This window comes from Peribacillus sp. YIM B13472, from assembly GCF_042788005.1.
GTDB lineage: Bacteria > Bacillota > Bacilli > Bacillales > DSM-1321 > Peribacillus > Peribacillus simplex_E.
On record NZ_JBHZPG010000010.1, the window covers coordinates 1 to 115343 of the forward strand.

Here is a 115343-nt window from a genome sequence, read left to right on the forward strand (position 1 = left end):
ATTCTACTGTTTTATCTCCGAATATTAGAGATATATCGACGTATTCTACTGTTTTATCTCCGAAGTTAGAGATATATCGACGTAATATATAGTTTTATCTCCGAAGTTAGAGATATATCGACGTATTCTACTGTTTTATCTCCGAAGTTAGATATATACGAAGTCAATATAGCAATCTCCATAAATAGAAGGTCGCATAGGATTCCCAATCGGCCCACGCTTCCGATAGTTTCAGGATTTCCGCTTTCGTTGGTTTTGCTTCCTTTTCCATGACCAGTTTCAAGGAATTATGCAGCCCGACGTCATCGATGGGAAAGGCTGAGGGAAAACGCAAACAGCGCATCAAGACATAGTTCGCTGTCCACGGACCGATTCCCCGTATTTTAGTCAGCATTTTTTCAGCCTCTTTTACATCCTTTGCATTCAACAGCTTTTCTATAGTAAGTTCCCTTTCTGCAATCAGTTGAGCAACGCTTATTAAATATTCACACTTCTTCACCGTCATCCTCAACTCGGCAAAATCTTCGACCGTCAATTTCGCGATCACATCAGGCTTTGGAAACAGCCAATATTGCTTTCCTTCGAATTCAATAAAATCACCAAATCCCTCAACAAGCCTCCGTTTCAAGGTATAGGCATAAGTCAAGTTAATCTGCTGTCCAAGTATTCCCCAGGCAATCGCTTCAAATAAATCCGGGATGCCCATATTTCTCAAACCGAAGAATTGGCTTACCGGCTTTTGCAATAAAGGGTCATTTTGGGCCAGCTCATAAAAAGGAAGCAGATTTGTCTCAAGATCGAACCAGTGACGAACGTATTGGGAAACAGCATCCTTTACCTGATTAGCCATCGGTGCAGTTCGTCCTGGAAATCGAACGATCATCTCGGTTTCATCCATTGCACTGATTTCTACTAAGAGTGCCTCGTTTTCGACAACAAGTGCACGATAAATTTTTTGATCAACAATTTCGAACAGACATTCATTGGAGGATCTTGATAAGTATGTAAGATTTTCCGAAAAACTAAACTCCTTTGGTGCATGAATTCTCAATTCAATCATGCCTTCATCCATTGATAATGTCCTCCTTTGTCCCATTCTCTTTATTCTAATGAAAAATGAGTACGTTATCTTGCACTTTCATTTAACTCCCTTATTTTAACAGAACAACCCTATCCATAGTCATCCCCCAAAACTTTTCACTTATTGAATCATTACGTTATCTTGCTTTTATATTATCAAAATGTTTGTATATCAACCCTTTCTTGTATACTAAAAGCAGAGGTGAAGGTGTTGAATCCGAAAAAAGCAGATTTCCCGAATGAATATTGGAAAGCCATTATAGATTGTGATCCAGCATATGATGATCATTTTTTATACGGAGTAATCACGACGGGCATCTTTTGCAGGCCCTCCTGTAAATCCAGGGTGCCTAATAAGGAAAACGTGAAGATTTTCAAAAATGCCATGATGGCTTTGGAAGAAGATTTCCGCCCTTGTAAACGATGTAAGCCGGAAGGACTGAATTTACCGACAGAAGAATGGGTAGAACAAATAGCCGAATGGATCGACACCCATTACAGCGAACCCCTCACATTGAACAAATTGGCGGATATTTCCCACGGCAGCCCCTATCATTTACAACGATCATTCAAGGGTGTTAAAGGGATATCGCCCACTGAATACATTCAACGGCTACGCCTTGAAAAAGCATGCAGGCTCCTTGAAAGCTCCGAACAGCCTATAACTGAAATAGGCTTGGCTGTCGGGTTCTCAAGTACAGCCTATTTCATGACGCTATTCAAAAGGAAAATGGGGAATACACCTTCAGGATATCGGAAAGCTTATCTCAAGACTAAAAGCGAAGGAGTGTGAACAAGATGAAGAATGTTAAAGAACAAACCATTGACTGGGCCATATTACATTATGATAGGTGGCAATTATATGTAGCTAAAACCGAAAAAGGACTTTGCTATGTAGGCTCTCCCGGTCAAACTTACGGGGAACTGAAGTCTTGGCTACAAAAACGGTTTCCAAATGCGAGACTTATTGAAAATGAAAAAGCATTAACACCCTATCTAAAAGAACTCCAAGAATATTTCGAAGGGACCAGGCAGACTTTCTCTCTTCCGACAGATGTAAAAGGAACGCCCTTTCAACAAGAAATTTGGGCTGCGCTGAATCAAATCCCCTATGGCAAAACATGTTCCTATTCCGACATTGCCCAAGTCATCCAAAGACCTTCCGCTGTTCGGGCGGTCGGAACGGCCATTGGTGCCAATCCTGTTCTGATCACGGTGCCATGTCATCGGGTAATCGGAAAAAACGGGGCCATTACCGGTTACCGTGGAGGTACGGAGATGAAACAATATCTACTTCATTTGGAAGCGGAAATGAAAGTGTGAGCACAAACTGACCGCAAAAAAAAGCATCCAACTATAAGGATGCTTTTTTTGAGCCTTTGTTTTTTAGAACCAAATGGTCACAGCTTTATTATATGCATCACTATTAGGGATCGCATGTATCCCTTGGGCCTGTGCTTTGCGCGGGTCATAATCATATACCATTGGTGTATAACACGAGGTCTGCCCTATATTCACAACACCATTGCCCCCGGAACTGGCGCATGTATAGGCTTTACCATCAGTACTTCGAACGATCCTGGCATCCGCTTCATGGTTGTATACGGCGGGACGTGTTACAGTCACTTTTGCCCAGGCGGTTTTACAGACAGTGCTGAATTTCAATTCTACGTACGAATTGGAATCGATCCATTTTTTATCCTTCGTTACCGCCGAACTTGCACAACTATTATAGTTAGGGCTTTTACCATCATAAGTATGTGTTTCGGCCAGGGCTTGATTTTTTCCTAATCCAAAATCGACAAGAAACATCGACAGTGTCATCACCATGGATAAACCTATCATTTTAAGCTTTTTATTCAATTCATTCATCCTTCCTTTCCCATAAAAATAGATGAAGGCTTTTCCTTTTTCATTAATACCAGTCGGTTTCACCTGCTGTATATGGCCAAAATGCTACCGCTTTTGCTTTTCGCGGATCTAAATCATATACCATTGGTGTATAGCATGTCGTTTGACCTTTATTTATTTCACCATTTCCTCCAGGAGATGCACAGCTAAATTGTTTATTATCAGTGTTTCGGACAACCAATGCCGTTGCCTCCCCATCCGTTTTAGCCGGTCTGCTTAGAGTGATCTTTGCCCAAGCCGTTTTACAAGTTGTGCTGAATTTCAACTCCAAATTGGCAGAAGCACCGTTGGCATAAATTTTCACTGACTTCTTCGTGACTGCGCTATTCGCACAACTATTATAGTAAGGACTTTTTCCATCATAGGTGTGTGTTTCTGCTGATGCTTTGCTGGCAAAAAAATCAAGGGAGCCAAAAAGGACTAAAAAAGCTACAAAAAATGAAATACATAAAACGATTTTTTTCATTATTTCACTCATCCCCTTAACAAAATTTGTACACTGTTCATCTTACAATTTTGTCATATTCTTACAAGTGATAAATTCCCTAGTTCATGAAAAACTACATAAACCTCCTTTAACTCGCATCCTGCCATCACTTTAACAGTCTGGTATGTCTCGCTTTATCAACTGAATCACCAAAGGACAAAGTCATTATTCCTATGAGCAATTCAGGACAAATAAGGTAACAACTAAGGACATATGCGTATCAAGTTGAGACAAAACGAGCCCATAGGCTGCCGTAGACCGGGAAAGATACAGGTCGATGTACTTAATGTTTTTTTTCAAGAAAAAAGAAAAGCCCCGACAAAACTCGAATCGTTTTGTCGGGGCTTTATTTTCATTTAGCGAGGTTTTCCCTGATCAATCTAATAATGCTTTCATAATAGGAAAGATCATGCGGAACGAACTCATCCCGTCCAACAAACCGATCGATCATCATCCTACTGCCTTCATGATTCATTTCAAATCCCTTAATATTCACTTTGTCCTCCGCTCCGGTCCAAAGCTCTTCGAAGTCATTCAGCACAACCTTCACCATTACGGAAACCTCTTCTGGCTGCAGGTTGAAATCATCGAAGCTATGTGCACTTTCATATAGAAAGACGTTAGCCAGTTCTTTGTCGATGAAACCTTCTTTCGTTTGATGGTAATCAATGATCCCTAATGGAACCAACTCGTCAAAGGAAACGTCAATGCCTATTTCTTCTTTAATCTCCCTGACTCCGTCATATACCGTTTCATGAGCCAGTAAATGGCCAGCAGCCGTAATATCCAATAGATTCGGATAATCTTTTTTCGCACAACGATGCTGAAGATATAGATAATCCACGCCCTCTTCCCTACTGACGAACCAGCAGGCCAATGCCCTAATCTATGTACTTCCTCACGCGAAGCCACACCTGTTTGAATGCATTGGAATCGAAAACTTTCAACAACTCAGTTTCCATGGAGCTTCACTCCCAGCACTTTTTTATAAAAAAAAGCTTCACCCTTTTTCTTTTTTCCAATTCTTCGGGTTTAAATAACCTTTATATTTAGCAGCCACTTCTTTCCCGACCAAAAGCGCGCCTGCCCAAAACATGACTTCCGCAAAGACGATCGCACCTGTTATGACCCCCGCTTTAACACCAGTCGAAAATGGCGTAAAAGGAGCTACGACGGGAATGATCCAAGTGAGCAGGGAAATGATCAGGAATCCCATCCCTACTTTGTAAAACCTCGACTTCCTTACTCCCTTAACTTCTTTATCCAATTAAATAACCTCCGTCATGATGATTTTCATTTAATTCCCCCGCCAAACATTCCACTTTCAAATATACCATTGAATATATTCTTTTTTTTATACGTTTGATTGTTCATTTCGTTTCATAAATATGAGAAAAAAAGAAATTCCATTTGAGGAAAGCTAGGGAAAACTAAAGCAGGTATTAGATGAGAGGTCATGGTATCTATTAATGAATTGACTTTACTATTCTTAATGGATTTAATAATCTTATACATACTATTCTTATAACACTTGCATGCAGGAAAGGAAAATCCAATGTACATTGAATTCATTGCGACAACGATAGAAGATGCCATTTTAATCGAAGAATCGGGCGCAGACCGAATCGAGCTTGTCAGTTCTTTAGCCGAGGGGGGATTAACTCCCAGCCACGCCCTGATAGAAGCTGTCGTCCATTCAGTAAAGATACCAGTCAACGTGATGGTAAGGCCTCATAGCCAGTCGTTTTGTTATACTCAAAACGATTTGGAAATTATGAAAAAAGATATCCAAATCATTCGTTCACTCGGAGCGAACGGGGTCGTATTGGGTGCATTAAATGAAAAAAATGAAATCAATCGACCATATCTCGAAGAATTATTGACGGTATGTGAAGGTTTGGAGATTACATTCCACCGAGCCATCGATGAAACAAACGACCCAGTCATTTCAGCTGAAATGCTGGCACAATATCCAGAAATCACAACGATATTGACGTCAGGTGGGCATGGGGATTTCCCCAGCCGCATGAAAACGATTCAACAAATGAAAAGAGTCTGCGGCGACATCGCGATACTGGTTGGAAGCGGCTTAAATAAGGATAATATCCTTTCTATCCATTCCGAACTGCATACCGGACACTATCATTTCGGTACGGCTGTTCGAAAAAACAACAGTATCATTGAAGGAGTTACATTAGAAAGAGCTAAGGAAATCGTAAACATGCTAAAGAAATAATGTTGGAAAGGGACCTCTTCTTTGGTCCCTTTTATGATGCAGATCTCTTTTTTTGTAAAAAGACCGAGTCCCAAAACCAAAGTAATTCTTTGTAGTTAAAACTTCCATACTGAAGTCAAAATCAAGCACCGAACTATAAAGAATAAAGGAAAAAATAATGCAAACTTAATTTTTTAGGAGGTTTATTGAAAAGGACCTGTAGCGGAACAACAAATAATAAGGGATAACAATATAAAAAGAAAACACGATAATGCCAAGCATCCCCATGGAAAGCGACAGACAGGAAGAGACTAGAGAAAAAAATAAGAAGGAACCACATCGCTTAGATCCGATACCTTTTGACACATTTTCCAAAGTTCCATTTCAACCCATACTTCAAGATGTCTTGAATTTTTTTATTTCTGGATTGCCCCATTTTGTTGAGGAAAATTTATTTTTGAAGGTCATGATTTTTCCCTAGACATAACTTCTTTGTTCCAATCGTTATAAGATAAAACGCCTCTAAAAACATTTCTTTAGAGTGCGGGTCTGGTTCCAATTACGACAGTGGCGTCCAGTTCTTCACACTTTACCACCCGTGGCATCACCCCGTATCTAGCAAAGATTTCTACGGTCTGCATCGCTTGCCGCTCGCTGGTCTCTACTAACAAATGGGAGCCCGGTGCCAGCCAAAGTGTTGCCGAAGCCGCCACCCTTCTCTGGACATCAAGCCCGTCCGCCCCGCCATCTAATGCCACCCTCGCCTCATGCATGCGCGCTTCATGGGGTAAAAGGCAGATTCCCTCAGTAGGGACGTATGGTGCGTTTGCGACCAGTACGTCAACACGTCCCCGTAAATTGGCTGGAAGCGGTTCATAGAGGTCCCCTTCGTATACCTGACCATTGACTGAAGTGACGTTACGACGCGCACACCGCACCGCGGCTGGGTCAATGTCGACGGCGTACAACTCGATATCTTCGAGAACATCGCCCACAGCGGAGCCAACCGCGCCCGTGCCGCAGCACAAGTCCACCACGACTGCTCCTGGCATAGCGAGTGCTGCCGCTTGGCGGACTAAAAACTCGGTCCTTCTGCGGGGTACGAAGACTCCGAGATCAACCTCTATCCGGATACCGCAGAATTCCGCCCAACCGATGACATGTTCAAGGGGCGTACCCGCTATCCGTCTATCCACCATCCCGTCCAGTTCGGCCGTTGTCCCTGCCGTGATGATGAGCAACCGGGCCTCTTCCTCGGCGAAAACACAACCTGCGGCCCGGAGTTTAGTGACGATGCTTGTATAAATGGCATCTCCTTTAAAAACAGCCACTTTACTTCCATCAACATCATTGATTTTCCCGAGGTTAAAGGCGGCATTCATAAATTCCATAAGTTTCCCCCTATTCTCTATAAATCGGAATATTAAAAATATTACCATAACTATAGTATACACCTTCTTAAATTGACCGTCCCCTCAGCTCCAAAATAAGAAGGTTGCCGGAGCAACCTTCCATCATGAAATTTCTCAATCTTGTGATTCAATTTTTGTTAGCGTCCGCAAAATGCCCCATCGCATCACACATGAATTTTGCTAAACCATCACCGTATTGGTCGATATTTTTGGTGAAGCGTTGATCATCCACGTACATTCGACCTAATCCTTTGAAAGCATCCAGTGTGTATGTGCCGAAGTTATTATTCAAACAATCAAACCATTCTTTAATTGCCTCTTGTGCCTCCTTCGACTTGGGCGAGTCATTTCGGATTGACGCAAGTTTTATATAGATATCCGAAACAATTTTCTGTGCATCTTTGGACATGCCCGCCACTTTAACCTTCGACTCATCGACAGCTTCATCTCCCCAAAGCTTGCGGGCTTCTTCTTCATATGGATTCTGACTGAAGTCAAATCCTTCAAATTTTTCTTCATTCGTCATTATAATTTCCCCATTCATATGCTTAATCGATTTTTCAACCGTCTTAATTAATTTATCGAGCTGACTGCGTTTCTCCAGTAACATTTTTTGATGTTGCTTTAACGCATCTTGTTTATCAAACGAAGAGCTGCTTATCATTTGCTTTATTTCCTTTAACGGCATGCCAAGTTCCCTGAAAAACAGGATTTGCTGCAACATCTCAAGATTTTCATTCGAATAAAGGCGATAACCGGAATCGGTTGTCTCCTCTGGCGATAATAACCCGATCTCATCATAATAATGCAGTGTCCGCACACTAATGCCAACTAAATCGGCCAGTTCTTTCACTTTCATTGCCACTGCTTCTTGCCTCCTTTCGATATCATTTACTGTAAGGTATTACGCAACGTGAGAGTCAAATGGAAAAACGAGAATTTTCCGCCCAATTCGAAAAGACGACCCTTCCTAATGAAGAATCGCATATTAGTATAGAGTTCACTCATTGTAAAAACTTAGGATTAAAGCTAAATCTATGTATTAATTTTTCCCATTACTCGTGAATTTCAGGCTTTTACTCGTGAGTTTGGTGCTTTTACTCGTGAGTTTGGGCATTTTACTCGTGAGTTTGGTGCTTTTACTCGTGAATTTCCGCCTTTTACTCGTGAGTTTGGGCTTTACTCGTGATTTTGGGCTTTTACTCGTGAATTTCCGCCTTTTACTCGTGAATTTGGGCTTTACTCGTGAGTTTTACGCTTTTACTCGTGAGATTCCGCCTTTTACTCGTGAGTTTTACGCTTTTACTCGTGAGATTCCGCCTTTTACTCGTGAGTTTTACGCTTTTACTCGTGAATTAAACAATTTTCATTCATGAGGCGTATACTCTGCAGGAAAGTTAGCTCCGATATTAGCTTTACTCCTACCTCCAATGATCGGGAATGCTTAAAGAAAGCGGTAATTTTGTATGCATATCGCCTTTAGCCGAGTTAACTTGTGCTTGTGTGATGAAGAAACTTCCTGTGAGATCGGCACCGCTTAAATCAGCGTCCCTAAAGTCGGCACCGATAAGATCAGTCACTCTCATGTCAGCTTCCCTGAGGTCAGATGCAATAAACAAAGCTCCTCTTAAGTTTGCTCCCCTAAGGTCAGCACCTCTCAACTTTGCACCGATAAGGTCGCTCCCCCTACCTATTTTGTACTGTTTTTTTTGATTTTTCTTAAATGAAACCTTTGCACGTACGAGTTCACTTGTGCGCAGGAGTAAATCATTAACGGTCGCTCTATGGGCTGGTACATTTAGCTCCAATAAAGACTTTGGACTTTGCTTAGTAAGATATTCCGTGTCTTCAAAAGCAGCCTGCAAATCTCGATGAAGTGGTTTCCCATCCACTAAATTCAGTGCTTCATTTAAGTAGCAAAGCATTTCATGAAGTTGTTGCATAATAGGAAATACATCGAACATTTCCTTTGCTGACGCTGGGTTGTCTCTCCAATCGTTTCCATCATAAGTGATCTGAGATACCTTTTGACCGGCACCAAAGCATTCATATACCGTGCAGCCCCTAAATCCTTTTGCTCTGAGATTTTCATGGATGCCGCAACGATAATCCGATTGCAGGTTTGAACAAGGTGTACCTCCATCTTTATCAAATGCAAAATCAGCAGATTTTGCATAAGGCAAAGCTACACAGCACAAACCAAAACAATTCTCACAGTCTGCACGTAAATGATTAAGAATACTATCGTTGTTCGTTAATTGATTAAACAATACTTACACTTCCTTCTATTAAATAAAACCAATCGTTTCATACTAGTAGATTTTTTTGTTTTCTTCTATTTTATCAAAAATTCCAGTAATTCTATATATTAACAAAATACAAACAAACACGAAATGAGGTAATGAAATTAATCATTAGAGGGAAAACATGTGATTTCCAAATTATTAATCATGTTATAATTTCTACAAGATGTCACAGAACTCTAGTAAATAAGATAAGGGAGTGTAGGCATGTATCCTTTTAATGGCAGGAAAAAAGGGGAGACAAAAAAAGATATGCCGTATTGCAACTACACGTTGGAAACAGAGGCAGAAGGAGAAATAGACGAAATGTCTTTTCAAATCGCAAGAGTTCTTCGGCCAACGTCCAAAGAGATCATCTTTTTATGTATTGGTTCAGATCGCTCCACAGGAGATTCATTCGGGCCTTTAGTAGGGACGATGCTAAGAGAAAACCAAGTCCCTTACCATGTCTTCGGAACACTCACAGAACCAGTTCACGCCCTTAATTTGAAAAGTGTTTTGGAAGAAATAAAAAAGCAATTTAAAAATCCCTTTATTTTTGGTATCGATGCTTGTTTGGGTGGTTATCATCAAATTGGTTCCATTTTTCTGACAAAAGGTCCTTTTAGCCCTGGTGAAGCCATGAATAAATCCTTACCTGAATTGGGTGATTATCACCTAAAAGCCGTCGTGAATTATTTAGATCCCCTTTTCCCCCAACAATCCTTAAATGATACGAGACTGGATACTGTCATGAATCTGGCGAAGATTACCACAAGAATCATTGTTAAAACCGTCTAAAATAATAGTAAAACCCCAATAAAGCTTTAGCTTTTTCGGGGTACACTTAAATGCCTAGTCTTGAAGGACACTCGGATGCTTTGTGTTTTAATCATCATATTTTGTAAAGTTCCGCTTTCAATTTCGTATTAACCCTTTATTGTTAACTTGCCATAAACACCTCAACGCTTCATGCTATCACTATGCTAAACCTGGGTCATTAAAGTAAATGCTCTGTTTTTATAGAGTGTGATGATCCACATTCAAAATCCTCCAATATAACTAAATGACTCCCAAGATTATCGCTGCTATTGTCATGACAGTGACAGTCCCTAATGCCCATTTCACGGCAAACCGCTGTAAATCCCCAAAGTCAGTGCCAACTAAACCTATTAGCAAATGTGCTGCAGCTACTAAAGGACTCAATACGTGTATCGGCTGCCCTATTAACGAGGCGCGCCCTATTTCTGCCGCGCTAATTCCATAAGCATCAGCGGCCTGAGCGATAATTGGAAGTACGCCAAAATAGAATGCATTATTAGACATAAAGAAAGTAAAAGGGGCACTTGCATACGCTAAAATTACCGGTAAAAATGGTCCTAAAGGTTCTGGAATAAGCGAAACCAACGTAATGGCCATTGCATCAATCATTTTCGTTCCAGACATGATGCCGGTAAAAATCCCGGCTGCAATGACAATTGAAACAACGGCCAATGCATTTTTCGAATGAACGGCGATTCGATCCTGCTGATCTTTCAAGTCAGGATAATTGACCAATAACGCAACGGCGAAAGCAATCATGAATAAAATGGTCAAAGACATAAAATCAATGATTAAAGATGCCATGAGCACAATCGTTAAAATGAAGTTGAACCAGACCAATTTCGGTCGGCGATAATCATGGGAGACCGTTGTTGCCGCTAACTCGGAATTGGCTTCTGAATTTATTTCTTTAGTGTGATTATGCAGGATCTCCACTACGCCCAATCTCTTTCGTTCCCCTTTTCCCAATATAAAAGCCACGACAAGAACCCAAATGAGCCCAAAGCCCATGACAGGAATCATCGGCAAGAACAATTCCGATGCGTCAAGATTTAACGAAGCCATTGCCATAGCGGAAGCTCCCCCCCACGGTGTCATATTCATTACACCCATGGATAACATGGCAACAGTGGCTAATATTATTTTGTTCATGCCCAGACGCTTATAAAGGGGTAAAAGAGCTGAGACAGTAATGATGTAAGTAGTTGTACCGTCCCCATCTAATGCGACGGTCATTGAGAGAATAGCGGTTCCCAAAACTATTTTTAAAGGATCTCCTTTTACTATCTTCAATATTTTAGAAATGAGAGGATCAAATAAACCGGAATCTATCATTATTCCAAAATATAAAATCGCAAATAAAATCATTATGGCTGTAGAAGCTATTCCTTCAACACCATCCTGCATCATGGGTCCCAGTTCTGTAAAAAAACCTCCGATCACACCAAATATGATTGGAACGAGCATAATGGCCACTAATGCCGATAGTCGCTTCGACATAATTAAATACATGAATACAGCAATCATGGAAAATCCTAAAATGGATAACATCTTCAAGCTCCCTTCTGTTTACCGCCATCTTTTCTTGATAGCGCTTTCTTTAGAGACTATCATCCATCAAGCCTTTTTCACATATAAAGAAAGTAATAAGAGTTTTATTCATTTTTTTCACGCCTGAAAAAGAAAAAACCCCCATTGATGAAAACGAATTTCATCAACAGGGATTTAAAGGTGTTTTATTTTATATTTTCTTTCAGGCCTTCCTACACTGCCATACAAAACTTCAACTTCCATTTCATTACAGGAAACTAAATACTCCAAATATCTGCGCATGGTTGAATAACTAATTCCAACGAGTTGACCTAGTTCATCAGCATTTAAACTGCCATTGACGTTTCGAATCTTACTTCTGACCATTTTCAAGGTATGCTTGTCAATTCCCTTGGGAAGAGGATTTATTTGGACATCATTTGCTTTATTTGGGTTACTTATGGTCCGAAAAAGAGTATCGACTTTATCTTGATTTACTAAGTTGTTATTATGAAGCTGCTGTCTCGTCAGGTCGTATTGGTTGAGCGTCGCTAGTAGCTTATCGATAATGATGGGTTTTATTAGGTAACCAAAAGCCCCTCCCCTAATCGCTTCACTGACTGTTTCGGTATCATTCGCTGCGGTGATCAGAATTACATCAATGCCCCGGTATTCTCTCCTAATTTCCCGAAGAAGGTCAATTCCATTCATATCCGGTAAAAAGATATCCAATAAAATTAAGTCCGGCTGTGCGGCATGTAATATATTTAACGCTTGCTTGCCTGTGCTAGCTGTAGCAATGACAGTAAATTGATCTAGTTGATTCGTAAATTGTTTATATATATTCACTGCATTCTCGTCATCTTCAACAATGACAACTGTAATCGGTCCTTTGGACATTCTCACGCCTCCAGTTCTGCTTTTATATCCTTCGGGAAGGCGATTGTAAATCTTGCTCCGCCCAAATAACTTTGATCAATATAAATTTCACCACTTAAAAGACCAATGGAGTTTTTTACAATGGCCAAGCCGATCCCATGATTTTCTCCATTTTTAGTCGTATAACCATCTGTAAAAATAATATTTTCCATTGCGTGAGGGATACCTGGACCGTTATCCTCGATATCAAATATAATTTCGTTTCCTAAATCAGTAAACGAAACTTTGACCTTTCCCTCATTTTTGTTTTTTTGCCGTGCTGCCTCCATCGCATTATCGATGACATTACCAATAACGGAAACCAAGTGATGGGAATCCTCAGGTTTTAATGAACTGTTTAAATTGCTTTCCTGTTCTATTTCTAATATAACCTGCAATTCTTTTGAACGGTTTATCTTTCCAAGTAAACAGGCGGCGATTAACGGATCTTTAACCGATGACATAAGAAACGAAATGATATCTTGCCTCTCCCTCACTTCAGAAGAGATGATATTCAATGCCCTATCATATTGTTTTAAACTTAGTAATCCATAAATGGTATTTAATTTATTTAAAAACTCATGGTTTTGTGCCCGCATATTTTCTGAAAAGGCCTTGATTTCTGAAAATTCATTTGTTAATTGTTCAATTTCGGATACTGTTCTTATTGTTAAAACGATGCCCCTGACATCATTATGATTTAGGATTGGGGATAAATCCAAAATGTATAGCTGTTGGCCTAAAAGTAACTTACGATTGAACTGTCCCTCTTTTGTGCTAATTACTATTTTGATGAGTTTTTCTAAATGCCCATTTACAACCCGCTTTCCCACCATAAGCTGATGATCATGAAACAATTCATGTGCTCTTTTATTCATGGAAGTAACCTTTTTTTCAATATTAATCGTAATGGTAGCATATCGGATGGCATCAAGTGTCGCTTCCCTTTCTTGAAACAGAAAAGAAATTTCCTCCGGCTCTAGACCTAAAATAAGCTTTTTTAAGCGCCGCGCTATAAATATTGCCCATAAGATTCCTACTATGATTGGGATAAGTGACAAATGAATGATCTTCATTTTATAATTGGTTAGTTGATCCTGCACATTCTCTACCAAAAACCCTACAGATGAAACACCGATAACTTCCCCTTTATCATTCCAGATAGGGGCCTTAGCCTTAATTGCTGGCCCCGATATCCCATTTCCTTGATAAATAATTGATTTGTGTTCATTGAGTACTGCATCATTACTAGTAGCCGTAGGCTTCCCAATATATTCCGGATTAGGATGAGAGTAGCGAAGGCCTTTATCGTTCGCAATGGTTACATAATCGGCACCCGTTGTTTGACGAATCATTTCTGATGCGGGTTGAATCACCTCTGATGGCTGATCATCGTTAAAACCCTGAATGATGGTTGGATTTTGAGCCGCTAATTTTGCCACCGTCATTGCTTGCTTCCCCATATGGTTTTCAACGATGTCTTCCAGCAGTGAAGAGAATAGAATGCTCACAAGCAAGGTACTGATAAAAACAACGAATATGATAAGTAATGTCATTTGAGTTAATAAGTTCACTCTAATTTTAAACTCCACATTTAAGCCCTTAACCTTTCTATAATAATTGCTCATATACTCGTAGAGTATAAAAATAAAATGATGTTCCGTATCACATATGGAATTGAAATAATAATTTGGGCTTTTCATAGCAAATTCCTATGTAAGAAAACAGTTTAATTTACCATGGTTGAGACTAGGCAGGAAACGTTTCCTTTACAAAGTTCACTTAGTTAATAGTGCATCCCATTCTTCAAGTGAAAGTTTTTCAGTCATATGCTTATATGAATCAGGGACTTCCACCGAACACATAAGTTCTAGACTATTTCCATCCGGGTCATTAAAATAAACGGAAGCGTTTCCTTGGTTCGGACGCACAAAAGGTTCAATCGATTTCCTTTTTCCAAAAGGGACGACTTCAATTTTTAGGGATTGGAGCCAAGTTAATGCATTTTTCATATTTTCATAAGATACCCGAAATGCGATATGCTTTAGTGAAGGGTGGTATGGAGTTTGATATTCTTTCCCTTCCCATAATCCGACCCAGCTTTTGTTTTCCTCTATCCAAAAGAACGCTGTATCTTCATCCCTCCAAGCTAGCTTCAAGCCTATTTTCTTATAAAAATCCATAGAGATGGCCAGGTTCTTTACGGGTAGATGGGCTTCATATAAACCTTCTATCATATTATATTATCCTTTCTCCTTTTAAGTAATGAAATCTTTTGCCGGAAAATATCTCGAGATTATTTCTTCATCACTTAAATTCTTTGTAATTTAAAATATGGTGGAATGCGTTCTATAATAGAAGAAACTGGATTTAAAGGATCCTACTATAATGGTAGAACATTAGCTTTTGACCTGAATCCGCACTAATTTCCTCATTAATCGAAATCCGTTCAAAACCGTTTTTCAATAAAATCTTTTGGGAGGCAATATTGTCGCTTGTCGTTTTGGCTTGTAATTGAGTCACATTCAAATCCGGCGCCAGATTAACCAAAAGCTTTAAAGCTTCATTCGCCATCCCCCTTTGCGTAAACGTTTCACCGATTCTGTAACCGATATGAGCCGTACCATTAATGGGATCGATATCCACAAGGTTAATCCTGCCGACGATTATGCCTGAACCATCCTTAATTAAATAAAAAGAGGAGATACCAGCTTCTTGTTCTTTTAATAATTCCTTGTGCCTGATCTCAAACGTTCCAAAACTATAATAATCATCTCCCCGGCCTGGCACCGTTTGCTCGAAAAACCTTCTATTATTGCATTCAAATGCAAATAACGCTTGTGCATCTTGTTCATTTAGCCTGTGAATGTATATATCCATCATTCCTTCATCCTTTCAAAAAACGCTAAGCATATGCGACCTGATATATCATTCAAGAAAACCAAGGGATTATCCTTCATGATAAATATATATAGAATATTTTTTCATTCAACAGTTTTTAGCAGCAATCAAGTGTTTTTGTTAAAGAATCTATTTTTATTCGTTCGATTTTGCCAACAAACCATTTATATGGATAACACTGTCGCATACTGACAAATTCGACACCCTAATACCATATCATTCCAAATGCGAATCGAACCATCATAACCGCCAATTTCTATAAAAATCCAAAAATAGTTGAGAATAAATCTTTTTACACACGTTGTATTAAGTGTAAAAGCTTTTACAAAAAAACAAGGGGAATCATGTCATGAAGTCTACTGATATAAATTTTATCGAGCGGTTGCAACGCCAAGAAGAAGACGCATTGGAATTTATAGTGGATACCTATTTGCCACTAATCAAGGGGGTCACATATAAGGTTCTCTCTCCTCTTAGGAACGATGGTGTCATGGAAGAATGCATCAATGATATTTTTCTTTCAATCTGGAACAATTCAAAAAAGTTCCATGGGGATACAACAGATTTCAGAAAATGGATTTGTGCGATCGCTAAGTTTAAAGCGATTGATTATTACCGAAAAGCCATGAAGAAAATGGAGCTTACGTCAGGTTACACAGAAGTAGATTCAGAAAAATCTGCAGAAGATGAACTGATTATATTGGAAGACAGAAAAGAACTGCTTCAGTTAATCAATCTCTTAGAACCTGTTGATCGGGATATTTTTATCATGAAGTACTTTCTAGGTTTGAAAAATGAGGATATATCGATAAAACTCGGGTTGACCAAAGCATCAATAGATAATCGTATTTATAGAGGGAAAAAGAAGCTAAGTCAAAAAGCTACGAATCTTAAGTTAGGAGGCAGCGTCGTATGAAGGATATTTATGAATTATTAAATGATATGGACATAGACGAAACTGAATTTAAGGAAATGGAAGTCACCGAACTAGAAAAAGCCAAAATCAAAAGATCACTCAAAAAATCAATAAGCAAGAAGAAAAAAATGAAGCGTTGGCAGAAGAATGTGCTGGCTGCTTCCATTATATTCGGATTATCCACCGCAACGATAGGATTCTCGTTTACCGCTTCTGCTAAAAGCATTCCTTTAATAGGAGATATTTTCAGCTTTTTAGGTAATGGAAAAACGGGTCTCTATGATGATATCAAGAATACTGGAAAGGGTCTTTACGGTGATTATAAGGCCTACTCCAACGAAATTGGCCTTACCGAAGAAAGCAATGGCCTTACTTTCACGATAAATGACGCCATTTATGACGGAAAAACGGTAACCATCACTTATACTATTGAAAGCGAAGAAGATTTGGGGGATGGATCATTCTATATTCCCGGCCCGAATATAAAAGAAATGAAAGCCCAAGCAGGATCGGATGGAGTTACAAAAGTAGCTGATAAAAAATATGTAGGCTTATTAACGGCTAGTAATTTAGAAGATCTTAAAGAAGATAAGGTAAATATAGACTGGGATATAAACAGCATTAGTATTACTGACAAGCATAAAGAGATAAAAGGAAATTGGAACTTTGCCTTCTCTTTAGAGGCAACCGAAAGCAACGAGAAGGTCATCAATAAAAGTGTGAATCAACATGGAGTAAAAGTATCCGTCGAAAAACTATCGATCTCGCCAATGTCCTTTGTGGTTGATTATGATCAAGAAGTGTCCGACTCAGTCAAAAACAAGTGGGATGATGCCTATGTGGAGTTGACCATTAAAGATGACTTAGGGAATGTTTACGATGGTCAAGAAAACGGAGGAAGCGGTATCGATTCTTATAATTTGAACTTCAGCAAAACCTTCCAAAAAATCGATCCGGATGCTACGCAACTGATTGCGACACCACATGTGACATTACGTAATTTCACTTCAGAGAACCACGGAGAAGTAACCATAACGGAAGATGGTGAAGAAAAGGTTTCATCCTTCCCAACAAAACCAGGAATTGCTCCCAAAGAGTTGGTATTGGATGATATCGTGATTGATTTGAAGAAATAACCCTTTTACCCACAAGGTATACTGAACCCTTGATCCCAGATTGGGAAAGGTTCATGTATACCTCTTTTTTGTGACTTCTTATTCAGTCCATGAATATGGATATATACATGAATTGCTTGAAAAGTCAAAAATAAATTATTTTCTTCTGGTAAAAAATCAACGGATGATGTATCATAGTCTTCAGATATTCATTATTCTTATTTGGTTAATCGGAATTAGGAGGAATATATATGATTGGTTATGTGTTTTTAAATCTTGCCATAATGCTCGTTCTTTTAGGCGTTTTATTTTACATGAATAAGAAGCATATTTCCTTTACAAAAAGGGTCTTCACTGGACTTGGTTTAGGGATTGTATTCGGACTTCTTTTGCAGTATTTCTATGAACCTCAGTCAGAAGCGATCGTTAAATCGGTCGATTGGTTTAACATTGTAGGTTCCGGCTATGTCAAGTTCCTGCAAATGATCGTCATGCCGCTTGTCTTCATTTCGATCTTATCCGCATTCACAAGATTGAAACTGACCAGCAATATCGGAAAGATCAGTGTCCTGATCATCGGAATCCTGCTTGGAACGACTGCGATTGCAGCAGCTGTTGGGATCACCTCGGCAACTGTATTCAATTTGGAGGCCGTTCAAATTGAGCAAGGGGAAGCGGAGATAAGCCGCGGGGATCAAATATCGGAAACATATGGTACGATTCAGGATAAAACGATGCCGCAGCAAATCCTTGAATTGATTCCGTCCAATCCGTTCCTTGATTTAACGGGAGCACGTCCGACATCAACCATTTCCGTTGTAATTTTTGCTGCATTTCTTGGGATTGCCTATTTAGGGGTCAAACGGAAGCAGCCTGAACATGCTGAATTTTTTGCTAAAATAGTAGATACATTGCACAGCATCATCATGCGCGTAGTCACATTGATCCTGCGTTTAACACCATACGGAATCTTGGCGATCATGACGAAGACGGTAGCTACGAGTGATCTGGATGCCATCCTGAAGTTGGGGAAATTCGTGGGGGCCTCTTATGTCGCCCTGATTGTCATGTTCCTCATTCATTTGTTATTGCTGACGCTTGCAGGATTGAATCCAATGGTATACTTGAGAAAAGCTTTCCCGGTATTATCGTTTGCCTTCACTTCGCGAACAAGTGCAGGAGCACTTCCATTGAACATCCAAACACAGAAACAACTAGGGGTTTCCGAAGGAATTGCCAACTTTGCCGGATCCTTCGGCTTATCGATCGGTCAAAATGGCTGTGCCGGCATCTATCCGGCCATGTTAGCGGTCATGATCGCTCCAACGGTGGGAATCGACCCACTAACGCCTTCCTTTATAGCCATGTTGATTGCCATCGTGGCCATTAGCTCTTTCGGGGTTGCAGGTGTAGGCGGAGGAGCAACCTTCGCTGCCATTCTAGTATTATCTGCAATGAACTTGCCAATCGCCTTGGCTGGACTTTTGATTTCCGTCGAGCCATTGATCGATATGGGAAGAACGGCTGTGAATGTCAGCGGAAGCATGACTTCCGGTATTCTGACTAGTAAAATAACAGGCGACCTGGATAAGGAACAGTTCAGCGAAGAATCATCTTTGAAAATAGAAGCTGAAATGTAAAAGAAAAAAGCATCGGACTGCCTGTCATAGGAAGTCTGGTGCTTTTTTTCATGGGCGGTCGGTATCAAATTCCCGTTAGCAGACAATCCCCAAAAGATCAAAAAACGAATGGGGGGATTGATCTCCATGCTTTACTTGTCCAATTTAAGCACCTGATCATTTAAGATAACATTTGAAGGAATAAATACATGCCAGATATGTTCTTGTTTCTTATATCTTCCCTTTATTTCTCCAACACCTTCAATTGTAAGCGAATCACTGTTTTCAATGGGTTTATTCCCTAATATCAAGTGTAATTTATTTATGTATTTCATTCCATTACCAACATGGGCAATAACAGGTTGGTGAATAAGATAGTCTTGGTTGTTCATTCTTACTTTTATAAAGCTCTTATGTAAAAGTCTATCTTCTAATGGGATGATATTCATCGGGTCAAAGGATTCAGCAGTTATTTCCCCTTCAATATATAGATGAATTCCTGCTTGTTCATTAAACTCTTCAAATGCTTTTATTCTCTTTTCTATGGCAAAATTAACGACTTCCTCTGTTTCAGAACTTATCTTCACATCAGCTATTGAATCTTCCATATAGTCACCGGAATGCAGTTTTAATAGGTCATATAATGTTTCTTCTCTATCAAAAAAACTTTCCATCCAGCCTGGTGAAAGCTCCTCAAGTAACAAACACATAAACAAACCGGAACCATAACAACTACTTCTGATACTAGAAGTAGATTCATATTTGTTTATTAGTTGTTGTGCATACTTTTTTAAAACCGAATGGTAATCAAGCGGGCTTTTTTCGGAGTAAGCCCTTATTTCGACATACCACGCAGGTCCCTCAATGGTTTCAATCAATTTTTCATATGTTAGGTACTCTTCAATCCAGGCTGCTCTTTTTTCCCTTAGGGCAATGAAAGCATTAAGGTATTGCTTCTTCTTAATTATGTTATTTTCCAACAACGCATGATAAAGATTTGTTCTTTCAAGATTTCGCAATTCCACATTTTCTTTTGACAACGGATATGTGATTCCCATCATTTCATCAGGAAACCGTTTTTCATCTTTAATATACTGATAGCCGTGAAATAATTCGTGAACCACTATTGAATACAAATCTTCATAATCCTCATACGAATCCATATTAACAATTGCAGTGGGATATTCTTCATACAAAATAATCGTGTCTCCAGTAAACTGTATATCCCAGCTTAAAATATGATATGTACATTGTGGATTGTTACTGAATTTGGGATGATTGAATAGATAAACATTTCTCTTATCATATAATGCATAAGCAACAAGTTCAAAACCCGACCAATAATTTTCCAACTTCGCTTTAACCAAGTCTTCAGCCATTCGATTAAGATAATGAGACATTCTTTTCCTCCCTCCATTGTTTCAATTCAACTAAAAACATATTATCATATATAATTTAACATAAATATCCAATTTTTAATAGAAACACAAAAAGCCACTGTAACCTATCAGCTCATGGGAGCGAATATTCTTACAGTGGCTATTTCCTGTGGTCATTTTTTAATTTGCCTTGCTGCGTAATGATTGGCCTGATAAGCCGATAGGGCTTGGAACATATACTGGACAGCTGCATATACCCCACATGCAAGAAGTATCCCTGCGAGTACATCCAATACAGCATGCTGTTTCGTAAATAGCGTGGAGAGGATAATCAGTGTTCCGAATGCAGTGACACTGGCATACTCCCATTTGTGCTGTTCTTTCCGCTTATGGGCGACGATCATCATGATGAATGTAGTCAGTACATGAATGCTGGGAAGACAGTTGACAGGTTGATCATGACTATAGACGAATCGCATTAAATGGGCAAAGATATCGTTCCCCACCACTTCTGGACGCGGGACTGTCGTTTGCCAAAGGCAATATACAAGAAAACAGAGAAGTTTCCCCGACACCAAACTGCCTAATCCTACGAAATAATGCTTTCGGTCAACAAAACAGTAGTAAATCAGCAATCCATAGATATACGGATACCAAAGTAAATAAGGAACGGCAAATTCTTTAATAAAGGGAATCTCCCCATCTATTATCGTCGTAACATCGATAGCATGACCTGAAGATTGATTGATGATTGAATAGATGGAACTAGTAATCACCAAAAGTAATAAATAATATAACGGGTGAAAGGATAGTATGGAATTGTTTTTCATAGTTCGCTCCGGCTTTCAATATATTGGTTTTTTTCCAAAGATTATTATACAACATTTTTCACTAGATTATCTCTTTAAATGCTAAAGTTAATGATTCCCATGAACTAGTAAAATGGATATCTCTTACTTTTCACAAGACCAAGAATACATGAAGAAAGCCATGGCATGCATACCATGGCTTGAAACTGAAACTTCTATGCGGGAAGGCAAAAGCGATATCCACGCTTTCTCTAGATTTTGTTATGGCGTTTTTTCCATACAAACGTCAAGGATATGAAGATGTAGATGCAAAGTGTAATGATCGTAACGATTATCGATGTCGTGAAAATGATTCCGATCAGGATCGTTATTAAAGCGATGATCGCAGCCCAAGTCGTATACGGGAACCATTTTACCGAATAGGCACTTGTTTTTTGGGACTGTTGTTTACGTGATTTCAAATGGGCGAAAGCAATGATCAACCAGATGAATAATACGGTATATCCCAGCGAACCCATTAGGAAATCGAAGGTCTTGCTTCCAGCAAATAAGGAAATCAGTACTCCTCCATATAAAGCGGACGTACACATTAATATTGCGGGAACAGGTACTCTCTTCTTGGATAAACGGGAAAAGATTTTCGGAATGCGACCATCCACGGCTTGTGTATACAGAACGCGGGATGAACCATACAATCCAGAGTTCATCGATGAAATGATCGCCAGTAGAACGACGGCGTTCATAATATGGTCGGCACCTGGAATCCCGATCATTTGAAAGACCATCACAAACGGACTTTCCGGCACACCGTTTACTTCGTTCCAAGGAATTAAGCTAACGATGATGAAAAATGGAATGATATAGAAAGAAATGATCCTGACCAATGTACTGCGTACGGCTTTTGGAACCACTTTTTCAGGATTTTTCGTTTCAGCTAATGTGACCCCGATGATTTCCGTTCCGCCATATGAATAGATTACCACCAGCATCGCCGTGATCAAACCTGTCGATCCATTCGGAAAGAAACCGCCATGCTCAGTCAAGTTAGAAAAACCGACGGCTGTATGATCACCAAAAGTAACGAGCAGCAACAATAATCCAGCCATGATGAACACAATGATGACGGTTATTTTAATTAAAGCAAGCCAGTACTCCGTTTCAGCAAAAACCTTTACCGACAGCAAGTTAACCGCAGTAACTAAAACCGAAACAGCTAATGCCAGTATCCAGATTGGATATCCAGGCAGCCAATATTGAAGGAAAATCGCCGCAACCACTGATTCGGCCGCGATATTCAATACCCACATTTTCCAATAGATCCAATCCAGGAAATAGGCAGGATACTTTCCTAAAATCGATTGGACCAAATCCCTGAATGTTCGTGCACCGCTATTGCGGACCGCCATTTCAGCTAAACCTTGCATGATGAATAATAGGATGATGCCTCCTATCAAGTACGCAATGATTACGGAAGGGCCTGCCATATCAATGGCTGAACTGCTTCCTTTAAATAAACCTGCCCCGATGGCACCGCCTAATGCCATCATCGTAATATGCCTTGAAGTCATTGTCCTCTGTAAATTCCGTTTGTCCGTTTCCATATCCTTACCTCCCCAAAATCAAAAAAAGCATATCGTCTCTTCCTTCATAATCAAATGAAGAAAGAGACGATATGCCTTAAGCTTACCGCGGTACCACTCTTATTGGCTCTTTTCTAGAACCCTGCTTTAAAAACCTTGTAACGAAGGTCAATCGTTAAAACAAAAGAATGGAATAAACCCCATCTTTCGCTTTACCACTCCCAGGCAAGTTCAAAGTATCATTGGACTGCGTTGCACCAACCCGCAGCTCTCTTTACCGAATAATGTGCTTTTACTACTCCTGATCATTGCGTTTCAAAAGTTAAATTATATCTGAATATTTTTAATAATATCCCATACTATACGGACTCGAAGTAAATTTGTCAATAACTTTCTTAGGATAATATTTTTATAGAACCAAATCATAGGAAATCGTGGTGGGCCAGCAATATGAAATCAGAAAAATACTATTTAAAATAAAGTTGATGCAAGTCCTCTCTGGAGTACGGCTGTTTCACGGTTTATTGATTCTGATTATAAAATGCCTGCAGCATCATTAAGTAAAATTACCGGAATATCTGAGCAAGTCATTTTAGATTTTGCAAATGGTGAAAATATTCAATCCACGGTAACTCAAACAGAAATGATGGACCTAATAGATTTAGTGGGCCTATTAGTCATAGGCGTGCCTTCATCCGATGCAAATGAAAAGGTCTCTGCTATAACTCAAGCACTGAACAATGAATTTGGTATACCAGTAGAGACGATTTCCTTATTCTCAAATCTTGAGTGTGAAGATATCGAAGAATTCATGAAAGAAAATGATTCTCTGTCAATTGAGAAAAGATACAACCTTGCAGTAACAGTCCTTTTTTTGCATTATATCTTTAAAAGATGATTATTTTATTTATGAAACACCTACCCGGGTCTGACTTTAATTTATGCAACGGAGCATTTCCAGGACAAACAAAATGTTTCAGCAACCATGCTTCAGTAACTTCCCTTTTCGGTGTCTGAATATTCACATTAGAATTGGGGTATGATCCTAATATAAACATAAACTAATAAGACCCCATGCCCGATACATGAGGGTGATAACTGCAAGAGTAAGCAATCATTTTTCTAAACGATTTCATCTTGGTAAGAAGAAGAACCACTACTTTCTTGTGAGGATGAGTGGTTCTTTTTCCGTTTCTTGGCGAACGCAGACAGGATGAGACTGGTTGCTACAGCAATAAATATCTCTTTACCCATATCTGTAATTAAGTTCAATAAGAAATGTATCATACGGTCACCTACTTCCCCATCTATAATTAGATGGAAAGGCTTGAATCTACATATCCGGATGGACGGCTTTTAAAGGGCATTTTCCTTTTCTAGGCTGGAATAACCAACAATTAACCCAGCTCCTGTTTGCCTAATCAAATCAATATATTCCCTAAAAGCCTAGGTTAGGCTCTCCACAACTTTTAAAACTCCATCCCTAACCATGATGCAGCCACCATCAGAACCCCAACGACAATCACCACAACCGGTCCTACAACAATTAATCCAAATAGCAATGAGACTACTGCGTCCATGAAGATTCGAAATGGTCCTGCTGTTCCCCTTTTATTCTGTTGCTCCGTTAATAAGTCTTCAAGGTGACCGACTTTTTGCTTCAATTCCTGCAACTCTTTAATCACTTTTGTGTCTTGATCCATTAAATACCACCCTCTTCAATTAACAATAAGTGTAAATTCTATCATTTACATCCATTTTTTAAAAGTGAAATTTAACCTCGAAACCAACTCTATCATTCTATTTTTTCCCATAAATATTAAAACTATTTTTTCAAATTCTGTCATCAATGATACAATAACAAGGTTGAAATCAATCTATAGAACACGTGAGGTATCATATTTTTTATGAAAGCAATACGATTATTAAAGGGTTTTAACTTTTTATATTTTGGACTGCTTGCCATTTTCATTCCGTTTCTCCCAGTCTATCTGGCTGATCAAGGTTTGCGTCCAGCCCAAATCGGGTTCATCATCGGTACAGGAGGTTTTGTCACCCTCATCACCCAGCCTTTATGGGGAATGATCAGCGACAAAACGAGGACGATACGAAAAGTCCTGTTGTTACTCATCTTTTTCTCGAGCGTAATCGGTTATTTCCTCTATGATTCAAGCAGTTATCTTCAGCTCATCCTGTTTGCCATGCTGCTATATTTCTTTCTGATGCCGATCGATCCCCTGACGGAAAGCCTCAATTTTACGATGGCAGAGAAAGCCGGGATCAGCTACGGCTCCATCCGAACATACGGTGCATTGGGTTATGCGGTCATATCGCTGATCACCGGCTATGTTATGTCATATTTCGGGGCGAACAGCCTTGCGTTCCTTTTTGCGGGCATAGGATTGATCAGTTTCATTATCAGCTGGATGATGCCTGATGCACCCGTATCGGGGAAACCCGTCACCTTAAGCAGCCTTAAGCATTTTTTCAGCAATAAAGAGACGCTTCTCTTTCTGTTATTGGTCTTTATCTGTGCTGTTCCAGCAAGGATGAACGATACTTTCCTCGGAGTGTATATCCGGGAACTTGGAGGAAGTGCCAAGCTTGTAGGCTTGACCTGGTTCTTAGCGGCGGGAAGTGAAATCGTTGTGTTCGCCCTAAGCTTTTGGTGGCTTCGCAAGGGTAAGGAAATCATCATCATTTCGTTTGCAGCAGCGTTTTTCTTTATCCGTTATTTCGTCTCAGCGTGGATTACCGATCCACAGCTATTAGCTTATTTGCAAGTCATGCAGCTATTGACTTTCCCGATTTTCTACTCGGCGGCCATCCAATATCTGTATCGGATCGTTCCGGTGGAATGGCGTGCCACAGGCCAGACCGTACTGGCACTGCTATTCTTCGGGGTTTCGGGAATCATTGCTTCTTATATAGGCGGAGCCATATATGGGGCCTACGGCGGCAAGACCCTTTACCTGTTCATCTCCTCTATCTCCTTTATAGGAATGGTATTCGCTTTGGTTCTTTATCGGATATACGGCAAGAGGCTCGATACCGCAGAGGAAGCTGTATAATCAAAAAAATCGTATAAAAAAGAGCATGTTTTGATCAAAACATGCTCTTTTCGCATTCCGTTAGCGAAATAATGGGGCAACCGTTAACATTAGCACAGAGAAGCAAAGAAGTATAGTAGTTGCCCTGTTTGAGAGTTTTACTTGTCCGTCATTTTTATAGAACCCTGAAAATTGAAGCCGGTTTTTATAGAGTACATAAAGTAATGGGAAAATTGCCATAGCAACAATCCATCCGCCCGTGGTATTCTCTACGGTTATTCCAAAAATCGCATAGATCGAGTTAATGATGAACCCCATTATCATTCCAATAACGAAAATAATGGTGATTATACGACATAATTCTAAGATAACTCTTAACATCATTTCACCTACTTTTTTCCTGATATCCGTAAAAAAAGGCTGCAATCAGCAACCTTGAAAGAACTTTACAGGATGGGATATTTCCCTAAATATAACAAACTTCCCTCTATTGGTAAATAGACGCTCTTTACTCTTCTTCTTGAACGAGCGAATGTTTAAATGCGTAAATCACTGCTTGCGTGCGGTCCTGTACGGCAAGCTTACTTAATATATTGCTGACATGCACTTTGGCTGTTTTCAGGGCTATGTATAGTTCATCCGCAATTTCCTGATTCGTTTTCCCTTGTGTCATCAGCAGCAAAATTTCCATTTCCCGGTTTGTCAATTGATCATGAAGCTGGGTAATCTTTTGGCGACGCAACTTCTCCATCATTTTTCCCGTCACTTCAGGTTCAAGTACGCTTTGTCCCTGGAAAGTGGAACGGACGGCTCTCGCAATCTCGCTGGCCTTTGATGTTTTCAACATATAGCTCGTCGCTCCTGCTTCCAATGCCGGGTACACTTTTTCATCATCCAGGAAGCTTGTCACAATGATGATCTTTGCTTCTGGCCAACTCTCAATAATTCGTTTCGTCGCTTCTATGCCGTCCATTTCCGGCATCACCAAATCCATCAAAATGATATCCGGACGCAATTCCATTGCCAGCTCGACAGCTTTCAAGCCATTGTCCGCTTCCCCGATCACTTCGATATCCGACTGTGCAGATAAATAAGCCGATACCCCTATCCTTACCATTTCATGGTCATCGACAAATAATACTTTAATCATCATGATCACCTCCAGCATTTAATAATGGGATTTTCACTTCAAGTTTCGTTCCTTTATTCGGAATGCTTACAAGTTGCATCGTCCCGCCTAATTCAACAGCCCGTTCATGCATGTTTTGCAGACCATATGATCCCGTTTTCGACTCCTCGGCGTTAAAACCGATGCCGTCATCCGTTATCCGTAAAATGATCATCCCATCACGAACGATCAATAGCACTTCAAGCGAGTTCGCTTTTGCATGTCTCAGTGTATTGGAAATCGACTCTTGTAAAATCCGAAACAGATGGTCCTCAATCCCCTTATCCAGAGTGACAGGCTCCATCTTCCAATTTATATCCATCGTCACTTTTTGGGCCAATTCCAATAGAAGCTCCTTCATTCCTTCATGTAAGGATTTTCCCTTTAATGCAACAGGCCTCAAGTGAAGCAATAACGCCCTCATCTCAAGCTGGGATTGATGGATCATTTCTTCCACTACCTTGAATTGTTTCATTTCCGTTTTTTCCATATCGGATTGTGACTCGGTGATGGCCGACATGAACATCGAAGCGGCAAACAATTGCTGGCTCACCGAATCATGCAGTTCCCGCGCCAAACGGTTTCGTTCCTGGGAAACGATTTCCTGGATCTGTTTCTCCTGATCTATCGCCTTTTCACTCGCCATTTTTTGTGATAATTTTGTCTGCTCATTGATTTGCTTATGGATTAGATGCATCCGTTCCACCATTTTAGCCATCTCTTGGACAGGATACGTCTCCTGTTGCGAAGGTAAGCGGCCCTGTTCAAGTAAGTACAGCCCTTCATCCACCCTTTCCAGCTGCCTCTTCCAAAACATTCCTGAAACGACTCCATAAATCAGCCCTACAGTCATGACCAGGCTTGGCAGGAATATGACGAAGGGTAAGCCCATGACCACTTTCTCCCACAATAAGCTCCAGTCGGATAAAGGAAAGATGAAGAAAACCGCCGCCGGCAAGGCAAGGGAAAGCACGAAAGCAACACCAAGTGCAGTCAATATCTGCCGTGTCAGTATACTCATATTCGCTTCACCTCTAAATCCCCAACTAAGATTGAAGTGATGATATGGACCTTGTGATCCGTTTCATTGAACCCTTCCGTTTGGTAGGAATAAATTTGATTAAAGACCTTGGATTCAGGTTTATTTTCAAAAATCCTCGCTCTGCCTGCAATGACAGAATGATGGACCCTGATTTCGATGCCATACGGTACTAGCACAGTAATATTGCCAATGATATTCCTGATGGAAATGACAGCGTCGCCTTTCGGTAAAATCGTTTTGCTTAAATCGATAACCGTATCACCGACCCCGCCCTGAATATTCACGGAATTCCATTCATATACATGCTCGGCCGTCTGTTGATGACCGAAAAACTTATTTTTAAAAAGGTAATCAGTTTTCAGCAATTGTTCCTTATTGATCTTTACTTCGTCCGAATCATCATTGGTTAAAATGGGACTGACCCAATCAGGATTCTTTTTGGACTGATAATATAAAAACAAAAGATAAATGAGGATCGCCATTAGGAAAAATTTAAAGACGAACATATTCAAGACATTGATGATAAGGGAAATCACCCCTATAAAAAATAGGATTTTCCCGATTGTCCGTTTTGTGAATTTCCTGCCTAAATAGATGCATCCTATTGAAAAAGCGAGGGAAAAAAGGAGACCTCCACCCGTAAATGCAATCTCTAAAACAATCAGGACGACTCCGATGAGAAGTATCCATCCCATATAGTCTGTCTTCATCTTGTTCAACATCGGTTCGCCTCCCCTTTATATGATCACGATATTCTTAAAAGGCACAGGAACCCGTGCCTTTTAAGAATACCATGAAATTATCATGTTCTGACAGCCTATTTCCCCCGCCCTCCATTCCAAAAGGTCAGGGGATAACAGCGATGCCTTAAAAAACCTTTACGCTTCTTTCTGTTCCAATTCTTTTTCAAGCTGGACAATCCTGGCATCGATCGTATGCCGATTATAATCAGCATGGACCTGGTGCTCGATGCGATCGATATAATGCTCCATTTCTTCAAACATCGCTACCGGTTTGGCTTCGGATCTGCCCCCATCCAAAACCCGATTGATCCGGTTGTTTGCCCGGGCAATATTTTCCCTGCCCATCAGCTCCAGACGCTTTAGATGCATATCCTTCAGCTTATGCTTCATTTCTTCATATTTCCGCTCCAGTTCAGCCAACTGAACCTCTGCACTTTTATGCGCCTCCTTCAAACTTAGCGCTCGCTCTTCATAGTGCAGGCTTTCCTTTATAGCAAACTCCATTAAATCCGTTTCTCCCGACTGCTTGGCAATCTCAGCCTGATGCTTACGCTTTTCAGCCAGATTTTGCGCTTGATTATATTCACGCGTAAACTCTTCTTTCAAAAGATATTGACGCTCAAGCAGCTTACCGACCTTATCTGTCTCCTGCTCACATTGACGCAAATATTGATTTAGCATTCCAATTGGATTTTTTTGCTCCTTTTTATCCAACAAGTCGTGAAAATCAGCTGAAATCGTTTGTTTCATTCTTGAAAATAAATTACCCATTCCAATTACATCCCTTCTATTAGTTCTTATTCAACTCTTTCCACTCTCTTTCAAAATTTGAGAATGGGTCATTTTCTTTCGATGATGCACTTTCATCATTTTCATTCCATTTTTTATAGACTAGGTAAAGAACATAAGCTGCCACCAATCCCAATATTGCCGGGATATGGGAAATAGAAACGATCAGCACGATAATGGAGACGGATCCCCATGCAATCTTGGCCCCTGTCGATTCGGACTTCATGAACTGCTTGAATCCAAAGTATAGGATCGCCAAGCAAATCGCCAGGCTGATCAATGGACCCACATTCGCCAGTAAAAAAAATAATGCGATCAGTCCTACAATAAATAAACCAAATTTCTTCATTGTTTTCGTCCTCCTTTCCTTGTTTATATCTTATCTACTTTTACAACTTCGTATAATGAGCCTTAGCTATATTTTCTAGTAAGACTTAAGGCGTAGACGCTATAAGTCCCACACTAATGAGAGCGTTTTGATCGTGTGTTTGAGTGCTTTACTCGGAGTTTTGGCGTTTACTCGTGAATTATGCGGTTTTACTCGTGAGTTTGGGCGGTTTACTCGTGAATTATGCGGTTTTACTCGTGAGTTTGGCATTTACTCGTGAGTTTGGGCGATTTACTCGTGAATTATGCGGTTTTACTCGTGAGTTTGGCGGCTTTACTCGTAAATTTGGCATTTACTCGTGAATTCTGCCGGTTTACTCGTGAATTTGGACGGTTTACTCGTGAATTATGCGGTTTTACTCGTGAGTTTGGACGGTTTACTCGTGAATTATGCGGTTTTACTCGTGAGTTTGGCGGCTTTACCCGTAAATTTGGCATTTACTCGTGAATTCTGCCGGTTTACTCGTGAATTCTGCCGGTTTACTCGTAAATTTGGCATTTACTCGTGAATTATGCGGTTTTACTCGTGAGTTTGGACGATTTACTCGTGAATTATGCGGTTTTACTCGTGAATTTGGACGGTTTACTCGTGAATTCTGCTGTGAAACCTTGAATAAAAAAAATCTTCCGATATAACCGGAAGATTGGTGAACTGCTATTATCATTACAAATACAAGCCTTCTACGTAAACGGAGGTGATGGTTTGAGCAATTTCTTCGACTGAACTTTGATGTTCGTTTCGGACAATTTCCCACAGATACATTTCATTCGTGAAAAACCACCCTCTTGCCACTAGCTCATGGTTTAGTTCAGCTCTTGCCAGCCCATTTTGCTGTGCATAGGCGACGTCCTTTGAAATTCGCTGGATGAACTTCATGCGGATCGCTTTCCATTTATCTGAAATAATGGTTGAGATCCCAATGGCCTGTTCGAAAACTTGCATCATATTGCGTTCTGCTTCTGCCATTTTCAAAAAAGCATTAGCTTGTCTGTTTATGATATGTTTTGCTTCGTCTTTTGATTTTGGAAAGAAAGAGGTCTCGGCAATTTCATAAAATTGCTCCATTACATTTTCCATTAATACAATTAACAGATCCTCTTTCCCTTTAAAATGAACATAGGCCGTTCCGTATCCGATGTTTGCCCTTTTGATCATTTGGGAAATAAGCGCAGCTTGATAACCTTCTTCAAGAAATGTTTCCTTTGCAGCTTCTAATAACTTTTGCCGTGTCATGATCGAGCGTAAATGCCGTTTATCCCCTACTTTGCCATTCTCCATGCTTATTCCTCCCCTTATCTTCTAGCATAAAGGATTTCCATAAAATAAAAAACATTTGTTGGAAAGATCGATTCAATGTTTATAATTTTCTGAATTAACTTATTGACATGATGTCATATTCTTTGGTACGATTCTCCTAGAATTATTTAGAATACTAATATAGGAGGATGATTATGGTTTCTGAATACACTTTGGATCACGCTAAACAAATGGATGAGAAAGATACTCTTAAAGGTTTTCGAGAAGAGTTTTATTTAAAGCCGGATACCATCTATATGGATGGAAATTCATTGGGGCTTCTTTCGAAAAGGGCTGAACGCACTCTTTTGGAATCTTTGGAAGATTGGAAGGAACATGGGATTGATGGATGGACGCAAGGGAATCACCCATGGTTTTTCATGGCTGAGAAATTGGGCGCGAAGATGGCCCCATTGGTCGGAGCTTCTCCCGAGGAAGTTATCGTAACCGGCTCCACAACTGTAAATCTTCATCAGCTTGTTGCCACTTTTTATAAGCCTGAAGGAACACGCACAAAAATTTTAGCAGATGAATTAACCTTTCCGACTGATATTTATGCTCTTCAAAGTCAGCTGCGTACACATGGATACGATCCGGAAACCGATCTCATCCGCGTCAAAAGCTCGGATGGCAGATTTCTTGAAGAGGATGACATCATCGATGCAATGACCGATGACATCGCTTTGATCATCTTGCCTACAGTCCTGTATCGCAGCGGTCAAATATTGGATATGAAGCGATTAACGGATGAAGCTCATAAAAGAGGAATAGTAATCGGATTTGACGGATGTCATTCTATCGGTGCCATTCCGCATTCATTCAGCGAATGGGATGTGGATTTTGCGTATTGGTGCAATTATAAACATTTAAATGGCGGTCCTGGCGGTGTTGGCGGTTTATATGTAAATCGAAAACATTTTGGAACGATGCCTGGATTGGCTGGATGGTTCGGCTCCAAAAAAGATAAACAATTCGATATGGAACATACGTTAACACCAGCTGAATCAGCAGGCGCGTATCAAATTGGCACGCCGCATGTGTTAAGTTGCGCACCTTTGATTGGGTCTTTGGACATTTTTATTGAAGCGGGAATCGAGAATATTCGCGAAAAATCCCTGAAAATCAATCAATATTTAATGGATTTAGTCGAATACGAATTGGCAGACATGGGATTTTACATTGGAACTCCTAGAGAGGACATACGCCGCGGAGGTCATGTAAGCCTTGAGCATAAAGAAGCTGCACGGATATGCAAGGCATTGAAAGAGAACGGTGTCATTCCCGATTTCCGAGCGCCTAACATCATTCGTCTCGCTCCAGTTGCACTATATACTTCCTACGCAGAAGTTTGGGAAGTTGTACAAATACTCAAGAAAATCATGTCAGAAAAACAATATGAAAAATTCAAGAATGAGCGTGAAGTGGTCGCATAACATGGAATTCCGCCAGATGGGGCTCTTCCCTCAAATGGTTAGTTAATTAGGGCAGGATAAAATCTTTTTGATAAAAAGGGGATGAACTATGGAGAACAAAAATACTCAATTGAACTTTAAAGATGAGCCAGAAAAAGGATTGAAACGTGAGCTGGAAACAAATCAGCTTTCCATGATCGCAATGGGCTGTGCCATCGGGACAGGGCTATTCCTTGGCAGCGGGCTTGCCATTCAAGCGGCAGGGCCAAGCGTATTGCTCAGCTATGCACTCGGGGCGTTCATTGTTTTACTGTTGATGGGCTGTTTAGCCGAAATGACGGTTGCCCATCCCACTTCAGGATCTTTTGGGGCCATTGCTGAAAAGTACATGACTCCGATGGCTGGCTATCTTGTCCGCTATTCTTATTGGATTGCCAATGTTTTGGCTGTTGGGGTTGAGGTAAGTGCAGTAAGCGTGTATATGAAGTATTGGTTTCCGACCGTGCCGGGAATCGTATGGATTTTGGTGTTTGCAGGTGCCCTGATTTATGTAAATGCTACTAGCGTGAATACATTCGCTACATTTGAGTATTGGTTCTCCTTCATTAAAATAAGTGCCATTGTTGGTTTTATCCTTCTTGGATCCTATGTACTAATCGGTTCTTCCAATCAGCCACATATAGGACCTAAGAACTTCGTAAATGAAGGCGGTTTTTTCCCATTTGGCGGGTGGGGAATGTGGGTAGCCGTATTTATTTCTTTATTCAGCTTTCTTGGAACCGAAATGATAGCGGTTACATCAGGAGAAGCAAAAGATCCGGATACAGCTGTTCCAAAAGCCTTAAAAGCGACCGTATTCCGTTTATCCACCTTCTATGTGTTGACAATCGGCATCATGTTGATGATCGTTCCGTGGAAAACGGCTGGGATCGAGGAAAGTCCATTCGTAAAAGTAATGGAAATCTTGGACATTCCTGGTGCATCCGCGATCATGAACTTTATTATTTTAACGGCTGCAGTATCTGCCATGAATGCCCAGCTCTATGCTTCAACACGTATGATGTTTTCATTGGCCCGCGGAAAACATGCACCTAGCTTTTTAGGAAAGCTAAACAAAAGGGGCGTTCCTGGAAAAGCACTTGCTGTCTCTACAACTGGGATTTTCATTGCTGCAGGCGTTCATGCGTTACTTCCTGGTTCATCCTATGCATTCATGATGGGGATTTCCATGTTCGGTGCCATGTTCACATGGCTCATGATCTTCATTTCCCACTTGTTTTTCAGGGTTAAATGGGAGAAAACCGGCGGACGCAAATTACCGGTAAGGATGATCGGTTTTCCATATTTAACGATACTGGGAGCCGTTCTTCTATTCAGCTTAATGATTACATCATGGTTTACAGATTTCAAGATCATGCTTCAATTCGGGATACCTTGGTTACTATTTTTAGCTGTTGCTTATTTTGTTTCAAAAAGAAGAAATATTAACCATAATGTAATGGATGAAGCTCTGGAAAAGAAGATAGAATAGAATGACGGAATAAATAGTTTTGCATATGGAAAAGTGAGGAGATTGCGGAATGAAGAATATGGATAACAATGAACAAACAATAACTGGTCTAGAGAAAGAAATTCAAACCGATTTTCAAAAATCGATGTCTTACGGAGATTATCTCCACCTTGATAAGATTTTAACTAGTCAACATAGATGTTCCGATCATCACGATGAAATGCTATTCATCATTATCCATCAAGCGAGTGAGCTATGGATGAAGCTCATTTTACATGAGTTGACAGCAGCAACTGAGTCCATCCGCCAAAACAAGTTGGAACCTTCGTTTAAAATGCTGTCGCGCGTTTCGAGGATCCAGCAGCAATTGATCCAGTCATGGAATGTCCTTTCAACTTTAACACCGGCTGAATACATGGAGTTCAGGGATAAACTGGGACAATCTTCCGGATTCCAATCTTATCAGAATCGTTTGATTGAATTTGCATTAGGAAACAAAAATGTCCATACGCTATCAGTCTATCAGCACCAAACAGATTTATACGAACAAATGCAGCTGGCCCTTCATGAGCCAAGTATTTATGACGCGGCGATCAATGCACTTGTGGCGCGTGGATTACCTATTGATCAAGAAGCCCTCAGCAGGGATTGGTCACAAAGATATGAACCAAATGCCAGTGTAGAAGAGGCGTGGCTGACAGTTTACCGCGATGTTGAGCAATATTGGGACTTATATGAGCTGGGCGAGAAGTTAGTGGACATTGGCCATCAACAGCAATTATGGCGTTTTAATCATATGACCACAGTGGAAAGAATTATTGGTAATAAACAAGGTACTGGCGGATCATCAGGTGTAACGTATTTAAAAAGAGCCCTTGATCAACACTTTTTCCCAGAACTATGGAGCCTAAGAACGAAGCTATAAGATGGAAATAAGCAGCAAAGAAACAGCCAGTAGAGATGGAGGTAAATGCATGGGGACATGGATTGATATTTCACAACGTCTGGATGAAAACGTTGCAGTTTGGCCTGGAGATACTCCTTTCTCATACAAAGTCAATTGGAGTAAAGAAGAAAGTGGTTCTGTCAATGTAGGTCAAATCAATATGAGTATCCACACCGGTACCCATATTGATGCTCCTTTTCATTTTGATGATGATGGAAAAAGAGTGATTGATTTGGATCTCGATTTATATATGGGAAGTGCCCGAGTTATCCATTTACCTAACCAGACAAGCATTGGTGTCAATGAATTATCCAGTATAGACCTACAAGGTGTTACCCGTCTGTTAATTCGGACGGATGCATGGAATGATCGGAGTGTGTTTCCACAAACCATTCCTCATATCCAACCAGAATTAGCGGCATATCTTTCAGAACACGGTGTTCGTCTTATTGGTCTTGATTTACCATCAGTGGATCCACTGGATAGTAAAGAACTGTCCGCCCATCATGAACTTGCCGATCACGGAATTCACATTTTGGAAGGTCTTGTACTAGACGGTATAGGACCGGGTAATTATGAGTTGGCAGCCCTCCCTCTTCCATTAGTTGAAGCAGATGGAAGTCCGGTACGTGCTGTGTTGAAAAAGTCGCCCTAACAAATTTTTTCACAAAAACGAGCCAGATCAAAAAATGATTTGGCTTTTTTTTGTTTCATTAAACTCCGTATTCATTAGTCAAGCCGATTTCCGCTCTCCTCCATTGTCCTGAGATAATCAATTTTTTCACTAAACCAATTACATCTATGTTATAATTTTCAGAATTCATCACTAAAAGTGGAGGTCCGAATATGGAAAACTTTTATTTGTTCATCATCATGTGCATCCTTCTCATCATCTTACCTGGTCCAGATACAGCAATAGCCACAAGGAACACCGTTACCGTGGGAACGTCGGGAGGTTTTAAAACGATGTTCGGCACATGCTGTGCCCTGCTTATTCATACATCAGCTGCCGTGTTCGGACTTTCAGCAATCATTGTGAAATCCGCTTTACTATTTTCCGTCTTCAAATATGTCGGTGCCGTTTACTTGGTATATCTAGGCTTCAAAACCTTATGGGGATTAAGGAATAAGCAAGTAGCCGCAACGGCTGAAACTTCAGTCAAAAGTAAGTACGAAAACCAGTCTTGCTTTAAGCAGGGGTTCCTTACCAACCTGCTGAACCCTAAAGTGGCCGTCTTCTTTTTAACGTTTCTGCCTCAGTTCGTGAATGCGGGAAATGATACGTTTTTACCGTTCCTGATCATGGGCATAACGTATACCGTGTTAACTGCGTTGTGGTTTGTATTTTATATCTATCTGCTGAACCAGATCAGTGCTTTTATGAAAAAGCCTAGAACCCAAGCGATTTTCGAGGGTATAACCGGGACGGTCTTGATTGGTTTCGGGTTAAAGCTAGCTCTGGAAAAAGCTCATAATTAATTTGAACTGCACCCTAATCGTTAGACAACATCTAACAATTGGAGGTGCAGTTTTTATATTCGGCTATATTTTTCATCCATTCCTTTATTAGGGGTCATATTCATCCCGATCATAGAGGAGCAAAAGCAGGGAAAATTATATCAGGTTTCCTATCCATTCTTATTGTTTCAGTACTGTTAACGATTATTAACGATTTTTTGTAGGACTGTTTTGGAAAAAGGGCAAATTAAAGGGTATGAGCTCCATACCGAGCCCCTACCCCGCCCAAACCTTTATAATAAAGTGTTTAACTTTTTGTGTTCTTCAGTACACTCAACATACCCATTCACGAAAAATCCAATCGTTTCGAGCTCGTCCTCGGTTAAATCCCGCTTTAATTCTTCAGCCAATTCCTGCTCCATTAAATCTCGGTTTCCCCGATGTTTGACCACGGTTCTGGCACATTCTTTCATTAGCTTAAGCTCCGCCTCCATCTCCTGCTTCGTGCAAGGCCGAGCATGATGGGAGAGGATATATGTTTCGGCATCATAGGCTTCAATTTTCTTAATGAGCAACGACACCTGTTCAGCCGTATAATTCCATTTTTCAGCATAAAGATTGGCATAAAGGCAGTCTCCCAGAAATAGTGTTTTTTCCTCTTGTACATAAATGATGCAGGAATCTTTGGCATGGTCGCCGCCAACATGTTCAATGATACAGGTTATATTGCCGAGATCGATCGTCATCGTTTTTTCAAAGATGATATCAGGCAGGGGGAAGGTAATCTCTCTATTCGTCCCATGTTCCAATTTGATTGCATCGGCGCAAAAGGGAATCTCCGTCCCTTCTTCGACCCGTTGATCAAGGGCTTGATCTTCCCAGGAAAGCTGCTGCATATCTTTAATGTTAGTGTATGTTTTTTCCTGACAAATCACCGGAATCCCTATATTCTCCAGCCCGAATACATGGTCCCAGTGTGAATGGGTCAGAACGAGGAAATTCCCGCTTATTTCATTCCGAAGCAATTCGTCCTTAAAGAGCCGTGCATGCCCGACAGAGTTACCGGCATCGATGATGAGCGTTTTCTTGTTTCCCGTCACGGCGGCAAGTACCGGGCGATCCGTTTCCTGAACTGGCGTCAGGTAGGCAATATGTTTCGATAGGTGCTGTAATGTTTGCATGTTTCTGTTCTCCTTACGATAGTTGTGATTAGCTTGCTCAAGTATAGCAAATTACACATGTATTCATAAGATAATCTCCGCGAAAGGCTAAAAAGACAACAATCACTCAGATTGCTGTCTTTTCGTCATCATTCAAATGAACCTATTCCAATATACCGTAATTTTCGAGAGGGCATTTAAAAAGGTGGCTTTAAAAAAAGACTCTTCCTTTTTCTGATCTTCAGGTGGTTCTATATATTTTTTATTGTCAGCAACGAGTGTACTATTCGAGATTTTCGATTCGATGGCTCCTGTCAACTGCGCTGCAAATGCTTCACTATCAATGACCACCATCGATTCTGTATTTAAAAAGGCAGATCGAGAATCCAAATTGTAGGAACCCACTGCACTTAATCGTTGATCATAAACCACCGATTTACCATGCAAAGAATAAGGCTTTGTATATTCATAAAGCCTTGCCCCCGTTTCAACGATACTATCCCTAAGCGCTAAATATCCGGAAAAAGCGATCACATTCGGGGTTGATGCCGTCGAGTTGGTAAGTATCGTCCAATCAGCCTTTGGATCCATCTTCTTCGGTACATATTTCTTCATGGCATCCGTAGGAACAATATAGGGACTTTGGATAAATACAGATTGATTGGCATTCGCCGCAATATCCAATAGAGATCTCCACACAACAGGGTATTTATTGAAACGTTCAATTGGATTATGGATGAAGGACACTTTTTTAGTAGGTGTTGTAGCCTTGCTCCAATCGACGGCTGGATTAACGAAATCGGCTTCAGTTTGCAAAGCTATGCTGTATTGATTCGCCAATGCACCTCTTTCACGTTTACCTTTTTCCGTTTGCCTTTTCGAAAGGTCCGAAAAGACATCGCTCGTATACGGATGGGTCCATAATTCATTCAAATAGTCCTTCATTTCAACGATTACACTATCTTTTTCCTCTTTAGCATTGAAAATGAGTACATCCCTGTCATAGACAGAATCCCTCGGCGGCTTGCTGGCTAAATACTTATCGGCGATATTTCTCCCTCCGATGATGCCCAACTTTCCATCTACAATGATGATTTTGTCATGAAGGCGATTATGCCAGGTCCACGGCTTAAATGGCTTAACGGTTTCGTAATATCTTAATTCAATGTTTTCATGCGAGGCCAATGCATAACGGGCACTGCTTAATTGACCTCTGAGTCCATGAGATATTCCATCCAGAAGGATTCGGACTTTGACACCTCTGTCAGCCGCTTCGATCAGGGCTCCAAGAAAAAGTTCGGTTGATTTGCCTTTTCCAAAAGAATAGTAGGCAATATCGATTGAATGCTGGGCTTCCTGGATCATTCGCATTCGGGCGAGTCCCGACTCATAACCGTCTTCGAGAAGCAGGACACGATCCACGGTGGATTCCTTCTCACCCATATAGGCATTCACCTGTTTAATCGGCCTATTTTCTTCTTTTTCTGCTTTGGGGAAAAGAACCACTGCCGTCAGCACTACATAAAGGAAATATAATAGAAGAACGAGAAGAAATCCAATTATTACCGTTTTTACAGTCATTGAGCACTCCCCTTTAAGCGATATTTTATTACTATTCGTAATATGCGAAGACTCTATTCAACATCTGCATGCTTGATAAATCCGATTAGTTAGCGAGCGATGCCACTTACGCATTTTGCTTGATTCTTGGTGCACTTTTTTTCTTTTTAATTGTGACAAAGTGGTGAACATGAAAGCAGTTGCATAATATGATATAGAAGGAGGGATTTCATGCTTAAACAACCTGATAGAATAAGTATCTTCAATTATTGTTTTGCATTAGGGGTATCAGAAGTTTTCTTTTTATCCAGCTTTTATCTTTCCATTCTTGACGTTTCATTATTTGCGATCGCTTTACCATTTTCCGCTTTATTTCTAATGTTCTCCTTGTACCTATTCCTTCGAACGCACAAATCAGTAAAGTCCTTACCCAACCAAGAGGAACGAAGAAGGGAAATTCATGCATTCTATCATCAATCTTTCGGGATTTTCGCGATCATTTTTTTCACTTTACTCTTAGTTGCTTTAGCCTTTATTCCCTCGCTGGAAAACGGAGGGCACTTCTATCTTCTTTATTGTTTACCGATGGCCTTGCTTTGTATGATTCCATCGATTGTATCTTATAAAGGAATGAAATTATTCAAACTGGAAGCCGGCGGGAAATTAACGAAAATCTAATTATTTACCAAAAGCTTCGTTAATCCAACTCTTGAATGTACGTAAAGAAACCAATCGATGCTATTTCCATGTTTTTTAGTTGAATGTATAGGTAAATTGAGGATATAATAATGATAACTAACATATATAAAAAAAAGACACTGGTTAAACCAGCGTCTTAATGAACAGCAAACTGCATAAAGAGCAGCGGCTTTCTGTGGTAAGTCAGTAGCTACTCAATCATGAAAGTAACCCTTTTCCTACATACATCTGGCCGGATGGTATGGAGGGGGTTACTTTTTTAATGTAACCGCGATTATTGCGACGATTAAAGAGGCGAATGAAATCATTAGCATCAGTCCGTCCATAATAGAAATCACCAGCGACACCCCCTTTCTTAAAAAGGAGTGACCGCCGCCCACTATACCAAATTGCTGTTCATCTACTATTATATCTATATTTACTTGTTATTTATAGCCAAAAATGGATGTATTTAGTCTTCTTTAATATCCATAAAAAAATCCCACATAAAGTGAGAACATTCTTTGCATGATATATCCCTTTATTGTTCCACTACACGGCCATCTTTATAAATGTAGAACCATCCAATCGTTCCTGTGCCGCCTTGATCGATCCAATCTTGATTGGCCGCTTTATAATTGTAATATGATTTTCCTTTGCCATCTTTCAGCAATCTGCCATCACCGCTGAATACGATCTTGTTCCCCAGCTTCTTCTTCCCTAACGCGATCGCGTCTTTCTCCGTGAACTGTTTTCTTTCCACCTTATTTTCATCTAAAGCAGCCCATGTCAGCGGACCGACGATACCATCTGAACTCAAGTTATGATCCACTTGAAACTCCCTTACCACATTTTGTGTTTGGGTACCGAAAATCCCATCAACGCCTACATTATATTTAACATCTTTAAGGCTTTGCTGTAAGTCTCTTACATAACTCGAACGTGAGCCTTTCCTGAGGGTCGGGCGCGTTTCCGCCTTCGTTTCGATTTTCTCCTTTGATGCTGCGTGTGTAATTGAAGTTCCCGCTCCTAGCGGGGCCAACATCAGGGCAACTGTTGGAATAATGAGCAATAATTTTTTCTTCAACACAAATAACCTCCATTCATTTGATCACTCCTGCAGGTTTCTGACACTTTCCTTGGAGCCCAATCATTATAACGTATGGAGTTGTTTAATTGGTGTTTTATTACTTAAATTATAAAAAATGGCAAATAGTATCCATGGTGTGCATTAAGCTTATATGATGGAGGTCCCTTCCTTGACTAAAACAAAATAATCCCCAAAAGGGGATCATTTTGTTTTTATGATTTTATGGCTGCTGTTGATTCTGCCCTTGCATCCCAGTTCCGATGCCCATCAAGTTAGTGGCAAGCGGCACCATATTTTTCATTTTCCCGCCATTTCCACTCAACATCTGATAAGTAGCAATACCTACTCCGACTGAAGCGACAACTGGCAAAATTTTATTCATGTTAGCCTTCATCTTAATCACCTTATTTATATTTTTGATCATTTCCTTGTTCAAAAAAAACAAAAAATTCAAGATGTTTGTTACCGAAACAATTAGTTATAAATTTTTAACCAGTCATGATTGTACTTGCTTACTTCCCTTTTTTTCATTGATGGCTTTTTGATCGATTTTTGTATAGATGCGTTCCACTTCCATTTTGTCATGCAACAGAAGTTCGCGGTTTTCTTTTAGCAGTTCAGTATAAGATTTCCTTCTCCTAGACATTTTTTAATTCACCTCTCAAGTGATTGAATTCCTTCTGTAAAACAACTATCGGAAGCTCGTATAGTTGCTTATTATATTTTTTAAAAATCCCTAATTTCAGAAGTTCTTGTATAAGTTCCTCTTTTTTTGCTTCTGCCTTTGAACTTAATTGGGTAATCATCAAGGACCCTCCTTAACAAAAATGCTGACTTTTGGTATTTTGGGCTGCCTAGCATCCGATCCCACATGAAGAATCTCCACTTCTTCCTATTGCTTCCCCATATATGGGCTTGCTCTGCAAAGTCTTCACATTTCCTTAATTGTTCGTATGTAGTGCTTTCCTGGTGTATTTTCAATACTCGATCATATATAGCAAATCCACATTGCTTCATTTTATCGGAAAGAATATCTATCGCGGCGCAAGGTTTCGAATATGTCAAGTCGCCGGCACCAAAGAATGCGACTTTCACTCCAGCAAATTCCACTTGGTCAATTTCTTCATAAAACTCGTGTGCTTCATACGGTAAATCTTCAAGATTCCATGTATATAAACCAATAAAGGCCAAATCAAAATCCTTTAATGCATCAACTTCAACAGTATCCAATCTTTCCATATATACTTCACAGCCGACAGCCTTCATTCTATTCTTTATGTTCATAGCCATTTTCTCGGTATTACAGGATAACTGACATAACCAATGAATACCTTCAACTATATCACCTTCCTAATTGAGAATTACTTTCATTACACACCTTACTATAAATGAAAATGATTCTCATTGTCAATTATTTACCTCCGCTATTATATGCAGGATGAATATCAGGAACGCATATTTTCGCTTCACCTTCCCTGTATCTGTAATGCTGCTGGAATGTGTCTTCAAAAAAAAGAGCACGTTTTACTCATTAAGAGTAAACGCGCTCTTGGTTAATCTAGTATCCCAACCCTAAATTTGAATTAATAAAATTTCACAATATCTTCGAAAGGTAGGAACGTTTTTTCTCCTGGTTGTTCATTCGGCTCACCAAATGGCATTTGAGCTATCAACGACCATTTCCCCGGAAGATCCCAAGTCTTCATCACTTCTTCATCAATGATTGGATTATAATGTTGTAAAGATGCCCCTATGCCTTCCGCTGATAAAGTCATCCATATTGCATACTGAAGCATAGCATTTCCTTGATGGGACCAATATGGAAACTGTTCTTTATAGGAGGGTGCTTTTTCTTGCATTTGTTCTATTGTTTCTTGATTTTCAAAGAATAGAATAGTACCCACTCCATCACGAAATCCTTGTAATCGTTCTACTGTTGCCGCAAAGCTCTCTTCCGGAACACGGGAACGAAGTGTTTCTTTTACAATATCCCAGAACTTTTCATGCTCGTCATCCATCACTACCACCACTCGTCCACTTTGCATATTAAATGAAGTTGGTGCATGTAAAGCCGTTTTTAATACATCATTCATTCTTTCTTTCGTAATATTTTCGTTCTTTTTCACCTTACGGATGGAACGACGATTGATAATTGCTTCTTTTAAATTTGTTGTAGTTGCTGACATTTTGACTCCTCCAAATTATGATTTATTTAATTTCATTTAATCCTCAAAAGGCTTTTAGCAATTCCCCTTACCATCACATTGCAGGCCCTCAAATTCATTCCGTTTATTTTTTGCTTCTTCCTTCTCAATGACTTGCGCTAACCTTTCTTTGCTGGCTAGTCCTTGAATGACTTCATCACCAATAATAAACGTCGGGACAGCCCTGATATCTGCTTCTTCATAAGCATGTTTCAGCGCTTCTTGGTGCACTTCCCGATACTTTCGTGACACTAATGCTTCTCTAAAAGCATCTACAGGAAGTTCAACTTCACCCGCTAATTTTGTCAATACTTCAATATCTTCAATATTTTGTTCCTCTTGAAAAAACGCTGTAAATACTCTGTTGTGGAACTCATTCCCTTTTCCATGCTCCTTTGCAAAATGGCACCCTTCGAACGCCAAATGTGTATATGGATGCGGGGAGACACGGGGTAAACGCATATCCACTCCTAGTTTTTTCGCAACTGGGAGAATGTAAGAATCCCATGAATTCAACTTATCGGGTTCATTCCATGGATCAATTTTGGAATATGGACTCGGACGTAATTCAAATGGCATCCATTCCACTTCTACATCCTTTTCCTTCACGATTTCGTCCAAAGGACCTTTACCTAAAAAACAAAATGGACATATAAAATCAGAATACGCTTTAATTTTCACTGTCATCATATATTCCCTCACTTTTCATCATTGGCTAAACTTGTAATCAAATCAGTTACAATACAGACCAAAAAAATATTAATATAAGAACATTGCATTTAGTAACTGCACAGCCGATTGTATCATCCCCTGCTGTAACCATTCTAGTTACAGGTTGAAGGAAAGTCAACCATTATTTTTAAAAAACTAAAGAACATGTACTATTTTAGAAAAAAAGTTTGTAAAGAAAGCGTTGCTTTCTCTACAAACTTTTTATTATTACATCTCGATTTGTTCGTTAACGGGTTCTCTCTTTTTCTTTCTCTGTTTTTTCGATTTTTTATAGTACAGCAATTCGTATATACATGGAATGACGATAAGTGTGAGCAGTGTAGACACAGCTAACCCGCCAATAACAACGATCGCTAAACTTTGTGAAACCAAGCTTCCTGTTTCCGCTTTTTTATATAATAGGGGCAGCATGGCACAAATCGTTGCTACAGCCGTCATTATGATCGGACGGAATCTAGTGGCTGTCGCTTCGACGATCGCATCACGGATAATCATTTTTTCTTCGTTTTGCTTGACTCGATCCAGAAGCACAATCGCGTTTGTCACAACAATTCCAATTAACATGAGAGCACCCAGCAGTGCTGTAATATCGACTGGAATTCGACTGATAACCAATCCTAATACCGCTCCAATGGCAGCGAATGGCAAGGAAAATAGAATGGCGATCGGTGCTTTGATCGATTTGAATGTTATAACCATGATTAAAAAGACAATGCCGATTGATATTAACATCGTAAGGAACAAATCGGAAAAATCATCTGTTTGCTGAGCACTGGCTCCCCCGACTAGAATATCTACATCATTCGGAATATCAAGGCCTTTGTTCTCTTTATCTCCAAATATCTCAAGATTTATTTTGCTTGCAATATCGGAAAGCTTAGTCGGATCGACCGTTGCCGTCAACTGAAGATACGTTTCCCCATCTTTATGGAACTGCGTTGTTGCACTCTCTTCGCTCTTTAAAGAAGCGACCTTTGACACTGGGGCTAGACCGCCATCTGTCATGATCGGAATACTTTTTAAATCCTCTGGTTTTTTAGGATCTAAGATTGGTTCAAGGACGACAGGTGTCTGCTTATCCTGTAAAGTTATATTTCCGATAGGCGTTTTATTAAGCATGATACCTAATTGTTGACCTATTTGTTCTGTATTGCCTTTAGCCGGATCTACCTTGAATGAATAAATGGTTTTCTTTTCGTCTTGGTTCGTTGTTACTTCTTCAATTCCTTTAATATCCTGTATACTTTCTTTGACCTTATTGGCCGTCAGTTCCAAATCTTCAACATTACTGCCGATCACATCTATCGTAATGTTCGTCTTTGATGCCCCCATCATAAATGAAGAGGCGGTGGCCGTAAGCTTCGCATCAGGATAGTTTTCTTGTTCCTTTTCCATTTTTTTCAGGATCGTATCTACATTTGCTTTATCCTTTACCAGGATGCCGAAAATCGCTTCTGTAGGTGATGTGACTTCGCCATATTGTGCTGATTCGGCAGAGTTGCCTAATTGCATGAAAATATTATCCACTTCACTCATACCCTGCATCGTTTCTTCGAGTTCAATCGCTTTTTCCTTCACTTTTTCATAGGGCTGATCATTTGGATAAGTTAATGTCACAGAGACATAGTCTGCTGAAGAATTATCAATCGCCCCTTTTGGCATGGCAAAATATGTACCAATGGAACCGACAAACAACAGTATAGCAACAATCAAGACAACCCATTTATGGTTTAGTGACCAAGTAACGAGCTTGGTAAAACGCTTGGCCGGTCGATGTTTTGGCAGCTCCGTCCTTTTCAGCAATCCTGCACTCATTAACGGAACAACCGTTAATGCCACGATTAAAGAAGCCAGCAAAGAATAAGTGACAGTCAAAGCGAAAGGAAGAAGAAACTCTTGAAGCCCTCCATTCAATAAGGCAACCGGCAAGAAAACGGCCACAGTCGTAAGGGTTGAAGCTGTTATCGCCACTCCCACTTCTTTAGTTGCATCCATGACCAATTCAATTGAAATCTTCTCCTGCTGCATTTTCCGGAAAATATTTTCAATAACAACAATACTATCGTCCACCAAGCGCCCGATCGCTACAGCGACACCGCCAAGCGTCAAAATATTCAGCGTCACTCCCGACAATGACAGCAAAAATAACGTAAAGCCAAGAGATAGCGGTATGGATACGATTGTAATGAATGTAGATCGTACATTCCGTAAAAAGACCATGATTACTATCGTAGCGAATAGCGCACCTAGCAGAACTTCTTTTACCATCGTCTGAACGGAAGTCTCCACCATATCAGCTGTAGATAAATAAATGGTCGATTTCTGGTCACTATACTTTTCATTAATGTCTTTAGCTACTTTTTCAACCTCTTTACTGATTGTAACAGCATTTGATTGACTGTCCTTGATTATGCTTAAGTCAATGCTTTCCTTTCCGTTAAAACGGCTGATGAGGTTACCATCCTTCGCTTCTTCAACTTTTGCTATCTCTCCAAGAGTGACATTTGGAGTGACCTTTAACGCTTTTAATTTTTCAATACTTGTTAAATCTCCGATAACCTTGATGTTACTTGCCTTCCCATCAATCACTTTTTCGCCTACGGCCAAAGCTGCATTCTGACCGTTAAGGACGTTCATGACATCTTGAATGGAGACTTTCTTTTTAGCCAATTCTTCATTATCCACTTTGACTGAAAGAACGGATTGGGAAACTCCAAATGTCTGTACATCCGAAACCCCTTTAATATCTTTATACAGAGGCTCTAATTCTTTCTTGGTAAAGTCTATATTTTCAGCTGTTAATCCATCCTTAAAAGTAACGGAAACAAATGAAATGGGAATCATAGATGTATTTAACTGTGTAACAGTAGGCTTTGTCATGCTTTGTGGCAATGCTACACTGCCTAAAGCCTCTTGAACATCAAGTTTCGCTTGTTTCATATCCGATCCGGCTTCAAAGAATAGATCTACTTTTGAAAATCCATCTCCCGTGGTGGAGTATATGGAACTCTTTCCTTTAACTCCAGTGACTGCTCTTTCAATCGGATCTGTAACTTGTGCTTCCATCGTTTTCGAATCGGTGCCCTGCCCCATTGTGATAATCGTAACTTGTGGATTATCAGCAGATGGTAAAAATTCCATCGGCAGCTTAAAATAACTGACAACTCCTATCAACAAAATAAATATGGTTACCAATGATACGGCAGCCTTGTTCTTAAACGACCACTTAGTAAAAAACTCCACGTACTAATCACCCCTGAATATAATTTAAAAGAAAATAATTCCATTTCAAATCTTACCATATATTACTAATGTTGGAGTGTTAATTTTTTATTGATTTTTATATTTTTTTATGTCTTTCGATTCGGAGAACTTTTTTCCACATAAAAAAAGGCTGCACAGCAGCCTCCAGTTTTTAGACAAAAGGAGTTCTATCTAAATTTTAAAACAAAGTTGATTGGAACGTAAGGTACGAGACTCCTGCGGGAAAAGCGAGTCCAAGGAAGACCCCGCAGGCGCGAAGCGTCGAGGAGGCTCCCGGACCGCCCGCGGAAAGCGAGTGCCTGGAGAGGAAATCAACGTTCAAATTGTACAAACCCTTATAACCAGAAGACAAACTCGATTATTTATATCCTTTGAAAAAAAGCATAACGATAGCCAAAACCATTACCCCGATAAACAATAACGGGGCGATGCCCGAGCTATACACGAAGTATACCGTGATGTGGCGAAAAAGGAGCACGACAAGAAATAGGAATAACAGGAAACACAAAATGATGATCAGAGCGGTATATTTATTTCGATACAAGTAACCAGCCCCATTTTAAATAGCTTTATTAACACTAAGGAATAATCCAGGCGAATGCATGCCCTTATAACGAATTCCGTTAAGAAACAATATGCTGCACACGTTTTGTACTATTCTTTATACCAAATAAAAAAGGGCTGCCGCAGCAACCCTTTTCTTCGAAAATCGTTCGGACGGTATAAATGAAACTACATTTCTTGAAGTTCATTGACCGTTACAAATGTATACCCTTCTTTCGTTAACTCTTGCAATATCCCTTCAATCGCTTGAAGTTCTTTACCCGTATCATCATACATCGGATGCATCAGGATGATCGAACCTGGTTTGATATTTTCCTTCACATACTTCACTTTGTCTGAAGCTGAAGTGTAATAGCTATCTGGTTCCAGATTCCAGGTAATGCTCTCTCTATCATTTTCATTTAAATAATATGGCAAACCAATGATTTTTTTCCCGTTTGGCGGCCGGACGTCAATTTCACCCTTATATCCGGAGTTCTGAATTAATTTATCCGTTTTCTCGATTTCCGCCTTGATAAAAGAAGACGATTTAAAAACCATTCGCCTGTGGGAATACGTGTGATTCCCAATCTGATGTCCTGCTTTCGCTATTTTTCCAGCTTCCTCTGGGTACTTTTCGATTTCGTTACCAATCAGGAAGAATGTAGCTTTTACATCGTATTTATCCAATAACGGAAGGATCTGATTCACATTCTTCGATGGGCCATCATCAAAAGTCAAAGCGACCACTTTTTCATTCGTCTCGACATTATCCGTCAATCCTCCGAATACCTGATATGTTCTCGAATTCATTAATTTATACGTACCAAGCAATAGCAGGAAAACAACCAGGATTCCCAAACCAATGAATATCAGTTTCTTTTTCATGCAAATACCTATCTTTCTATAAGTTTTTCAATCCAATGACCCATTATAGCAAATCATTGAACGAAAACACTTATCGCTCACTTCCGTACGAACCGTCTGCATTCACTTTACATGTATCAATTCAAGACGCTCACACACAAGCAGCATATCTTCTTTAAAGGTGTGGCCGATTTTGTCCAATTCCTCTTTCAGCCATTTTTCATGAGCATCCCACCAGTATGTATAAGTTCTATCGCCTTCTCCTTCTGCAATCGCAAACTCTTCACTCACTTCATTCATGGGCAATATTTCGACTTTCACTGTTTGGATGATGGCTAAGGGCTCATCATCACTACTTAAAATAATGCTGTAATCACCCACGGATGGTAATGGTTCATTTTCCTCTTCATAAAAAACATACCCAGAGCACGTAGCCGTTTTTATCCCATCCATCACTAATTGAGCCAAATGATCGGGATCAGCCCCGAATTGCCATGCACTGACTGCCTGGGGTTTTTCTTCATCCTTCCCCTGCCAAAATTCATTCCAATATAATTCCGCTTTGACATTCATTCTATGATTCTCCATTCTGCTCTGACATAAAACATATATGAATGATTATTATTCTTGAAATTTTCACCCATCTGTCATTCGCTTTTTTCACTTCTGTATTCATGTTCCCATTCACTTAAATACATACGATTGGTAATTTTTTGGGATTCTCCAGTTTACTAATAAACTCCAAACTGTTTCCGTCTGGATCATTGAAGTGAATTTTAGCGTGGGCATATTCCCCGTGAGGCATTACGAAAGGTTCAACTGGTAGAAATCCAAAAGCTTCTCTTGGGGCATAGCCTCTATCTTCAAGCCATGCAACTGAACTCTTTAGATCTTCCAATGATACTTGAAAAGCGATATGCCGTAGGGAAGGATGATACTCAACCTCCACTTTTTCCGTTTCCCAAAGCCCCAACCAACTTTTATCCTTTTCAATCCATAGAAAAGCCAGATTCTCTTCAACCTTGTGATCCAACTGCAAACCAAGGCCCTCATAGAACTCGATGGAACGTTTCAAATCACGAACCGGTAAATGCGCTTCATATAAACTTCTTATCATTGAAAAACCCCCTTTAGTAGATTTAATTTGATCTACGGGGCAATTCTATTTCACCCGTTAACAACAAAGTGATGACGATCACCCAAAATATAAAAAATGAGGAGGAAAAAACCAAAGAAATGATCGGGATCACTTTTTTCTCCGTTTTCTTCAAAATTCCTATGACAGATAGGCCGATGCCGGCAATCGTAAGGAAAAATGTTATATAATCACCAGTCACGCTCCCGATATTTTCCATTCTAATAGGTGTAATAAAAACAGTAAAAAAGCAAATGATTCCAATGATGAATGAAGTAAAACTAATTACACCGTACCTCTTCTGAATACATGCTTGGTTTTCCATCGAGCACACCCTTTCATCAAGAATCCTGCACATCTATTAATATCTCACGAATAATTTTAACATATAATACCAGACAAATTGTTGTGCACAGAAAAAGGGGTCAAAAGACGGTGAATTAAAGCTTCATTTTCATGCCTTCATGAGTGGCTTTAAATCCTAAACGTTCATAAAATCGCAGCGTTTCTTCCCGCTTTTTATCGGTCGTCAGCTGAATGATATGGCAGCCCCGCTTCCTGGCACGGTCAATCGCATATTGAATCAACTTGCTTCCAATGCCTTTCCCTCGTTCTGAAGATGCCGTCCGAACCCCTTCGATCGTTGCTCTCCAACCGCCTTGATGGGTAATATATGGGGTGAACGTGATTTGCTGCACCCCAACGATTTCCTCACCAAGACATGCTACGATCAATTCATTATTCTCATCTGCATCAATGGATGCAAATGCTTTTAGATAGCTTTCAGGAAGGGGATTTTCATAGCGTTCCCTTTCCCTCCCCAATACATCATCCGCTAACATCCGTACTATTTCACTTAAGTCTTTTACTGTCGCATTCCTGAATGTGACCATGATATCCCTCCTGTTCAGTATCGCCCTTTTTTCGTCATGATGGAAACTAATCGTTCATGAATAACTTCAACTAAAAGTCAGTCGGTCCTCTTTTCTGGAGGAAAAAAATAATGACGGCTTTAAAAATTGGACCAACAAAAAAAGGACCCCTTTTAAAGGAAAGTCCTTCTTAGTTAATCATTATTAGGTAATTGGCGCAGGATTGAACAGTGCCAAATCATTATGCAGGCCCCAATGCTCTGCCCAGGTTTTCTTTTTACCGCTGGCCACTTCCAAAATGAGGTGAAATATTTCCCACCCAACATCCTCTATGGTTGCTTCACCTGTAGCGATAGTTCCTGCATTTATATCAATCAGATCTTTCCATTGCTCGGTCAATGTATTTCGTGTAGATACTTTGATGACGGAAGCCATTGCCAGATTATAAGGTGTGCCTCTTCCAGTTGTAAAAACTTGAAGGTGCATGCCGGAAGCTAGCTGCAGCGTTCCGCAAACAAAGTCACTAGCTGGTGTAGCTGCAAAAATCAGCCCTTTTTCCGTTGCTTTTTCACCTGGAGCCAATACGCCTGAAATGGGGCTGCCTCCGGATTTGGCAATGGAGCCTAATGATTTTTCCACTACATTGGCCAATCCGCCTTTTTTGTTTCCTGGCGACGGATTTGCACTTCGATCGGCATCACCTAAAGCAAGGTAGTTATCATACCAATCCATTTCCTTTATTAACGCTCTCCCTACTTCTTCATTCACTGCACGAGGCGTCAATAGATGAATCGCATCGCGTACTTCTGTGACTTCAGAAAATAAAACGGTTGCCCCTGCTCTAACTAACAGATCTGTAGCATATCCTACTGCAGGGTTAGCTGTCACACCAGAAAATGCATCACTTCCTCCACACTGCGTACCGATGACTAATTCGGAAACCGGAATAGTCTCCCGCTGCCTGCGGTTCAACTTGATTAAACGTTCCTCGGCCATTTCCATAATGGATTGGACCATTCCCGCAAATCCCTGCTGATCCTGAAGGGAAATGATATCTGAATCGTCCCCGCTTGGATTTATTCTCATTGGAGACAGTTTTTCACACCCCAGTCCAACTACCAAGGCTTCCCCGCCGAAATTCGGGTGTTTCGCAAGGTTCTGTATCGTGCGAATGGGAATAACCGCTTCTGGTGCATTGATTGCAACTCCGCACCCATAGTTGTGATTTATGGCGACAACATCATCCACATTGGGATACTTCGGGAGAAGCTCTTTTTTTATCCGGTTCACCACGAAATCCAGCACGCCTACTACACATTGAACGCTTGTTGTAATGCCTAATATATTCTTGGTTCCAACACTGCCATCTTCATTGCGGAATCCTTGAAATGTATATCCTTCAAGCGGGGGTAAAGTTTTGGGTATATCATTTGCAACCGGCAATTCCTTTAAATCTGGAGAAGCCGGAAGCATCACCAGTGACTCGTCAATCCAACAGCCCTTACCGATTGGTTCAGCCGCATAACCGATAACTTCCCCATAGCGGATGATGGCTTCATTCTCGACTATATCCATTAAAGCCACTTTGTGACCTTGTGGTACTCTTTCTTTCAATTCAAGCCCACAAGGGAAAACGGTTCCTTGATCCAAGCCCCCCGTATTAACCACGATGGCGACATTGTCCATCCCATTTACCTTAATATAAAGCGGTACCTCCGTCAGTTGCGTTTTCGTATCCACTTTACCAACCCTTTCAATATAATAAAGCTAGCATACTTGTCTTTCATAGATATAAATGTTGCTTTTTAAATGGCTTCAATTATATTCCTTATGCTTGGGGATCTTCAATTTTCAAAAGTTCGTTTTCTTTCCTTCTGTTAATTTTTATCTATTAATATGATTCTTTCAGGTTTATTCACTATGAAAATGTAGGATAGAGCTCCTACGAACAATACACTGGCAACAAAGATCAGGGCACCACTAAAGGAATTCGTTTTGGCTAAAATAAAGCCAATGACAAGTGGTGTTACTATACCTGCGATATTCCCAATGGTATTAAAAATACCTCCAGTTAAACCAATAAGTTCTTTTGGTGCCATATCACCGACAAGAGACCATGTAAGACCTGCCAAACCTTTTGCGAAAAAGGCAATGGACATGATTAGGATAAGAAGAAAAATATTTGAAATGAAGTTAGCTAATACGATAATGCTGGATAAAAGAAACCCAGTGATAAGGTACCGATGCTGCAAATCCTGGACTCAAACCACCTTTACGTATTGCAGTAATACAACCTCTATAATCGGCAATCTCTTGTCCTACCACAAATGGACGATAACTTTCTATCATTCTAGTAATATCATCGCCGCCATGGATCTCACCGATACCTGTATATGACAGCCACTTAGTGTGAGCAGGGCACTATCATAGCCTGCTACTGGAATAACCTTCATATCTGTAATAATTGGCGTCCCTGCGATTTCCTTATTTAACTTCCTTCCAGATTTATTAACTTCATAAGTTCTTTAATCATTAATTCGAAAGCGTTATCTATTGATCATTCACGTTATATTATTTGACAAACACCGTTTTAATGGATGTAAAAAACTCTTTTGCTGCTTCTCCTTGTTCCCTGGAGTGGGAGCTGGAGTTTTTCATGCCGCCAAATGGCGCCTGTAATTCAACGCCTGCACTTTCGGCGTTAACCCTGATCAATCCGGCTTCCATATCGTTAACAAATGATAGCAAATGCTGGATATTGGCTGTAAAAATCGAAGCACTTAGACCGTATTCGACGCTGTTCGCAAGTTGCAGGGCTTCTTCAACTGAATCAGCTTTCAATAAAGCAATCACCGGACCAAAAATTTCTTCCTGTACAATTGTCATATCTGACGTGCAGTTATCAAAAATCGTAGGCTCTACATAAAAGCCATTTGCCTGGGTGCCTTCTACAGCACGCTTCCCGCCAATTAGAAGTTCAGCGCCTTCCTCCACTCCTTTTTCTATATAGGAAAGAACCGTATTCAATTGATTTTCGCTAGCGCATGGTCCCATCCATGTCCCGCTGTCCAATCCATCCCCGATGGAAATGCCTTTCGTTTCTTTCACCAGCAGCTGCTTGAACTCTTCATAAACTTCAGCTGCAACGATGACACGGCTTGTCGCGGTACATTTTTGCCCCGTCGAACGAAACGCGCCTGTAATGACTGCTTCTACAGCCAGATTTAGATCAGCATCCGCTGCAACGATTACCGGGTTTTTCCCGCCCATTTCAAGTTGGTATTTCGCTCCGCGTGCTAACGCCGCTTGTCCAATCCTTTTTCCAACGCCGTTTGAGCCGGTAAAGGTAATGCCGTTTACATCTTTATGATCGGCGATGCCCTGCCCGATGACACTGCCCGGCCCTGTGACCATATTGATAACACCCGCCGGTAAACCGGCTTCTTCAAAACACTCCATGATTTTCGCACAGGTGATGGCCGTCTCGGTGGCTGGCTTCACCACAATCGTATTTCCATAAACGAGAGCAGGAGCCATCTTCCAGATTGGAATGGCGATTGGGAAATTCCAAGGTGTAATGACGCCCACTACACCAAGCGGGACGCGCGTCGTGAACATAAGCGCTGAACTGTCGGTGGATGGAATGACATCCCCCACTTTACGCATTCCTTCTCCTGCATAGTATTTCAAGATCGCAATACCGCGTGCCGTTTCCCCTTTTGTTTCTGCAAAGGTCTTACCCATTTCCCGTGTTGCACATTCTGCGATTTCATCAATCCGCTTTTCAAGAATTTGCGCTACTTTATATAGATACTCCCCGCGCTCTGAACCAGCTAGTTTGCGCCATTTGTCTTTCGCCTTTTTCGCCGCTTCCACAGCCAGGTTCAAATCTTCCTTGGCAGATTTCTGTACATATCCGACAATTGCCTGATGATCTGCCGGGTTTAAACTTTTTTCAACTTCATTTGAAATGGAAGCAACCCATTCACCGTTAATATAGTTAAGATACGTTTTTGTTTGAACTGTAGTTATCATATATAATCCCGCCCTTATTAGATTGATTGAATTGGTGTTTCTTTTGGAAAACGATCTAAAGCATTCTCTAATATCGTTTGCATTTCTGCATAATGTTCTTTTTCCACCGGAAGAATTGGTAATCTGACTGTTTGCCCAATCGGCATTCCCATAATCTCCATACCTGCTTTAATGAGAGAAACGGCATACCCTTTTCGCTGACGGCGAATATTGTTGATTGGCATGATGACCTGTTGGTAAATTTCTTTGGCCGTTTCTTGATCTCCGCTCAAAATGCCATTATAGAATTTTCGTGAGATGTGCGGGATGTAATTGGATATCGCGGATGAGTAAGAGTCAAAGCCAAGTGGAACGTAGGCCGACATGGTAACTTCCGCAAGCGGCATTCCGTTCAACCAGCCGAAACGCTTTCCGAACGTTTGTGTAAGGAGTCCATTCAACTCCATATTGCCTAGACCGTCTTTGACGCCGACCACCTGAGGGACCTCCGCAAGCGCTTCCAATGTTGAAATTGAAAGTGAAACATTATCACGCTGATATACTATGGAATTTAAGTCCGTACTCTCTGCGATAGCTTTGAAATAAGCCGCCAAACCTGCCTGTTCTCCAGTAACAAGATATGGAGGTAATATTAAATATCCGTCTGCCCCTCTATCCGCTGATATTCTGGCAAGTTCCAGGGAAGTTTGAATATTCCCTCCTACCCCTGTGTATACAGGGACTTTTCCAGCCGTAACGGATACGGCTACCTCTACCATCGCTTCATATTCCTCTTTACTTAACGATGGATATTCTGCTGCTGCACATGCTACGAAAATAGCCTCGAGCCCCTCATCCAGTAAAAATTGGATGTTTCGGGCGAGTGCTTGTTCATCAAGTTTGTTACTCGTTGTAAATGGTGCTACGGGAAATCCGAGAATCCCTTTAGGCGCCTTGCGAATTTTATTCATTTTCTATTCCTCCTTGTGTATTATTGTTTTATTGTAAGACAAATATACCGTCTGGTCAATCGTATTTTTTTTATTTTCTGAAAAATCAAGCATCACCTCATCCCACAATAATTTCGCTTCTAATATATACAAAAAAACACGATGATTAAGGAGCTAAAATGAAAAAAGATTTTTAAAAAAAGCGATTGACAAACAATTTTATTTGTCTTACCATTGGACAAAACTAAATATTAAGAATTTTCACGAAGGGAGAAGCGACCAACATTGTAAGCGGTATCAACTAAAAAATATAATAAAATACGTTTAAGGAAGTGAGTATATGAACGCTGAAGAAAAAGTTTTTCAAGCATCTCCTAAACTGCCAAATGCCCAGAAAAAAACACGGACACGATGGTTCATTGTCTTCATGCTCTTTTTGGTTACCGCTCTGAATTATGCAGATCGTGCGACGCTATCAATCGCAGGTACGGACATGTCTGGTCAGCTTGGTCTCGATTCAGTCATGATGGGCTATGTTTTCTCCGCTTTTGCATGGTCTTACGTAGCTGGACAAATTCCGGGTGGATGGCTTTTGGACCGTTTTGGCTCAAAAAAAGTTTACTTTTGGAGTATCACGCTATGGTCAACCTTTACGCTTTTGCAAGGATTTATCGGATTTTACGGTTCTGCCGGAACGGCTGTCATGGTATTGTTCGGACTGCGTTTTTTAGTTGGATTGGCAGAGGCTCCTTCCTTCCCGGCCAACAGCCGCATCGTTGCTACCTGGTTCCCAAGCCATGAACGCGGAACCGCGGCTGCCACTTTCAATTCAGCCCAGTATTTTGCAACCGTTCTCTTTGCACCGATCATGGGTTATATTACGTATAAATTTGGTTGGGAATACGTCTTCTTCTTTATGGGCGCCTTGGGAATCATCGTCGCGTTCTTCTGGCTGAAAACGATATATGGCCCAAAGGAACATCCGCGCATCAACAAAGCTGAGCTTGAATATATCGAAGCAGGCGGCGCTTTGATCAATATGGATCAAACCACTACAAATAAGGAGGAAAAGAAAGGCGTCAACTGGAATCATATTAAGCAGCTTTTATCAAACCGTATGCTGTTAGGTGTTTATCTCGGACAATATTGCATTACAACGTTAACGTACTTTTTCCTTACATGGTTTCCTGTGTACCTTGTACAAGAAAGAGGCATGACCATTCTTGAAGTTGGACTCGTCGCTTCCCTTCCAGCCATTTGTGGATTTTTTGGCGGCATTCTCGGAGGGACATTCTCGGATTTCTTGTTACGGAAGGGATTCTCATTGACTGTCGCCCGAAAATTTCCAATCGTTGTTGGGATGCTTCTATCGATGAGCTTGGTAGCTGCAAACTATGTAGATACGGAATGGGTGGTCATATTCGTTATGGCCCTTGCGTTTTTCGGTAAAGGATTTGGGGCACTCGGCTGGGCGGTAGTGGCCGATACCTCACCAAAGGAAATGTCCGGTGTCAGTGGCGGGCTTTTCAACACATTCGGTAACATTGCAGGCATTACAACACCGATCATCATCGGATACATCATTGCCACGACAGGATCATTTAATGGGGCGCTAGTCTTCGTATGTGCCAATGCTCTTGTCGCAATCTGCAGCTATTTATTCCTTGTTGGTGAAATTAAACGTGTAGAGTTAAAATCATAGTTAACTAAATATTCTGTCAGGGGGAAGAAATATGAACAATCAAATGCTTAAGGATCATGTAAAAATCGGCACACCGGTAATTTCAGAAATGAGCGTTATTCCAGTTGCAGGCCATGACGGCATGCTGCTGAACTTGAGCGGTGCCCATGCTCCTTATTTCACCCGGAACATTGTCATTCTGAAAGACAATGCGGGTAATACTGGTGTAGGTGAAGTTCCTGGAGGCGAAAAAATTCGCCAGACACTCGAAGATGCCAAACAATTGGTTGTCGGCCAGTCCATTGGGACATACAACAACATTCTGAATACCATCCGTAAGCAGTTTGCGGACCGGGATGCGGGAGGGCGCGGGCTTCAGACGTTCGATCTCCGTATAGCCATCCATGCCGTAACAGCATTGGAAGCGGCACTACTAGATTTAGTCGGCCAATATTTAGGTGTTCCAGTTGCAGCCCTTCTCGGCGAAGGACAGCAGCGTGATAGGGTGGAAATGCTGGGCTACTTATTTTATGTAGGTGACCGCAATAAAACGGATCTTGGTTATTTAAGCGAACCTGAAGCGGAAGATGACTGGATACGCCTCCGTCATGAGGAGGCGCTCACACCTGAATCGATTGTCCGCTTGGCAGAAGCCGCCCACTCTCGCTATGGATTCAATGATTTTAAACTGAAAGGCGGAGTTTTGCGCGGGGAAGAAGAAATCGAAGCGGTGACGGCACTTGCGGAACGCTTCCCTGAAGCCAGGATCACCCTTGACCCAAATGGCGGCTGGCTGCTTAAGGATGCGATTGAACTTTGCCGGGATCAACATCATGTTTTAGCCTATGCGGAAGATCCATGCGGAGCGGAAAATGGTTTTTCCGCCCGGGAAATCATGACGGAATTCAGGCGCGCAACGGGCCTTCCCACCGCTACGAATATGATTGCAACGGACTGGAGGCAAATGGGGCACTCCATTCAACTTCAATCCGTGGACATCCCTCTTGCCGATCCGCATTTTTGGACGATGCAAGGCTCCGTCCGTGTCGCTCAAATGTGCAACGACTGGGGGTTGACATGGGGGTCACACTCGAATAATCACTTTGACATTTCGCTCGCCATGTTTACACACGTTGCTGCAGCCGCACCAGGAAAAGTCACTGCAATCGATACCCACTGGATTTGGCAGGATGGGCAGCGTTTGACGAAAGAACCTTTTAAAATTGTCGGCGGAATGGTCGATGTCCCTTCCAAGCCCGGACTTGGAATTGAAGTGGATATGGAACGAATCGAGAAGGCACATCAGCTTTATAAACAAAAAGGACTTGGTGCCCGTGATGATTCAATGGCGATGCAATACCTGATTTCCGGATGGGAGTTCAATCCAAAATCACCTTGCCTTGTCAGATGATTTTTTTCTCACAATGCGTGCGTCTCTCTCTTAAGAGCGGCGCATTTTACTTTTTTTGGGCATAGATCTTCTCTTCCTCACATGCAAATAAGTGTATTATATTATATAATTAGTCTTACAGTATGAATACATATAGGATTTAACAGAAAAGGGGTTACACAATGGAAGAATCGTCAAAGAAATTAGGCGTACAATCGGTACATCGCAACACTCTTTCACAACAAGTCGTGGATCAAATCGTGCATCTGCTCGTCACCGGACAAATGAAAGCGGGCGACAAACTGCCTCCTGAAATGGAACTTATGAAAGAACTTGAAGTAAGCCGGCCTGTTTTACGGGAGGCGCTCAGTGCACTTGATACACTAGGTGTCATTACACGGAAAACGCGCGAAGGAACCTTTTTTAACGATAAAATCGGTACACATCCATTCTCTGTCATGCTGGCGCTGGCTACGGATAATTTACCAGCGATCATCGAAGCGCGAATGGCATTGGAATTGGGATTGGTAACAATGGCTGCCGAGAAGATCACAGACGAACAACTGGAGAAACTGCAAGTTACGATTGACACGATTGCCAATAGTGAAGACAACGATTATGGAGAGGCCGATAAAGAATTCCACAAGATCATTGCTTTAAGTGCGAACAATCCCATTATTGAAGGGATGATCGATTCCTTATTGATTACCCATAATAAAATAAATAGCCTGATACAATTCAGGGAACGGGAACTGACTGTAAAGTATCATAAAGCCATCTATGCGGCACTTGCAGCACATGATCCACATGAAGCATTCAGTCAAATGTACAAGCACCTTGATTACGTCCGTCAGAAAGTCCTTCAATATTCCCACGCAAATTAATATATCGTTTGTGTGGAAGGAAGAAGGAAGTACGCAGCAAACTAATGGATCACTCAATGATCCAATTTCATAGGGAAAGTGGATTTTTACAGGGAACCTATTTTGCTTCCAAGATTTCAGAGTTCAACTTATCTTTTAAATCCAATTGATAGCATAATTATTTTTGAGAAAAACTGGATAGTAGTTGAACTATCCAGCCCCCACTTATCCACTTTCGATTGAAATGAAAATGTTCCCCGATGAAGTCGAAACCCTCCTCTTGCAAATTGTTGGCTAACCACAATCCCCATCCAATGATCCTGCCAAGCTCCACTCAAAAAAATGCATCCCTGCTTACTAGCAGGAATGCATGTATCAGTCCCAAGGTCTTGACCATCCTCTTTTTAATTTACTGCTTAATATGCACTCCAACCAGCATCTGCCGTGATGACAGTACCATTAACAAAACTGGAATCGTCAGAGGCAAGGAACAAAGCCACTTTAGCGATTTCCTCAGGTTTGCCATTGCGTGGATTGATGGCCATACCCAATTGTTGGCGAGAGATGCCGAACTCATTGATATTCGTCATGCTGGAACCGATATTGGTTTCAACTCCGCCTGGTGCTATTGCATTGCAGCGAATCCCTTTATTGGCATACATGAAGCCCGTGTTTTTTGTGAACCCAACCACTGCGTGTTTAGAGGCAGTGTATGCTGCGCCTGCTCGAGCACCGTACAAACCGCCAGCAGAAGCAATATTGATGATGACCCCTTTTTGTTTTTCTAAAAAGATCGGCAATACCTTTCTAGTCGAACGCATGACGCTTGTCGTGTTAATGGCAAAAATCCGATCCCATCTAGAATCTTCAATGTCTCCAGCAGGTTCCATGCCATCCATAATACCCGCGTTATTCACCAAAATATCCACCGTACCATACGTACTGACCGTGGTATCGATCAAATGTTGAATATCTTCCTCCACCGCTACGTTCGTTTTAATGGCAAAGGCCATTCCGCCATTCGCTTTTATTTCTTCCACCGTCTCGTTCGCACCATCAAGATTTAAATCCGATACGACGACTTTAGCCCCTTCTCTAGCATAATCTATAGCAATTTGTTTCCCCATGCCAGATGCTGCGCCTGTCACTACTGCAACTTTGTCTTGTAATTTCATTTGAACTCCCCCATTCACTCTAGTGAAGTGATACTTATTGTACAGATGTTCATTAACTAACTTCCTTTATAGTATAATTAGTTTCAATAGGCTTATACAATCAGCAAATGATGACCTCGATGTTGAACAATGAACAGAAAGTGTTCATTATGTTCATTAAAAGTACAATAACGAACAAAGGGTGAAGAAAATGTCCAATAATAACACTGGGATTGATAGGAGGATCAGGAAATCCAAACTGGCTTTGAAAGATTCTCTCATATCATTAATGCAACACAAGGATTTCAGGGAAATATCGATTACTGACATTGTAGAACGCGCCGACCTTAATCGGGGTACATTTTACAAACACTATCAGTACAAAGAGGAACTGCTTGAAGAAGTCATGGAGGATGTAATTGCCGATTTGATCCTATCTTACCGGGAACCTTATAAAAACGTTGAAACTTTCACCATCAATGAACTAACGGCTTCAGTGATCAAAATATTTGAACATGTAGCTAATTATGCAAACATTTATACCCTTATCCTAAAGTCGAATGCATGGCCTAAATTACTGGAAAGGATTTGTAATGAATTAAAGAAACTTCCATTGGAGGACCTGGAAGATTACCGGCCGAACCCTAAGATCAATAAAGAACTTGCCTCCAGTTACCAAGCATATGCGATATTAGGCATGATCATCGAATGGGTCAACACCGGCTTTACATACAGTGCTGACTATATGGCTGAACAGTTACTGGAAATCATTAATAATAAATCGGTACATGCCGTCTTTAAAATAAACCATACATTTAAGCAGGAATAAGAGGGCTGCAGTCGGCAACCCTCCAATCTCATGAATGCGCCTGCCCTTTTGAAAGAAACCTTGTTACGGCAGCCAAGAAAGCTGATAAATTATCTTCATGCACAAAGTGTCCTGCATCCTCTATCGTCACCAATTCGCAATTCGGAATAAGCTCGGAAACTTCCTGCAATTTATTTTGGGGTATATGGCTCGACCCGCCCCCTATAACAAGCGTCGGCATCATAATATCAGTAAGACGTGCCCACCATTCGGGATCGGGTTCATTAAGCTGCTGGATTATCGAAGGCACTACCTGCCAATCAAATGGCAGAGGGCCAGAAGGTTGGGAAGGAACCTCAATTGGTTCATCCGAGAAAGGTGGAGGCGTATCTTCGACAATCAACCTATCTATCCTCGAAGGAAAAGTTTGCGAGAAAAGATAGGAAACTGTTCCCCCCATGGAATGCCCTATTAGCGAAAATCTTCCCAAATTCAGCGCATCCGCAAAATGAAGCAAATCATCGCACATCAATTCGAAAGTGTATGTATTGGTTCTCGCACTCCCACCGTGTCCCCGTTGATCTAAAGCTAATACACGATAATTTTCTCCTAATGCAGCAGCCACTTGATCCCATGACTCTGCACTTTTACCCAGTGCGTGAAGAACAACAAGCGGCGGTGCAGAAACATCCCCGCTCTCCCGGTATTGAAACGTGTGTCCATTCAATACAATTTGATTAACCCGTATTTCCATCTCCATTCATCTCCTAGGATCGGAATTGATCATTTTGAACCCGATCAATTTAAGAAAAACCTCCTAAAATACTATGTTCTCTATAATTAAATTATACTTTTTATGCCTTCACACCTTTTATTCCGGCCTACATCCGATTATTTAGACCTTCACCACTTTTATTCATCCTTTGGTCTGGCGGAGTTGGCGGCAGCGAAGTAATCCATGACAAATAACCTAAATTGCTTGGCTACTGGGGTAAAGTAGCGTTTTTCTGACCAGCCGAGCCCTATTGTTCTTTGACAAGCAGGTTCGGTTATCCGGATTTTATGGGATAATGACCCGGTTTGATGGAGCCATGTCAATTCGGATACGAAGGCGACTCCCAACCCTTTCCTGACAAGGTCCGAGATGACAGCAGGTTCATCTCCTTCAAATGCGATGTGCTGGACGAATCCCGCTTCAAGGCAAAATTGGTCGGTGAGGCTGCGGAACCCGAAGCCTGTGTTCATGCTGATGAATGGTTCATCTTTCACTTCTTGGAGTGTAATGCTTTCCCTTCCTGCCAACCGGTGATTGGGAGGCACGATCAAGTATATTTCTTCGGTGATCAGCGGTTCCCACTTTAAGTCTGGGCCTTCAATCGGAACGGATGATATGCAATAATCGATTTCTCCTTCAATTAGAAGCTGCTTCATGGATGATATGGATTTTAGGAATTGTTGAAAACGGACATCTGGGTATTGAGATAAAAATGTACCCAATAAATCAGGCAGGACCCTGGGAATGGTAACGGCCAAAGTGATGTTCTTTTGGTCTTGATCCGTTAATTCCACTATTTCGCGCCTCCCTTCATTCAGTTCCGCAAAAGCGCGTTCAACACGGTTCAAGAAAATTCGTCCGGCTTCATTAAGCTTGATTTTCCGGTGTTCCCTATCGAACAGTGCGACTCCCAAATCCTCTTCAAGCCGGGATATGGTTTTACTGAGAGATGGCTGAGCAATCTGAAGTTGTTCCGCAGCCTTCGTCATATGTTCCAGCCGTGCTACGGTTTGAAAGTACTGCAGCTGTAATATTTCCATTCTTCCACTCTTTTCACATAGATTTAAATCTATTATTACATAATCAATTATGTATTATACAGTATCTAAAAAAGCCATTATGATGAAATAATCTCTTAGTTAGAAAGGGCAGGCTCAAATAATGAAAGGTTTACAACTTGTATTTCAAGATATAAAAGCAATGTGGAAACATAAACACGGGAGAATCGCCTTGATTTTCCTTTTGGTCGTTCCATTGATTTACTCAGGTTTCTTCCTGGCAGGATATTGGAACCCTTATGGGAAGTTGGATCAGCTTCCTGTAGCAGTGGTCAATCTCGATAATGGTTCGGAAATGGACGATAAGCCAGTCGAGGCTGGAGATGATTTCGTTGAACAATTGAAAAAGCAGAAAGAATTGGATTTTCACTTTGTCACGGCAAAGGAGGCAAATACGGGTCTTAAAGAAGGTACCTATTATATGGTTGTCACGATTCCAAAAGATTTTTCGGAAAATGTCACGACTTTAATGGATAAAAAACCGGAAACGGCTAAACTTTTGTATACTGTCAATCCAGGTAAGAACTTTGTTGCCTCACAAATCAGCTCTACTGCTGTTGAAAAAATGACGGCAAAAATCAACGCAAGCATTACGAAGGTCTATTCTGAGGGCATCCTTTCGAAATTCCAGGACGTTTCTAACGGCTTGGCGGATGCCGGGGATGGAGCGGAAACGCTTCATCAAGGAACGGCGGATGCGAAAAGCGGCAGCGAGAAATTGAATGATGGCATCCAGGATTTGAATGATGGCGCCCAGAAGCTGCAAACAGGAAGCACCAAGCTCTTGGATGGACAAGAAGCCTTAGCGGATGGTGCGAAAGGATTAACATCAGGTTCCCAGAACTTGCATTCTGGCATGAAGCAGCTATCTGATGCACATGACTCATTGGAAAATGGAATGAATGAAGTAAGTAAGGGTGTTAAGAACTGGTCAGCCGGAAATGCACTATTGATGCAAGGGCAAGAACAGGCTGCCGATACAGCGAATACTCTAAAAAAACAATTGGATGCCTATATGAAAAGTCATCCTGATGCAATAAAGGATCAAGACTTCAAGCAAATCGTTGCCCTGTCAGTTGGTTTATCCGAAGCAGCCACCACTTTACATGCCAATCAAAAGCAATTGGGCGAAGGTGCTGCCAAAGTGGCTGATGGACAAGAAACCGTTCAAACCGGGATGAATGCTTTTGGTGATAAAATGGCACAAGCTACCTCGGGTGCCAAGCAATTAAACGAGGGTTCTGAAGAATTGGCGAATGGATTATTTCAATGGAAAAATGGTTTCTCCACTTTACATGCCGGAATCGATTCGCTAGCCGGCGGAAGCAGCCAGCTAGCCAGTGGATCGAAGGAACTCCAAGACGGACTGGCTTCACTGGAAACGGGTTCAAGCAAATTATCCACCAAGCTTCATGAAGCTGCCGATAAAACGGCCAGTCTTCAGTACGACGATTCGACAACTTCGATGTTCTCTGAACCCGTAAAATTGGTCCAATCCAATTTATCTGAAGTACCTAACTACGGAACCGGGATTGCTCCTTATTTTCTGTCATTGGCCTTTTATGTAGGCGGCATCATGGCTTCCAATATCTTGCCGCTTGGCCGCAGGCAGAATCTTAAGGTTACCGGAACCGTTCATTTCACGAATAAATTAATGCTGGTATATGTAATCGGCTTGATACAGGCACTTCTAGTGGATGCAGTCGTCCTTCTTGGATTCCATTTACACGTCGCCAGTGTCCCTGTATTCATTCTATCAAGCATCATCGTTTCATTTACCTTCATGACATTCATTCTTATGTTGGTGACCGTATTCGGAGTGGTCGGGAAATTTGCAGCCGTGACCCTTCTCGTGTTCCAATTGGCGACCTGCGGCGGAACATTCCCAGGCGAACTGGGCATGTCATTATTGACGAAAATCGGTCAATTTTTACCTATGGCCCACTCATTAAAGGAACTTCAAGAGGTCATCTCATTAGGCGGCTGGGAAAGCTTACGAACGCAGATTTGGATCTTGCTTGCCTATCTCGTTTCTGCAGCGATCATTGGCTGGATAGCCAGTCATATCCAGCATGCAAAAGTAACTTCAGAGGAAGTGACATCTTGATGTAAAAAAGCGCAGTGCAAATGGCACTGCGCTTTTTTTATATACAAGTGAAAATCACCGGGGAAAACATACTGATTGATAAGTGGGTCGAATTAAAGTCGGCTGAACTTAAAAGAAAAAGCCCTATGCTGCCTGATATATTCAGGTGGCATAGGGCTTTTTCTTGTTTCCTTTAAGCGGTTTGATCTTTTTTCATAGCTGGTTTTTCTTCAGCCGGCCATGCACGCTTAATGAATAATGTCAGAATCAGTGCCACAGCAGCAATGAAGGTGGATACAAAGAAGGAGAAGTTAATTCCATCGAGCATCGCCTGCATCCCGATTTGGGCCTGCATTTGTTCCATCATCTCAGCAGTGGGCTGGCTTGTTAATTTGCTCATCGCCTTGGTCATTAAATCCTCACCGGAAGAAGCGGCATGGTTTGACATGACCGTAACAAGCAATGCTGTACCGATTGCGCCTGAAATCTGGTTCAGCGTGTTATTCATGGCTGTACCATGCGGGTTCATACGGGCTGGCAGCGAGTTCAATCCATTTGTCATGATCGGCATCATGGCCATGGACAAACCGAATAAACGGACGGAATACAGAATCACAATATGTGTATAAGAAGTATCCATTGTTAATTTACTGAAGAAATACGTCGTCACCACAGTAATAAACAAACCGGTTGAAGCAAGTATGCGCGCACCGAATTTATCGAAGAGCTTACCGGTAACCGGTGACATGAGGGCCATCAATAGTGCACCGGGCAGCATCAATAATCCTGAATCGAATGGTGAAATTCCGCGGACCGTTTGTGTATACATCGGCATTAAGATCATCGCCGAGAACATGGCCATATTCAACACGATTGAAATCGTTGCAGATAAGGCGAACATCGGATGTTTGAAGATCCTGAATTCAAGCATTGGCGTTTCCATTTTCAGCTGGCGTGTAATGAAAAGGATCAGGGAAATGGCACCGACAATCAATGTTCCATATACCCAAGGGCTATCCCAGCCTTTGCTGCCTGCCGAACTAAATCCATAAAGCAAGCCGCCAAAGCCTAAGCTTGAAAGAATGACCGATAATTTATCAATTTTAATATCGACTTTTTCCTTTTTGTCTTTAAGTTTAAAGAAGCCGAGAATAAGCACTAGTAAAGCAAGCGGGGTGATGAAGTGGAATAGCATTCTCCAATCATAATGTTCGATGATCCAGCCTGAAAGCGTCGGCCCGATTGCAGGGGCAAACATCATGACTAAACCGAATAATCCCATTGCCGAGCCCCGTTTTTCAACAGGGAATGCAGTTAAAAGCACGTTCATTAATAACGGCATCATAATGGCAGAACCTGCAGCCTGAACCATACGTGCGCTCAATAATAGCGGGAATGTATGCGCTACACCTGCAACGATCGTCCCGATTGAGAATAACAGCATGGCTGTCAGGAACAGATTACGTACCGAATATTTTCTTATTAAGAAGGCTGTTGTCGGAATCATGATTCCGTTCACGAGCATATAGCCCGTTGTCAGCCATTGAACTGTGGAAGTCTCGATTCCAAGGTCTGTTTTGATTGATGGCAGTGCAATATTTAAAAGGGTTGAATTCAGTATCGCTATAAACGCCCCGACCATCAGTATGGCCAAAATGCCATACGAACCCTTTTTTTCATTTGTTTGTGCAGTACTCACTTTTTATCTATTCCTCCATTCAAACTATTGGTTCATTTAATTAGACGAGCGGTATATTCCAAACTCACAAAATCAATAATATACCCCCAGTTCATTTTTTGCAATAAAAATTTACTGGTTTAAATAAGGGTTTGTGCTGTGATTAAAAATAGAGTACGATTACATTTATACAAGCAGTATAATGAAAATAAGGTGATATGATGAATAATCGAAGGCAGAATGTCATCGATACGGCTCATAAGCTGTTTATTGACAAGGGCTACCAAGCCACGTCCATCCAGGACATTTTAGACGGCAGCGGAATTTCAAAAGGTACATTTTATAATTATTTCCCTTCCAAGGGTGAATTATTTATAGCCATTTTCCGTTCCTTCTATACAAAGATTCGCCATGACCGGGAAAAACTGTTGATTGGTCAAGATTCCGCCGATATTGATATTTTCATCCAGCAGCTCGAACTGCAGATGATGGTGAACAAGCAAAGCAAATTGCTTATCCTGATCGAAGAAGTCCGTGTTTCCAACGATGAAGAATTAAAACAATTCATCAATAACACGCTATTGTTGAGCATACGCTGGATGTATAACCGTTTTCTCGATATATTCGGGGAAAGCAAAAAACCCTATCTTTTAGATAGCGTCATTATCTTCCATTCGATGATGACCCACATGAATCATTTTAGTTATCGTGCTAATGCCGCCGGTACACCGGATATACAAATTATCCGTTATTGCATGAACCGCATAGTCCATTTAATCAATGAAGTGGCTGAAAGCGGGGAACAGATCATTGATCCGGAACTAATGGATACGTGGTTTCCAAACTTTACAAACCACCTTGATTCTTGCCATAATGATTTGCTTCATTCCACCACGGAATTGAAAAAAGGGATAAACAAGGCTTTGCCTTGCGAGGAAGATCGAACAAGAGCCATTGAATTGGTCGACTTTATCCAAGATGAGCTGATGCAGTCCGACAAGCCGCGAAAATTCTTGATCGAAAGTTTGCTGCTCACTTTGAAGACTGGATATGCATCACAGGTCCAAGCATGCATTGAGACTTTTGAAGAAAGCATCAATTCTTGCTTGAGCCGTTGAAGATTGGAGATACACACACCTGCCGATAACGGTAGGTGTTTTTTTATGGCTTTTTGAATTTTCCCTGTTTAAAAAAGAGTTGGTTTTATAAAAGGGACCTAAGGAAACACTATCCTTATCATCATAAAGGGAGGTCTATCTACTTGAGTGTGAAAGAGAATGCTTTGTCCATACTGGCTCTGGGCGGAGTGAATGAAATCGGTAAAAACATGTATGTGGTTCAATATTCTAACGATATCATCATTATTGATTGTGGTGCAAAATTTCCTGATGAAAGTTTATTAGGAGTCGATTTGATCATTCCCGATATTTCCTTTCTTCAGGAGAATAAGGAGAAGATTCGCGCCTTAATTGTGACTCATGGGCATGAAGATCATATTGGCGGGATTCCCTATTTCTTAAAAAAATTGAATGTACCCATTTATGCCACACGTTTAACACTTGGTTTGATTGAATTGAAGTTAAAAGAACATCACCTTTTGGGTGATACGGAATTAATCCAGATCGATTCGGATTCCAGGTTGGAATTTGGGGAGATGGTTCTGGACTTTTTCAAAACGAATCATAGTATACCCGATTGCCTTGGGGTTACCATGCATACGCCAGAAGGTACGGTCGTTCATACAGGGGACTTTAAGTTTGACTTGACTCCCATGAATGATCAGTATCCCGATATTCATAAAATGGCCAAAATCGGGAGTGAAGGTGTACTGGTTTTATTATCTGAAAGCACGAACGCTGAACGTCCCGGCTCAAGCCCATCGGAGCATCTGGTTGGCAGCCATATTGAAGAAGCCTTCATGCAGGCAAAACAGAAAGTCATTCTTTCGACCTTCGCCTCAAATGTCAATCGCGTTCAACAAGTTGTGAACGCTGCACAGAAGACAAACCGGAAACTCGCCCTGATTGGACGAAGCATGGTGAACGTCGTATCCGTTGCCATTGAACGCGGCTACCTCGAGGTTCCTGATGGGATGCTTATCCAACCGCAAGAAGTGGATAATTATGCTCCTGAAAGGGTCGCGGTTTTATGTACAGGAAGTCAAGGAGAACCATTTGCTGCCCTTTCTCGCCTTTCCAGCTCGAATTATCGGGATATGAGTATATTGCCTGATGATACAGTGATTCTTGCCTCCACTCCAATACCCGGAAATGAACGGGATGTTTCACGTATCATCGACAACCTGTTTCAACTTGGTGCCAAAGTCATTTACGGTTCTGGGACTGTAACGGGCATGCATGTTTCCGGACATGCCTATCAGGAAGAGTTAAAGCTCATGCTTACCCTGATGAAACCTAAGTATTTCATACCAATCCACGGTGAGTATCGGATGTTGCACCAGCATCGATTACTAGCTGAGTCTGTCGGGGTGGAGAAGGACCATACTTTCATCATCAATAACGGCGATGTGGTGGATATTGAAAACTCCGTTGCCCGTCAAACGAGAAAGGTGGCTGCAGGCAATACCTTTGTTGATGGTGTTGGTGTTGGTGATGTTGGAGAAATCGTTCTGCGGGACCGTAAGCAGCTTTCCGAAGATGGAATGCTCGTGATCGTCATAACACTAAGCAAGACGGAAAGAAAAATAGTATCAGGACCCGATACCATTTCCCGGGGATTTGTTTATGTTCAAAATTCCGAGGACCTCCTTAGACATGTGAACCGTCTTGTCACGAAAACGGTCAACGACTTACAAAGTGAAAAAATATACCGGTGGAACGTCATTAAGCAAACAATAAAGAAGGAACTTGGGCAATATCTCTTTACTCAAACTAAGAAAAAACCAATGATCCTTCCGATCATCATTGAGGTTTAGCGCCAATTCGAAAGCACACAAAAAGGAACTCGACTTCGTATAGTCGAGTTCCTTTTTTTAATCAAGCCCTGATTTACTCGCTTTTGCGGCCATCGCCTTGTTCTTATTCCAAACCTTGAACTTCATGAAAACCGCGGCAAGACCGATGATCACGATGAATAAAAGGCTGATGAAAAACCCTGGACGTATCTCTTTTTCAAGCAGGGTGCCACTTACGGCGGCTAAAATTAAAAGAAGTCCGAAGATGGCCGTAATCTTACTCCAAACCTTATTTTCCAAGATTTTGAAAGAAGAGAGAATGATGAATGCCCAGTTATACAAAAGTAATATTCCAGCAGATGTTGTAATGTATTCATAAATCTTGCCTGGCAGGAGCAAGGCAGTGATGATTGATCCTAAAAGTCCCAATGCTCCAAGGCCCAGTGAGGGCAGTGGAAGGTCCTTGAATTTCTTGATCTTTTGCATGAATAATGCGGGTGCATTCCCATCATCGGAGAGCGTTACCAATAGATTGGTTACACCAAATAATGAAGCTGTCATCGTCGAGAAACCGGCAATGATGATCGCACCATTAAAAACGTGCGGGAAAAATGCCAGGTGATAACTGTCCAATGCCGAAACGAATGGGCTTTCTTTTTCACTGAATGCTCCTAACGAAATCATGGTTACGGCTAACCCTAATGAAACAACATATATGATAGTAAGAACCAAGAGCATGATCGTCCCTGCCTTTGGCGCATCTTCCTTCTTTTTAAGCTGCATCGCCATCAGTCCAATGACCTCAATGCCGCCAAACGCATAAAAGGCATAGATAAGGGATGTCCAAAACCCTTTTAGCCCTTTTGGAAATAATTCATTGAACTTATTCGGAAATGATGGCGGTTTCCCTCCATCAAGACCAAACCAGCCGAAAACGGCACATATTGCAATAATGATAAACATTACGATCGCTGCCGTCTTAATTATCGCAAGTATGTTTTCCACTCTGTCGAACCCTTTTGTTCCCAGCAATACCACCACGATCGAAACAATTGCAAAACCGGATGCAAATAGCCACAGCGGTACTTTTGGGAACCAAAATTGTGATAATAGCGAAAGCGCAGTAAGCTGGCTACCCATGATCAATATATTGGAGGACCAATAATTCCAGCCACAGCTAAAGCCAGCCCATCGTCCAAATGCTTTATTGGCATAATAACAAAAAGAACCCTCTTGAGGATCGGCAGCCGTCATCTTCGCAAGCAGATTATAAACGATGTAAGTACCTAGTGCAGCCATTACAAATGAAAATACAATGGACGGTCCCGTCGTTTTAATCCCAATGGTCGAACCGAGGAAATACCCTGTACCGATCGTACAGCCCACACCGACCAATGATAACTGCCACCATTTCATATCGCCTTGTTGTTCACCAGATGCTTTGGAATTTTGAGCAGCCTTCCCTTTCGCTGAACTGCAATTGGCTTTTGTTGTCATAACAATCCCCCCTTCCATCATTCATAGTGTTGATAATGCCACAATGAATTATGCAAGGAAGAAGTTTACCGAATGATATCCGAATAAGAATTGAAATGATATGTAATGTACGTAAGCATTATGATACGATGGCAGAAATGCCTTGAAAAGCAAAATAAACACCAAAGCCGATCAAAGATAATCCAGAGATGATCGAAATGGCCATTAAGCTTTTTTCATTTAAAAACCTGCGAAATCCATTCGTTAATGCAGCCATAAAAAAATCCCAGCAGGTAAGACCAAGAAAAATCATCCCGCTATAGATGAAAAGTTGGGAGGTCCCATAACTTGAAGCCGTTTTAGCTAAAACAGATCCATATATCCCCAACCAGAATAAAATGGATAATGGACTGGTTACTGACATGATGAATCCGGTCAAAAAACAGGAAATTAAAGAATCTCTATTCCTGTATTGATTTAATAATATCGTATTAACTCGTATAACACTTTCGACCCCAGAATAAATAAGCACAAATCCGCCAAAAAGCCATAGAAAGATCTGGACAAGCGGAATTTCTAAAAACCGTACCATACCCACATATACTAAAATCATGAACAAGGCATCTGCAATCATCGACCCTGCCCCAACGATCCAGGCATGCCAAAACCCGTTCTTGATTCCTTTATCGATACGAGCGGAATTCACTGGACCGATCGGTGCTGCAAGGGTCAGTCCTAAGAAAAAGTAACTCAACAGTAAATGTACACTCAAAATGCATCACTCCTTCGAGCTGGTTCATAACTTGTACATTCTATGTGCCCCCCCCCTCCTATAACCTCATCCCCCAAAAAATTTTGCATGTTACAAACAAAAAAAGCCTGGGAAAGCCCGGCTTTTTCGGAGAATTTCTATTGAAGCCTATTAGGCAGCAGCTTCTTTTTTGTCTGAACTAATGAATTTCAAAACAATCAGGACGATGCCTATGCCAATGATCCCTGTAATGATATAGCTCAAATTGAGATGATTTTTCATGACAAGGGACATGACCGGAGGGCCTGCCGCAACTCCGATGAACCTAGATGACATGTAGAAGGAGGTTATCGTTCCACGCTGTTCCTTTTTTATATTTTGAGTGATGATGGCGTCGAGTGTCGGCAATAACGCACCAATTGCTATGCCAACCAAACTTGTTACGAGTAATAAAAGGAAAACTTTGTTTTTTGTAAAACCGACAAATACAAGGCTGATTGAAAGGACCGCTATGCTGATCATGATGATCTTTTTCATGATTGGTAATTCACCCTTGATTTTCTTCCCGGCAACATAAGAAGACACACAAAGGAAAAATAGCGGGATCGCTATCACTAAACCTTTTTTGATTCCATGCAAATCATGGATTTTTTCCAGATTATCAGACAAAAAGAAAAGAATACCAAACAAAACCAACATGACAAATACACCAATCAGGAAAACTGTATATAACCATTTTCCTTCTTGCTTGAATATTTTTTTCGTATCATCCCAAAATTCTTTGAATTTCTTGGGTTCATCCTTTTCCTTTGGTACCTTTATAAAGAAAAAGACCAAGACAATAGATATTAAACTGAAGAATGAAATCGAGAAGAAAGGTAAAAACCAGATAAATGCAGCAAACAGGGAACCCAATATTGGACTAAGCACTTTCCCAAATGTATTCGAGGTTTCTATGATACCTAGACAAGAACTCGTTTTTTCATCATCATCCTTGTATAAATCCCCCACCAGTGGCAAAATGATGGGCGAAGCACCAGACGCCCCTATCCCCTGCAATACCCTCCCAATGATGATCCATGTATAGGGATTTTCCATTTTCCATGATGCATAACCTGCAACCAAGCCACCAATGAGGGCTAGGATCAGACTTGGCAGGATCACCATCTTCCGTCCGAATCGATCTGATAAATAACCTGCTATGGGAATTAAAAAAATGGATGCAACGGAATAGCTTGTTATCACCATGCTTGATTGAAATGAAGATATCCCCACCTTATCCTCGAAAATGGGCAAAACCGGGATAAGCATTGAATTTCCAAGTGTCATCACCAATGGAATCGATGCCATACTGATCAGGCACCACACGCTTACATCTTTATTCTGCTTCTCATGACCTTCCATACTTACACTCCTCATCCATTATAAAAGCAACTTATTGCATAAAAGGTAACCATTTGTGAAACCATTATGTTTTGCATCATTTTTTAGATGTCTTAAATTATTATGTTATAGCTTTGAAAGATTTATTCAGTAGCTCCTTACCCAAAATTACCCCTTTAGACCTTTAAAACAAAAAATTCTTCTCTTTTTTTACTGTAAGCGCAACCCGGAACATGCTTCACCATGTCCACTCAAAAAAGGACTAAAAAGGTGGTACAAGTCCAATTGTTTGAATACATTCAAATAAGCGAAGATGTATTAAACGATGAGGTGATGAATTGGGTGTTTTTTTCAGCTATGTATTATTAGGTTTATCACTGGCGGCTCCTATCGGTCCCATAAACGCTGCTCAATTGGACAAAGGAATCAAGAAGGGTTTTTGGCATGCCTGGGTTTTTGGCTGGGGTGCCATTTTAGCGGATTTTGTTTTTATAGCCCTAGTCTTTTTCGGTGTCGTCCACTTTTTGGACAGCTCCTTCATGAAGACATTTTTATGGCTTTTTGGATTTTTCGTCCTGACCTATACCGGAATCGAAAGTCTGCTAAGTGCAGGTAAGATTGAAGTGAATGCACGAAAAACGAAAGATTCCCTTTTTTCTTCATTCCTGACAGGATTCATCATGTCCCTTTCGAATCCTTTATCCATTTTGTTCTGGCTGGGGATTTATGGATCCATTCTTGCAAACTCCGCTTCAAAATATGATATGGATCATTTACTTTTTTACAGTTCAGGGATCCTTGTCGGCCTCTTAACCTGGGATTTCGCAATGGCCATCATCGCCAGCACCTTCAGACGCATTTTATCCAAACCCATTCTAATGGGCATCTCGATCATTTCGGGTATATCCCTAATAGGGATTGGCATTTACTTTGCCATCCAAGCAGCCAAGGTTTTATTTACATAAAGATTTTTAGGCGATGTAAGCATTTACTCGTGAGTTTTGAAGCTTTACTCGTGAATTTCACGCATTTACTCGTGAGTTTCACGCATTTACTCGTGAGTTTCACGCATTTACTCGGAATTTCATGCATTTACTCGTGAGTTTCACGCATTTACTCGTGAGTAAATCGCCTATATTATTGCCCATCTTTGTCCATGCCAGACACTTATCCCCTATTGTTCATAGCCTGAAAGGGTAAACACAAAGGTTAATACGATAATTCTTATGCTAATTTGCCTTATTATGATGACAGACTGCAAGTACAAACACTGGTTCCAGCAGCCACTATTCAGAGCGATTTAAACACAGGCCGACAAGGTCATTGTTTCAGAGGTTTTTGTGGTAACACCCAGCACACCTTTATTTTAATGAGGATAAATAAAGCTACTGGTACTGATACTCAGAAGGGTGGCATTCCAAATGAGGTTAATCATACAGATATAGTTGGATTACAATACCCAGGGTTTACCTGCCCTGGCGGTGGCCAACTTTTTCCAGCAGTTCATTCCGGGCGTTGGCTGGGTATGGATATGTAGATAGAAAAAAGACAGCCGATTATTCGGCTGTCTTTTTTTATCCAAACCTAATCCAAGGGGCATTTACTCGTGAGTTTCGTCCATTTACTCGTGAATTCCGGATTAGGCTGCGTTCTTGTTAGATGCTGCGTTCTTTTATTTGCTGGGCCATTTTCTTGATGAACGTTTCTATTGCGACATTTTCAACTTCTTGTTCCCCATATTTCCGGACATTCACTTCATTTTCTTTCTCTTCTTTATCTCCAAGAACCAGCATATATGGGATTTTCCCCATCTGAGCTTCCCTGACTTTATACCCCAGCTTTTCATTCCGATCATCAATTTTCACTCTTAGGCCTTGATTCTTCAGTTCTTTTTGAACCTTTAAACAATAATTCAAATGAACTTGTGAGACAGGGATGATCTGTACTTGCACCGGGGCAAGCCATATCGGAAAAGCACCGGCAAAGTGTTCTATCAGGATTCCGAAAAAACGATCGATCGATCCAAAAATGGCACGATGAATGACGACAGGACGAACTTTTTCATTATTTTCATCGATGTAAGTCAGATCAAATTTGTCGGGCATTTGAAAATCAAGTTGGATTGTTGCACATTGATGGCTTCGTTTTAATGCATCTTTAATATGAAAATCAATTTTCGGTCCATAAAATGCCCCGTCCCCTTCATTTACTTGATAATGTATCCCGATGCTTTCCAGAACATTTTTCAAGGCTGTTTCAGAAGCTTCCCAAAGGGAATCATCGCCCATTGAATCCTCTGGACGTGTCGAGAGCTCCACGGAATACTCGAATCCAAAAGTGCGGTACACCTTATCAATCAGATGAAACACTTGTTTAATTTCACTTTCGATTTGATCCTGCCGAACAAAGATGTGGGCATCATCCTGACAAAATGTACGGACACGCAGCATCCCGTTCAATGCACCGCTATATTCATGACGGTGGACTTGACCGAATTCGGCCATCCGGATGGGTAAATCCCTGTAAGAATAAAGACTGTTTTTGAAAATGAGCATATGACCCGGACAGTTCATTGGCTTCATCGCGAATTTTGTTTGATCCACCTCAGTGTAGTACATATTCTCATGGTAATGATCCCAGTGACCCGATTGTTCCCATAACCGCTGGTTCATCATGAAAGGAGTCCGAACTTCGTCGTAATCAGCTTCAGTCAGAAGCTCCCGCGAGAATTTCTCCAATTCATTTCTAACGATTTGCCCTTTCGGTAAATAAAACGGCATTCCAGGGGCTTCCTCCGAAAACATGAATAACTCCAACTGCTTCCCTAATTTACGGTGATCGCGTTTGGCCGCTTCTTCCAGGAATTCAAAGTGTTCCTGTAGATCCTTTTTCTTTCGAAATGCCACGCCATACACCCTTTGAAGAACTTCATTTTGATTGTCTCCCCGCCAATAGGCACCAGATACACGAGTCAATTTGAACGATTTTACAAATGATGTGGATGGAAGGTGCGGCCCTCTGCAAAGATCGACGAATTCCCCCTGTTGATAGAGCGTTAATTTTTCACCATTAGGGATGTTCTTTGCTATATCCAACTTGAATGACTCCCCTCTGCCCTCGAATAACTTCACAGCCTCTTCATAAGTCACTTCGATCCTTTTTATTTCCAGATTTTCACTTATGATATGTTCCATCTCTTTTTCAATAGCTTGTAGATCTTCTGGGCTCAAAGGATGGTCTAACTTAAAATCATAGTAAAAACCATCTTCCACAACTGGCCCCATTCCTAATTCCACATTTCGGTATAATCTTTTCACAGCCTGTGCCAAAACATGCGCCGATGTATGTCGTAATACTTGTAATCCTTCATCCGAATCCAGAGTCAAGATCGACAGTTCGGCATCCTCATTCAGCTTGTGACTTAAATCAACCAGTTGCTTATCCAGTTTTCCTGCTACTGCCTTTTTCCTTAAACTTGAGCTGATGGACCCTGCCACACTTTCCACTGTCATCCCTAGCGGATATTCCTTTTGCTGCCCATCCGGGAATTGAACTTTAATCATTTTTTCACCCATCACATAAACACCCCTTTTTAAGTAATAAAAAAACGCACTCATCCCTATGCAAGGGACGAGTGCGTTTACCCGTGGTTCCACCCAATTTCCCATAAGCAAGAAACACTCATGGCTCTGGAGCTTGTAACGCAGCTTAGACGATATCAGTTACTCTTGTTCACTGATATGGCTCAAAGGCGGTAAATCAGTTTCCTAAGCCAGGAAGTTCGCAGCTGTTCTTCCCTCTCTGAAGACCGTAAAAATGATTCATGTCCTTATCATGGCAATATTCTTATATATAAAAAAACGCACCCATCCCTAAGTAAGGGACGAGTGCGTTTATACCCGTGATTCCACCCAATTTCCCATAAGCAAGAAACACTCATGGCTCTGGAGCTTGTAACGCAGCTTAGACGATATCAGTTACTCTTGTTCACCGATATGGCTCAAAGGCGGTAAATCAGTTTCCTAAGCCAGGAAGTTCGCAGCTGCCCTTCCCTCTCTGAAGACCGTAAAAATGATTCATGTCCTTATCAATGCTTCTGAAATGTAAATGGATTTTTGTATTGTTATATATATTACAATATATTCCCATAAGTGACAACCTCAAATTTTTTAATTTCATCGCAAGTACCGAATTGGTATAATTAGTAAAAAAGAGGTCTCTTATGAAAAGTTTAAGCAATTGGTCTATCGTATTTGCAGTGATTGGTACACTATCATTTTGCTGTTCCCTTGCCTTACCAACAGCCTCCGAGCTGCTAATGATTTCGGGATTCGGTGCGTTAGTTATTGGTATGTTATGCAGTTTCGGCGCCATGTATAAAAAGGAAAAAGGAAAATCGAAATTTTTGGCTGTGGCTGTATTCTTTCTTTTAAGTTTCATTCTCGTTTGGAATGAACCATTTCAAATTGTCAGGCTCTTGACCTGGATGAAAAATTAATCAAAATGAAAAACCCGTTCGCCATGACGGGTTTTTTGATTGATTCAATCTTCAACGGCTATCGTTCTTTAATCTAAGCCATAGCGTAAGTCCAGTGGACCAAAGAATTAGCGCGCATCCAAAGCCGAGCAATGATAACGGTGCAAGGATTTGACGCTCCCCAAACATGACAGTATCTGGCACAATAAGCAATGTGATAAGCGCCAATAAACAGAGAAGCACTCCTGTTGCATAGTAAACCTTGATTTGGAAAAGTGACGCCAAAGGTAAAAAATGAATCCCTACAATAATCGCGATGACTCCCGGTATAAGATCGGTCTGATTGATCAAGTTACAGATGGCAATGGCAATCCCAATCAGCAACCCTTCGGCAATGAAGACCATATTAAACAAAAATCCGATACGCTTCAGACGCCTAGCCCCATTTTCTGAAACTTGATTGGACATTTTTTGTGATGCATGTATTAATGAAATGCCGCCGATAACCATTATGATTCCTACGAATATGGCTGCGAGTTCCACGTAGGGAAACCCCCACCCCTGCAATCCCATTATACCGGTACCTGCCCACAGTGTACCGAAGACCGCCATGAAAATGACTCCAATTCCAGAACCGCGATACGCCTCTTTCATTCTCATTTTCCTTTCATCCACAGTAATAAAAGTACATAGATTAATAGTATTGCACACCTTCCCTTATTATTCAGTTATAAAAAATGATTTAAATACCCTATAAAAAAGATGGTCCCTCCCCTTACGAAAAACATCATTCAGCTACTCGGCATGTTCAACCCTTTCATGAATGAAGTAGTGGAAATCATGTATTGAACCAAAGAAGGATTCATCCTGGATGGAGAAAAATATGAAAAACGCATCGGCCCCATCCCTAAAACTCCATACAAAGAAGGAATGGAAGAAACTCTGAGACTTTTAATGAAATAATTTGGCGTTTTCGTTGATATAATCTTATTTTCGGAGATATATTCCTATTTTCGGAGATATCGTCTAATTAGGGTCCATAAAAAAACCTGAGTCCCCAAAGGGATCTCAGGTTTTTATCTATTCATATCAAGCCACATCTGATTTATCAAATTGACAATCTTTCAATGAAATTAATTTGGTCTTGTGATAAATCTTGTATCCTAGCCAGATCGCCAGGAATATCGGTAATCCGATATAGGAGACAGCGACGCCATACCAGTCGATGCTGCCGCTTAGGAATGCTTGATAGTTCTGCCCTGCAACGACACCCATGCAAAGGACGAATGAAAGAATCGGACCGAGCGGAAACCATTTTGCTTTATATTTCAATTCGTTTAGGTCACCGCCCTGTGCAACATATGCACGTCTAAAGCGATAATGGCTGATTGCTATTCCAATCCAGGCGATGAAGCCGGTTAGCCCGGATGCATTCAATAGCCATGTAAATACATGGTCCCCAAAAATGGAGGTCAGGAAGGCGAGCCCGCCAATTAATGCCGTTAGAATCAAAGCATTCATCGGGATTCCCCTGCGATTGACTTTGGCGAGGAATTGGGGAGCTTGTTTATCTTTCGCCATCGACCATAACATCCGCGTTGAAGCATATAGTCCCGAGTTACCTGCGGATAGTAAGGAAGTCAACACGACAGCATTCATGACGGATGCCGCGAATGCAAATCCTGCGCGTTCAAATACAAGTGTGAAAGGGCTTACAGAAATATTTTCAACATCCCCGTTCAGCAAACTTGGACTTGTATACGGAATCAAGAGGCCGAGTATCAGAATGGCTCCGATGTAAAACAAAAGGATGCGCCAAAATACTTGGCGGATCGCATTCGGAACATTTTTTTCGGGATTCTCACTTTCCCCGGCAGCAATACCAACCAGTTCCGTGCCTTGAAAAGAGAATCCCGCGATTAGAAAGATAGAGATGATCGATAAAAATCCTCCCTTGAATGGTGCCTCGTCCATGGTGAAGTTTTCAAATCCGATCACCTTTCCGCCAAAAACCCCAAATATGGTCAATAAACCAATAATGATGAAGCAAATGATGGCAATGACTTTTATTAAGGCAAACCAATATTCAGATTCACCATAGCTTTTAATGGATAGGGCATTGAGGGTGAAGACGATTCCAAGAAATAATGCACTCCATATAAGGCTAGGTACATCAGGGAGCCAGAATTTCATGATGATGGCTGCAGCAGCTATTTCCACGGCAAGGGTGACTGCCCAGTTAAACCAATAATTCCAGCCAAGTGCAAAGCCGAATGCGGGATCAACAAAGCGTGTGGCGTAGGTGGAAAATGATCCCGACACAGGCATATATGTCGCCATTTCCCCTAAGCTCGTCATAAGGAAATAAACCATGATTCCAATGCAGGCATAGGCAGCAAGGGCACCGCCGGGCCCTGCGCTCTGGATGGTTGCCCCGCTTGCCAGGAATAATCCGGTTCCGATTGAACCGCCAATGGCAATCATGGTCATATGCCTTGCTTTAAGTTTCCTTTTAACTGTCGGTTCTTGATTATCAATGAGATTCATGTCCATAAGGTTCCTACCTCATTTTCTTTTAAAGTTAAAAGTTCAAGAGTAAAAGAGTTTTTTAACAACCGCTTTGTGAAAGTCTTAATAGTTCGCTCCACTTGCTGGGATACTATCCAGTTTAATTGCCATTGCCTGGTATCGTCTCCCTATTCCCGGCCTGGGTGACTCCATCCTGCTCAGGCTCCATTCCGCACCATTGAATTAATGTAAGGGCAATGATTTCGGCTGTGGAAAACACGTTGTCGAGCAGGATGTATTCATTTGGATAGTGTGCAACCTCGGTTACTCCTGGCCCGAAAACGATTGCAGGCGTTTCACCGACATGTGTCAGCAATCCCCCATCCGTTCCCCAAGGGGAGGCTTCAATGACAGGGTCCTGTCCGGCAACTTGCCGAAATTGATGAACAAGTGCATTCATCAGTTCATGTTCTACATCAATTGCTCCTGGAACCCAGCGTGCCCCGAACCATTCCAATACGGGCGGGTTTTCCTTGAACCATTGGTCCACTTCCCCCAGCTGCAATAACCAGGCGGCCATTTCATCCTTCGCCTGCTCCATCGTTTCCTCCGGCGCAACTCCCATCCTTCCTTCAATTTTCACAAGGTCAGGGACGGATGACGGCCAATTACCGCCTTCAATGACACCTAGATTGATTGGAATCGGAATAGGCGTGTTCTGATAAAGCGGATCACTGACACGTGCATTTCGCTTTTCTTCCAAGGTACGAATATGATTGATGACGGTCATGCTTTTTTCAATCGCACTAACGCCTTCATACCTTGTTCCGCCATGGGCTGACCGTCCTTTAACATGAATTCGGAACCACATCGAACCCTGCTGTTTCGGGAAGATCCTCATATTCGTCGGTTCAGGGATCAGGGCGGCATCTGCTTTATATCCCCTCAGGACGGCCGCCAATGTTCCGGCCCCGCCGCTTTCTTCTTCAATCACACTTTGAAAAATGACATCTCCTTTTAATTGGATGCCATTTTCCTTCAATGCCTGCATCGCAAGGATCAGCGATACATTTCCACCCTTCATATCGGTTACGCCCCGACCAAACATTCTTCCATTTTTTATCGCTCCACTATATGGGTCGTCATCCCACTGATCACGGTCTCCATCCGGAACCACATCGATGTGTCCGTTCAAAATGATGGAACGGCCGCCTCCAGTCCCTTTCATGATACCTACCACATTGGGGCTGTTGGAAAATTCACTGCGTGGAGAATAGAAATAAGAGTGCTTTTTCAGCTCGCCGCCGTCAGGTTCCCAACTATCGATTTGCAAACCCATTTCCTGCAGCTTTTGGGCGACGATGGCTTGTGCCCCTGCTTCATTTCCTTGCGTACTTGGGGCTTGTACCATTTTTTGCAATAGGTTTGTTCCTTCTTCCCGATGATCCTTGATCCATTGGTTTATCCGTTTTTTTATATCCGGCACATTTATCCTCCTTAATTACACATATTCTCATAGATTACTGAAAGTCCCATTCCACCTGCCATACACAACGTTACCATTCCGTACTTAACTTGTGAACGCAACATTTCATGCATCAATGTGACTGTCAATTTTGCACCTGTTGCTCCTACAGGGTGACCAAGTGCAATTGCCCCTCCATTGACATTGACAATATCCGAATTCAATTCTAACTCCTTGATCACTGCAAGTGCTTGGGCAGCAAAGGCTTCATTAAGTTCAATCAGTCCGATATCCTCTAACGATAGACCTGCTTTTGCTAATGCCTTTCGAGTCGCTGGTACGGGTCCGATCCCCATAACTCCAGGTTCAACTCCTGCACTGGCAAAAGCCTTAATTTTCAAGAGCGGTTTTAATCCCTTTTCTTCTGCTTGCTGCTTGGACATTAATAGTACAGCTGCAGCTCCATCATTCATAGGACAGGCATTTCCTGCCGTAATGGTTCCTTCATTTTTGAATACTGCTTGAAGACTGGCTAGTTGATCGAGATGAATGTCCTCGCGTACCCCTTCGTCATGGTTGAAGATTTGAAGTCCTTTTCGATCCTTGATTTTAAGCGAAATAATTTCTCTCTCAAAGCGACCCTCTACTATAGCTTTCCAAGCCTTCTTGTGGCTTTGATAAGCAAATTGATCCTGTTCTTCACGACGGATACCATATTTTTCAGCCAAGCGCTCGGCAGTTATTCCCATATGCTCATTTCCCAATGAACATATTAATCCATCTGTCAGCAGAGCATCCTCCATCGTTACGTTTCCAAATTTACCGCCCCATCTATTTTTCACGATATAAGGTACATTGCTCATGCTCTCCACTCCGCCGGCAATAATGACGTCTTCTTGACCAGCAGCGATCGTTAAAGCAGCGTTGGTAATGGCCTTTAAACCTGATCCACATGCTTTGATTACAACGTGGCCTGGGACACTGTGTGGGAAACATGCCATCTGCGACGAAATTCGGGCCGAGTTAAGTCCGCCTCCGTGGACATAGCCATGTCCGAAAATCACTTCATTGACTTTTTCTTTACCTAACCCAGCATTCTCCATTAAACCTTCCAATACTTGACGGCCCAATTCGGTAGCTTTAACATTCCGGAGTGATTTTCCAAAGGATCCAACTGCAGTTCGCGCTCCAGCAACGATGACAACCTCATTCATGCTTTTTTCCTCCTCTTACCTATTCAATGGTGTTGACAGCAGCATGGATTTTCAATGTCGCCTCTGTATTCCTTATCACATCATCCACGGTATATGGAGCCATGACTTCCTTCAGCACCAATCCCTCTTCTGTAACTTCCATGACAGCCATATCCGTAATGATTAAATCCACACTCTGCCTTGCCGTCAATGGAAGGGTACATGTCTTCAATATCTTCGATTCCCCCTGCTTATTCACGTGATTCATCAGGACGATCACCTTTTTCGCTTTCTGGGCAAGTTCCATTGCCCCGCCCATTCCCGGCACCCGCTTTCCTGGGACGATCCAATTCGCCAAATCCCCTTTTTCACTGACTTCCAGGGCTCCAAGGATGGTGATGTCGATGTATCCTTTCCTGATCATTCCAAATGCGGTTGCACTGTCAAAATATGAAGCTCCCATTACAGTGGTGATCGGGAACCCTCCCGCATTACAGAGGGCAGGATCTTCTTGCCCGGGATCAGGACTTGGCCCTGTACCGAGAACTCCGTTTTCCGCATGGAACAGCACATGGATATCTTGAGGTATATGGTCGGCCACCAAGGTAGGGATGCCGATGCCTAAATTGACGATCAATCCGTCATGGATTTCCTTGGCGGCGCGTTTCGCGATGCGATTTCGTACATCTACTGCCATGCCCATTTCCAATTCACCCCTTTTGTAGGAATCACCATATCTACATAAATGCCTGGTGTGGCAATACATTCCGGATCCAATTCGCCTACAGGAACGATTTCCTCCACTTCCGCAATCGTGAAGGTTCCAGCCATCGCCACCAGCGGATTGAAGTTACATGCAGTCTTGTCGTACACTAAATTCCCCAGCGAATCTGCCTTTTTGGCATGGACGATGCTGACTTCAGCCGTCAAAGCGGTTTCCACCAAGTATTCTTTTCCTTCTATCACAATCTTGTCCTTGCCTTCTTCTGCTATCGTACCAATCCCGACATCGACAAAAATCCCGCCTACACCTACACCGCCAGCACGAATCCGTTCGGCTAATGTCCCTTGCGGGGAAAATTCCACTTGCAGCTTTCCTTCAGTCATGAGCTTGCCGGCATTGGGATTGGAACCGATATGCGAGGCGATCACTTTCTTTGCCCTTTCAGCAGTCACAAGCCGGCCGATGCCGATGTCAGGGAATCCAGTATCATTGCCAATCAAGGTCAATTCCTTGACGCCCTTGGCAAGGATACCCTGTACGAGTGTCGGAGGAGTCCCCACTCCGCCAAACCCGCCATACATGAGTGTGCATCCATCGGAAATATGCTCCAATGCTTCTTCCAGGGTCACAATTTTGTTTTTCTTCGTAATGGCCTGCTTCATAACGTTCCTCCTAAATAGCCTGCATGTCCTCAATCAAACCTTCCGCGTCCAATTCTTGCTGCAAATCTTCGAGGGAAGCTTCCAGTATCTTGACGAGGCGATCGATTTCTTCATTCGTAATGATTAATGGCGGAGAAAGGATAACCGCATCGCCAGCGATTCCTTCAATCGCACCTGCAGCAGGATAGATCAACAGCCCCTTAGCAAAAGCCTTATTGACAAGCCTTGTAGTCAGGCCGATTTGCAAGTCGAATGGCGTTTTTGAAATCCGATTAGAGACAAACTCAAGGCCAAGGAGAAGCCCTTTCCCTCTTACATCACCGATGATGTCGAATTTCTCAGCCAATCCTTGCAGTTTCTTAAACAGATATTGACCTTTCTCTTCCGCTGCCTGAACCAGGTCATTTCCCTCAATGTAGGAAAGCACTTCCAATGAAACGGCAGCAGATAGAGGGTTTGCACTATATGTGTGTCCAGCCATGATTGATTTCGAGCCTTTTAAAATGGGCTCCATGACACGGTCACTTATCATCGTGGCTGCGATTGGAGTATAACCGGCGCTCATTCCTTTACCCAATGCGATGATATCCGGGGTGACTCCCCAATGCTCCATCGCGAACATTTTTCCTGTCCGGCCGATTCCCGTCATTACCTCATCGGCGATAAAGAGAATGTCATAGTTTTCGCAGATTTCCTTAATCCTTTGATAGTAGCCATCCCGCGGTGTTACAGCACCAGCGGATGCCCCGATAATCGGTTCTGCGATGAAGGCTGCGATATTCTCGGAACCGACCCTTTGAATGGCTGTCTCCAGCTCATCTGCACACTGAAGCTTGCAGTTGGAAGTTTCATTATTATAAGGACAGCGATAACAGTAGGGAGCAGATATGCTAGGGAAATCCTCCAATAGCGGTACAAAACGTTTTCTTCTTGGTACATGGCCTGACATCGATAAAGCTCCCATCGTGATCCCGTGATAACTCGTCCATCTGGAGATGATGCGATTTTTTCGCTCAAACCCTTTTTCTTGCCAATGTTGTATCGCGATTTTCATCGCCGTTTCGGTCGCTTCCGATCCACTATTCACAAAAAATGACCAATTCAAATCCCCTGGAGCCAACTCACTAAGCTTTTTGGCCAATGCCTCTGCGGCTCCACTCGTAAAATGAGACCTATATGCAAAAGAAACTTTGCGGGCCTGCTCCGTCATTGCCTCGACAACATCCAATACACCATGGCCAATACTTGCTGTGACCGCTCCTGATGAGCCGTCTATATACTGTTTTCCATCTGTATCATAAAGATAAATACCATTCCCATGAGAGATAGTGGGATAGTGATGATCTAAAGTAGGCTTAATCAAATGATTCCGTTCCATTTCATCTCTCCTTTTTAACGTTCGTACACTGCTCATCATCTATTAATCAATTAAGTTCTTAAAAGGAACCTATTCTAGCAACTAAAAGGTTCATCCTGAATCAGGATGGATTCGGTAGGGCAGCCTTCCATAGCATCTTGCATGTCATCATGCAGGATTTCAGGAACTTCGGCAATCCCCTGATTATCGTCCAAGATGACGAAAGCGATCCCTTGATCGTCATAGTCATAAATCTCAGGACCTGTTGAACCGCATGCCCCGCACGCAATACAGGTTTCTTTATCAACCCAAGTGTATTTAGCCATAGAAACAATCCTCCTACTTGACGGATAAATCTTTACCCCAAATATTCATGTCCTCATACTTATCCCAAATATTGCAATTCTTCGTTAATCTGCCTCCATATTCATATCCCAGCTGATGAAAGACGGCGTTCATGCCCATTGACAATGATCGCGCTAATGAATAAGAGCAATAAATGTTTTTCCTGAACAATTCTTGTTCCAATGCGGAGATGAGCACCTTCATGAAACCATGCTTTCGATGTTGGGGAATCGTTGCACAGTCCGTTAATTCAGCATTGTGATACATCTCATTCACTTCAGCGGATGCAGCACTCACGATGGTTCCTTCATATTCGATAACACTAAAGATCGTGCCTTCCTCCATCACTTTCTTGATATATCGCTCATCATTCATCGGTGTAGGATAGGTTTCAAAGATGGCACCATATAACTTCGCCAGCTCTTTTGCATCTTCAACCGTAGCAAACCGGAGGATATAATCCTCAGGTATTTGCTGAGATTCCATCACCCTAGGAATCCTACTTACATCTTGGATGACTCTATCTTCCTTGACCCAAAAGTCGCTTGTTCGCCTTTCATCCGTTAAATAGAAGGCCATGCAATAGGCATCATTCCCTTTGAAATACTTGCTCAATATGCCTTCCAGCATGAATCCTTGACTCAATGCCGCTGATAAATCTTCATTTCTGGCTTTAAGTATCACTTTAGTGAAGCCCTGCTCCTTTGCGATCACAAGGGCCCGATCGATCGCTTTTTTGATATTTCCCCGATAATCATCCATGCGTAAGCGCTGATTGGCATGATCATGATAGAGTTCCATCGTATAACAATCCCCAGTCTCCATTTGGGTGAAAAAAGGCAGCTTTTGAACAGGCATTATGTACCCCCCTTATTTAAAGAATTCGGGAGAAGAGATGCATATCCATCCGCTTCTCCCGGCATTCTATTTCCAATTGAATAATTTTTTGACAGGTGCCTGAAGAAGCTGATCATACGTAAACTCATCAGGATATTCACTCACATCATATATAGATAAGGCTTCATCCACCTTTTGATTCATCGAATCGGACACATAGATTCCACACTCAGGACAGTTCACGGCTGGAACTTGAAGGACTTTTATTGAGCGTTTCCCGTCAGGCATGATCCAGTAACAATCCTTCTTTTCACTTTCTTCTACGTTCGGGGTGTTGCACCACAAGCAGTCCATCTTCATTCCCCCTTGCCATCAGATTTCGAGCCACTAGCGGCCATGGCGTTCTTTTTTTCTTGGGCTAACCTTAATTTTTCCTTCATTTCATCCCGTTTATCACGGCGATCCTTCAAGGAAGCATGTTCATTAGTGCTTTCATACGCTTTTCGCTTGTCAAGACGACGAAGGCCCTCTGGGACCAAGTTGAATTTCTCATCCGTCATGAGAGCGGATATCCCGACTGCTTCTTTCCTATCCGCAGTACCATACACTTCATCAAAGTAAGCATCCGCACTGCCGGCAACATAATTCTTCGGCTCCGGATAACTTGTAATCACTCCTTCAAAGTTCCGTAAAACGACTTTATCCGGACTTTGCGAAAGAAGGTAATTCGGAGTCAGGGCAATCTTTCCGCCTCCGCCAGGAGCATCCACCACAAAGGTTGGCACCGCATATCCTGATGTATGGCCGCGCAGCGCTTCAATGATTTCCAGTCCTTTTGAAACCGGCGCCCGGAAATGGCCAATCCCTTCAGATAGATCACATTGATAAATGTAATAAGGTCTAACCCTTGCTTTAACACAGTCATGCATAAGCTTTTTCATGATATGTACACTATCGTTGATACCAGCCAGGATGACTGCCTGATTACCAAGCGGCACTCCTGCCATCGACAGCATATCACATGCTTTTTTCGCTTCATCCGTCAGTTCAAGTGAATGATTGAAATGCGTATTCAACCAGACCGGATGATACTTTTTCAGAATATTACATAAATTTTCCGTAATCCTCTGCGGGAAAACGACCGGTGCACGTGTACCGATCCGAATGATTTCCACATGCGGGATGGCACGTAAGTTACTCAATACGTATTCAAGGATCTTATCATTGATCAACAGGCCGTCTCCACCAGAGATCAGCACGTCCCTCACTTCCGGAGTGTTCCGGATATATTCAATTGCCCCGTCAAGCTGCTTCTTGGGAACACCCATGCCAACCTGACCTGAAAAACGGCGTCGCGTACAATATCTGCAGTACATGGAGCATTGGTTCGTTACAAGGAATAGAACGCGATCCGGATATCGATGCGTCAATCCTGGAACTGGGGAATCCTCATCCTCATGCAGCGGATCCTCCAAATCATATCTAGTCTTGTTCATTTCTGCCGAAAGCGGTACCGACTGTAAACGAATCGGACAGCGAGGATCATCGGGATTCATCAATGAAGCATAATAAGGCGTAATGTTCAACGGAATCGTTTGAGTCGAAATCCGGACTCCTTCCTCTTCATCCGGTGTCAAGTTGACGACCTTTTTCAGATCATCCAGTGTTTTAATCGTATTGGTCAATTGCCAGATCCAATCATTCCACTGCTCTTCGGTTACATCCTTCCACAATTCGATATCATTATAATGCCTGCGTCCACCTAGGTATTCTTTATGTTTTACATCCATTCCCATCAAATTCATTTAAAATGCCCCCTTATTTTAAGAACTTATATATATACTCTCGCAAGAATGATGCCAACATTAATAACAAGGAAAACATAAGCAAAAGGGGGCAAACTGAGCTTAAAATCGCAAGATATTTTTCATAACGCATAATTTTTTGCAGCCAGATTCTTTGCGCCTAGCAAAAAATCAAAAAAAGGGTCTCTTTACACAAGAGCCCTCTTCATGTTACATCATGATCAAGAAAGTGACAGCGTTTCCAAAAAACCTGAATTTACTTGGATTCCTTCGATCCTGCCGTATAAACTTTTTCTATGCCGTACTTGTTTAACTTATATTGCAGTCCCTGTCTTTTAATATTGAGGGCTTCTGCCGTTTTGCTGATATTCCCGTTATATTTCTCGAACATATTGATGATCATTTCCCTTTCCATTTCTTCAAGAACGACAGGTAAATCAATCTTGTTTTTCAATGGGGAAGGATGGCTCTGCGCATTTGCTGCAGCAAAATTTCCTGAAGGGAAAAGATAAGCAGGGAGGTGATGTTCATCAATCATATCTTCCCCTGCGTCCATGACGTTAAAGGTCAACTCGATGGCATGTCCCAGTTCACGAATGTTCCCTGGCCATTGATATTGAAGAAGCCGCTGCATCGCCTTTTGACTGATCCCGCGCACTTCCGTAAAAAATGATTTGTTGAATTTTTGAATAAAGTGATTGACGATTTCCGGAATATCCGTTTTACGCTCCAAAAGTGAAGGCATTTGGATTGTCACGACATTCAGGCGAAAGAATAAATCCGAGCGAATGATTCCCCGCTCCAACGCCTCTTCTGGAGAAATGTTCATCGCAGCAATGATCTTCACATTAACCTTTTGCTCCTTCGAACCTCCAACCCGGCGCACCTCACCTTCCTGAAGCACTCGCAGCAATTTTGCCTGCAGACCGAGGTCGAGGCTATTCAGCTCATCAAGGAAAAGAGTTCCGCCATTTGCCTGTTCAAAAATGCCCATGCGATCCATCGCTCCGGTAAAAGCCCCTTTCGTCGTGCCGAACAGCAGCCCCTCCATCAATTCCTTTGGAACAGCTGCACAGTTCTGCGCGATGAAAGGCTGATTCCGCTGAGCACTTACATTATGTATACTTTGCGCGACAAGTTCCTTCCCTGTCCCTGTTGGTCCATAAATCATGACCGGGGAATGTGTACGGGCCGCTTTTTTTGCCAATGAAATGGCTTGCTGAAAAGCAGGGCTATTTCCGATCAAATCACTAAAATGATAGGTAGCCGTCCCTTCAGAGAACTTATTTTTCCTATGTGTCTCGGCCAGCTGGGAACGCAAATCGACAATTTGGTCATACATATTCATGACCTTCGTAATATCCTTTGCAATTTCCACTGCCCCAATAATTTCACCATCCTCATACAAAGGATACGTACTATTGATGGACGTTATTTTTTTCTCCTTTAAGTTGACATATGTTTGAATGGATTCAATCGTTTCAATGCCTTTTTCCAATGCTACATTCAGCGTACTGGATTCATCAGTCAATGAAGGATAAAGCTGAAAAATATTTTCCCCCAGCACCTGTTCACGATCAAGCCCGTCGATATGTGCCATCATTTCATTGTAAAATACCGTGTCCCCATCTTTATTCACAATATGGACACCCACATTGATCACATTCAATATCCATTCAAATTGAGTGGAAAACTGATTTACTGAAGATTTCATTTCTTCATCTCCGTTCTCTGTCATCTGATAGAATCACCTGTAAATTATAGCATTTAATGGGAAACATTCATCTCTTTATTCTTATTAAAATCAAACTTCAACACAAAGGCAATAGAATAATAAGGTCAAATAAAGGAATCTCGCATTAAGCCAAGAAGATTATAAAAGAAAATATAAAATTTAGGGGTGAGTCGGATTTCAGAACGAAGCAAAGAAACGAAAATAGAAATTAAACCGTGGGAAGATAAAGACCTGGAATTACTATTTCAACTAAATGCCCCAGAAATGATGGAACATCTTGGCGGACCAGAAAGTAATGAACAAATCCTGAAACGCCATCAACGGTACCTGCAGATTGGAGATAAGGGATGCATGTTTAGCATCAAATCGGGTCCAGAGGCAGAAAAAACCGGTTCCGTTGGCTACTGGCAAACAGTGTGGAACGATGAAACTGTGTACGAAATCGGTTGGAGCGTCCTCCCTTCCTTTCAAGGAAAAGGAATCGCATCTCATGCCGTGATGGCACTGATAGGGAAAATCAAAGCCGAACGAAAATACACATACATTCACGCATTTCCTTCGATCAATAATCCTGCATCAAATGCCATTTGCCGCAAGCACGGCTTCAACCTCGTCTCCGAATGTGAATTCGAATACCCGCCTGGGAGTTTTATGCGATGCAATGACTGGTGCTTGGAACTTATCTGACAATGGCCCCATTACCCTTAGGATAGTAGTAAATGAAAGAAATTTGGATTGTATTGAATTAAACTCAACCAGTTAAAAGTTTGTCAAAATTTTCAATTACAAACATAGAAGTCCATTCAATAGAGTGACAAAAGCCCATTCTCTCTATAAATAAGGGAGACTGGGCATTTAAATATCTTTTTAGCTCTTTTTTGTTTGATTTCTTGGAAAACGCTTGAGTTATTAATTAAGTAAGTAAACCCGATATTTATTAATTCAAGAATCCAAATTGTTCTAAATTTTTTAAGTAATATTGAAAATACTCATCTGAAATGTCAGTTGGATACTCTGCGACGCCCCTTTGAATAAGTGAACCTACAATCAACGCATTTAAATAACCATTCAATTTCTCACACTGGTCTCTTACAATAAACTCCGAAATGTATTTGCCATCTTTGCTTTCGAAGAATATATCGATTCTTCTACCTTCTTGTTCATCTAATAGTAAATGGTTGTAGCCCCATTCGATTTTTTTTATATTTTTCTCATTAATCGGATTTTCGTGATTATCCAGGACTTGTTCCTTGTGGTATCGTCTTTCTTCGTTTGAAAACAGCCTATTTAACACCGATGGATCATCTATAACAAGACACGTGAAAATCTTAGAGTATTCTAATTGGTCATCATTGACTAAATCTAGCACTTCTTTTTTTGAAAATTCTCTGGCTTTAAATTTAGATAAAATACGGTCAACGACTTGTTCCTTAGTTAACGATAATTCATCTTGCCTATATAGGTATTGTTTATATAACTTTTCGTAATTGTTCATTGTTTACCCCCTGCGTTTATTTGACGGGTCCACCGTAAAAAGCATAAGCTTTCGGAGCTCGCTTATAAGGGTGCCAATGCCAGTAATAACCTTTTTTAGGTTTACCATTAAGTTTGTCAACCTCATTTATTGGTTTTCCATTCTTATTAGCCGAAGACGCAACACCTTTTGCTTGATTACTAGAAGTAGACCACGTATCATTCTTCGACTTTATTCTAGCAACTGCCTGAGACTTTGATAAGCCCTTACCAATATATACTCCACCCTTTTTAACACTTGCAGCAAAATGATAATAACTCTTGGATTTTTTGGCTTGAGTAGCAATTACAAAGGCTGTTCCACCAACAATTATCATAGCACCTGTATGAAACAAAGCAGTTAGAACAGCAGGTGACATAGCGAGTCCATTTGGTATTAAGAAAACCAATGACGGTACGCCTTCTTCAGAATTATAGTTGAAAAGTTTTCCAGTTTCAACATCTTCAATAATTGCTTCCAATTCTTCACTTTCCTCTTCGTATTTAATATCCTCAATATTTGCTGTATATTCCTTTAAGACCTTATCACCAGTTTCATTTAATTCTTCCGTAAATAATGATATATGGTCTGCACCTGGTTCTACTTCGACAGTTACTTTAGAAGTTTGCCCTTCTGCATTTTCTAATGAAGTTTCCAAAACAAGTCCATCCGTAGTTATTTCAAAGTTTTCCACTGAAATGTTCTCTTCGGATAACTCATCTTCTAGTGCCTCTCCAATTACATTCTCTTTTACAGAAGTTTTCAGTAAGTGCTCTTCTGCTTTTGGGTGATTAACCGGAAGTAGGCTAACAATCATTGAAAATACTAATAAGATGATAATTTTATTTAAACTCTTCTTATTCATATAAAATCTCCTTACATGTTTTGTATAGTGGGCAAACCATATCCCACAGTATTTTTATCACCATTCACCTTTAGGGATGCCTTTTTTAAATATTCATACACTTTTAAGTGAATACTCTTATCCTTAGTAAGATTTTGTCTCGAAAGATATTCCGCAACTACTCCTGTTACATAAGCAGTTGAATAAGACGAACCTTCGTTATATGAGTATCCACCAATATTATTAAGAGACAAAATATTTTCTCCGGGACCAACGAAATCAATTTTACCGATAGCTGAAAACTTTGTAGATTTTTTTTCTTCGTTAATCATTCCTACAGAGATGACATCATCATATCTAGCAGGGAATTGAGCATTTAAACCATAAGTGTTTCCACTTGCAGCGATGAGGATAACTCCCTTATTTAAGGCATCAGCTATTAAGCTTCTTAATTCTGGAAAGTCAGATTGAAATCCAAGGCTCAAATTAATTACGTCCACATTCTGAGTGATCGCCCATTCAAGGCCATTAATGAAGTCTTTTTTATCAATTTTCCCATCATCTTTAATTACCTTAGCTGAATAAACCTCAACACTTTGTGTAACTCCAATAACACCAAATTTGTTGTCATTCGCTGTTATAATACCTGCAATTGCTGTACCGTGCCCTAAATTATCTTCATAAGAGAAAGATGATCCTATAGAACTAAATTCTTTTACTACCTTTCCTTCCAAATCTTTATGATTCTTATTAATCCCACTATCTAAAATAGCAACTTTTATTTTTTTATCTACATCGCCACTTCTAGAATTACCTACTATATTTATCCCCCATGGGATATGTTGTTTTTTGTCCCACTCATCCTTTTGAACCTTATGCAGAACAAGTTCTTCCTTGGAATATCTTGAAATACTAAAATAGAAAACTCCTACAAAAATACCAAATGAAATAAAGATTAGAATAACTTTTTTCATTAAACAGCCCCTTAAGTCCTTTTAATCATCTAACAAATAATACAATAGACCTAATATAATGGGTTTTAAATACCTTTTGATGAAAAAATTAACATTTTAATTTTCAAAAAAATTAATAATATAGGCAATTACTTTGAGAAGTATTTGAAGTCAAAGCCAAATTAACTCATATTAATGGTTGTCTACATTCAAATAGAAAAATTTATAACTTATATATCAATATTATTTTTTTCTCTAATTATTATTTAGTGGATACATGGTCTTTTTGATATCAATTACACCGTCGAAAAGGAAAAGTGATGAGTTAATGTATATTGGCGTAAATTATAGTTCTAAATATGAGCGAAAGAAACTCATTGCTTTTCATTTAATGCGGCTTATGGCTCTGAGATGACCCTTCGGGGATAAACAAATTGTCCCTGCAGGCTTTAGTTGTCAGTAATCACAAGAAAGTAGAAAACTGGGCAAAACCCATGTTCAATCGAAAAAAAGTGAGAATCAACTATATTAAGAAAAAGTTCAGATCCCACTCTAAGGTTCAGACCATGTTTTTTTACGGTTTGGGCCACAATAAGTAGTCTCTTTTTCAAAAATTAAATTAATATTTAAAGGAAAACTAAAAAAATCTCTCGAATAAACAAAAGACTTCTACCATCTTTTCATTCATACAAAATTTACACAATACTGTTCTCATTCGCTATCAAGCAAACAATCCATTCCATGTTTCTTTACCTGCTTGCTTATCTGCAGTCATCTTTTTTGCCTTTTGGTATTTATATAATGCCGCCTCGGTTTTCCCTCCGAATTCTCCGTCAAGAGGCCCAGGGTTAAATCCTTCCATATAGAGGGCTGCTTGCAGGATCCATGTGATATTGCAGCTAGCGCCTTTTTTTATAGTGACGAGCGCAGTCTTGGTTTTAGGTCCCCATTTTCCATCGACAACTAGCTTTTTATTGTATTGCTTATTCAGCTCCGTTTGTAAACCTTTTATAAGGGCCGATCGAGTTTTGGGACCATAAACGCCATCTACGGCAATAGACGTTTTATATCGGCTATTTATCGTTTTTTGTATCGAAATTATATGACTATCTCCTTTGCTGGTCTTTGAAGATGTAATATGAGGTTTTTTTCCTGCTTGTAACTGTTTAAAAGATAACCCGCCTGTCATCTCCAAGTGGGGATAATCCTTGAATGAACTCCAATCCCCGCCCCATTTAAATCCTAAATCCTTACCTATGGCAGCCACACGCTGCCACTTTGAGTTCACTGTCCATATCGCTTTCTTGCCATCATCACTCACAATGAAGAAATCAATGGCCAGTCCATAATTATGATAAGATTGCCCTGGTTTAGCGTTCGTCACAATAGGTTTAGCTAGATTGCTATAGTTTTTTCCATTGTAGCTGTAAACTCGTCCTTGACCATAAAGCGCAGCTTGTTCTTCCAAAGAACGATAACCCGCACTTATCTGTACATAAATCCCTTCATTATAAGCACGTTCCATCATTTCCAATGCTGATGCCTTCACCACAGGATTCATCCCTTTGCCCATCCTTTTCACTGATCGATCCAATAATGTTCGTAATGCTACCGTCAAGGTAATCCCTCCTTTTAAGTTCCCATCAGGCTTTATATAAGCCTTTTTAATGGAAAAGTAGCATGGATGGAAAATTTTGTTCACATTTATTAGAGAATGGAAGTAATAGGTTATTTAACAAACGTTCCAGCTGATTTCAGAAATCCGCTCCCTTTCCGCCGACTGCCTGCAAAGTATTGATAACTGTGATGAAAAGGCCTTTCGTTCTTCACTATAGAAAGGGAATTCCCCCTAAAATACCACAAAAAAATAGACTGCTTCCGTTCGCCTGTTTGCGAATGAAAGTAGTCTATTAATGAATTATTTTATTAATCTCTTTAACTTACGCCTTAATTTCAATAGAGGGGCTTATTGTAAAGTCAGCCTCTGTTTTACTTTTCACTTCATCAAGTGTTATGCCATTTTGCAATTCAATCAATTCCATGCCAGCTTCCGTAAATTGAAAAACAGCAAGTTCGGTAATCAGGCAATGGACGACTTTTTCCCCGGTCAATGGCAATGTACAGTTCTTTTTCACTTTGGATTCCCCATGCTTGTTCACATGGTCCATAATGACAACAATTCGTTTTGCACCTTGGACGAGGTCCATCGCCCCTCCCATTCCTTTTACCATCTTCCCTGGAATCATCCAGTTTGCCAAGTCCCCATTCTCGGAAACTTCCATCCCGCCTAAAATGGCTAGATCGATGTGGCCGCCGCGGATCATCGCGAACGATTCAGCGCTATCAAAAAATGATGCCCCCGATTTTGCCGTTACTGTTTCTTTTCCTGCATTAATCAAATCCGGATCGACTTCATCCTTTTGCGGATAAGGCCCGATTCCCAGTAAGCCATTTTCCGATTGAAGCATGACATTAAAGTCATTCGGAATCATGTTGGCAATCAAGGTCGGCATTCCAATCCCTAAATTCACACACATACCATCTTGGATTTCTTTAACGGCCCGTTCTAAAATCAGTTGTCTAGTCATTCGAATACTCCTCCTTTTTATGCGTTAGCGGTTGTAAGTTTTTCAATTCGTTTTTCATAGTCATTTCCTACAAGCACTTTCTGTACATAAACCCCTGAAGTATGAATTTCATCTGGATCAAGCTCTCCTGTGCCCACGAGCTCCTCCACTTCGACAAGCGTGACTTTCCCTGCTGTGGCAACGACAGGGTTAAAGTTCCTTGCCGTTTTCCGATATACAAGATTACCAAAATGATCTGCTTTCCAGGCTTTTACAAAGGCAAAATCTCCGACTATTCCTTTTTCCATAATGTATGTGCGGCCATCAAACTCTTTATGTTCTTTACCTTTTGCGACTTCCGTTCCTACTCCTGTAGCTGTATAAAAGGCAGGAATCCCCGCTCCGCCCGCTCTTAAACGCTCGGCCAGCGTTCCTTGGGGAACTAGCTCGACCTCCAGCTCGCCACTTAAAAATTGCTGTTCAAATAACTTATTTTCCCCTACATAAGAAGCGATCATTTTTTTGATTTGTTTATTTTCAAGCAAAAGGCCTAGACCCCAATCGTCGACTCCACAATTGTTGCTGACAATCGTCAAATCCTTTACACCTTTGTTACGCAAAGCAATGATTAGTTTTTCTGGTATTCCGCTTAATCCGAATCCGCCAACGATAATGGTTGCTCCATCCTCGATTTGTTGAATAGCGCTATCAAAAGATGTTAATAATTTACTCATTTTCCATCATCTCCATTCTTAATACTATTCTATTAAATAAACAGTGAAGTTGCAAAAGCAATGATGAACACGGTCACTGTTTTCAAAATCGTAATCGCAAAGATATCCTTGTAAGATTGACGATGTGTCAGTCCAGTAATGGCAAGCAAGGTAATGACGGCACCATTATGCGGCAGCGTATCCATTCCGCCAGATGCCATGGATGCAATTCGATGAAGCATTTCCGGGGTGATTCCGACACTTTGGGCTACCTGCAAATAGTGACTTCCCATTACTTCTAACGCAATCGAAAGTCCACCTGACGCGGATCCGGTAATCCCTGCCAGCACATTGACGGCGATAGCTTCGGATACGAGTGGATTGCCGCTTGCATTGAACACCCAGTTTTGAATGACCGAGAATCCAGGAAGCGTTTTCACCACGTTCCCAAAACCAACTTCAGATGCAGTATTGAATATGGCAAGCAATGATCCCATTGCCGCAGCTGTTAATCCACTTGCCAATTTGACCTTGATACGTCCAACATTCAGAAGCATTGCTGCAATAATACCGATTGTCAATGCAACAATCAAAGACCAGGATGAAGTGACTGTGCTTACATCGGCAATGTTGAACGTTTCCTTCAACATCGATGCATCATACCAGTGTTTAACCGAAATGGCGCTCCGGCTGAAAGCAAAATTAAACGCTACGACAAGGATGAGCGGTACGATGGACAGCCAAAAGTTAGGCAGGTTTTGCTGTTCTGCACTTTCTGGTTCATTAATATGTCCTTCCCCGTAGCCCTCACCATTTGCCACCGCTTGTTTTCGGCGGCGCTCTAACCAGAGCATTCCTCCCGTGAATACCATGATCGCGCCAATAATCCCCATTATTGGCGCTGCATAGGTATCTGTTCCGAAATAATTCGTTGGAATGATATTTTGAATCTGAGGTGTTCCAGGAAGGGCATCCATCGTATAAGTGAAAGCGCCTAATGCTATCGTTCCTGGCAATAATCTTTTTGGAATGTCTGCTTCTTTAAAAATTGCCGCTGCAAATGGATAAACGGCGAATGCCACTACAAACAATGAAACCCCGCCGTATGTCAGCGCCGAACACGCCAGCACCACAGCAAGAATAGCCTGCTTTGAGCCTAGTGATTTTACGATGGTCTTGGCAATGGATGCAGCTGCACCGCTCATCTCCATGACTTTTCCAAATACGGCCCCTAATAAAAATATCGGAAAAAACGCTTTTATATAGTTAGCCGCAAACGTCATATATGTCTCTGTATAACTCGGCAGCAAATGTCCACCGGATAAAATGACCGCCAATAAAGTAACAATCGGCGCTATGATAATGACCGGATAGCCCCGGTAGGCTAAAAAGATTAAAAGTCCCAGCGCCACAACAATGGCTAAAATTTGAATCACCAACTCAATTCCCCCTTTTCTCTCCTTGCCCCAAAATCATTTCGGAAGCCCTTAAGTAAAACTATTAATCTCCTAAATTCCATATTTTCAATTTTTCCGCTTTTGCCATCCAAGCCTGCCTTCCCCAAGTCAAGCTGAATGATCTCCCCAAGTGTTTTCCAATTATTGAGAACGCTTTCAACAATCTGTTGAATTACGAAATCCCCTTCATTTTACGTGGAAACACACTATAAAATGACAGATAGGCCATTCACTAAAGTAATTATGCAATTATTGTGCCAACTTAAGTACAATGAAAAATCACATCTTTTAAAGCCTTTTCAAACATTTCATTTCCCTTTTTATAAATAAAATCCCTTAAAACTGTCAAGGTTTCAGTACACATAAGTATAAGCTTCAAAAAAGTGTAAGCCTTTTCTTACATCATTTATATTTCCTTTCATTTTATGTACGGATTTCCTAACACACTCAAATATGAGGCTTGGCAGACAGTCGGCGGAAAGGGAGCGGATTTCTAAAAAACACCCGAAACGTTTTTAAGGTAAAAAAACTGCAGGCAAACTTCGATATTCTTCGAATTTGTCTACAGTCTGAACCCTTTGGCAAAAGGGTGCTTTCTACATTCATAAACCATATTTATTCATTTTTTCATACAGTGTTGTTCTACTCACTCCGAGTCTCTTTGCCGTTTCTGATTTATTACCAGAAGTCATTTCCAAACATGAAACGATTGCAGCCCGTTCAGTTTCATCCATTACTTCAGCTAAAGTGCGAATCGAGACTGATTCTTTATGACCCGTTATTTCTTTAGGGAGATGCTTGGAACGTATCATTTCCCCTTCTTCAACTATATTCATTGCGCGTTCAATGATATTCTCCAACTCACGGATATTACCCGGCCATTTATAAAGACGCAACAGCCGTAAAGCTTGTTCACTCATCCCCGTTACGCGTTTTTTCATGAGGTTCTGGTACTTTTCAACAAAATGATTTACCAGCATTTCAATGTCCCCCGGTCGCTCCCTCAAGGAAGGAACCTGGATTTGCATGACCTTCAACCGGTAATACATATCAAGTCGGAATTCCCCCTTCGAGACCATTTCCTCCAGATTACGGTTCGTTGCAGCGATTACCCGTACATCAATCGGAATGCTTCCCGTCGAACCGACCCTCTCAATCTCTTTTTCTTGTAAAACACGGAGTAGCTTCACCTGCATATGCAGTGGCAGCTCACCGATTTCATCCAGAAAAATCGTTCCGCCTTCAGCCGCTTCGAACTTACCTGCTTTTCCACCTTTTTTGGCACCAGTGAATGAACCCTCTTCATAGCCAAATAGCTCTGACTCCAGCAGCTCTGCCGGGATGGCGGCACAGTTCACTTTGACAAACACACCCATGGCCCGTCTGCTGTCATTATGAATGGAATGGGCAAACAGCTCCTTACCTGTTCCGCTTTCACCCAAAATCAACACATTCGAGTCGCTTTTAGCGGCAATTTTGGCTTGACCTTTTACTTCCATGAAAGCAGGACTTCTTCCCATCAAATGATCAAACGTATATGAGGCCTTATTTCGCTCGCGAAAATCGCCTTTGTACTTTTTCAGCTCTACTTCAAGTGAATTTATCCGTTTGGAAAGAGCGGTAAATTGCCCGACATTCTTAAAAAGAATCTTTCCGACCGCACCTATTAATTTACCTTGTTTCCTTATCGGGGAGCGGGTCGCAATTATATAATTATCTTTAATTTTTTGTAATTCAGCGACCTCTTGCTTGCCAGTTTTGGCGACCACATGCATACGGGTGTTTTCAATCACCTCCGTTACATGTTTCCCTATGGAGCTTTCCTGATCGACGCCAAGAAAATCCGCATAAGCGTGGCTCAGCATTTGGACATACCCTTCCGTATCGACCATCACCAAGCCGTCATAGGCAAATTCGATAATATCCTTAAACAAAAGTTCTTCATGATTATCGATATTAAGAAAATCACTTTTATTATTTGTAAATAATAGGAGATAAATCTGATACTCCTCATCACCCATTTGAATGATGGCTTTTCTGACAATTCCATTATTATCATTCAAACGGATCGGAGTATTTACAGCTGGCACAAGATTTTTTTCAATAATCAAATTTATTCGCAGATCAAATGGATTCTCAGCAAAAGCCTCGGATAATACGCGATTGCAGAGAACGATTTCTTTTTCGTTTTTCGTTACCAAAACACCAAAAGGCAATTCTTCCAATATCGCTTTCACTAATTCCAATTGAATAGTTTTATAATCGCTGGCCATTCCTATTCTCCTTAACCCGTCTGAAGTTTCCTCCATTATATCATAGGAAAATGAGGCCAAGTCATTACCGTTCCACAATCAGCGCAGTTCCCTGTCCGCCACCGATACATAAGGTAGCAAGGCCTGTTTTTACATCCCTAAGTTTCATTTCATACAATAAAGTCACTAAAATCCGGGCACCGGAAGCACCTACAGGATGACCCAGAGCTATCGCCCCGCCATTTACATTCACTTTCTCCGGCTTCAACTCAAGGTCTTTAAGCACGGCGAGTGATTGTGCCGCAAAGGCTTCATTCACTTCCATCAAATCAATTTCATCTATTGTCAATCCCGCTTTTGCCAAAGCTTTCCTTGTCGCAGGCACAGGACCGTATCCCATGATTTTCGGATCAAGCGCAGCGTTTGCATATGACTTAATTGTTGCTAATGCTTCCAGTCCCAGCTCGTCCGCTTTTTCTTTAGACATCAGGACTAACATCGCACCCCCATCATTGATTCCGGATGCATTTCCTGCCGTAACCGTTCCATTTTCCTTAAAAGCAGGACGCAGCTTCGCTAGCTGGTCGATCGTCAGCCCATGACGCGGGTGTTCATCTTGGTCCACCAAAATCGTCTTTCCTCTGCGTTTATATTCAACAGGTACGATTTCATCTGCAAATCGTCCTTCAAGCTGTGCCTTTTCAGCTTTCAGTTGGCTCTCTAAAGCAAATTCGTCCTGCTCTTCACGGCTGATTTCCCACTGCTCGGCGATATTCTCCGCAGTCACGCCCATATGATATTGATTAAAAACATCCGTTAAGGCGTCATATGTCATGGAATCGACTGCTTCGGCATTACCCATTTTCTGTCCAAAACGATAATTTGGAAGTAAATACGGAGCATTGCTCATGCTTTCAATACCCCCGGCAAGAATCACATCAGCATCACCAAGGGCAATGAATTGCGCTCCCATTATTACCGTACGGAGGCCAGATCCGCAAAGTTTATTAATGGCCATGGCCGGCGTTGTTTCCGGAATCCCTGCATGAATCGCAACCTGACGTGCCACATTTTGCCCTAATCCAGCAGATAGAATATTCCCTACCAATACCTCATCGATCATGTCAGCCGAGATATTTGCCCGCTTTATCGCTTCCTTGGCGGCCACAACTCCCAAGTCAACCGCCGACACATTGGCAAGACTGCCTCCAAACGCACCAACTGGTGTTCTTGCTGCCCCTACAATCACTACTTCTCTCATAATTCTTCCTCCTTCTCCATTTTTAATTTTCCCAGTTTAATAAAATTACGGTCCCTCTCATTGATTTTCTGGGAAACGGTAGATCCTTCATACGTAAAAATCCCTTCTCCCGACTTCGTCCCAAGCTTTCCCTTAGCCACCAAATCACGAATCAAATCAGGAGCTTCCTTACTCTGATCCAATACCGGTGAAACATTATCAAAAACGCGCTGCCATGTATCCAGTCCGCCAAAATCAGCAATCTCGATCGGCCCAGTAAATGCCCATCGAAAACCTGGTCCCGCCGTTATCGCCGTATCGATATCCTCAGCATCGGCAACGCCCTCTTTTAATAGATAAAAGGCTTCCCGCATCAAGGCAGTCTGGAGACGATTGGCGATGAATCCTTCTATTTCTTTTTTCAAGAGAATCGGAGACTTACCGATTTTACGCATTAAATCCATTGTTGTCTTGACGATTTCGGGCTTTGTTTCGTCATGCTGAACAATTTCAACCAACGGAACCAAATGGCCCGGATTAAAGAAATGCGTGATGACCATTCTGTCCGCAAACGAGGACTTCTCCATCAATTGAGAAATCGGAAAGGTCGATGTATTTGAAGCAACAATGGCATCCGGTTTGATTATTTCCTCCATTTGCTGATATAGATTTAACTTCAGCTCGATGACTTCCGGAATCGCCTCTATGATAAAGTCAGCATCCCTTACAGCCTCTTCCAAATCTACGCTATACGTAATATTCGCTAAAGCACCTTGCTTTTCCTGACCAGTTAAAGCCCCTTCCTCAATGAGCAGTGATAGATTCTCAGAAATTCGATTTTGGGCATGATATAGCAACTCTTCCTTTATATCGTTAATGGTGACGAAATACCCGCTAACTGCAAAAGACTGAGCGATCCCGCTCCCCATTACACCTGAACCGATAATGGCTATTTTTTTAATCATCCAGCTTCCCCTTTCCGTTTCAATTACCTTTATTTACTCACCCTTTTATCTATGCAATATTTATGCCAACGATAGGGGGAAATAAAATTCTTTTTTTATCTTGAAAATCATGATAGACTCTTACTCATTAACCTAAACCATATTTTTATAACCTTCCCTTTATATTTCCAATGGAGTTTACCTTGTGAAATATTCCCTATTTACGACATAAAATGGCAGACCTGGACCATTACATTTTTTATTGGAGGAATGTAATATGGTTAAAGATAAAGTGGCGATCATTACCGGATCTGCTAGAGGAATCGGTTTTGAGATCGGAAAGATATTCGCTGAAAATGGCGCAAAGGTCGTTTTGTCCGACCTTGATCAAAACACAGTTGAAAAAGCTGCTTTAGACCTAAGGAACAAAGGCTTGGAAGTTATCGGCTTAAAAGCAGACGTAACAAGTGAAGAGGATATTATCCAACTAATCAAACAAGCTAAAGACAAATACGGACGAATAGATATTTTCATCAATAACGCCGGCCTTCAGCATGTTGCTCCAATCGAGGAGTTTCCAACTGAAAAATTCGAACTGATGATCAAAATCATGCTGACCGCGCCATTCATTTCAATTAAGAACGTTTTGCCGATCATGAAAGAACAAGGCTTCGGCAGAATCATCAACATCTCTTCCATTAACGGCCTGATTGGATTTGCCAACAAGGCAGCGTACAATAGTGCCAAACACGGTGTAATCGGATTAACGAAAGTCGCCGCCTTGGAAAGCGCCTCTTTTGGCATTACCGTCAATGCCCTTTGCCCAGGATACGTAGACACACCTCTCGTCCGCGGTCAATTGGAGGATCTGGCGAAAACAAGGCAAGTACCACTAGAAAGCGTTTTGGAAGAGGTCATCTATCCACTTGTCCCACAAAACCGCTTACTCGATGTAAGTGAAATTGCCGACTACGCCATTTTCCTCGCAAGCGACAAAGCACGGGGCATCACAGGCCAGGCAGTCGTGTTAGATGGCGGATATACAGCTCAATAAATGGAAAATGAATCTGCAATAAACCCCGAATAAATGACACCAAAAAAGGTGCTCTGTATTCGGGGTTTTCTGTCTCCATGGAATCGTGGAAAAATTTGGTGGTACAAAGAATTCGCACATGTTACAGTAATATAGGGATATTTCCCATTTTACAAATATAAAAGGAGGCCTCGTCATGATTATTAAGTGGGTTAGACTACGATAATTAAAAGCGCAGGCCAATCATCATGCTCCGGAAAGAATTTATTGATCTGCGCCATGGTAACGGCTATTAGATAATATTTAATACGGAGGTAAAAAACATGAGTGAACAGATACTGAAAATAAATAAAGTGGATATATGTACAGAAAGTTTTGGAAACCGTAAGGACCCTGCTGTGCTTTTGATCATGGGAGCGATGTCTTCATTAGATTGGTGGGATGATGACTTCTGTCTCCGCCTCGCTGTTTCGGGGAGGTTTGTCATTCGGTACGATCATCGGGATCTCGGACGATCGGTCAGTTATGAACCCGGTACCTCCAACTATACAATAACGGACATGGCTGACGATGCCGCGGGTGTACTGGACGCTTATTCCATAGAGCGGGCGTCTATCGTCGGAATGTCCCTAGGCGGTTTGATCGGCCAGATTCTTGCATTAAGATATCCGGAACGCGTAACTACGCTTACGCTAATTGCATCAAGTGTGTTCGGGACTGTAATGGAAAAACTGCCTCCAATGGACCAAAGCATATTGGATCATCATGCGAAGAGTGCTTCCATGGATTGGTCGAATCGGGAGGCGGTCATCGCTTTTCTTGCGGATGGATGGAAAACTTTAGCCGGTTCCAAACCTTATGAGCAGGAAAGAATGTATAAACTGGCAAAAAGAGAGGCGGACCGCGCCAAACAGCTACCGAGCAGATTTAATCATGCTTTGCTTGCTGGCGGAGACGAATATTTTGATAGAATGGGTGAGATATCCGTACCTGTCCTCATTATTCATGGAACAGAAGATCCAGCCTTGCCATACGAGCACGGGCTTGCTCTCGCTAAAGCCATCCCTCATGCAGAATTAGTGACTCTTGATGGATCAGGGCATGAGATTCACAGTGAAGATTGGGATGAAATTATCGATTCAATCATTAAGCTTACTTCGCGATAAATTAGTCATAAAAGAAGCCGACCAATAAAGGTCGGCTTTTTTTAAATACTACTTTTAGCAGAATCCGCCATAACCTTGAACGGCGCCATGACCGCCGCCGTAACCTCCGTCACCGCCGAAACAAGCCGCTCCAACGATGATTAAAAGTATAAACAAAACGACTATAAAAGCGAAACCGCCACCAAATCCACCAATATCGTTACCACAACTTGATTCATGACCACAATTTGACAATAGAAACATCTCCTTATTTGTTTTAGGAGGAAATAATTAAATGGGTTAATTCAACTTATGTTCTAATTAGGATAATGACACAAAAATCTCCGGAAACTTTTTATCATCCCCACTAGACCATTTGGGAATCCACTTATCTCGTTCAAGAATATCGCCGATCCATGAACCAACTTGACGTTCCCAAATTCGGCAGAAGCAGCAACAGGGTTAGCTACAATCTCTATAATGACGGACACCTTATCCCTTTAACGCAAACGACCCGTTAGTTCAACAAGCAATTCCTACTAACTTCGGTTTATTGTACAATTACGGTAAAAAGGTTCGAGGTATCTATGATAAAAGGAAATTCTTATATTCTTGTTTTCACCGTGCTTGTTTTGCTGACAATAGTACTTGTTTCAACTACACCAATAATAATGAAAACTTTACTTGCTTTTATAACGATTGCGTTTTTATTTCCTGTCATTAGGAAGCTTCTGTTTAAAGACAAATCAAGAAAAATTAAAGTGGCATTCTACTCATCATTGACCTTTTCAATTGGTTTATTTCTAGTTTCAATTTTTGAAGAACCAGCCTTGAATTTAGATGGAGATTTTATTGTTGTTCTTTTTTATAGTTTGATTGGAAATTTCTTTTATGGCTTACCAGTCTCACTAATTGCTGAATTTATCTCAATGAAGTATTTCAATATTCGTTTCTGGTTATCTGGATCAATACATATTGGTTTTGGATTGGCTGCATACTTTATTGACCCAGGAGGTTTCTTTATCTTTGCCGTCATTTGCTCCATAATCTTTTTTGCACTAGATGAAATCACTAAAATATATTCGGCTTCTTCTTGGACTAACCTGCGCCGATAGTTTCATAAGAAACTCTGATCTTCAGCTAACGCACCAAGTTACCTTGACAAAAAATAGAAAAGGATTAAAAGAAATTAATCCCAGACTGCAGACAAACTCGATATTATTCATTTTGCCAACAATGTTTAGAGGTTTTGTAAAATCCGATCGTTGATTTCCACTCCAGTCACTCTCTTTCCGCAGGCGGTCCGGTAGCCTCCTCGGCGCTCTTTGCGCCTGCGGGGTCTCCCTGGACACGCTTTTCTAAGCAGGAGTCTCGTACCTTCCGTTCCAATCAACTTAGTTTTAAAATTTAGATAGAACCCCTATTATCTACAAACTTGGATTAAAAGAAATTAATCTCTTCTATCCTTTTCAAGCAGCTCAATTACTCTATCAAGTTTTTGTTCTATGCTATTAGATTTGTTTGTCTTTGTAAGGAGAGACCGAACAAAAAAGTAAACAGCAAAAATGATACCAAACAAAAAAATAAATATAATAAGTTGATATACTATATCACCGGTATTGAAACCCAAAGAACCCCGCCCCTATCTTTTTTTGTATACTATACAGAACGTATATACTAAGCTTCTTGAACTATCCTCCGCCGCTAGTTGCATTAGAAAACAGCCGCAGATCAAACTCCATATTGAAGTAAAGCACATTTCATTAAGTATTCAAAATAAATTTATCCTTTTTTGGATAATTATAACATATATTTCTTGCGTAGTTCGATAACACTAAGGCTGTCTTGCTACCCTTGCCCTTTAGTTCTTCAAGAGAAAACAACAATATATCGAGCTGATCTTGTTAAAAAAATAATAATTTTACATTCAAATTTAGAACATCTGTTCTTTTCAAATAGCTGAAAATGATTTGATCCGTGATTATAAATCAAGTCTTCCAACATGGGCTTGTCTTCCTTTCCCGATGGCGAAAAGGAATACTTTACCCCTTGACCAACTCCAGCCGAATTAGAAAAACGGTAAAATAAACCTTGGCACACGCTATTTTTTAGCATCATAAAAGTTAACGGTTGAAGTTCCCTCTATTACCCTCATAGATCTAAACGTTGGTAACGGAAACGAAACTTCGTTTAGACTCCTTAAAAAGGGCCTAGGTCTTCTTTGTTCACTTTCCGAAAAGTCGAGCAAAGAAGACCTTTTTGCGTTTATCAGTATTTTCGCAGGCACCGCTTTTCAATGTTTAACTTTTTGCCGTTTTTGGATTCATCCATTTCTTTACCGCGTTCCATACTCCCTCTAATGCTACATTAAAAACCTATAAATATTTACAGTTTGTCCGGAAATATAAGTAACATGTCCAAGCAATTGCCTTAATTTATTAATACTATATTTTGTAACTACTACGAAAATACTTTTGGCAGTGCTTTAGTACGGTTCGATACTACACTCCATTTCATTTTCGAAAAAAAAAATAGTTACAAGAAAGGATTGAGATTTTATGGGAAATTTCGGTAAGAATAATCCGATGCACAGCAACTGGGGTTCTGCATGTTCTGACAGCGACTGGGGTTTTGGGAATGATTCAAGATTTAATCATAAAAAACCTTGTAAAGTTTGTAAGTCTCACGACCAATCTGCTTGCAATTGTAATTTTACAGCTCCAGCTCGCCAACTCGCTGCACCATTAAACAGCGACTGTGTCCTAGTTAATTCAGTTGTAGGCTCAAAAGCGGTACAAAAGGTTGCAGAAACAACACTTCCTTTTACCGCGTTTGCTCCTGTTATACCAGCTGGATCCACAATTAGAACAGTATCTGTTGTACCAAATCTAGCTGGTATTACCCGTAACACGACAATTATTAGGGACAAAGTTGTTAACATCGGGCTTATTCCTGTAACTGTTACGGTAACGTTTACGGCACCAGGAACAACCACTCCTGTTTTAACAGCCACACTTGCAACTAGTTTACCATTCCAGGAGCATACAGATTTTCCAGGTGCCTGCCCTGAGGATATGATAGTAGAACCCCCATTAACAATAGAAGGGATCTTTGCTCAACCAGGCGTTCCAGTCATCGGCCCTACAGGACTTGTTACTGCCAATGCTATTTTAGTCAAGATCGTACTACGCACTACAATTACAGTTACTCGTCAAGTTATTGTGGATTCACATGGTGGTATTTGCGACGTAAATGAACGTCGTTGTGAAACTACAACTACTCCAACAACTAATACTCTTCCTGCTCCGTAAATGACGGTGTTGAGTAGTTTTTAATCTTGACTAGCAAAGCCCTCTCTAAATAGAGAAGGCTTTGCCTTTATTTATTTAATAAGATAGAAAGAAGTGACATTTCTATGTGTTATCACGAGGATTGTTCTAAGAAAAATCACTGCGATAAGGACCATCAACACGATTGGTGTAAGAAAGAATGCTGCGATGAGGACCATCAACACGATTGGTGTAAGAAAGAATGCTGCGATGAGGACCATCAACACGATTGGTGTAAGAATAAATGCTGCGATGAGGACCATCAACACGATTGGTGTAAGAATAAATGTTGCAATGAGGACCATCAACACGATTGGTGCAAGAAAAAATGCTGCGATGGGGACCATCAACACGATTGGTGTAAGAAAAAATGCTGTGATGAGGACCATCAACACGATTGGTGTAAGAAAAAATGCTGTGATGAGGATCATCAACACGATTGGTGTAAGAAAAAATGCTGTGATGAGGACCATCAACACGATTGGTGCAAGCACGATAATTGTTGTAAGAAGAATAAACGCTGCGATAATGAACAGCACGATTGTTGTAAGAAGAAAAAACGCTACGATAATGAACAGCACGATTGTTGTAAGAAGAAAAAACGCTATGATAATGAACAGCACGATAATTGTTGTAAGAAGAATAAACGCTGCGATAATGAACAGCACGATTGTTGTAAGAAGAAAAAACGCTGCGACAATGAACAGCACGATTGTTGTAAGAAGAAAAAGCGCTGCGATAATGAACAGCACGATTGTTGTAAGAAGAAAAAGCGCTGCGATAATGAACAGCACGATTGTTGTAAGAAGAAACATGTTGACTTTGGCTGTAATTTGTCGTGGAATTGGTAGTTTGTTAAATCGAAAGTACTTTGATCCATACTTGATCAAAGTACTTTTTTCAGTTCCCAAAAGATGAGTTATTCAACCTCACAAGTACCGCCTAATTCAACTATTCTTCTTATTAACCCTTCTCTTAAAACAAATACATACCCATCATTAATCTCATTCTGCTCAACCTTTTTAAATAACCTTTTAATTTGCTCAAGCAAGCTGTTCCCGCCCATCTTAAGGAAATATGTCTTCAACTATCCTCCCCCTTTAGTCTTCAAGAGAATCAACAATACCCTTTACCAGAGAGATTTTAATAAAAAGTAATAATTTTACACTTTTATACTGGAACATTTGTTCTGTTCGTGTTATTCTTATAAAAACAAATAAAAAGATCAAATCGCTGCAAAAGATTGATCGTAATTATAATCAAAGGTCGGTTGTATCCGCGGGCCTTACACGGTTGTACCGCTGAGCCGAGCCATTTGCTAACGTTCAGGGTGCCGGTGATAAAGACAGCTCCGAACTTCAGCTAAAGCACCCGTTCGTTCATTAATAACTGATAATTTATTAATCAACCATTACTCCCCATCCATCTGTTTGCCCGCCATAAGGTTCACTTAGTCCACTAAGTCGTTTTTGTATATCAAATATCATCGTAATTTAAAAGCATTTATATAAAGCAATAACAAGTAGCTCGTTATAACAAATATTACCTAGCCATTATTCCATTATCCTGCCCTGTTTGTTACATGCAAAAAAGCTGCCTTAAGACAGCTTTTCGAATAAATCTTTCGTCCATCCTCACTTTTTCAAAACGGGGACCCATATTTCACTTCTAAATGCTGGTGAGGTTATATCTTTATTTTCGTTCCAAAGGATTTCCGGTCCTTCCCTTTGTTCATAGTTAGAGGATGGAAACCATTCGGAATAAATACGTCCCCATACATTTTGCAGTGTTTCAGGAAAGGGACCTACCGCTTCGAATACTGCCCATGTAGATGCATCAACTTCAAGCTGTGATAAGTTATCTGGACACTCCCTCGTTGTCGCTGCGCCGATATAATGATCAAGCTCCCCTTTTTCCTCTAACCGGCCTTCGGAAAAATTCGCAGATGCACTAAGCAGCCCCAATGGCTCGACATTCGATAGGTTTTTAAGTTCATTTATCGTTTTCTCGTCTAAACTTTTCCACATAGATGCAATCTCTGGATTAACCCCGTTAAAAATGATTGGAACCCTTTTTTTAATTCCAATAATGTGAAATGCCTCTTTTTCTTCAATACGATAGTTCATTTCACTTCCTCCTTTAATGGATAATTGGAAGGACATCGGTGGATAGGCTTTAAGTGAATGGCCGTTACTTCTCGCTTCTGATGGTGTGATACCATGCAAATGTTGAAACGCTCTTGCAAAAGAGTCAGGTGAGCTGTACCCGTACTTTATCGCTATATCAATGACCTTTATGTTGTTATCCTTTAGCTCAAACGCCGCAAGTGAAAGTCGTCTTCGGCGGATATACTCGGATAGTGAAATACCTGCAAGGAACGAAAACATCCTTTTAAAATGATATTCCGAGCAATAAGCTAGCCTTGCAACTTCTTTAAAGTCAATTTCGTTCGTAAGATTTTCTTCAATGAATTTAATGGCACCATTCATATTTTTTAGCAAATCCATTCCATGACCTCCTTATATCAAAAGAATAGCAGGAATTGAAACGAATCATCCGACATTCTGTGCACGATTATGCAGGGTCTAAACCTTTCGCTTCCGTTAATGAAAATAAGCTTATTGTTAAAATGGAGATTTACGGACTTTTTGCATAAATAGCTCTGGATTATCGATCTGATTAAAACCGTATTTTTTATATAATGAATGTGCATCATTAGTAGCTAACATAAACCTGCGAACCCCTTCCAGTTCGGAATGGTTGGTGATGACATCCATTAACCATTTTGATAATCCTAATTTACGATAGTCAGGTAATATGAACACATCGCAAAGGTATGCATGTGTTGCTAAATCTGTTATTACCCTTGCAAATCCAACTTGTTCACTATCTTCATTACCTATTTCACCTTTATAAACCCCAAAACATAAGGTCGTATTTTCAATTGACTTCATTATTGTTTCCTTTGGTATTCCCTTTGACCAGTAAGCTTCTTGATTCAAAAAATTATGTATTACATCTACATCTAAATACTTTTTATTAGTAGAAATCGAAAATCCTTTAATATTCATTTTTCATCCCCTTAAAACTTTTTTAATTTTCTGTAATTATATCAAACCACTGATTTAAATCTTTTGAACTAGCTTGCCACGTTAGTCTAAATGATTATAAGCTACCTTAAATATTACTCGTTCTTCAGCTGACGTACCAGTTAGTTAAGTAAGGGTGTAAGGGATTCTTGGAAGAATTTTAATTACAACAAGTATATCTAAGTAATTCGTAACAAATATTATATATGTTGCAAATTCAAAGGAGGTGGCTAAAATGAACGCACAACGAGCAGAAGAAATTGCTTCTTCACCAAATATGGCTAATGTAACCTATAATGAGGAAAGTATCTACATTGAGCATGTTGATGAACAAAATGGAACAGCTACAATCCATCCCCTTGATGATCCAAATAAAAAACAAAGTGTTTCTGTAACCAGCTTAAAAGAACAGTAATTTCCTCGATTCAATAATAAACCTCCACTTTCGGGTGGCGGTTTATTGTTCGGTTAAGTTCAATTACCATTTTCTTTTTAACAATATATCCCCTTGTTGAATATCCTGCGCCGATAAATGAACAAGCACCTCCTCTTCTATTGCACATATCCATCCAGAAGCGTAACAAAAAAGCCAACATCAATTGTTGACTTAATGTATATCGACATTTAAATTTATTAAAATATATATCCTATTACTTCTAATTCAATTCCGGAATCCCTAATTAAGTGGCATTTTTCAAAAAAACGAATTCCTATCGCTAAGCAATCTTTTACTAACAGAGATAAAACATTTAATAGTATTACTTATATATTTCATTTTCCAATATAATCACTTTTTCCCCATTCGCTGCTTTCCCTATTTGTTTCGTATTTTCAACCAACCGAAAAATATTATCACAGCATTGTTTGGCACCTATAAGCAATAATGGTACACCTATAAAATCAATTTTTAATGCTCTTGATAAATATCCCCCTATAGACATAGCAATAGGTACAGTTGGGGATGTATTGGAGAATACTACTTTTTCGTTAAAATGAAATTTTTCTTCTAATAGTAAAGTCAATTCTTTTAATGCGGGAACCACAAGTTTGTCTCTTCTATGTCCAATTGTATAAACTGAGTTGCCCTCTTCATCGGTTCCGCGAAAAATTAGCTTTCCAGAATCTTCTTTCGTTAATTTATTAAAATATTTTACATTTAATATTTCTTCCGAAGTTAATTTTCTTTCCGATTGAGGTAATTGTTTTAAATGATATGCGGCTGCCAAAGACGTTGTATGTGTACCCCCATAATCATTATAGATATACATCATGAAATCATCCCTAATAGTTTTATTTAACACTATTATGGTCATATACTCCATTTCCAATTCGGTTGCGGTACTTTATAAGAATATTCCTGTCCTGGGATCATCATAAAAAGAAGAGTACACCTATTTGTCATGAATGATAAGTGCACTCTTTTATCCCCTTTAGTGTCCGGGGTATGTATAAGGCTGCAACGCCTCTGATTCCTTGCTGTGATTTTTTCAGTAACGGGCTCTTCGATTTTTTTCTGTTTTTCTTTAGAAAACCGTAATGAGAATGATAAAATGACGAAGCCTACCCATCCTAGAGATTGAAAAGAAAATTTAGTATCTTATTATCATCGATTGTTTCTTTTTTAATCGAGGCAGGCAATACTGTGTTCCTGACATCAGCGACCGTTTTAAGGTCAAAGGATTCTATTGCTTCCCCTTGTTGGTTCATGATTGAGAGAATTCCATCATTACTCGTTTTTAGACTAGGTTGATCATTAATTAAATGAGTATAGTATAAGTCTTCGTTCAGCCTGTAGGAATTAGAATAGTCCGCTGAATAAAGTTTGCTTTTTTTATCAATTTTGCCTGATTTAAAGTTTTCAAAGCCATAGTTGAATAAAAGCTCAGTATCAGAGTAGGCAACCTTGTCTGAAGGAGCTTTCAGAGTGACGGCAATCAAGTCCTGTTCTCCCCTAGTGGCAGTAGAAATCAGGGTGTAACCGGATTTACTGACGAAACCGGTTTTCCCGCCGGTTATTCCCTTATAAGGGAGTTCGCCTTTTAACATTTTATGATGGGTAACTAGAGTTGTGTCCCATGTTTCCACTTCCCATGGTAACTCCTTCTTCCCAAAATACTCACGGAAAGTTTCATTTTTCATTGCATATTGGGTAATTTTCGCAAGGTCACTGGCTGTAGTTACATGGTCTTTGTCAAATAATCCATGGGGGTTCGTAAAATGAGTATCGGTGACGTTTACTTCTTTTCTTAAAAACTCATTCAAATCTTCCATGAACAATTTTTCACTACCAGACATATGCTCAGCAATTGCGATGGCTGCATCATTTCCGGAGTTGATCAGCATTCCTGCAATTAATTTCGAAAGCTCTATTTCCTCCCCAGGTTCAATAAATACCGAAGAACCGTCTGCCTCCGCCGCTTTTTTGCTTATCGTCACCAGTTCGTTCTGATCCCCATGTTCGATAGCATATATAGCTGTGGCAACTTTCGTTAGACTGGCTGGATACATACTTTTATTCATATTTTTTTCGTATAGTACATTCCCACTTTTCGCATCAATAATGATCCCTGCTTCACTATTGAGAGGTAAGTCAGATTCTGCACTTACAGTCGTAGAGGCGAAGGGGAGTAAAGCCAAGATGAAGATGAAGAAAAACTTTTTCATATGCCTCTCCTTTAATGATAGTAAAATTCTATATTGTCATAATAAAATAAATCTGAAAGCTAAAAGATGTTTTATTGAAAGTGAAATACAAAAGTAATTCCCCTTTAATAATTTTGGAAACATTTCGGTTAATGACCTTCATTTTCTTTCCTGAAATAACTTTATAAGGGTTATTGCCCTTTTAGTGGGAGGATCCACTTAAATAAAAAAAGATTCCCCTTTTAAATTTGTAAATCACCAAATGGGGTATCTGTGTGTTTTTTTTATCCTGATGTCGATAGGTTCCTCCTGCATGACAATATCTTTTCATGAAAAAACCCTTCAAATGAAGGGCTAGTTACTGTTTAGGTGCTTGATCATTACATTACTTATATGAAATATTCATGTTCATGTATTTCGAACCGTTTTGGACATTCTTCAGACTCTGATGCAGCTAGTTTAAACCAGCCTTATTTAAACACATCTTCATTTAATGATTAAATTCTGTTATGTTTTCATTTTCATTCCTATTAACATACATTCCACTTTTACAATCGGCTTTCTTGATAATATAAATATAATAGTTAAAGGTATGACTATTAAAACATAATATTGGCCACTTTCTTTGATCCAATCATAAATAAATGAG

The 115343-nt window shown here is 40.9% G+C and carries 114 protein-coding genes, 1 pseudogene and 3 other annotated features (1 of these 118 running past the window's edge); of the genes and pseudogenes, 34 read left to right on the forward strand and 81 right to left on the reverse strand.

From position 1 onward, the window contains the following. Nucleotides 1–163 precede the first annotated feature (163 nt). A complete protein-coding gene (locus tag ACFX4I_RS10135) occupies nt 164–1072 on the reverse strand; it encodes a DNA-3-methyladenine glycosylase family protein (RefSeq protein ID WP_377420356.1) in 909 nt (302 codons plus the stop codon). A gap of 219 nt (nt 1073–1291) precedes the next feature. Between ACFX4I_RS10135 and ACFX4I_RS10140 the strand changes: the two genes are divergently transcribed. Both ACFX4I_RS10140 and ACFX4I_RS10145 read left to right on the forward strand, forming a co-directional pair. After that, the gene (locus ACFX4I_RS10140) at nt 1292–1873 is read left to right on the forward strand and encodes a bifunctional transcriptional activator/DNA repair enzyme AdaA (RefSeq protein WP_377420358.1); all 582 of its coding nucleotides are present in this window, start codon (nt 1292–1294) and stop codon (nt 1871–1873) included. A gap of 5 nt (nt 1874–1878) precedes the next feature. Then, nucleotides 1879–2403, forward strand: coding sequence for a methylated-DNA--[protein]-cysteine S-methyltransferase (locus tag ACFX4I_RS10145; protein ID WP_230302380.1), 525 nt, complete (start codon nt 1879–1881; stop codon nt 2401–2403). 63 nt (nt 2404–2466) lie between these two features. Here the strand turns inward: ACFX4I_RS10145 and ACFX4I_RS10150 are convergent, their stop codons facing one another. From ACFX4I_RS10150 to ACFX4I_RS10165, 4 genes are all read right to left on the reverse strand, one after another. Beyond that, nucleotides 2467–2910 carry a DUF2690 domain-containing protein gene (locus ACFX4I_RS10150; protein WP_377420548.1) on the reverse strand — a complete coding sequence of 148 codons (444 nt, stop codon included), beginning with the start codon at nt 2908–2910 and terminating at the stop codon, nt 2467–2469. An 85-nt stretch (nt 2911–2995) separates the two neighbouring features. Continuing rightward, nucleotides 2996–3457, reverse strand: a complete 462-nt coding sequence (locus tag ACFX4I_RS10155) for a YjfA family protein (RefSeq protein WP_230302381.1) — start codon at nt 3455–3457, stop codon at nt 2996–2998. A 373-nt stretch (nt 3458–3830) separates the two neighbouring features. Beyond that, entirely contained in the window at nt 3831–4322 is a 492-nt protein-coding gene (locus tag ACFX4I_RS10160; RefSeq protein WP_377420360.1) for an NUDIX hydrolase, read from the reverse strand. A 156-nt stretch (nt 4323–4478) separates the two neighbouring features. Continuing rightward, nucleotides 4479–4745, reverse strand: coding sequence for a transporter suffix domain-containing protein (locus tag ACFX4I_RS10165; protein ID WP_377420362.1), 267 nt, complete (start codon nt 4743–4745; stop codon nt 4479–4481). A gap of 288 nt (nt 4746–5033) precedes the next feature. Here ACFX4I_RS10165 and ACFX4I_RS10170 point away from each other — a divergent pair, with 288 nt between their 5' ends. After that, nucleotides 5034–5714: a copper homeostasis protein CutC gene (locus tag ACFX4I_RS10170; protein ID WP_377420364.1), complete on the forward strand. Its 681-nt coding sequence runs from the start codon at nt 5034–5036 to the stop codon at nt 5712–5714. 515 nt (nt 5715–6229) lie between these two features. Here ACFX4I_RS10170 and ACFX4I_RS10175 read toward each other — a convergent pair. Both ACFX4I_RS10175 and ACFX4I_RS10180 read right to left on the reverse strand, forming a co-directional pair. Beyond that, complete coding sequence (locus tag ACFX4I_RS10175; RefSeq protein ID WP_377420366.1) at nt 6230–7084, reverse strand: putative protein N(5)-glutamine methyltransferase; 855 nt, start codon at nt 7082–7084, stop codon at nt 6230–6232. A gap of 148 nt (nt 7085–7232) precedes the next feature. Beyond that, entirely contained in the window at nt 7233–7970 is a 738-nt protein-coding gene (locus tag ACFX4I_RS10180) for a MerR family transcriptional regulator (protein ID WP_377420368.1), read from the reverse strand. A 217-nt stretch (nt 7971–8187) separates the two neighbouring features. On the opposite strand from ACFX4I_RS10180, the gene ACFX4I_RS10185 reads away from it, so the two are divergent. Then, nucleotides 8188–8481, forward strand: a complete 294-nt coding sequence (locus ACFX4I_RS10185; RefSeq protein ID WP_377420370.1) for a hypothetical protein — start codon at nt 8188–8190, stop codon at nt 8479–8481. A gap of 45 nt (nt 8482–8526) precedes the next feature. On the opposite strand, the gene ACFX4I_RS10190 is transcribed toward ACFX4I_RS10185, so the two are convergent. Further along, entirely contained in the window at nt 8527–9375 is an 849-nt protein-coding gene (locus ACFX4I_RS10190) for a pentapeptide repeat-containing protein (RefSeq protein WP_377420372.1), read from the reverse strand. A 240-nt stretch (nt 9376–9615) separates the two neighbouring features. On the opposite strand from ACFX4I_RS10190, the gene yyaC reads away from it, so the two are divergent. Next, on the forward strand, nt 9616–10188 hold the full coding sequence (yyaC, locus tag ACFX4I_RS10195; RefSeq protein ID WP_309518566.1) for a spore protease YyaC: 573 nt from the start codon (nt 9616–9618) through the stop codon (nt 10186–10188). 261 nt (nt 10189–10449) lie between these two features. Here yyaC and ACFX4I_RS10200 read toward each other — a convergent pair whose 3' ends face one another. The 5 genes from ACFX4I_RS10200 to ACFX4I_RS10220 form a co-directional block, all read right to left on the reverse strand. Next, nucleotides 10450–11760, reverse strand: a complete 1311-nt coding sequence (locus ACFX4I_RS10200; protein WP_377420374.1) for a CitMHS family transporter — start codon at nt 11758–11760, stop codon at nt 10450–10452. 174 nt (nt 11761–11934) lie between these two features. Continuing rightward, entirely contained in the window at nt 11935–12639 is a 705-nt protein-coding gene (locus ACFX4I_RS10205; RefSeq protein ID WP_309518564.1) for a response regulator, read from the reverse strand. A 2-nt stretch (nt 12640–12641) separates the two neighbouring features. Continuing rightward, a complete protein-coding gene (locus tag ACFX4I_RS10210; RefSeq protein WP_377420376.1) occupies nt 12642–14231 on the reverse strand; it encodes an ATP-binding protein in 1590 nt (529 codons plus the stop codon). Between the two features lie 204 nt (nt 14232–14435). Then, complete coding sequence (locus ACFX4I_RS10215) at nt 14436–14894, reverse strand: VOC family protein (protein ID WP_309518562.1); 459 nt, start codon at nt 14892–14894, stop codon at nt 14436–14438. A gap of 133 nt (nt 14895–15027) precedes the next feature. Continuing rightward, nucleotides 15028–15537, reverse strand: coding sequence for a GNAT family N-acetyltransferase (locus ACFX4I_RS10220; protein WP_377420378.1), 510 nt, complete (start codon nt 15535–15537; stop codon nt 15028–15030). A 370-nt stretch (nt 15538–15907) separates the two neighbouring features. Between ACFX4I_RS10220 and ACFX4I_RS10225 the strand changes: the two genes are divergently transcribed. From ACFX4I_RS10225 to ACFX4I_RS10235, 3 genes are all read left to right on the forward strand, one after another. After that, nucleotides 15908–16474, forward strand: a complete 567-nt coding sequence (locus ACFX4I_RS10225) for a sigma-70 family RNA polymerase sigma factor (protein WP_377420380.1) — start codon at nt 15908–15910, stop codon at nt 16472–16474. Beyond that, the gene (locus ACFX4I_RS10230) at nt 16471–17610 is read left to right on the forward strand and encodes a DUF4179 domain-containing protein (protein ID WP_377420383.1); all 1140 of its coding nucleotides are present in this window, start codon (nt 16471–16473) and stop codon (nt 17608–17610) included. The genes ACFX4I_RS10225 and ACFX4I_RS10230 overlap by 4 nt, the downstream gene beginning before the upstream one ends. Nucleotides 17611–17840: 230 nt before the next feature. After that, the gene (locus ACFX4I_RS10235; protein WP_377420385.1) at nt 17841–19229 is read left to right on the forward strand and encodes an L-cystine transporter; all 1389 of its coding nucleotides are present in this window, start codon (nt 17841–17843) and stop codon (nt 19227–19229) included. Between the two features lie 131 nt (nt 19230–19360). Here the strand turns inward: ACFX4I_RS10235 and ACFX4I_RS10240 are convergent, their stop codons facing one another. From ACFX4I_RS10240 to ACFX4I_RS10250, 3 genes are all read right to left on the reverse strand, one after another. Beyond that, the gene (locus tag ACFX4I_RS10240) at nt 19361–20404 is read right to left on the reverse strand and encodes a hypothetical protein (RefSeq protein ID WP_377420387.1); all 1044 of its coding nucleotides are present in this window, start codon (nt 20402–20404) and stop codon (nt 19361–19363) included. A gap of 356 nt (nt 20405–20760) precedes the next feature. Continuing rightward, entirely contained in the window at nt 20761–21417 is a 657-nt protein-coding gene (locus ACFX4I_RS10245; protein WP_230302392.1) for a phosphatase PAP2 family protein, read from the reverse strand. Between the two features lie 230 nt (nt 21418–21647). Then, the gene (locus ACFX4I_RS10250; protein WP_230302393.1) at nt 21648–22997 is read right to left on the reverse strand and encodes an amino acid permease; all 1350 of its coding nucleotides are present in this window, start codon (nt 22995–22997) and stop codon (nt 21648–21650) included. Between the two features lie 59 nt (nt 22998–23056). Then, nucleotides 23057–23294: a binding site (T-box leader), on the reverse strand. Between the two features lie 223 nt (nt 23295–23517). Here ACFX4I_RS10250 and ACFX4I_RS10255 point away from each other — a divergent pair. Then, entirely contained in the window at nt 23518–23874 is a 357-nt protein-coding gene (locus ACFX4I_RS10255) for an HTH domain-containing protein (RefSeq protein WP_377420389.1), read from the forward strand. Nucleotides 23875–24445: 571 nt separating this feature from the next. Here ACFX4I_RS10255 and ACFX4I_RS10260 read toward each other — a convergent pair. Then, nucleotides 24446–24679: a hypothetical protein gene (locus tag ACFX4I_RS10260; protein WP_377420391.1), complete on the reverse strand. Its 234-nt coding sequence runs from the start codon at nt 24677–24679 to the stop codon at nt 24446–24448. A 204-nt stretch (nt 24680–24883) separates the two neighbouring features. Here ACFX4I_RS10260 and ACFX4I_RS10265 point away from each other — a divergent pair, with 204 nt between their 5' ends. Beyond that, nucleotides 24884–26047, forward strand: coding sequence for an MFS transporter (locus tag ACFX4I_RS10265; protein ID WP_377420392.1), 1164 nt, complete (start codon nt 24884–24886; stop codon nt 26045–26047). 487 nt (nt 26048–26534) lie between these two features. Here ACFX4I_RS10265 and ACFX4I_RS10270 read toward each other — a convergent pair whose 3' ends face one another. From ACFX4I_RS10270 to ACFX4I_RS10290, 5 genes are all read right to left on the reverse strand, one after another. Next, nucleotides 26535–27176: a response regulator transcription factor gene (locus tag ACFX4I_RS10270; RefSeq protein WP_377420394.1), complete on the reverse strand. Its 642-nt coding sequence runs from the start codon at nt 27174–27176 to the stop codon at nt 26535–26537. After that, nucleotides 27169–28215 (reverse strand): sensor histidine kinase, encoded by a 1047-nt coding sequence (locus tag ACFX4I_RS10275; RefSeq protein ID WP_377420396.1) that lies wholly within the window; start codon nt 28213–28215, stop codon nt 27169–27171. The genes ACFX4I_RS10270 and ACFX4I_RS10275 overlap by 8 nt, the downstream gene beginning before the upstream one ends. Continuing rightward, nucleotides 28212–28958 (reverse strand): cell wall-active antibiotics response protein LiaF, encoded by a 747-nt coding sequence (liaF, locus tag ACFX4I_RS10280; protein WP_377420398.1) that lies wholly within the window; start codon nt 28956–28958, stop codon nt 28212–28214. Before liaF ends, ACFX4I_RS10275 begins: the two co-directional genes overlap by 4 nt. Nucleotides 28959–29114: 156 nt before the next feature. Then, nucleotides 29115–29750 carry a PspA/IM30 family protein gene (locus ACFX4I_RS10285; protein WP_309518557.1) on the reverse strand — a complete coding sequence of 212 codons (636 nt, stop codon included), beginning with the start codon at nt 29748–29750 and terminating at the stop codon, nt 29115–29117. Nucleotides 29751–29769: 19 nt separating this feature from the next. Further along, on the reverse strand, nt 29770–30117 hold the full coding sequence (locus ACFX4I_RS10290; RefSeq protein WP_230302013.1) for a lmo0954 family membrane protein: 348 nt from the start codon (nt 30115–30117) through the stop codon (nt 29770–29772). A gap of 173 nt (nt 30118–30290) precedes the next feature. Here ACFX4I_RS10290 and ACFX4I_RS10295 point away from each other — a divergent pair, with 173 nt between their 5' ends. From ACFX4I_RS10295 to ACFX4I_RS10305, 3 genes are read left to right on the forward strand one after another with little or no spacing between them, the layout of a single operon-like run. After that, nucleotides 30291–30458, forward strand: a complete 168-nt coding sequence (locus tag ACFX4I_RS10295) for a hypothetical protein (RefSeq protein WP_377420400.1) — start codon at nt 30291–30293, stop codon at nt 30456–30458. Further along, nucleotides 30394–30603 carry a hypothetical protein gene (locus tag ACFX4I_RS10300; RefSeq protein ID WP_377420402.1) on the forward strand — a complete coding sequence of 70 codons (210 nt, stop codon included), beginning with the start codon at nt 30394–30396 and terminating at the stop codon, nt 30601–30603. Before ACFX4I_RS10295 ends, ACFX4I_RS10300 begins: the two co-directional genes overlap by 65 nt. Next, nucleotides 30600–30791 (forward strand): hypothetical protein, encoded by a 192-nt coding sequence (locus ACFX4I_RS10305; protein ID WP_377420404.1) that lies wholly within the window; start codon nt 30600–30602, stop codon nt 30789–30791. Before ACFX4I_RS10300 ends, ACFX4I_RS10305 begins: the two co-directional genes overlap by 4 nt. Before the next feature lie 28 nt (nt 30792–30819). On the opposite strand, the gene ACFX4I_RS10310 is transcribed toward ACFX4I_RS10305, so the two are convergent. Next, nucleotides 30820–31434 carry a TetR/AcrR family transcriptional regulator gene (locus tag ACFX4I_RS10310; protein ID WP_230302015.1) on the reverse strand — a complete coding sequence of 205 codons (615 nt, stop codon included), beginning with the start codon at nt 31432–31434 and terminating at the stop codon, nt 30820–30822. 173 nt (nt 31435–31607) lie between these two features. On the opposite strand from ACFX4I_RS10310, the gene kynU reads away from it, so the two are divergent. The 5 genes from kynU to ACFX4I_RS10335 all read left to right on the forward strand — a co-directional run bounded on the left by kynU (nt 31608) and on the right by ACFX4I_RS10335 (nt 36799). Further along, a complete protein-coding gene (gene kynU, locus ACFX4I_RS10315; protein WP_377420406.1) occupies nt 31608–32885 on the forward strand; it encodes a kynureninase in 1278 nt (425 codons plus the stop codon). An 88-nt stretch (nt 32886–32973) separates the two neighbouring features. Beyond that, on the forward strand, nt 32974–34395 hold the full coding sequence (locus ACFX4I_RS10320; protein WP_377420408.1) for an amino acid permease: 1422 nt from the start codon (nt 32974–32976) through the stop codon (nt 34393–34395). A 58-nt stretch (nt 34396–34453) separates the two neighbouring features. Continuing rightward, on the forward strand, nt 34454–35299 hold the full coding sequence (gene kynA, locus ACFX4I_RS10325) for a tryptophan 2,3-dioxygenase (protein ID WP_377420550.1): 846 nt from the start codon (nt 34454–34456) through the stop codon (nt 35297–35299). Between the two features lie 49 nt (nt 35300–35348). Next, nucleotides 35349–35975, forward strand: coding sequence for an arylformamidase (gene kynB / locus ACFX4I_RS10330; RefSeq protein ID WP_377420410.1), 627 nt, complete (start codon nt 35349–35351; stop codon nt 35973–35975). A 191-nt stretch (nt 35976–36166) separates the two neighbouring features. Next, entirely contained in the window at nt 36167–36799 is a 633-nt protein-coding gene (locus ACFX4I_RS10335; protein ID WP_377420412.1) for a LysE family translocator, read from the forward strand. 272 nt (nt 36800–37071) lie between these two features. On the opposite strand, the gene ACFX4I_RS10340 is transcribed toward ACFX4I_RS10335, so the two are convergent. Together ACFX4I_RS10340 and ACFX4I_RS10345 are read right to left on the reverse strand one after the other, a co-directional pair. Then, complete coding sequence (locus ACFX4I_RS10340) at nt 37072–37959, reverse strand: MBL fold metallo-hydrolase (RefSeq protein ID WP_377420413.1); 888 nt, start codon at nt 37957–37959, stop codon at nt 37072–37074. 132 nt (nt 37960–38091) lie between these two features. Continuing rightward, nucleotides 38092–39519 (reverse strand): phospholipase D-like domain-containing protein, encoded by a 1428-nt coding sequence (locus tag ACFX4I_RS10345; protein ID WP_377420415.1) that lies wholly within the window; start codon nt 39517–39519, stop codon nt 38092–38094. 210 nt (nt 39520–39729) lie between these two features. Here ACFX4I_RS10345 and ACFX4I_RS10350 point away from each other — a divergent pair, with 210 nt between their 5' ends. Beyond that, nucleotides 39730–40176 (forward strand): hypothetical protein, encoded by a 447-nt coding sequence (locus ACFX4I_RS10350; protein WP_230302022.1) that lies wholly within the window; start codon nt 39730–39732, stop codon nt 40174–40176. A gap of 541 nt (nt 40177–40717) precedes the next feature. Here ACFX4I_RS10350 and ACFX4I_RS10355 read toward each other — a convergent pair. From ACFX4I_RS10355 to kdgD, 17 genes and pseudogenes are all read right to left on the reverse strand, one after another. Continuing rightward, the gene (locus ACFX4I_RS10355; protein ID WP_377420417.1) at nt 40718–41266 is read right to left on the reverse strand and encodes a peptidoglycan-binding domain-containing protein; all 549 of its coding nucleotides are present in this window, start codon (nt 41264–41266) and stop codon (nt 40718–40720) included. Nucleotides 41267–41486: 220 nt separating this feature from the next. Beyond that, nucleotides 41487–41648 carry a hypothetical protein gene (locus ACFX4I_RS10360; protein WP_377420419.1) on the reverse strand — a complete coding sequence of 54 codons (162 nt, stop codon included), beginning with the start codon at nt 41646–41648 and terminating at the stop codon, nt 41487–41489. A 114-nt stretch (nt 41649–41762) separates the two neighbouring features. After that, nucleotides 41763–41912, reverse strand: a complete 150-nt coding sequence (locus ACFX4I_RS10365; RefSeq protein WP_098372439.1) for an FbpB family small basic protein — start codon at nt 41910–41912, stop codon at nt 41763–41765. Continuing rightward, a complete protein-coding gene (locus tag ACFX4I_RS10370; RefSeq protein ID WP_098372440.1) occupies nt 41905–42072 on the reverse strand; it encodes a Fur-regulated basic protein FbpA in 168 nt (55 codons plus the stop codon). The genes ACFX4I_RS10365 and ACFX4I_RS10370 overlap by 8 nt, the downstream gene beginning before the upstream one ends. Next, entirely contained in the window at nt 41993–42607 is a 615-nt protein-coding gene (locus ACFX4I_RS10375) for a flavodoxin domain-containing protein (protein WP_377420552.1), read from the reverse strand. Before ACFX4I_RS10375 ends, ACFX4I_RS10370 begins: the two co-directional genes overlap by 80 nt. A gap of 242 nt (nt 42608–42849) precedes the next feature. Further along, complete coding sequence (locus ACFX4I_RS10380; protein ID WP_230302029.1) at nt 42850–43452, reverse strand: nitroreductase family protein; 603 nt, start codon at nt 43450–43452, stop codon at nt 42850–42852. Between the two features lie 54 nt (nt 43453–43506). Next, on the reverse strand, nt 43507–44157 hold the full coding sequence (locus ACFX4I_RS10385; RefSeq protein ID WP_377420554.1) for a DsbA family oxidoreductase: 651 nt from the start codon (nt 44155–44157) through the stop codon (nt 43507–43509). 252 nt (nt 44158–44409) lie between these two features. Continuing rightward, entirely contained in the window at nt 44410–47445 is a 3036-nt protein-coding gene (locus tag ACFX4I_RS10390; protein ID WP_377420421.1) for an efflux RND transporter permease subunit, read from the reverse strand. 753 nt (nt 47446–48198) lie between these two features. Then, entirely contained in the window at nt 48199–48897 is a 699-nt protein-coding gene (locus ACFX4I_RS10395) for a polysaccharide deacetylase family protein (protein WP_377420423.1), read from the reverse strand. Nucleotides 48898–48999: 102 nt separating this feature from the next. After that, the gene (locus ACFX4I_RS10400) at nt 49000–49449 is read right to left on the reverse strand and encodes an ASCH domain-containing protein (protein WP_230302032.1); all 450 of its coding nucleotides are present in this window, start codon (nt 49447–49449) and stop codon (nt 49000–49002) included. A 74-nt stretch (nt 49450–49523) separates the two neighbouring features. Continuing rightward, a pseudogene (locus tag ACFX4I_RS10405) lies at nt 49524–49993 on the reverse strand (VOC family protein). 22 nt (nt 49994–50015) lie between these two features. Further along, nucleotides 50016–50336: a hypothetical protein gene (locus ACFX4I_RS10410; protein ID WP_283932103.1), complete on the reverse strand. Its 321-nt coding sequence runs from the start codon at nt 50334–50336 to the stop codon at nt 50016–50018. Nucleotides 50337–50451: 115 nt separating this feature from the next. Next, nucleotides 50452–50904 (reverse strand): GNAT family N-acetyltransferase, encoded by a 453-nt coding sequence (locus tag ACFX4I_RS10415; RefSeq protein ID WP_230302035.1) that lies wholly within the window; start codon nt 50902–50904, stop codon nt 50452–50454. A gap of 183 nt (nt 50905–51087) precedes the next feature. Next, complete coding sequence (gene garD / locus ACFX4I_RS10420) at nt 51088–52623, reverse strand: galactarate dehydratase (protein ID WP_377420425.1); 1536 nt, start codon at nt 52621–52623, stop codon at nt 51088–51090. 137 nt (nt 52624–52760) lie between these two features. Beyond that, nucleotides 52761–53135 (reverse strand): MFS transporter, encoded by a 375-nt coding sequence (locus tag ACFX4I_RS10425; RefSeq protein ID WP_377420427.1) that lies wholly within the window; start codon nt 53133–53135, stop codon nt 52761–52763. Nucleotides 53136–53454: 319 nt separating this feature from the next. Then, nucleotides 53455–54918 carry an alpha-ketoglutaric semialdehyde dehydrogenase GucD gene (gene gucD / locus ACFX4I_RS10430; protein WP_377420429.1) on the reverse strand — a complete coding sequence of 488 codons (1464 nt, stop codon included), beginning with the start codon at nt 54916–54918 and terminating at the stop codon, nt 53455–53457. Nucleotides 54919–54935: 17 nt separating this feature from the next. Further along, nucleotides 54936–55868, reverse strand: coding sequence for a 5-dehydro-4-deoxyglucarate dehydratase (kdgD, locus tag ACFX4I_RS10435; RefSeq protein WP_377420431.1), 933 nt, complete (start codon nt 55866–55868; stop codon nt 54936–54938). A gap of 319 nt (nt 55869–56187) precedes the next feature. On the opposite strand from kdgD, the gene ACFX4I_RS10440 reads away from it, so the two are divergent. From ACFX4I_RS10440 to ACFX4I_RS10450, 3 genes are all read left to right on the forward strand, one after another. Beyond that, nucleotides 56188–57549, forward strand: a complete 1362-nt coding sequence (locus tag ACFX4I_RS10440) for an MFS transporter (protein WP_283932105.1) — start codon at nt 56188–56190, stop codon at nt 57547–57549. Between the two features lie 31 nt (nt 57550–57580). After that, nucleotides 57581–58939, forward strand: coding sequence for a glucarate dehydratase (gene gudD / locus ACFX4I_RS10445; RefSeq protein ID WP_377420433.1), 1359 nt, complete (start codon nt 57581–57583; stop codon nt 58937–58939). A 161-nt stretch (nt 58940–59100) separates the two neighbouring features. Then, nucleotides 59101–59802, forward strand: a complete 702-nt coding sequence (locus ACFX4I_RS10450) for a FadR/GntR family transcriptional regulator (protein ID WP_214770540.1) — start codon at nt 59101–59103, stop codon at nt 59800–59802. Between the two features lie 395 nt (nt 59803–60197). Here the strand turns inward: ACFX4I_RS10450 and ACFX4I_RS10455 are convergent, their stop codons facing one another. Next, a complete protein-coding gene (locus ACFX4I_RS10455; protein ID WP_214794873.1) occupies nt 60198–60956 on the reverse strand; it encodes an SDR family oxidoreductase in 759 nt (252 codons plus the stop codon). A gap of 190 nt (nt 60957–61146) precedes the next feature. On the opposite strand from ACFX4I_RS10455, the gene ACFX4I_RS10460 reads away from it, so the two are divergent. Beyond that, entirely contained in the window at nt 61147–61764 is a 618-nt protein-coding gene (locus ACFX4I_RS10460) for a TetR/AcrR family transcriptional regulator (RefSeq protein WP_377420436.1), read from the forward strand. A 28-nt stretch (nt 61765–61792) separates the two neighbouring features. Here the strand turns inward: ACFX4I_RS10460 and ACFX4I_RS10465 are convergent, their stop codons facing one another. Beyond that, on the reverse strand, nt 61793–62497 hold the full coding sequence (locus ACFX4I_RS10465) for an alpha/beta fold hydrolase (RefSeq protein WP_377420438.1): 705 nt from the start codon (nt 62495–62497) through the stop codon (nt 61793–61795). A 158-nt stretch (nt 62498–62655) separates the two neighbouring features. Beyond that, nucleotides 62656–63558 carry a LysR family transcriptional regulator gene (locus ACFX4I_RS10470; RefSeq protein WP_230302044.1) on the reverse strand — a complete coding sequence of 301 codons (903 nt, stop codon included), beginning with the start codon at nt 63556–63558 and terminating at the stop codon, nt 62656–62658. A 121-nt stretch (nt 63559–63679) separates the two neighbouring features. Between ACFX4I_RS10470 and ACFX4I_RS10475 the strand changes: the two genes are divergently transcribed. After that, nucleotides 63680–65683: a YhgE/Pip family protein gene (locus ACFX4I_RS10475; protein ID WP_377420440.1), complete on the forward strand. Its 2004-nt coding sequence runs from the start codon at nt 63680–63682 to the stop codon at nt 65681–65683. Nucleotides 65684–65855: 172 nt separating this feature from the next. On the opposite strand, the gene ACFX4I_RS10480 is transcribed toward ACFX4I_RS10475, so the two are convergent. Beyond that, on the reverse strand, nt 65856–67304 hold the full coding sequence (locus tag ACFX4I_RS10480) for a DHA2 family efflux MFS transporter permease subunit (protein ID WP_230302055.1): 1449 nt from the start codon (nt 67302–67304) through the stop codon (nt 65856–65858). A gap of 257 nt (nt 67305–67561) precedes the next feature. Here ACFX4I_RS10480 and ACFX4I_RS10485 point away from each other — a divergent pair, with 257 nt between their 5' ends. After that, nucleotides 67562–68458: a TetR/AcrR family transcriptional regulator gene (locus tag ACFX4I_RS10485; protein WP_377420442.1), complete on the forward strand. Its 897-nt coding sequence runs from the start codon at nt 67562–67564 to the stop codon at nt 68456–68458. Between the two features lie 143 nt (nt 68459–68601). Continuing rightward, a complete protein-coding gene (locus ACFX4I_RS10490; protein WP_230302047.1) occupies nt 68602–70275 on the forward strand; it encodes a ribonuclease J in 1674 nt (557 codons plus the stop codon). A 57-nt stretch (nt 70276–70332) separates the two neighbouring features. Here the strand turns inward: ACFX4I_RS10490 and ACFX4I_RS10495 are convergent, their stop codons facing one another. From ACFX4I_RS10495 to ACFX4I_RS10505, 3 genes are all read right to left on the reverse strand, one after another. Then, nucleotides 70333–71751 carry an amino acid permease gene (locus tag ACFX4I_RS10495; protein ID WP_377420444.1) on the reverse strand — a complete coding sequence of 473 codons (1419 nt, stop codon included), beginning with the start codon at nt 71749–71751 and terminating at the stop codon, nt 70333–70335. A gap of 118 nt (nt 71752–71869) precedes the next feature. Further along, a complete protein-coding gene (locus ACFX4I_RS10500; RefSeq protein ID WP_309518546.1) occupies nt 71870–72502 on the reverse strand; it encodes a LysE family transporter in 633 nt (210 codons plus the stop codon). A gap of 150 nt (nt 72503–72652) precedes the next feature. Further along, nucleotides 72653–73885, reverse strand: a complete 1233-nt coding sequence (locus ACFX4I_RS10505) for an MFS transporter (RefSeq protein ID WP_377420446.1) — start codon at nt 73883–73885, stop codon at nt 72653–72655. A gap of 317 nt (nt 73886–74202) precedes the next feature. On the opposite strand from ACFX4I_RS10505, the gene ACFX4I_RS10510 reads away from it, so the two are divergent. Continuing rightward, nucleotides 74203–74829, forward strand: coding sequence for a LysE family transporter (locus tag ACFX4I_RS10510; protein WP_230302051.1), 627 nt, complete (start codon nt 74203–74205; stop codon nt 74827–74829). A 690-nt stretch (nt 74830–75519) separates the two neighbouring features. Here ACFX4I_RS10510 and thrS read toward each other — a convergent pair. Next, nucleotides 75520–77427 (reverse strand): threonine--tRNA ligase, encoded by a 1908-nt coding sequence (gene thrS / locus ACFX4I_RS10515; protein WP_377420556.1) that lies wholly within the window; start codon nt 77425–77427, stop codon nt 75520–75522. 60 nt (nt 77428–77487) lie between these two features. Further along, nucleotides 77488–77709 (reverse strand) — a binding site (T-box leader). 31 nt (nt 77710–77740) lie between these two features. Beyond that, nucleotides 77741–77964 (reverse strand) — a binding site (T-box leader). A gap of 122 nt (nt 77965–78086) precedes the next feature. On the opposite strand from thrS, the gene ACFX4I_RS10520 reads away from it, so the two are divergent. Then, entirely contained in the window at nt 78087–78362 is a 276-nt protein-coding gene (locus ACFX4I_RS10520) for a hypothetical protein (RefSeq protein WP_377420448.1), read from the forward strand. 51 nt (nt 78363–78413) lie between these two features. Here the strand turns inward: ACFX4I_RS10520 and ACFX4I_RS10525 are convergent, their stop codons facing one another. The 12 genes from ACFX4I_RS10525 to ACFX4I_RS10580 form a co-directional block, all read right to left on the reverse strand. Beyond that, nucleotides 78414–79001 (reverse strand): DUF7010 family protein, encoded by a 588-nt coding sequence (locus ACFX4I_RS10525; RefSeq protein ID WP_377420450.1) that lies wholly within the window; start codon nt 78999–79001, stop codon nt 78414–78416. 429 nt (nt 79002–79430) lie between these two features. Then, nucleotides 79431–80894 (reverse strand): amino acid permease, encoded by a 1464-nt coding sequence (locus ACFX4I_RS10530; RefSeq protein ID WP_377420452.1) that lies wholly within the window; start codon nt 80892–80894, stop codon nt 79431–79433. Between the two features lie 115 nt (nt 80895–81009). Beyond that, entirely contained in the window at nt 81010–82335 is a 1326-nt protein-coding gene (locus tag ACFX4I_RS10535; RefSeq protein WP_230303592.1) for a peptidase, read from the reverse strand. A gap of 11 nt (nt 82336–82346) precedes the next feature. After that, nucleotides 82347–83528 (reverse strand): thiolase family protein, encoded by a 1182-nt coding sequence (locus ACFX4I_RS10540; protein WP_377420454.1) that lies wholly within the window; start codon nt 83526–83528, stop codon nt 82347–82349. Between the two features lie 19 nt (nt 83529–83547). Continuing rightward, nucleotides 83548–84210 (reverse strand): 3-oxoacid CoA-transferase subunit B, encoded by a 663-nt coding sequence (locus tag ACFX4I_RS10545; RefSeq protein WP_283932108.1) that lies wholly within the window; start codon nt 84208–84210, stop codon nt 83548–83550. Beyond that, nucleotides 84195–84893: a CoA transferase subunit A gene (locus tag ACFX4I_RS10550; protein ID WP_230303595.1), complete on the reverse strand. Its 699-nt coding sequence runs from the start codon at nt 84891–84893 to the stop codon at nt 84195–84197. The genes ACFX4I_RS10545 and ACFX4I_RS10550 overlap by 16 nt, the downstream gene beginning before the upstream one ends. 10 nt (nt 84894–84903) lie before the next feature. Continuing rightward, nucleotides 84904–86271: an aspartate aminotransferase family protein gene (locus ACFX4I_RS10555; RefSeq protein ID WP_230303596.1), complete on the reverse strand. Its 1368-nt coding sequence runs from the start codon at nt 86269–86271 to the stop codon at nt 84904–84906. A gap of 74 nt (nt 86272–86345) precedes the next feature. Continuing rightward, nucleotides 86346–86576 (reverse strand): ferredoxin, encoded by a 231-nt coding sequence (locus ACFX4I_RS10560; protein ID WP_230303597.1) that lies wholly within the window; start codon nt 86574–86576, stop codon nt 86346–86348. 13 nt (nt 86577–86589) lie between these two features. After that, nucleotides 86590–87453: a putative beta-lysine N-acetyltransferase gene (gene ablB / locus ACFX4I_RS10565; protein ID WP_309518539.1), complete on the reverse strand. Its 864-nt coding sequence runs from the start codon at nt 87451–87453 to the stop codon at nt 86590–86592. A 66-nt stretch (nt 87454–87519) separates the two neighbouring features. Then, entirely contained in the window at nt 87520–87786 is a 267-nt protein-coding gene (locus ACFX4I_RS10570; protein ID WP_230303599.1) for a YokU family protein, read from the reverse strand. A gap of 2 nt (nt 87787–87788) precedes the next feature. Next, the gene (gene kamA / locus ACFX4I_RS10575; RefSeq protein WP_377420558.1) at nt 87789–89222 is read right to left on the reverse strand and encodes a lysine 2,3-aminomutase; all 1434 of its coding nucleotides are present in this window, start codon (nt 89220–89222) and stop codon (nt 87789–87791) included. Between the two features lie 271 nt (nt 89223–89493). Further along, nucleotides 89494–90975, reverse strand: a complete 1482-nt coding sequence (locus tag ACFX4I_RS10580) for a sigma-54 interaction domain-containing protein (RefSeq protein WP_377420457.1) — start codon at nt 90973–90975, stop codon at nt 89494–89496. Between the two features lie 171 nt (nt 90976–91146). On the opposite strand from ACFX4I_RS10580, the gene ACFX4I_RS10585 reads away from it, so the two are divergent. After that, nucleotides 91147–91659: a GNAT family N-acetyltransferase gene (locus ACFX4I_RS10585; protein ID WP_377420560.1), complete on the forward strand. Its 513-nt coding sequence runs from the start codon at nt 91147–91149 to the stop codon at nt 91657–91659. 250 nt (nt 91660–91909) lie between these two features. On the opposite strand, the gene ACFX4I_RS10590 is transcribed toward ACFX4I_RS10585, so the two are convergent. The 10 genes from ACFX4I_RS10590 to ACFX4I_RS10635 all read right to left on the reverse strand — a co-directional run bounded on the left by ACFX4I_RS10590 (nt 91910) and on the right by ACFX4I_RS10635 (nt 103476). Then, nucleotides 91910–92467 carry a hypothetical protein gene (locus tag ACFX4I_RS10590; RefSeq protein WP_377420459.1) on the reverse strand — a complete coding sequence of 186 codons (558 nt, stop codon included), beginning with the start codon at nt 92465–92467 and terminating at the stop codon, nt 91910–91912. Nucleotides 92468–92483: 16 nt separating this feature from the next. Continuing rightward, a complete protein-coding gene (locus ACFX4I_RS10595) occupies nt 92484–93350 on the reverse strand; it encodes an SAR2788 family putative toxin (RefSeq protein ID WP_377420461.1) in 867 nt (288 codons plus the stop codon). An 11-nt stretch (nt 93351–93361) separates the two neighbouring features. After that, a complete protein-coding gene (locus tag ACFX4I_RS10600) occupies nt 93362–94303 on the reverse strand; it encodes a S8 family peptidase (protein WP_377420463.1) in 942 nt (313 codons plus the stop codon). Between the two features lie 700 nt (nt 94304–95003). Next, the gene (locus tag ACFX4I_RS10605; RefSeq protein WP_377420465.1) at nt 95004–95900 is read right to left on the reverse strand and encodes a peptidoglycan-binding protein; all 897 of its coding nucleotides are present in this window, start codon (nt 95898–95900) and stop codon (nt 95004–95006) included. Between the two features lie 322 nt (nt 95901–96222). Beyond that, a complete protein-coding gene (locus ACFX4I_RS10610) occupies nt 96223–96870 on the reverse strand; it encodes a 3-oxoacid CoA-transferase subunit B (protein WP_375166203.1) in 648 nt (215 codons plus the stop codon). Nucleotides 96871–96887: 17 nt separating this feature from the next. After that, entirely contained in the window at nt 96888–97583 is a 696-nt protein-coding gene (locus ACFX4I_RS10615; protein ID WP_230303876.1) for a CoA transferase subunit A, read from the reverse strand. Nucleotides 97584–97615: 32 nt separating this feature from the next. Further along, nucleotides 97616–99001: a GntP family permease gene (locus tag ACFX4I_RS10620; protein WP_230303875.1), complete on the reverse strand. Its 1386-nt coding sequence runs from the start codon at nt 98999–99001 to the stop codon at nt 97616–97618. Between the two features lie 620 nt (nt 99002–99621). Further along, the gene (locus tag ACFX4I_RS10625) at nt 99622–101292 is read right to left on the reverse strand and encodes a sigma-54 interaction domain-containing protein (protein WP_377420468.1); all 1671 of its coding nucleotides are present in this window, start codon (nt 101290–101292) and stop codon (nt 99622–99624) included. Nucleotides 101293–101356: 64 nt separating this feature from the next. Further along, nucleotides 101357–102532: an acetyl-CoA C-acetyltransferase gene (locus tag ACFX4I_RS10630; protein ID WP_377420470.1), complete on the reverse strand. Its 1176-nt coding sequence runs from the start codon at nt 102530–102532 to the stop codon at nt 101357–101359. Then, nucleotides 102529–103476, reverse strand: a complete 948-nt coding sequence (locus ACFX4I_RS10635; protein ID WP_377420472.1) for a 3-hydroxyacyl-CoA dehydrogenase family protein — start codon at nt 103474–103476, stop codon at nt 102529–102531. The genes ACFX4I_RS10630 and ACFX4I_RS10635 overlap by 4 nt, the downstream gene beginning before the upstream one ends. Nucleotides 103477–103732: 256 nt before the next feature. Here ACFX4I_RS10635 and ACFX4I_RS10640 point away from each other — a divergent pair, with 256 nt between their 5' ends. Then, complete coding sequence (locus tag ACFX4I_RS10640; protein ID WP_061464627.1) at nt 103733–104509, forward strand: 3-hydroxybutyrate dehydrogenase; 777 nt, start codon at nt 103733–103735, stop codon at nt 104507–104509. 302 nt (nt 104510–104811) lie between these two features. Then, complete coding sequence (gene mleCBF, locus ACFX4I_RS10645) at nt 104812–105654, forward strand: CBF family alpha/beta fold macrolide esterase (RefSeq protein WP_377420474.1); 843 nt, start codon at nt 104812–104814, stop codon at nt 105652–105654. A 54-nt stretch (nt 105655–105708) separates the two neighbouring features. On the opposite strand, the gene ACFX4I_RS10650 is transcribed toward mleCBF, so the two are convergent. Beyond that, the gene (locus tag ACFX4I_RS10650; RefSeq protein WP_283932110.1) at nt 105709–105888 is read right to left on the reverse strand and encodes a YjcZ family sporulation protein; all 180 of its coding nucleotides are present in this window, start codon (nt 105886–105888) and stop codon (nt 105709–105711) included. A 332-nt stretch (nt 105889–106220) separates the two neighbouring features. On the opposite strand from ACFX4I_RS10650, the gene ACFX4I_RS10655 reads away from it, so the two are divergent. Next, nucleotides 106221–106748: a hypothetical protein gene (locus ACFX4I_RS10655; protein ID WP_230303870.1), complete on the forward strand. Its 528-nt coding sequence runs from the start codon at nt 106221–106223 to the stop codon at nt 106746–106748. Nucleotides 106749–107083: 335 nt separating this feature from the next. Here ACFX4I_RS10655 and ACFX4I_RS10660 read toward each other — a convergent pair whose 3' ends face one another. Beyond that, on the reverse strand, nt 107084–107263 hold the full coding sequence (locus ACFX4I_RS10660; RefSeq protein ID WP_377420476.1) for a DUF4083 family protein: 180 nt from the start codon (nt 107261–107263) through the stop codon (nt 107084–107086). Between the two features lie 928 nt (nt 107264–108191). Here ACFX4I_RS10660 and ACFX4I_RS10665 point away from each other — a divergent pair. After that, a complete protein-coding gene (locus tag ACFX4I_RS10665; protein WP_377420478.1) occupies nt 108192–108944 on the forward strand; it encodes a hypothetical protein in 753 nt (250 codons plus the stop codon). A gap of 71 nt (nt 108945–109015) precedes the next feature. Here the strand turns inward: ACFX4I_RS10665 and ACFX4I_RS10670 are convergent, their stop codons facing one another. The 4 genes from ACFX4I_RS10670 to ACFX4I_RS10685 form a co-directional block, all read right to left on the reverse strand. Then, nucleotides 109016–109873, reverse strand: coding sequence for a hypothetical protein (locus tag ACFX4I_RS10670; protein WP_377420480.1), 858 nt, complete (start codon nt 109871–109873; stop codon nt 109016–109018). Nucleotides 109874–109881: 8 nt separating this feature from the next. Continuing rightward, complete coding sequence (locus ACFX4I_RS10675) at nt 109882–110049, reverse strand: hypothetical protein (RefSeq protein ID WP_377420482.1); 168 nt, start codon at nt 110047–110049, stop codon at nt 109882–109884. Nucleotides 110050–110596: 547 nt separating this feature from the next. Next, nucleotides 110597–111469, reverse strand: coding sequence for an AraC family transcriptional regulator (locus ACFX4I_RS10680; RefSeq protein WP_309518527.1), 873 nt, complete (start codon nt 111467–111469; stop codon nt 110597–110599). Between the two features lie 117 nt (nt 111470–111586). Further along, a complete protein-coding gene (locus ACFX4I_RS10685) occupies nt 111587–112033 on the reverse strand; it encodes a GNAT family N-acetyltransferase (RefSeq protein ID WP_283932114.1) in 447 nt (148 codons plus the stop codon). A gap of 253 nt (nt 112034–112286) precedes the next feature. Between ACFX4I_RS10685 and ACFX4I_RS10690 the strand changes: the two genes are divergently transcribed. Next, nucleotides 112287–112466 carry a small acid-soluble spore protein H gene (locus tag ACFX4I_RS10690; RefSeq protein ID WP_230300809.1) on the forward strand — a complete coding sequence of 60 codons (180 nt, stop codon included), beginning with the start codon at nt 112287–112289 and terminating at the stop codon, nt 112464–112466. A 343-nt stretch (nt 112467–112809) separates the two neighbouring features. Here ACFX4I_RS10690 and ACFX4I_RS10695 read toward each other — a convergent pair whose 3' ends face one another. The 3 genes from ACFX4I_RS10695 to ACFX4I_RS10705 form a co-directional block, all read right to left on the reverse strand. Continuing rightward, nucleotides 112810–113322, reverse strand: coding sequence for a DUF3189 family protein (locus ACFX4I_RS10695; protein WP_230300810.1), 513 nt, complete (start codon nt 113320–113322; stop codon nt 112810–112812). A gap of 298 nt (nt 113323–113620) precedes the next feature. Then, entirely contained in the window at nt 113621–114715 is a 1095-nt protein-coding gene (locus ACFX4I_RS10700) for a D-alanyl-D-alanine carboxypeptidase family protein (RefSeq protein ID WP_377420484.1), read from the reverse strand. Between the two features lie 486 nt (nt 114716–115201). Then, nucleotides 115202–115343: the 3' portion of an acyltransferase family protein gene (locus ACFX4I_RS10705; protein WP_377420486.1), read on the reverse strand. 830 nt of this gene lie beyond the right edge of the window; the window shows 142 of its 972 coding nt (coding positions 831–972); its start codon lies off the right edge, out of view; it ends in the stop codon at nt 115202–115204.

Excerpts from the sequence above, each read along its gene's own strand:
- ACFX4I_RS10135 (WP_377420356.1), bottom strand. The coding sequence starts at position 1,072 with ATGGATGAAGGCATGATTGAATTGAGAATTCATGCACCAAAGGAGTTT.
- ACFX4I_RS10145 (WP_230302380.1), top strand. The coding sequence starts at position 1,879 with ATGAAGAATGTTAAAGAACAAACCATTGACTGGGCCATATTACATTAT.
- ACFX4I_RS10150 (WP_377420548.1), bottom strand. The coding sequence starts at position 2,910 with ATGGTGATGACACTGTCGATGTTTCTTGTCGATTTTGGATTAGGAAAA.
- ACFX4I_RS10155 (WP_230302381.1), bottom strand. The coding sequence starts at position 3,457 with ATGAAAAAAATCGTTTTATGTATTTCATTTTTTGTAGCTTTTTTAGTC.
- ACFX4I_RS10170 (WP_377420364.1), top strand. The coding sequence starts at position 5,034 with ATGTACATTGAATTCATTGCGACAACGATAGAAGATGCCATTTTAATC.
- ACFX4I_RS10175 (WP_377420366.1), bottom strand. The coding sequence starts at position 7,084 with ATGGAATTTATGAATGCCGCCTTTAACCTCGGGAAAATCAATGATGTT.
- yyaC (WP_309518566.1), top strand. The coding sequence starts at position 9,616 with ATGTATCCTTTTAATGGCAGGAAAAAAGGGGAGACAAAAAAAGATATG.
- ACFX4I_RS10200 (WP_377420374.1), bottom strand. The coding sequence starts at position 11,760 with ATGTTATCCATTTTAGGATTTTCCATGATTGCTGTATTCATGTATTTA.
- ACFX4I_RS10205 (WP_309518564.1), bottom strand. The coding sequence starts at position 12,639 with ATGTCCAAAGGACCGATTACAGTTGTCATTGTTGAAGATGACGAGAAT.
- ACFX4I_RS10215 (WP_309518562.1), bottom strand. The coding sequence starts at position 14,894 with ATGATAGAAGGTTTATATGAAGCCCATCTACCCGTAAAGAACCTGGCC.
- ACFX4I_RS10220 (WP_377420378.1), bottom strand. The coding sequence starts at position 15,537 with ATGGATATATACATTCACAGGCTAAATGAACAAGATGCACAAGCGTTA.
- ACFX4I_RS10225 (WP_377420380.1), top strand. The coding sequence starts at position 15,908 with ATGAAGTCTACTGATATAAATTTTATCGAGCGGTTGCAACGCCAAGAA.
- ACFX4I_RS10230 (WP_377420383.1), top strand. The coding sequence starts at position 16,471 with ATGAAGGATATTTATGAATTATTAAATGATATGGACATAGACGAAACT.
- ACFX4I_RS10235 (WP_377420385.1), top strand. The coding sequence starts at position 17,841 with ATGATTGGTTATGTGTTTTTAAATCTTGCCATAATGCTCGTTCTTTTA.
- ACFX4I_RS10245 (WP_230302392.1), bottom strand. The coding sequence starts at position 21,417 with ATGAAAAACAATTCCATACTATCCTTTCACCCGTTATATTATTTATTA.
- ACFX4I_RS10250 (WP_230302393.1), bottom strand. The coding sequence starts at position 22,997 with ATGGAAACGGACAAACGGAATTTACAGAGGACAATGACTTCAAGGCAT.
- ACFX4I_RS10255 (WP_377420389.1), top strand. The coding sequence starts at position 23,518 with ATGCCTGCAGCATCATTAAGTAAAATTACCGGAATATCTGAGCAAGTC.
- ACFX4I_RS10260 (WP_377420391.1), bottom strand. The coding sequence starts at position 24,679 with ATGGATCAAGACACAAAAGTGATTAAAGAGTTGCAGGAATTGAAGCAA.
- ACFX4I_RS10265 (WP_377420392.1), top strand. The coding sequence starts at position 24,884 with ATGAAAGCAATACGATTATTAAAGGGTTTTAACTTTTTATATTTTGGA.
- ACFX4I_RS10270 (WP_377420394.1), bottom strand. The coding sequence starts at position 27,176 with ATGATTAAAGTATTATTTGTCGATGACCATGAAATGGTAAGGATAGGG.
- ACFX4I_RS10275 (WP_377420396.1), bottom strand. The coding sequence starts at position 28,215 with ATGAGTATACTGACACGGCAGATATTGACTGCACTTGGTGTTGCTTTC.
- liaF (WP_377420398.1), bottom strand. The coding sequence starts at position 28,958 with ATGTTGAACAAGATGAAGACAGACTATATGGGATGGATACTTCTCATC.
- ACFX4I_RS10285 (WP_309518557.1), bottom strand. The coding sequence starts at position 29,750 with ATGGGTAATTTATTTTCAAGAATGAAACAAACGATTTCAGCTGATTTT.
- ACFX4I_RS10290 (WP_230302013.1), bottom strand. The coding sequence starts at position 30,117 with ATGAAGAAATTTGGTTTATTTATTGTAGGACTGATCGCATTATTTTTT.
- ACFX4I_RS10310 (WP_230302015.1), bottom strand. The coding sequence starts at position 31,434 with ATGGAGAATGGCAAAGTAGGGGATAAACGGCATTTACGCTCGATCATG.
- kynU (WP_377420406.1), top strand. The coding sequence starts at position 31,608 with ATGGTTTCTGAATACACTTTGGATCACGCTAAACAAATGGATGAGAAA.
- ACFX4I_RS10320 (WP_377420408.1), top strand. The coding sequence starts at position 32,974 with ATGGAGAACAAAAATACTCAATTGAACTTTAAAGATGAGCCAGAAAAA.
- kynA (WP_377420550.1), top strand. The coding sequence starts at position 34,454 with ATGGATAACAATGAACAAACAATAACTGGTCTAGAGAAAGAAATTCAA.
- kynB (WP_377420410.1), top strand. The coding sequence starts at position 35,349 with ATGGGGACATGGATTGATATTTCACAACGTCTGGATGAAAACGTTGCA.
- ACFX4I_RS10335 (WP_377420412.1), top strand. The coding sequence starts at position 36,167 with ATGGAAAACTTTTATTTGTTCATCATCATGTGCATCCTTCTCATCATC.
- ACFX4I_RS10340 (WP_377420413.1), bottom strand. The coding sequence starts at position 37,959 with ATGCAAACATTACAGCACCTATCGAAACATATTGCCTACCTGACGCCA.
- ACFX4I_RS10345 (WP_377420415.1), bottom strand. The coding sequence starts at position 39,519 with ATGACTGTAAAAACGGTAATAATTGGATTTCTTCTCGTTCTTCTATTA.
- ACFX4I_RS10350 (WP_230302022.1), top strand. The coding sequence starts at position 39,730 with ATGCTTAAACAACCTGATAGAATAAGTATCTTCAATTATTGTTTTGCA.
- ACFX4I_RS10360 (WP_377420419.1), bottom strand. The coding sequence starts at position 41,648 with ATGAATAAAATTTTGCCAGTTGTCGCTTCAGTCGGAGTAGGTATTGCT.
- ACFX4I_RS10365 (WP_098372439.1), bottom strand. The coding sequence starts at position 41,912 with ATGTCTAGGAGAAGGAAATCTTATACTGAACTGCTAAAAGAAAACCGC.
- ACFX4I_RS10370 (WP_098372440.1), bottom strand. The coding sequence starts at position 42,072 with ATGATTACCCAATTAAGTTCAAAGGCAGAAGCAAAAAAAGAGGAACTT.
- ACFX4I_RS10380 (WP_230302029.1), bottom strand. The coding sequence starts at position 43,452 with ATGTCAGCAACTACAACAAATTTAAAAGAAGCAATTATCAATCGTCGT.
- ACFX4I_RS10385 (WP_377420554.1), bottom strand. The coding sequence starts at position 44,157 with ATGACAGTGAAAATTAAAGCGTATTCTGATTTTATATGTCCATTTTGT.
- ACFX4I_RS10395 (WP_377420423.1), bottom strand. The coding sequence starts at position 48,897 with ATGAAAAAGAAACTGATATTCATTGGTTTGGGAATCCTGGTTGTTTTC.
- ACFX4I_RS10400 (WP_230302032.1), bottom strand. The coding sequence starts at position 49,449 with ATGAATGTCAAAGCGGAATTATATTGGAATGAATTTTGGCAGGGGAAG.
- ACFX4I_RS10410 (WP_283932103.1), bottom strand. The coding sequence starts at position 50,336 with ATGGAAAACCAAGCATGTATTCAGAAGAGGTACGGTGTAATTAGTTTT.
- ACFX4I_RS10415 (WP_230302035.1), bottom strand. The coding sequence starts at position 50,904 with ATGGTCACATTCAGGAATGCGACAGTAAAAGACTTAAGTGAAATAGTA.
- gucD (WP_377420429.1), bottom strand. The coding sequence starts at position 54,918 with ATGATAACTACAGTTCAAACAAAAACGTATCTTAACTATATTAACGGT.
- kdgD (WP_377420431.1), bottom strand. The coding sequence starts at position 55,868 with ATGAATAAAATTCGCAAGGCGCCTAAAGGGATTCTCGGATTTCCCGTA.
- ACFX4I_RS10440 (WP_283932105.1), top strand. The coding sequence starts at position 56,188 with ATGAACGCTGAAGAAAAAGTTTTTCAAGCATCTCCTAAACTGCCAAAT.
- gudD (WP_377420433.1), top strand. The coding sequence starts at position 57,581 with ATGAACAATCAAATGCTTAAGGATCATGTAAAAATCGGCACACCGGTA.
- ACFX4I_RS10450 (WP_214770540.1), top strand. The coding sequence starts at position 59,101 with ATGGAAGAATCGTCAAAGAAATTAGGCGTACAATCGGTACATCGCAAC.
- ACFX4I_RS10455 (WP_214794873.1), bottom strand. The coding sequence starts at position 60,956 with ATGAAATTACAAGACAAAGTTGCAGTAGTGACAGGCGCAGCATCTGGC.
- ACFX4I_RS10460 (WP_377420436.1), top strand. The coding sequence starts at position 61,147 with ATGTCCAATAATAACACTGGGATTGATAGGAGGATCAGGAAATCCAAA.
- ACFX4I_RS10465 (WP_377420438.1), bottom strand. The coding sequence starts at position 62,497 with ATGGAAATACGGGTTAATCAAATTGTATTGAATGGACACACGTTTCAA.
- ACFX4I_RS10470 (WP_230302044.1), bottom strand. The coding sequence starts at position 63,558 with ATGGAAATATTACAGCTGCAGTACTTTCAAACCGTAGCACGGCTGGAA.
- ACFX4I_RS10475 (WP_377420440.1), top strand. The coding sequence starts at position 63,680 with ATGAAAGGTTTACAACTTGTATTTCAAGATATAAAAGCAATGTGGAAA.
- ACFX4I_RS10480 (WP_230302055.1), bottom strand. The coding sequence starts at position 67,304 with ATGGTCGGGGCGTTTATAGCGATACTGAATTCAACCCTTTTAAATATT.
- ACFX4I_RS10485 (WP_377420442.1), top strand. The coding sequence starts at position 67,562 with ATGAATAATCGAAGGCAGAATGTCATCGATACGGCTCATAAGCTGTTT.
- ACFX4I_RS10495 (WP_377420444.1), bottom strand. The coding sequence starts at position 71,751 with ATGACAACAAAAGCCAATTGCAGTTCAGCGAAAGGGAAGGCTGCTCAA.
- ACFX4I_RS10505 (WP_377420446.1), bottom strand. The coding sequence starts at position 73,885 with ATGGAAGGTCATGAGAAGCAGAATAAAGATGTAAGCGTGTGGTGCCTG.
- thrS (WP_377420556.1), bottom strand. The coding sequence starts at position 77,427 with ATGATTAAAGTTCAATTCCCGGATGGGCAGCAAAAGGAATATCCGCTA.
- ACFX4I_RS10520 (WP_377420448.1), top strand. The coding sequence starts at position 78,087 with ATGAAAAGTTTAAGCAATTGGTCTATCGTATTTGCAGTGATTGGTACA.
- ACFX4I_RS10525 (WP_377420450.1), bottom strand. The coding sequence starts at position 79,001 with ATGAGAATGAAAGAGGCGTATCGCGGTTCTGGAATTGGAGTCATTTTC.
- ACFX4I_RS10530 (WP_377420452.1), bottom strand. The coding sequence starts at position 80,894 with ATGGACATGAATCTCATTGATAATCAAGAACCGACAGTTAAAAGGAAA.
- ACFX4I_RS10540 (WP_377420454.1), bottom strand. The coding sequence starts at position 83,528 with ATGAATGAGGTTGTCATCGTTGCTGGAGCGCGAACTGCAGTTGGATCC.
- ACFX4I_RS10545 (WP_283932108.1), bottom strand. The coding sequence starts at position 84,210 with ATGGGCATGGCAGTAGATGTACGAAATCGCATCGCGAAACGCGCCGCC.
- ACFX4I_RS10550 (WP_230303595.1), bottom strand. The coding sequence starts at position 84,893 with ATGAAGCAGGCCATTACGAAGAAAAACAAAATTGTGACCCTGGAAGAA.
- ACFX4I_RS10555 (WP_230303596.1), bottom strand. The coding sequence starts at position 86,271 with ATGGAACGGAATCATTTGATTAAGCCTACTTTAGATCATCACTATCCC.
- ACFX4I_RS10560 (WP_230303597.1), bottom strand. The coding sequence starts at position 86,576 with ATGGCTAAATACACTTGGGTTGATAAAGAAACCTGTATTGCGTGCGGG.
- ablB (WP_309518539.1), bottom strand. The coding sequence starts at position 87,453 with ATGCCTGTTCAAAAGCTGCCTTTTTTCACCCAAATGGAGACTGGGGAT.
- ACFX4I_RS10570 (WP_230303599.1), bottom strand. The coding sequence starts at position 87,786 with ATGGACTGCTTGTGGTGCAACACCCCGAACGTAGAAGAAAGTGAAAAG.
- kamA (WP_377420558.1), bottom strand. The coding sequence starts at position 89,222 with ATGGATGTAAAACATAAAGAATACCTAGGTGGACGCAGGCATTATAAT.
- ACFX4I_RS10580 (WP_377420457.1), bottom strand. The coding sequence starts at position 90,975 with ATGACAGAGAACGGAGATGAAGAAATGAAATCTTCAGTAAATCAGTTT.
- ACFX4I_RS10590 (WP_377420459.1), bottom strand. The coding sequence starts at position 92,467 with ATGAACAATTACGAAAAGTTATATAAACAATACCTATATAGGCAAGAT.
- ACFX4I_RS10595 (WP_377420461.1), bottom strand. The coding sequence starts at position 93,350 with ATGAATAAGAAGAGTTTAAATAAAATTATCATCTTATTAGTATTTTCA.
- ACFX4I_RS10600 (WP_377420463.1), bottom strand. The coding sequence starts at position 94,303 with ATGAAAAAAGTTATTCTAATCTTTATTTCATTTGGTATTTTTGTAGGA.
- ACFX4I_RS10610 (WP_375166203.1), bottom strand. The coding sequence starts at position 96,870 with ATGACTAGACAACTGATTTTAGAACGGGCCGTTAAAGAAATCCAAGAT.
- ACFX4I_RS10615 (WP_230303876.1), bottom strand. The coding sequence starts at position 97,583 with ATGAGTAAATTATTAACATCTTTTGATAGCGCTATTCAACAAATCGAG.
- ACFX4I_RS10625 (WP_377420468.1), bottom strand. The coding sequence starts at position 101,292 with ATGGCCAGCGATTATAAAACTATTCAATTGGAATTAGTGAAAGCGATA.
- ACFX4I_RS10630 (WP_377420470.1), bottom strand. The coding sequence starts at position 102,532 with ATGAGAGAAGTAGTGATTGTAGGGGCAGCAAGAACACCAGTTGGTGCG.
- ACFX4I_RS10635 (WP_377420472.1), bottom strand. The coding sequence starts at position 103,476 with ATGATTAAAAAAATAGCCATTATCGGTTCAGGTGTAATGGGGAGCGGG.
- ACFX4I_RS10640 (WP_061464627.1), top strand. The coding sequence starts at position 103,733 with ATGGTTAAAGATAAAGTGGCGATCATTACCGGATCTGCTAGAGGAATC.
- mleCBF (WP_377420474.1), top strand. The coding sequence starts at position 104,812 with ATGAGTGAACAGATACTGAAAATAAATAAAGTGGATATATGTACAGAA.
- ACFX4I_RS10655 (WP_230303870.1), top strand. The coding sequence starts at position 106,221 with ATGATAAAAGGAAATTCTTATATTCTTGTTTTCACCGTGCTTGTTTTG.
- ACFX4I_RS10665 (WP_377420478.1), top strand. The coding sequence starts at position 108,192 with ATGGGAAATTTCGGTAAGAATAATCCGATGCACAGCAACTGGGGTTCT.
- ACFX4I_RS10680 (WP_309518527.1), bottom strand. The coding sequence starts at position 111,469 with ATGGATTTGCTAAAAAATATGAATGGTGCCATTAAATTCATTGAAGAA.
- ACFX4I_RS10685 (WP_283932114.1), bottom strand. The coding sequence starts at position 112,033 with ATGAATATTAAAGGATTTTCGATTTCTACTAATAAAAAGTATTTAGAT.
- ACFX4I_RS10690 (WP_230300809.1), top strand. The coding sequence starts at position 112,287 with ATGAACGCACAACGAGCAGAAGAAATTGCTTCTTCACCAAATATGGCT.
- ACFX4I_RS10695 (WP_230300810.1), bottom strand. The coding sequence starts at position 113,322 with ATGATGTATATCTATAATGATTATGGGGGTACACATACAACGTCTTTG.
- ACFX4I_RS10700 (WP_377420484.1), bottom strand. The coding sequence starts at position 114,715 with ATGAAAAAGTTTTTCTTCATCTTCATCTTGGCTTTACTCCCCTTCGCC.